This is a genomic window from Rheinheimera maricola, assembly GCF_016918075.2.
Taxonomy (GTDB): Bacteria; Pseudomonadota; Gammaproteobacteria; order Enterobacterales; family Alteromonadaceae; genus Alishewanella; species Alishewanella maricola_A.
Map to the genome: position 1 here is coordinate 807,116 of NZ_JAERPS020000001.1, position 115,343 is coordinate 922,458.

110 protein-coding genes, 6 tRNA genes and 2 other RNA genes (2 of these 118 running past the window's edge) are annotated in these 115,343 nt (G+C 47.5%); 74 read left to right on the top strand and 44 right to left on the bottom strand.

What is annotated here, in order from left to right; all coding sequences use genetic code 11:
* On the bottom strand, window positions 1–358 hold the 5' portion of the coding sequence (locus tag I4W93_RS03660) for a sodium:solute symporter family protein (RefSeq protein WP_205310724.1). It extends 1,412 nt beyond the left edge of the window; only the first 358 of its 1,770 coding nucleotides appear in the window; its start codon is at window positions 356–358; its stop codon lies beyond the left edge, outside the window.
* Window positions 359–365: 7 nt separating this feature from the next.
* Window positions 366–629 carry a DUF4212 domain-containing protein gene (locus I4W93_RS03665; RefSeq protein ID WP_205310723.1) on the bottom strand — a complete coding sequence of 88 codons (264 nt, stop codon included), beginning with the start codon at window positions 627–629 and terminating at the stop codon, window positions 366–368.
* A gap of 160 nt (window positions 630–789) precedes the next feature.
* Between I4W93_RS03665 and I4W93_RS03670 the strand changes: the two genes are divergently transcribed.
* Window positions 790–4,335, top strand: coding sequence for a PAS domain-containing hybrid sensor histidine kinase/response regulator (locus tag I4W93_RS03670; protein WP_205310722.1), 3,546 nt, complete (start codon window positions 790–792; stop codon window positions 4,333–4,335).
* On the opposite strand, the gene I4W93_RS03675 is transcribed toward I4W93_RS03670, so the two are convergent.
* Window positions 4,336–5,013, bottom strand: coding sequence for a LuxR C-terminal-related transcriptional regulator (locus tag I4W93_RS03675; protein ID WP_205310721.1), 678 nt, complete (start codon window positions 5,011–5,013; stop codon window positions 4,336–4,338).
* Between the two features lie 120 nt (window positions 5,014–5,133).
* Window positions 5,134–7,098 carry an acetate--CoA ligase gene (acs, locus tag I4W93_RS03680; protein ID WP_205310720.1) on the bottom strand — a complete coding sequence of 655 codons (1,965 nt, stop codon included), beginning with the start codon at window positions 7,096–7,098 and terminating at the stop codon, window positions 5,134–5,136.
* Between the two features lie 241 nt (window positions 7,099–7,339).
* On the opposite strand from acs, the gene I4W93_RS03685 reads away from it, so the two are divergent.
* Window positions 7,340–8,497 carry a DcaP family trimeric outer membrane transporter gene (locus I4W93_RS03685; protein ID WP_205310719.1) on the top strand — a complete coding sequence of 386 codons (1,158 nt, stop codon included), beginning with the start codon at window positions 7,340–7,342 and terminating at the stop codon, window positions 8,495–8,497.
* Window positions 8,498–8,603: 106 nt separating this feature from the next.
* Here I4W93_RS03685 and cspE read toward each other — a convergent pair whose 3' ends face one another.
* Both cspE and ald read right to left on the bottom strand, forming a co-directional pair.
* A complete protein-coding gene (gene cspE, locus I4W93_RS03690; RefSeq protein ID WP_027670166.1) occupies window positions 8,604–8,813 on the bottom strand; it encodes a transcription antiterminator/RNA stability regulator CspE in 210 nt (69 codons plus the stop codon).
* Window positions 8,814–9,122: 309 nt separating this feature from the next.
* Window positions 9,123–10,241 carry an alanine dehydrogenase gene (gene ald, locus I4W93_RS03695; protein ID WP_205310718.1) on the bottom strand — a complete coding sequence of 373 codons (1,119 nt, stop codon included), beginning with the start codon at window positions 10,239–10,241 and terminating at the stop codon, window positions 9,123–9,125.
* A 148-nt stretch (window positions 10,242–10,389) separates the two neighbouring features.
* Here ald and lrp point away from each other — a divergent pair, with 148 nt between their 5' ends.
* The 7 genes from lrp to I4W93_RS03730 all read left to right on the top strand — a co-directional run bounded on the left by lrp (window position 10,390) and on the right by I4W93_RS03730 (window position 17,314).
* Complete coding sequence (lrp, locus tag I4W93_RS03700) at window positions 10,390–10,878, top strand: leucine-responsive transcriptional regulator Lrp (RefSeq protein WP_205310717.1); 489 nt, start codon at window positions 10,390–10,392, stop codon at window positions 10,876–10,878.
* A gap of 118 nt (window positions 10,879–10,996) precedes the next feature.
* Window positions 10,997–13,453 carry a DNA translocase FtsK gene (locus I4W93_RS03705; protein ID WP_205310716.1) on the top strand — a complete coding sequence of 819 codons (2,457 nt, stop codon included), beginning with the start codon at window positions 10,997–10,999 and terminating at the stop codon, window positions 13,451–13,453.
* Window positions 13,454–14,062 carry an outer membrane lipoprotein periplasmic chaperone LolA gene (gene lolA / locus I4W93_RS03710; protein ID WP_205310715.1) on the top strand — a complete coding sequence of 203 codons (609 nt, stop codon included), beginning with the start codon at window positions 13,454–13,456 and terminating at the stop codon, window positions 14,060–14,062.
* An 8-nt stretch (window positions 14,063–14,070) separates the two neighbouring features.
* On the top strand, window positions 14,071–15,411 hold the full coding sequence (locus tag I4W93_RS03715; protein ID WP_205310806.1) for a replication-associated recombination protein A: 1,341 nt from the start codon (window positions 14,071–14,073) through the stop codon (window positions 15,409–15,411).
* On the top strand, window positions 15,411–15,788 hold the full coding sequence (crcB, locus tag I4W93_RS03720) for a fluoride efflux transporter CrcB (protein ID WP_205310714.1): 378 nt from the start codon (window positions 15,411–15,413) through the stop codon (window positions 15,786–15,788). The genes I4W93_RS03715 and crcB overlap by 1 nt, the downstream gene beginning before the upstream one ends.
* 5 nt (window positions 15,789–15,793) lie before the next feature.
* Window positions 15,794–17,083 carry a serine--tRNA ligase gene (gene serS, locus I4W93_RS03725; RefSeq protein ID WP_205310713.1) on the top strand — a complete coding sequence of 430 codons (1,290 nt, stop codon included), beginning with the start codon at window positions 15,794–15,796 and terminating at the stop codon, window positions 17,081–17,083.
* A gap of 87 nt (window positions 17,084–17,170) precedes the next feature.
* Window positions 17,171–17,314, top strand: a complete 144-nt coding sequence (locus I4W93_RS03730; protein ID WP_205310712.1) for a hypothetical protein — start codon at window positions 17,171–17,173, stop codon at window positions 17,312–17,314.
* Between the two features lie 5 nt (window positions 17,315–17,319).
* Here the strand turns inward: I4W93_RS03730 and I4W93_RS03735 are convergent, their stop codons facing one another.
* The 5 genes from I4W93_RS03735 to I4W93_RS03755 all read right to left on the bottom strand — a co-directional run bounded on the left by I4W93_RS03735 (window position 17,320) and on the right by I4W93_RS03755 (window position 19,373).
* A complete protein-coding gene (locus I4W93_RS03735) occupies window positions 17,320–17,655 on the bottom strand; it encodes a TusE/DsrC/DsvC family sulfur relay protein (RefSeq protein ID WP_205310711.1) in 336 nt (111 codons plus the stop codon).
* The gene (locus tag I4W93_RS03740) at window positions 17,643–17,912 is read right to left on the bottom strand and encodes a DsrH/TusB family sulfur metabolism protein (protein WP_205310710.1); all 270 of its coding nucleotides are present in this window, start codon (window positions 17,910–17,912) and stop codon (window positions 17,643–17,645) included. Before I4W93_RS03740 ends, I4W93_RS03735 begins: the two co-directional genes overlap by 13 nt.
* Entirely contained in the window at window positions 17,912–18,268 is a 357-nt protein-coding gene (gene tusC, locus I4W93_RS03745; protein WP_205310709.1) for a sulfurtransferase complex subunit TusC, read from the bottom strand. The genes I4W93_RS03740 and tusC overlap by 1 nt, the downstream gene beginning before the upstream one ends.
* On the bottom strand, window positions 18,268–18,630 hold the full coding sequence (locus tag I4W93_RS03750; protein ID WP_205310708.1) for a DsrE/DsrF/TusD sulfur relay family protein: 363 nt from the start codon (window positions 18,628–18,630) through the stop codon (window positions 18,268–18,270). Before I4W93_RS03750 ends, tusC begins: the two co-directional genes overlap by 1 nt.
* A 74-nt stretch (window positions 18,631–18,704) precedes the next feature.
* Entirely contained in the window at window positions 18,705–19,373 is a 669-nt protein-coding gene (locus tag I4W93_RS03755; RefSeq protein WP_205310707.1) for a Bax inhibitor-1/YccA family protein, read from the bottom strand.
* Between the two features lie 163 nt (window positions 19,374–19,536).
* Between I4W93_RS03755 and I4W93_RS03760 the strand changes: the two genes are divergently transcribed.
* The 9 genes from I4W93_RS03760 to I4W93_RS03800 all read left to right on the top strand — a co-directional run bounded on the left by I4W93_RS03760 (window position 19,537) and on the right by I4W93_RS03800 (window position 23,716).
* Window positions 19,537–19,627: transfer RNA gene (locus I4W93_RS03760), tRNA-Ser, on the top strand.
* 181 nt (window positions 19,628–19,808) lie between these two features.
* Window positions 19,809–19,899: transfer RNA gene (locus tag I4W93_RS03765), tRNA-Ser, on the top strand.
* Between the two features lie 211 nt (window positions 19,900–20,110).
* On the top strand, window positions 20,111–20,755 hold the full coding sequence (gene uvrY, locus I4W93_RS03770; protein WP_205310706.1) for a UvrY/SirA/GacA family response regulator transcription factor: 645 nt from the start codon (window positions 20,111–20,113) through the stop codon (window positions 20,753–20,755).
* Window positions 20,755–22,572 (top strand): excinuclease ABC subunit UvrC, encoded by a 1,818-nt coding sequence (gene uvrC / locus I4W93_RS03775; RefSeq protein ID WP_205310705.1) that lies wholly within the window; start codon window positions 20,755–20,757, stop codon window positions 22,570–22,572. Before uvrY ends, uvrC begins: the two co-directional genes overlap by 1 nt.
* A gap of 33 nt (window positions 22,573–22,605) precedes the next feature.
* Window positions 22,606–23,160 (top strand): CDP-diacylglycerol--glycerol-3-phosphate 3-phosphatidyltransferase, encoded by a 555-nt coding sequence (gene pgsA, locus I4W93_RS03780; protein ID WP_205310704.1) that lies wholly within the window; start codon window positions 22,606–22,608, stop codon window positions 23,158–23,160.
* A 135-nt stretch (window positions 23,161–23,295) separates the two neighbouring features.
* Window positions 23,296–23,371 (top strand) — tRNA-Gly (locus tag I4W93_RS03785).
* A 30-nt stretch (window positions 23,372–23,401) separates the two neighbouring features.
* A tRNA-Cys gene (locus I4W93_RS03790) sits at window positions 23,402–23,475 on the top strand.
* Between the two features lie 49 nt (window positions 23,476–23,524).
* Window positions 23,525–23,611 (top strand) — tRNA-Leu (locus I4W93_RS03795).
* Between the two features lie 29 nt (window positions 23,612–23,640).
* A tRNA-Gly gene (locus tag I4W93_RS03800) sits at window positions 23,641–23,716 on the top strand.
* Between the two features lie 50 nt (window positions 23,717–23,766).
* Here the strand turns inward: I4W93_RS03800 and I4W93_RS03805 are convergent.
* From I4W93_RS03805 to I4W93_RS03815, 3 genes are all read right to left on the bottom strand, one after another.
* The gene (locus I4W93_RS03805; protein ID WP_205310703.1) at window positions 23,767–25,209 is read right to left on the bottom strand and encodes an SLC13 family permease; all 1,443 of its coding nucleotides are present in this window, start codon (window positions 25,207–25,209) and stop codon (window positions 23,767–23,769) included.
* A gap of 17 nt (window positions 25,210–25,226) precedes the next feature.
* Window positions 25,227–25,985 (bottom strand): pseudouridine synthase, encoded by a 759-nt coding sequence (locus I4W93_RS03810; RefSeq protein WP_205310702.1) that lies wholly within the window; start codon window positions 25,983–25,985, stop codon window positions 25,227–25,229.
* A gap of 273 nt (window positions 25,986–26,258) precedes the next feature.
* On the bottom strand, window positions 26,259–27,893 hold the full coding sequence (locus tag I4W93_RS03815) for an electron transfer flavoprotein-ubiquinone oxidoreductase (protein ID WP_368735595.1): 1,635 nt from the start codon (window positions 27,891–27,893) through the stop codon (window positions 26,259–26,261).
* A 199-nt stretch (window positions 27,894–28,092) separates the two neighbouring features.
* Between I4W93_RS03815 and I4W93_RS03820 the strand changes: the two genes are divergently transcribed.
* From I4W93_RS03820 to I4W93_RS03830, 3 genes are all read left to right on the top strand, one after another.
* Window positions 28,093–28,842 (top strand): electron transfer flavoprotein subunit beta/FixA family protein, encoded by a 750-nt coding sequence (locus tag I4W93_RS03820; protein WP_205310700.1) that lies wholly within the window; start codon window positions 28,093–28,095, stop codon window positions 28,840–28,842.
* Complete coding sequence (locus I4W93_RS03825; RefSeq protein ID WP_205310699.1) at window positions 28,842–29,768, top strand: electron transfer flavoprotein subunit alpha/FixB family protein; 927 nt, start codon at window positions 28,842–28,844, stop codon at window positions 29,766–29,768. The genes I4W93_RS03820 and I4W93_RS03825 overlap by 1 nt, the downstream gene beginning before the upstream one ends.
* 114 nt (window positions 29,769–29,882) lie before the next feature.
* Window positions 29,883–30,380, top strand: coding sequence for a GNAT family N-acetyltransferase (locus tag I4W93_RS03830; RefSeq protein ID WP_205310698.1), 498 nt, complete (start codon window positions 29,883–29,885; stop codon window positions 30,378–30,380).
* 63 nt (window positions 30,381–30,443) lie between these two features.
* Here the strand turns inward: I4W93_RS03830 and fur are convergent, their stop codons facing one another.
* Window positions 30,444–30,884, bottom strand: a complete 441-nt coding sequence (fur, locus tag I4W93_RS03835; protein WP_205310697.1) for a ferric iron uptake transcriptional regulator — start codon at window positions 30,882–30,884, stop codon at window positions 30,444–30,446.
* Window positions 30,885–31,039: 155 nt separating this feature from the next.
* On the opposite strand from fur, the gene I4W93_RS03840 reads away from it, so the two are divergent.
* Window positions 31,040–31,507, top strand: a complete 468-nt coding sequence (locus I4W93_RS03840; RefSeq protein ID WP_205310696.1) for a DUF4442 domain-containing protein — start codon at window positions 31,040–31,042, stop codon at window positions 31,505–31,507.
* Window positions 31,508–31,558: 51 nt separating this feature from the next.
* Here the strand turns inward: I4W93_RS03840 and fldA are convergent, their stop codons facing one another.
* The 4 genes from fldA to I4W93_RS03860 form a co-directional block, all read right to left on the bottom strand.
* Window positions 31,559–32,089, bottom strand: coding sequence for a flavodoxin FldA (gene fldA, locus I4W93_RS03845; RefSeq protein WP_205310695.1), 531 nt, complete (start codon window positions 32,087–32,089; stop codon window positions 31,559–31,561).
* Between the two features lie 13 nt (window positions 32,090–32,102).
* Window positions 32,103–32,375, bottom strand: coding sequence for a LexA regulated protein (ybfE, locus tag I4W93_RS03850; RefSeq protein ID WP_205310694.1), 273 nt, complete (start codon window positions 32,373–32,375; stop codon window positions 32,103–32,105).
* A 14-nt stretch (window positions 32,376–32,389) separates the two neighbouring features.
* Entirely contained in the window at window positions 32,390–32,587 is a 198-nt protein-coding gene (locus tag I4W93_RS03855; RefSeq protein ID WP_205310693.1) for a DUF2788 domain-containing protein, read from the bottom strand.
* A 65-nt stretch (window positions 32,588–32,652) separates the two neighbouring features.
* Window positions 32,653–33,420, bottom strand: a complete 768-nt coding sequence (locus I4W93_RS03860; RefSeq protein WP_205310692.1) for an alpha/beta fold hydrolase — start codon at window positions 33,418–33,420, stop codon at window positions 32,653–32,655.
* A 108-nt stretch (window positions 33,421–33,528) separates the two neighbouring features.
* Between I4W93_RS03860 and I4W93_RS03865 the strand changes: the two genes are divergently transcribed.
* From I4W93_RS03865 to I4W93_RS04005, 29 genes are all read left to right on the top strand, one after another.
* The gene (locus I4W93_RS03865) at window positions 33,529–34,035 is read left to right on the top strand and encodes a replication initiation regulator SeqA (protein WP_205310691.1); all 507 of its coding nucleotides are present in this window, start codon (window positions 33,529–33,531) and stop codon (window positions 34,033–34,035) included.
* Between the two features lie 12 nt (window positions 34,036–34,047).
* The gene (gene pgm, locus I4W93_RS03870; RefSeq protein WP_205310690.1) at window positions 34,048–35,697 is read left to right on the top strand and encodes a phosphoglucomutase (alpha-D-glucose-1,6-bisphosphate-dependent); all 1,650 of its coding nucleotides are present in this window, start codon (window positions 34,048–34,050) and stop codon (window positions 35,695–35,697) included.
* A gap of 153 nt (window positions 35,698–35,850) precedes the next feature.
* Entirely contained in the window at window positions 35,851–38,337 is a 2,487-nt protein-coding gene (locus I4W93_RS03875; RefSeq protein ID WP_205310689.1) for a glycogen/starch/alpha-glucan phosphorylase, read from the top strand.
* Between the two features lie 196 nt (window positions 38,338–38,533).
* The gene (locus I4W93_RS03880) at window positions 38,534–39,376 is read left to right on the top strand and encodes an SAM-dependent methyltransferase (protein WP_224673247.1); all 843 of its coding nucleotides are present in this window, start codon (window positions 38,534–38,536) and stop codon (window positions 39,374–39,376) included.
* Window positions 39,376–39,867, top strand: coding sequence for a GNAT family N-acetyltransferase (locus tag I4W93_RS03885; RefSeq protein ID WP_205310688.1), 492 nt, complete (start codon window positions 39,376–39,378; stop codon window positions 39,865–39,867). The genes I4W93_RS03880 and I4W93_RS03885 overlap by 1 nt, the downstream gene beginning before the upstream one ends.
* Window positions 39,868–40,060: 193 nt before the next feature.
* Window positions 40,061–40,351 carry a hypothetical protein gene (locus I4W93_RS03890; protein WP_205310687.1) on the top strand — a complete coding sequence of 97 codons (291 nt, stop codon included), beginning with the start codon at window positions 40,061–40,063 and terminating at the stop codon, window positions 40,349–40,351.
* A gap of 29 nt (window positions 40,352–40,380) precedes the next feature.
* Window positions 40,381–42,105 (top strand): tetratricopeptide repeat-containing diguanylate cyclase, encoded by a 1,725-nt coding sequence (locus I4W93_RS20485; RefSeq protein WP_205310686.1) that lies wholly within the window; start codon window positions 40,381–40,383, stop codon window positions 42,103–42,105.
* A gap of 76 nt (window positions 42,106–42,181) precedes the next feature.
* On the top strand, window positions 42,182–43,246 hold the full coding sequence (gene astE / locus I4W93_RS03900) for a succinylglutamate desuccinylase (protein ID WP_205310685.1): 1,065 nt from the start codon (window positions 42,182–42,184) through the stop codon (window positions 43,244–43,246).
* Between the two features lie 281 nt (window positions 43,247–43,527).
* The gene (locus tag I4W93_RS03905) at window positions 43,528–44,712 is read left to right on the top strand and encodes a thiamine pyrophosphate-dependent dehydrogenase E1 component subunit alpha (RefSeq protein WP_205310684.1); all 1,185 of its coding nucleotides are present in this window, start codon (window positions 43,528–43,530) and stop codon (window positions 44,710–44,712) included.
* Window positions 44,712–45,689, top strand: coding sequence for an alpha-ketoacid dehydrogenase subunit beta (locus I4W93_RS03910; protein ID WP_173501309.1), 978 nt, complete (start codon window positions 44,712–44,714; stop codon window positions 45,687–45,689). Before I4W93_RS03905 ends, I4W93_RS03910 begins: the two co-directional genes overlap by 1 nt.
* An 11-nt stretch (window positions 45,690–45,700) precedes the next feature.
* The gene (locus I4W93_RS03915; protein WP_205310683.1) at window positions 45,701–47,251 is read left to right on the top strand and encodes a dihydrolipoyllysine-residue acetyltransferase; all 1,551 of its coding nucleotides are present in this window, start codon (window positions 45,701–45,703) and stop codon (window positions 47,249–47,251) included.
* 94 nt (window positions 47,252–47,345) lie between these two features.
* Window positions 47,346–48,806, top strand: coding sequence for a Ycf46 family AAA ATPase (locus tag I4W93_RS03920; protein ID WP_205310682.1), 1,461 nt, complete (start codon window positions 47,346–47,348; stop codon window positions 48,804–48,806).
* Window positions 48,807–48,812: 6 nt separating this feature from the next.
* A complete protein-coding gene (locus I4W93_RS03925) occupies window positions 48,813–50,645 on the top strand; it encodes a protein kinase domain-containing protein (protein ID WP_205310681.1) in 1,833 nt (610 codons plus the stop codon).
* Between the two features lie 149 nt (window positions 50,646–50,794).
* The gene (locus tag I4W93_RS03930; protein WP_205310680.1) at window positions 50,795–51,268 is read left to right on the top strand and encodes a free L-methionine (R)-S-oxide reductase MsrC; all 474 of its coding nucleotides are present in this window, start codon (window positions 50,795–50,797) and stop codon (window positions 51,266–51,268) included.
* A complete protein-coding gene (locus I4W93_RS03935; protein WP_205310679.1) occupies window positions 51,265–51,573 on the top strand; it encodes a hypothetical protein in 309 nt (102 codons plus the stop codon). The genes I4W93_RS03930 and I4W93_RS03935 overlap by 4 nt, the downstream gene beginning before the upstream one ends.
* Window positions 51,560–52,276, top strand: coding sequence for an RNA chaperone ProQ (gene proQ, locus I4W93_RS03940; RefSeq protein WP_224673248.1), 717 nt, complete (start codon window positions 51,560–51,562; stop codon window positions 52,274–52,276). Before I4W93_RS03935 ends, proQ begins: the two co-directional genes overlap by 14 nt.
* Window positions 52,277–52,293: 17 nt before the next feature.
* Window positions 52,294–54,318, top strand: coding sequence for a carboxy terminal-processing peptidase (gene prc, locus I4W93_RS03945; protein ID WP_205310678.1), 2,025 nt, complete (start codon window positions 52,294–52,296; stop codon window positions 54,316–54,318).
* 94 nt (window positions 54,319–54,412) lie between these two features.
* Window positions 54,413–55,744 (top strand): sodium-dependent transporter, encoded by a 1,332-nt coding sequence (locus I4W93_RS03950; RefSeq protein WP_205310677.1) that lies wholly within the window; start codon window positions 54,413–54,415, stop codon window positions 55,742–55,744.
* Between the two features lie 79 nt (window positions 55,745–55,823).
* Window positions 55,824–57,290: a Na+/H+ antiporter NhaC gene (gene nhaC, locus I4W93_RS03955; RefSeq protein WP_205310676.1), complete on the top strand. Its 1,467-nt coding sequence runs from the start codon at window positions 55,824–55,826 to the stop codon at window positions 57,288–57,290.
* 79 nt (window positions 57,291–57,369) lie between these two features.
* Complete coding sequence (pepN, locus tag I4W93_RS03960) at window positions 57,370–59,958, top strand: aminopeptidase N (protein ID WP_205310675.1); 2,589 nt, start codon at window positions 57,370–57,372, stop codon at window positions 59,956–59,958.
* A complete protein-coding gene (locus I4W93_RS03965; protein WP_205310674.1) occupies window positions 59,958–60,179 on the top strand; it encodes a DUF2835 family protein in 222 nt (73 codons plus the stop codon). The genes pepN and I4W93_RS03965 overlap by 1 nt, the downstream gene beginning before the upstream one ends.
* Window positions 60,180–60,498: 319 nt before the next feature.
* A complete protein-coding gene (locus tag I4W93_RS03970) occupies window positions 60,499–62,592 on the top strand; it encodes a DUF1302 domain-containing protein (protein ID WP_205310673.1) in 2,094 nt (697 codons plus the stop codon).
* 16 nt (window positions 62,593–62,608) lie between these two features.
* Window positions 62,609–63,970 (top strand): DUF1329 domain-containing protein, encoded by a 1,362-nt coding sequence (locus I4W93_RS03975; protein WP_205310672.1) that lies wholly within the window; start codon window positions 62,609–62,611, stop codon window positions 63,968–63,970.
* A 79-nt stretch (window positions 63,971–64,049) separates the two neighbouring features.
* Complete coding sequence (locus tag I4W93_RS03980; RefSeq protein WP_205310671.1) at window positions 64,050–65,084, top strand: WD40/YVTN/BNR-like repeat-containing protein; 1,035 nt, start codon at window positions 64,050–64,052, stop codon at window positions 65,082–65,084.
* 1 nt (window position 65,085) lies between these two features.
* Complete coding sequence (locus I4W93_RS03985; protein WP_205310670.1) at window positions 65,086–67,401, top strand: efflux RND transporter permease subunit; 2,316 nt, start codon at window positions 65,086–65,088, stop codon at window positions 67,399–67,401.
* Between the two features lie 228 nt (window positions 67,402–67,629).
* Complete coding sequence (locus I4W93_RS03990; RefSeq protein WP_205310669.1) at window positions 67,630–72,468, top strand: NAD-glutamate dehydrogenase; 4,839 nt, start codon at window positions 67,630–67,632, stop codon at window positions 72,466–72,468.
* Between the two features lie 65 nt (window positions 72,469–72,533).
* Window positions 72,534–73,544 carry a quinone-dependent dihydroorotate dehydrogenase gene (gene pyrD / locus I4W93_RS03995; RefSeq protein ID WP_205310668.1) on the top strand — a complete coding sequence of 337 codons (1,011 nt, stop codon included), beginning with the start codon at window positions 72,534–72,536 and terminating at the stop codon, window positions 73,542–73,544.
* A 117-nt stretch (window positions 73,545–73,661) separates the two neighbouring features.
* The gene (locus I4W93_RS04000) at window positions 73,662–74,180 is read left to right on the top strand and encodes a cell division protein ZapC domain-containing protein (protein WP_205310667.1); all 519 of its coding nucleotides are present in this window, start codon (window positions 73,662–73,664) and stop codon (window positions 74,178–74,180) included.
* 75 nt (window positions 74,181–74,255) lie between these two features.
* Window positions 74,256–75,446 carry a class I SAM-dependent methyltransferase gene (locus I4W93_RS04005; RefSeq protein ID WP_205310666.1) on the top strand — a complete coding sequence of 397 codons (1,191 nt, stop codon included), beginning with the start codon at window positions 74,256–74,258 and terminating at the stop codon, window positions 75,444–75,446.
* Here the strand turns inward: I4W93_RS04005 and I4W93_RS04010 are convergent.
* Complete coding sequence (locus I4W93_RS04010; protein WP_205310665.1) at window positions 75,443–76,666, bottom strand: amino acid deaminase; 1,224 nt, start codon at window positions 76,664–76,666, stop codon at window positions 75,443–75,445. The genes I4W93_RS04005 and I4W93_RS04010 overlap by 4 nt on opposite strands.
* A gap of 179 nt (window positions 76,667–76,845) precedes the next feature.
* Here I4W93_RS04010 and I4W93_RS04015 point away from each other — a divergent pair, with 179 nt between their 5' ends.
* From I4W93_RS04015 to I4W93_RS04030, 4 genes are read left to right on the top strand one after another with little or no spacing between them, the layout of a single operon-like run.
* Window positions 76,846–77,709, top strand: coding sequence for a MurR/RpiR family transcriptional regulator (locus I4W93_RS04015; RefSeq protein WP_205310664.1), 864 nt, complete (start codon window positions 76,846–76,848; stop codon window positions 77,707–77,709).
* A 4-nt stretch (window positions 77,710–77,713) separates the two neighbouring features.
* Window positions 77,714–78,106: a RidA family protein gene (locus I4W93_RS04020; protein ID WP_205310663.1), complete on the top strand. Its 393-nt coding sequence runs from the start codon at window positions 77,714–77,716 to the stop codon at window positions 78,104–78,106.
* A gap of 1 nt (window position 78,107) precedes the next feature.
* Entirely contained in the window at window positions 78,108–79,598 is a 1,491-nt protein-coding gene (locus I4W93_RS04025) for a sodium:solute symporter family protein (RefSeq protein ID WP_205310662.1), read from the top strand.
* 9 nt (window positions 79,599–79,607) lie between these two features.
* Window positions 79,608–81,062, top strand: a complete 1,455-nt coding sequence (locus tag I4W93_RS04030; RefSeq protein ID WP_205310661.1) for a M81 family metallopeptidase — start codon at window positions 79,608–79,610, stop codon at window positions 81,060–81,062.
* Window positions 81,063–81,093: 31 nt separating this feature from the next.
* Here the strand turns inward: I4W93_RS04030 and I4W93_RS04035 are convergent, their stop codons facing one another.
* Window positions 81,094–84,144, bottom strand: a complete 3,051-nt coding sequence (locus I4W93_RS04035; RefSeq protein WP_205310660.1) for a family 20 glycosylhydrolase — start codon at window positions 84,142–84,144, stop codon at window positions 81,094–81,096.
* Window positions 84,145–84,478: 334 nt separating this feature from the next.
* Here I4W93_RS04035 and I4W93_RS04040 point away from each other — a divergent pair, with 334 nt between their 5' ends.
* Window positions 84,479–87,697, top strand: a complete 3,219-nt coding sequence (locus I4W93_RS04040) for a TonB-dependent receptor (protein WP_205310659.1) — start codon at window positions 84,479–84,481, stop codon at window positions 87,695–87,697.
* 73 nt (window positions 87,698–87,770) lie between these two features.
* Here the strand turns inward: I4W93_RS04040 and I4W93_RS04045 are convergent, their stop codons facing one another.
* The 3 genes from I4W93_RS04045 to I4W93_RS04055 all read right to left on the bottom strand — a co-directional run bounded on the left by I4W93_RS04045 (window position 87,771) and on the right by I4W93_RS04055 (window position 90,638).
* Window positions 87,771–88,577 carry a CLCA_X family protein gene (locus I4W93_RS04045; RefSeq protein ID WP_205310658.1) on the bottom strand — a complete coding sequence of 269 codons (807 nt, stop codon included), beginning with the start codon at window positions 88,575–88,577 and terminating at the stop codon, window positions 87,771–87,773.
* On the bottom strand, window positions 88,574–89,083 hold the full coding sequence (locus tag I4W93_RS04050; protein ID WP_205310657.1) for a YgjV family protein: 510 nt from the start codon (window positions 89,081–89,083) through the stop codon (window positions 88,574–88,576). Before I4W93_RS04050 ends, I4W93_RS04045 begins: the two co-directional genes overlap by 4 nt.
* 85 nt (window positions 89,084–89,168) lie before the next feature.
* Window positions 89,169–90,638, bottom strand: a complete 1,470-nt coding sequence (locus I4W93_RS04055) for a protein adenylyltransferase SelO (RefSeq protein ID WP_205310656.1) — start codon at window positions 90,636–90,638, stop codon at window positions 89,169–89,171.
* Between the two features lie 133 nt (window positions 90,639–90,771).
* On the opposite strand from I4W93_RS04055, the gene I4W93_RS04060 reads away from it, so the two are divergent.
* The 5 genes from I4W93_RS04060 (at window position 90,772) to I4W93_RS04080 (ending at window position 97,354) form a co-directional block, all read left to right on the top strand.
* Complete coding sequence (locus tag I4W93_RS04060; RefSeq protein WP_205310655.1) at window positions 90,772–92,028, top strand: sugar ABC transporter substrate-binding protein; 1,257 nt, start codon at window positions 90,772–90,774, stop codon at window positions 92,026–92,028.
* A complete protein-coding gene (locus tag I4W93_RS04065; protein WP_205310654.1) occupies window positions 92,025–93,947 on the top strand; it encodes a sensor histidine kinase in 1,923 nt (640 codons plus the stop codon). The genes I4W93_RS04060 and I4W93_RS04065 overlap by 4 nt, the downstream gene beginning before the upstream one ends.
* 149 nt (window positions 93,948–94,096) lie before the next feature.
* On the top strand, window positions 94,097–94,441 hold the full coding sequence (locus I4W93_RS04070; RefSeq protein ID WP_205310653.1) for a hypothetical protein: 345 nt from the start codon (window positions 94,097–94,099) through the stop codon (window positions 94,439–94,441).
* A gap of 315 nt (window positions 94,442–94,756) precedes the next feature.
* Window positions 94,757–95,620, top strand: coding sequence for a hypothetical protein (locus tag I4W93_RS04075; RefSeq protein ID WP_205310652.1), 864 nt, complete (start codon window positions 94,757–94,759; stop codon window positions 95,618–95,620).
* A gap of 9 nt (window positions 95,621–95,629) precedes the next feature.
* Complete coding sequence (locus I4W93_RS04080; protein ID WP_205310651.1) at window positions 95,630–97,354, top strand: S8 family peptidase; 1,725 nt, start codon at window positions 95,630–95,632, stop codon at window positions 97,352–97,354.
* 101 nt (window positions 97,355–97,455) lie between these two features.
* On the opposite strand, the gene I4W93_RS04085 is transcribed toward I4W93_RS04080, so the two are convergent.
* The 16 genes from I4W93_RS04085 to I4W93_RS04160 all read right to left on the bottom strand — a co-directional run bounded on the left by I4W93_RS04085 (window position 97,456) and on the right by I4W93_RS04160 (window position 106,342).
* Window positions 97,456–97,815 carry a Mor transcription activator family protein gene (locus tag I4W93_RS04085; RefSeq protein ID WP_205310650.1) on the bottom strand — a complete coding sequence of 120 codons (360 nt, stop codon included), beginning with the start codon at window positions 97,813–97,815 and terminating at the stop codon, window positions 97,456–97,458.
* A gap of 30 nt (window positions 97,816–97,845) precedes the next feature.
* Complete coding sequence (locus I4W93_RS04090) at window positions 97,846–98,436, bottom strand: gp16 family protein (RefSeq protein ID WP_205310649.1); 591 nt, start codon at window positions 98,434–98,436, stop codon at window positions 97,846–97,848.
* Window positions 98,420–98,794, bottom strand: a complete 375-nt coding sequence (locus I4W93_RS04095; protein WP_205310648.1) for a hypothetical protein — start codon at window positions 98,792–98,794, stop codon at window positions 98,420–98,422. The genes I4W93_RS04090 and I4W93_RS04095 overlap by 17 nt, the downstream gene beginning before the upstream one ends.
* Before the next feature lie 5 nt (window positions 98,795–98,799).
* Window positions 98,800–98,870: hammerhead ribozyme type II (locus I4W93_RS04100), an RNA gene on the bottom strand.
* Window positions 98,869–99,159: an HU family DNA-binding protein gene (locus tag I4W93_RS04105; protein ID WP_205310647.1), complete on the bottom strand. Its 291-nt coding sequence runs from the start codon at window positions 99,157–99,159 to the stop codon at window positions 98,869–98,871. Before I4W93_RS04105 ends, I4W93_RS04100 begins: the two co-directional genes overlap by 2 nt.
* Window positions 99,160–99,175: 16 nt before the next feature.
* An RNA gene (locus I4W93_RS04110) (hammerhead ribozyme type II) lies at window positions 99,176–99,240 on the bottom strand.
* Complete coding sequence (locus I4W93_RS04115; protein ID WP_205310646.1) at window positions 99,239–99,529, bottom strand: hypothetical protein; 291 nt, start codon at window positions 99,527–99,529, stop codon at window positions 99,239–99,241. Before I4W93_RS04115 ends, I4W93_RS04110 begins: the two co-directional genes overlap by 2 nt.
* Window positions 99,526–100,209 carry a DUF2786 domain-containing protein gene (locus I4W93_RS04120; RefSeq protein ID WP_205310645.1) on the bottom strand — a complete coding sequence of 228 codons (684 nt, stop codon included), beginning with the start codon at window positions 100,207–100,209 and terminating at the stop codon, window positions 99,526–99,528. The genes I4W93_RS04115 and I4W93_RS04120 overlap by 4 nt, the downstream gene beginning before the upstream one ends.
* Before the next feature lie 3 nt (window positions 100,210–100,212).
* Entirely contained in the window at window positions 100,213–100,461 is a 249-nt protein-coding gene (locus I4W93_RS04125) for a hypothetical protein (RefSeq protein ID WP_205310644.1), read from the bottom strand.
* Window positions 100,458–101,084: a DUF3164 family protein gene (locus tag I4W93_RS04130; RefSeq protein ID WP_205310643.1), complete on the bottom strand. Its 627-nt coding sequence runs from the start codon at window positions 101,082–101,084 to the stop codon at window positions 100,458–100,460. Before I4W93_RS04130 ends, I4W93_RS04125 begins: the two co-directional genes overlap by 4 nt.
* Window positions 101,081–101,749, bottom strand: a complete 669-nt coding sequence (locus tag I4W93_RS04135) for a hypothetical protein (RefSeq protein WP_205310642.1) — start codon at window positions 101,747–101,749, stop codon at window positions 101,081–101,083. Before I4W93_RS04135 ends, I4W93_RS04130 begins: the two co-directional genes overlap by 4 nt.
* Window positions 101,746–102,012, bottom strand: a complete 267-nt coding sequence (locus I4W93_RS04140) for a Kil protein family (protein ID WP_205310641.1) — start codon at window positions 102,010–102,012, stop codon at window positions 101,746–101,748. The genes I4W93_RS04135 and I4W93_RS04140 overlap by 4 nt, the downstream gene beginning before the upstream one ends.
* Before the next feature lies 1 nt (window position 102,013).
* Window positions 102,014–103,171, bottom strand: a complete 1,158-nt coding sequence (locus I4W93_RS04145; protein WP_205310640.1) for an ExeA family protein — start codon at window positions 103,169–103,171, stop codon at window positions 102,014–102,016.
* Window positions 103,171–104,931: an integrase catalytic domain-containing protein gene (locus I4W93_RS04150; protein WP_205310639.1), complete on the bottom strand. Its 1,761-nt coding sequence runs from the start codon at window positions 104,929–104,931 to the stop codon at window positions 103,171–103,173. Before I4W93_RS04150 ends, I4W93_RS04145 begins: the two co-directional genes overlap by 1 nt.
* Window positions 104,932–104,933: 2 nt before the next feature.
* Complete coding sequence (locus I4W93_RS04155; protein ID WP_205310638.1) at window positions 104,934–106,022, bottom strand: hypothetical protein; 1,089 nt, start codon at window positions 106,020–106,022, stop codon at window positions 104,934–104,936.
* Window positions 106,023–106,033: 11 nt separating this feature from the next.
* Window positions 106,034–106,342 (bottom strand): helix-turn-helix domain-containing protein, encoded by a 309-nt coding sequence (locus I4W93_RS04160; RefSeq protein WP_205310637.1) that lies wholly within the window; start codon window positions 106,340–106,342, stop codon window positions 106,034–106,036.
* A gap of 45 nt (window positions 106,343–106,387) precedes the next feature.
* Here I4W93_RS04160 and I4W93_RS04165 point away from each other — a divergent pair, with 45 nt between their 5' ends.
* Window positions 106,388–106,687 carry a hypothetical protein gene (locus tag I4W93_RS04165; RefSeq protein WP_205310636.1) on the top strand — a complete coding sequence of 100 codons (300 nt, stop codon included), beginning with the start codon at window positions 106,388–106,390 and terminating at the stop codon, window positions 106,685–106,687.
* A gap of 150 nt (window positions 106,688–106,837) precedes the next feature.
* On the opposite strand, the gene I4W93_RS04170 is transcribed toward I4W93_RS04165, so the two are convergent.
* On the bottom strand, window positions 106,838–107,308 hold the full coding sequence (locus I4W93_RS04170; RefSeq protein WP_205310635.1) for a hypothetical protein: 471 nt from the start codon (window positions 107,306–107,308) through the stop codon (window positions 106,838–106,840).
* Window positions 107,309–107,415: 107 nt separating this feature from the next.
* Between I4W93_RS04170 and I4W93_RS04175 the strand changes: the two genes are divergently transcribed.
* Window positions 107,416–107,757, top strand: coding sequence for a hypothetical protein (locus tag I4W93_RS04175; protein WP_205310634.1), 342 nt, complete (start codon window positions 107,416–107,418; stop codon window positions 107,755–107,757).
* A 23-nt stretch (window positions 107,758–107,780) separates the two neighbouring features.
* Here I4W93_RS04175 and I4W93_RS04180 read toward each other — a convergent pair whose 3' ends face one another.
* A complete protein-coding gene (locus tag I4W93_RS04180; protein WP_205310633.1) occupies window positions 107,781–107,975 on the bottom strand; it encodes a DNA-binding protein in 195 nt (64 codons plus the stop codon).
* A 26-nt stretch (window positions 107,976–108,001) separates the two neighbouring features.
* Here I4W93_RS04180 and I4W93_RS04185 point away from each other — a divergent pair, with 26 nt between their 5' ends.
* Both I4W93_RS04185 and I4W93_RS04190 read left to right on the top strand, forming a co-directional pair.
* Entirely contained in the window at window positions 108,002–108,313 is a 312-nt protein-coding gene (locus I4W93_RS04185; protein ID WP_205310632.1) for a hypothetical protein, read from the top strand.
* 106 nt (window positions 108,314–108,419) lie between these two features.
* A complete protein-coding gene (locus I4W93_RS04190) occupies window positions 108,420–108,827 on the top strand; it encodes a helix-turn-helix domain-containing protein (protein WP_205310631.1) in 408 nt (135 codons plus the stop codon).
* 289 nt (window positions 108,828–109,116) lie between these two features.
* Here I4W93_RS04190 and I4W93_RS04195 read toward each other — a convergent pair whose 3' ends face one another.
* Together I4W93_RS04195 and I4W93_RS04200 are read right to left on the bottom strand one after the other, a co-directional pair.
* On the bottom strand, window positions 109,117–109,620 hold the full coding sequence (locus I4W93_RS04195; protein ID WP_205310630.1) for a hypothetical protein: 504 nt from the start codon (window positions 109,618–109,620) through the stop codon (window positions 109,117–109,119).
* A gap of 15 nt (window positions 109,621–109,635) precedes the next feature.
* Entirely contained in the window at window positions 109,636–109,953 is a 318-nt protein-coding gene (locus tag I4W93_RS04200) for a hypothetical protein (protein WP_205310629.1), read from the bottom strand.
* Window positions 109,954–110,165: 212 nt separating this feature from the next.
* Between I4W93_RS04200 and I4W93_RS04205 the strand changes: the two genes are divergently transcribed.
* From I4W93_RS04205 to I4W93_RS04245, 9 genes are all read left to right on the top strand, one after another.
* The gene (locus tag I4W93_RS04205; RefSeq protein WP_205310628.1) at window positions 110,166–110,678 is read left to right on the top strand and encodes a hypothetical protein; all 513 of its coding nucleotides are present in this window, start codon (window positions 110,166–110,168) and stop codon (window positions 110,676–110,678) included.
* Window positions 110,679–110,795: 117 nt separating this feature from the next.
* Entirely contained in the window at window positions 110,796–111,095 is a 300-nt protein-coding gene (locus I4W93_RS04210) for a putative holin (protein WP_205310627.1), read from the top strand.
* Between the two features lie 2 nt (window positions 111,096–111,097).
* Window positions 111,098–111,772 (top strand): transglycosylase SLT domain-containing protein, encoded by a 675-nt coding sequence (locus I4W93_RS04215; protein ID WP_205310626.1) that lies wholly within the window; start codon window positions 111,098–111,100, stop codon window positions 111,770–111,772.
* A complete protein-coding gene (locus I4W93_RS04220; protein ID WP_205310625.1) occupies window positions 111,762–112,388 on the top strand; it encodes a hypothetical protein in 627 nt (208 codons plus the stop codon). Before I4W93_RS04215 ends, I4W93_RS04220 begins: the two co-directional genes overlap by 11 nt.
* Window positions 112,385–112,738: a hypothetical protein gene (locus I4W93_RS04225; protein ID WP_205310624.1), complete on the top strand. Its 354-nt coding sequence runs from the start codon at window positions 112,385–112,387 to the stop codon at window positions 112,736–112,738. The genes I4W93_RS04220 and I4W93_RS04225 overlap by 4 nt, the downstream gene beginning before the upstream one ends.
* A gap of 1 nt (window position 112,739) precedes the next feature.
* Window positions 112,740–113,051, top strand: coding sequence for a hypothetical protein (locus tag I4W93_RS04230; RefSeq protein WP_205310623.1), 312 nt, complete (start codon window positions 112,740–112,742; stop codon window positions 113,049–113,051).
* Between the two features lie 5 nt (window positions 113,052–113,056).
* Window positions 113,057–113,632 (top strand): phage protein Gp27 family protein, encoded by a 576-nt coding sequence (locus I4W93_RS04235; protein WP_205310622.1) that lies wholly within the window; start codon window positions 113,057–113,059, stop codon window positions 113,630–113,632.
* Window positions 113,629–115,092, top strand: coding sequence for a phage terminase large subunit family protein (locus I4W93_RS04240; RefSeq protein WP_205310621.1), 1,464 nt, complete (start codon window positions 113,629–113,631; stop codon window positions 115,090–115,092). The genes I4W93_RS04235 and I4W93_RS04240 overlap by 4 nt, the downstream gene beginning before the upstream one ends.
* A protein-coding gene (locus I4W93_RS04245) for a DUF935 domain-containing protein (RefSeq protein WP_205310620.1) crosses the window boundary here: on the top strand, window positions 115,092–115,343 show its 5' portion. It continues 1,437 nt past the right edge of the window; the window shows 252 of its 1,689 coding nt (coding positions 1–252); the start codon lies at window positions 115,092–115,094; its stop codon lies beyond the right edge, outside the window. Before I4W93_RS04240 ends, I4W93_RS04245 begins: the two co-directional genes overlap by 1 nt.

Sequence of the window (115,343 nt, forward strand, 5' to 3'; positions counted from 1 at the left end):
CAACAAAGCGGGCATTTTTACTGTAGAAGCGATCACCAATAAACTCAGGTACAGTAAACTTACCAAACTTACGCAGGTAGGGCGCTAATAGCATCGCTAATAACACGTAACCACCGGTCCAACCCATCAGAAAGGTAGAATTAGCGTAACCGCCAGCAGCTATTAAGCCTGCCATAGAAATAAACGACGCTGCAGACATCCAGTCAGCAGCAGTAGCCATACCGTTCATTACCGGGTTAACACCACCGCCGGCAACATAAAACTCTTTGGTCGAACCGGCACGGGCCCAGATCGCAATGGCGATATAGAGCGCGAACGAGCCGCCAACGAAAATAAGATTAATTGCAAATTGACTCATGACGACCTTACTCCTCGCTCAAGCCAAATTCTTTATCGAGCTTATTCATTCTCCAGGCATAGAAGAAGATCAGTACGATAAACGTTAAAATAGACCCCTGTTGTGCAAACCAGAAGCCCAGGTCGGTACCGCCTACGCTGATGCCAGATAACAGTGGCCGCAATAAAATGCCGCCGCCGTATGACACCAAAGCCCAGACGATGAGGCTGCCTATAATCAAGCGAAGATTCGCTGACCAATAAGCCGCCGCGTTACGATCGTGCTCTGTCATAAATACACTCCTTTTCCTTTGTTATTTTTATCTTGCAAAGTTAATCTAGCAGTTGTTAACACAAGTTAAAGCCCGACTTTAGTCGAAGCCCGGGTACTGCTAATTGACTTGTGCGCCGTGTTAAGCCAAAAGTAGATAAAGTTAATCACAGGAGAGTGCAGTGACCGCTTGGGTAGTTGCCGTATTGGCATTGTTGTATGTCGGTGGTTTATTCCTTATCGCGAACTGGGGTGAACGCCATGCCGACGACAAACTAATACGAAAGTATGGGGGCTTAATCTACAGCCTGGCGTTAGCGGTGTACTGCACATCCTGGACCTATTACGGCGCTGTTGGTTCGGCGGTTACTCAGGGTTGGGATTATATTCCTATTTATTTAGGCCCCATTTTATTGTTTATTTTTGCTCAGCCGTTTTTGTTTAAGCTGCTGTATGTTGCCAAAAAACAGAATGTCACGTCAGTTGCCGATTTTATTTCGTCCCGCTACGGTAAGCGTAAGAATATTGCCTTACTTGCCTCGCTTATTTGTTTAGTGGTGGTTGTGCCTTACATTGCGCTGCAACTTAAAGCCGTGTCCAGTTCATATCAAGTGTTACTGGGCGGCGATTTTTCAGATGACACGACTAATTGGTGGCAGGACAGTGCCTTTCTAAGTGCACTGGCTATGGCTTTTTTTGCCATTTTGTTTGGCACCCGCAAATTGCACCTAACGGAACAAAGCCGTGGTGTAATGGTAGCCATTGCGTTTGAGTCGGTGGTTAAGCTATTTGCGCTAATGACACTGGGGTTGGCGGTTTATGTGTTTGTGCTGGGCGACAGCAGTAACGTATTCCAGCGATTTGCTGAACATGCTATGGCGCATCAGCAAAGCGCTGACTTCGGTGTTTTGGAGTTTATTACTAAAACAGTGCTGGCGATGGTTGCTGTATTTTTGCTACCACGACAATTTCACGTTGCCTTTGTCGAAAACGTATCACACCACCATCTGCGCCATGCCAGACGCTGGTTCGTGCTGTACTTATTTTTAGTCACTATAGTGGTAATACCCATCGCGATTGCTGGCATGCAGCTATTTCCGCAAGCGCTAAATGCAGCTGACAGCTTTGTGCTATTGATCCCGGCCCAGTCAGGTTGGAATACCTTAAGCGTATTAGTGTTTATTGGTGGATTTTCTGCTGCCACGTCAATGATTATTATCTCCACCCTGGCCTTATCTACCATGATTAGCAACGATGTGATCATGCCAGGATTACTGCGCAGCAGTAAAACACAGGGCTTACCACATGACTACAGCCTGCTTATATTATTGGTAAGGCGCAGCATGATAATACTGGTGATGGTGTTGTCTTACTTGTACTACCGTGTGTTTGCCAGAAACTACGAGTTGGCTGAAACCGGCTTACTGGCTTTTGCGCTGGTGATTCAGCTGGCCCCCGCGGTGATTGGCGGTTTATATTGGCGCCGTGGCAATGCCTGGGGGGTTTATCTTGGCTTAAGTATCGGCTTTTTGTTGTGGTTCTACACGTTGATGTTACCGCAGTTAGTCAGTACCGGCGCTATAGACAGCAATATTATGCAGACGGGCTTATTTGGTTTGTCGATACTGGTGCCAACGGCGTTATTTGGCACTGAGCTCGATAGCTTAAGCCATGGCGTATTATTTTCGCTCGGTTTTAACCTGCTATTTTACATTGTTGGTTCATGGTTAACCCAAGTAAATTTGCAGGACCGATTGCAGGCGGTTGCTTTTGTTAAACCCAATTTGCCGGTTAATCACCAGGACACTCCGGCGCGGCGTATTCGAATTCGCAATACAGAGTTGAAGATATTATTGGAGCGTTTTGTTGGCGCGCATCGTGCTAATGAATGTTTGCAGGAATATGGTCGTCGACAAGAGGTTGGACTGCAACTGGACGACTTACCCAGTGTTGGCCTGGTTGAACATGTTGAGCGTGAACTGGCGGGGGTAATAGGAGCCTCGTCGGCCTCAGCAATGGTTAATGCGGTGCTGGAAGGGCGGCAGTTAGGGTTTGAAGATGTGGTAACGCTGTTTGATGACACGACTCAGGCCATTCAATTCTCACGCAAAATTTTATTTTCCACGCTAGAGCACTTGAGCCAGGGCGTGAGTGTGGTTGATCGGGACCTTAAGTTAGTAGCATGGAACCGTGCTTATCTTGAAATGTTTGATTATCCGGATGCTATGGTTCGGGTTGGCCGGCCAATAGCTGATATCGTGCGGCTGAATGCCGAGCGCGGCCTGTGTGGCCCGGGTACTAGTGATGAACATGTCGAAAAGCGCATCGCCCATATGCAAAATGGCACTGCCCACGTATTTCAACGTGTGCGGCCAGATGGCAAAGTAATAGAAATGCGAGGTAATCCAATACCTGGCGGTGGCTTTGTTACCAGCTTTACTGACATTTCAGAACATGTAAAAGCGGTGCAAGCGCTGGCCGAAGCGAAGCAATATTTGGAAGATAGGGTACAAGAGCGTACCCACACTATTTCTGAAATTAACCATGAATTACTCGAAGAAGTACGACGCCGACGTGAGACTGAACAGCAGTTGCTGCAAGCCAAAGCGGAAGCTGAAGTGGCAAATGCTTCAAAAACACGCTTTTTGGCACTGGCGAGTCACGACATACTACAGCCATTAAATGCGGCACGTTTATTTACCGCCGCACTGCTGGGCAGCAAGGATACGCAACAACAACAGCATATTATTGGTCAGCTGGATAATTCACTCAAAGCATCAGAAGAGCTTATTTCCACCTTATTGGAAATAGCCAAGCTGGACGACGGTAAATTATCTCCGGATGTTCAAACCGTGTCCCTGCAGGAGTTGTTATCGCAGTTAACCGATGAGTTTAATTTACTCGCCAAACAAAAAGGCCTGCAATTACAGGTAAGATCAGCTGATTACCAGGTGCAAACTGACCCAACGTACTTGCGGCGAATTTTGCAGAATATGCTGTCAAATGCGATTAAATACACAAAAAAAGGCCGTGTTTTGCTGGGTTTTCGCAAGCGAGGGAAGCAACTGCTTATACAGGTATGGGACAGTGGCCCCGGTATTGTTGAACCAGATTTACAGCGTATTTTTGAAGACTTTTATCGTATAGACGCCACAGCAAAAGGCCAACAAGGTGTGGGTTTGGGGCTTGGTGTTGTCAACCGTATGGCAAAGCTATTAGGCCACCCATTGACAGTGAAATCCTGGCCAGGTAAAGGAAGCATGTTTAGTATTCAGCTGCCTTTAATTACGTCTGCTGCTCGCACTGAACTGCCATTGCCTGCAACCGCAGTGCAGCGCCCGGTGCTGGGGTTATCTGTTGTTTGTGTGGACGATGATGCCGCCAATCTGGCCGCTTTGTCAGTGTTATTGCAACAATGGCAAATAGATGATGTTACTTGTTTTTATGATGAGGAGACTTTGCTGCAGTATGCTCGTAACCAGCAGCCACCTGATGTGCTATTGATTGACTACCAGCTTGGCCAGCATTTAAACGGGCTGCAGTTATATGAAAAAATAAAATCGATTTGGGGCAACGTCAATGGTGTGTTGGTTTCTGCGTCGCCAGAAACCGGCTTAGCTATGAAAGCCAAGCAGCACGGCTTAATGTTTTTGGCTAAGCCAATCAAACCCGCTGCATTGCGGGCAAGTTTAAACCATTTGAAAATGCTTAAGCGGGCGCAACAGTGATCAATGTTGTGCCATTGCTTTGTTAACCGGTGGTTCAAGTGTAAGGCGCTGCGCCTGGATCACTACCTGGGTGCGGTTGGTCACACCTAACTTTCTGAAAATAGCTGTAATGTGCGCTTTTACTGTAGCTTCAGAGATGTGCAAATCGTAGGCTATTTGTTTATTCAGCCAGCCTTCGGTGAGGTAATAGAGTACTTTATATTGTTGATGGGTTAGCTGCGCGACTTTAGCGGCTAAATCTAAATCGTCTTCTGCTTTTTCGCTATGGTGTTCCAATACCTGTTTCTTAATATTTTGCGGCACCCACAGATCACCGGCTAGTACGGCATTTAACGCTGCACTGATATCCGCCGGATTAGCCGATTTAGGCACATAAGCTGAGGCGCCAAACGCCATCACACGACGAATAACGTCTAGCTCTTCGCTGGCGGAGATCACTACTATAGGTAATGCTGGAAAGTTTTTCCGTAGCTGTATCAGTCCAAGAAAACCACAGTTGCCTGGCATATGTAAATCCAGTAACAGTAAGTCGGTATCCGGATGTTGCTCTAAGGCGGTACAGGTGCTGTCGAAACTATCGGTTTCAATGGTGGCTTTGGTGGCAAAAGTGCTGCTAATGGCATTAATAAGCGCATTGCGAAACAACGGGTGGTCGTCTGCGACGATCAGTTTTGCCATCTTGGCCTCCGGCGAAAGGAATTATAATTATTATATTGTACTTGTATAAAAGGCCGCTTGTGCGGCCTTTTATACTGCGGTGAGCAAGACGCTGTGTCAAGCGTGTACTTAATGAAACGCTTATTTACGATTCAAGCGGTTATTTACTAAAGTTTCTACCACAGATGGATCGGCTAGGGTAGATATGTCGCCCAGTTGCTCGTGCTCATTTGCGGCAATTTTACGCAAGATACGCCGCATTATTTTACCGGAGCGTGTTTTGGGTAGTCCGGTTGGTGCCCATTGAATAAGGTCGGGTGCTGCAATAGGCGAAATTTCCTCGCGTACCCAATCACGCAGCGCTTTGGTTAGCTCTGTGCTGGGTTCTACCCCAACACGTGGCGTGACGTAGACATAAATACCCTGGCCTTTAATATCATGTGGATAGCCGACAACGGCGGCTTCAGCTACGGCATCGTGAGCAACCAGACAACTTTCAATTTCAGCAGTGCCTAATCGATGGCCGGAAATATTAAGTACGTCGTCAACCCGGCCGGTTAGCCAGTAATAACCATCCGTATCACGTTTAGCGCCATCACCAGTAAAGTACATGCCAGGATAAGTGCTAAAGTAAGTTTGTTCAAAACGCTCATGGTCGCCATACACGGTGCGCATTTGTCCTGGCCAGCTGTCTTTAATTACCAGATTGCCCTCACACTCGCCACTGAGTTCTTTGCCTTCATTATCAACAATAGCGGGTATAACACCGAAGAATGGTCGGGTGGCTGAACCCGGTTTCAGTTCTGTACAGCCTGGCAGGGGGGTGATAAGGATGCCGCCCGTTTCTGTTTGCCACCATGTATCGACAATGGGGCAATTACCCTTACCAAACTTTTCATGGTACCAGCTCCAGGCTTCGGGGTTTATCGGTTCACCAACACTGCCCAATGTTTGTAACGATGCTAATGAACACCCTTCAACCGGCGCCTCGCCATGAGCCATTAGCGCGCGGATAGCGGTGGGTGCGGTATAAAGAATATTGACCTGATACTTATCAACAATTTGCGCCATACGTTTAACACTAGGGTAGTTAGGCACGCCTTCAAACAACACACTGCTGGCACCGTTTGCTAGCGGTCCGTAAACAATATAGGTATGGCCTGTAACCCAGCCAATATCCGCTGCGCACCAGTATATGTCTCCATCATGATAATCAAAGACATACTGATGTGTCATCGATGCCCACACCATGTAACCGCCTGTCGTATGTAACACGCCCTTAGGCTTACCTGTCGAGCCGGAGGTGTATAAAATAAACAACGGATCTTCGGCATTCATTGGTTCCGCAGCACAGTCACTGCTTTGTTGGCTTACCAAGTCGTGATACCAAACATCACGACCGTCTTTACCGGCTTGCATATCGACATTTTTGCCAACATGTTTTACCACAATGACGTTCTGCACTGGTGAGGCATCGCCCAGGTGTGCCAAAGCCATATCGGTGTTGTCTTTTAAATTGGTAACGCGGCTGCCGCGTAATGCCTGATCGGCAGTAATAACTAACCTAGAGTCACAATCAACAATACGGCTGCCAAGGGCGTCAGGAGAAAATCCTGCAAACACGACGGAATGCACCGCACCAATGCGAGCGCAGGCTAATAAGGCTACAGTTGCTTCTGGGATCATCGGTAAATAAATGGTGACTTTGTCGCCTTTTTTTACGCCCAGCTGTTTCATACCATTTGCTAACTGACACACTTGCTGGTGCAACTGGGCGTAGGTCACCGATTTTTGTACTTCAGGTGAGTCACCTTCCCAATAGTAAGCAACCTGGTCGGCGCGTTGCGGCAGGTGTCGGTCCAGGCAGTTGTAGCTGGCATTCAACACGCCATCACTAAACCAGCTAATGTTAACCTGACCACTGGCAAAACTGGTATTTTTTACCTTAGTGAAAGGTGAAAACCAATGCAGACGCTTACCATGTTCTGCCCAGAACTGATCTGGCGAACTGATAGACTGCTGGTACATCTGCTTATATTGTTCATTATTCAACAGTGAGCGGTCCGCTGCACTGGCGGGTACCGGATAAACTGATTGATGTGACATAACTTCCCCTGTGAGAGCTTCTTTAATCTGATGATGTCTTTCTATAGAAGCCGCGCGATATTTGAAATTAGACCTTAGTCTAGCCAATCTTCAAGCGCAGCGCTAACGCTAACCTTGTGGCATTAAGAAAGCCATTCCATTGGTCTACTGCGACTAAAGGCTAATTGCAGTAGCACCAGGTCTGAATCACAGTTGGTACGCAAAATTACCATTACAAGAACAAAAGATGGAGAGACGGCACATGAAAAAAATAACAAAAATATCTTACCTCACTGCTTGTATAGTTTTAGCCGCAGGTAGCGTTCAGGCCAATGGGTTTAACATTGGTGAAACAGACGTGACCTTTGGTGGTTACGTTAAGCTTGATGCAATGTATACAGACAGCTCAGATGGCCAAATTGCAACCGGCATTGGTCGCGACTTCTATATTCCTAGCCTGACCCCTGTTGGGGGGGGAGATGAAGGGGGCACTTTTGATTTTCATGCCCGGCAATCCCGATTTTTCTTTAAAACGACGACAAAACTGGAAAATGGTAAAACGCTTGGTGGCCATATTGAGCTAGATTTCATGGCTACTGCTGGTGGCGATGAGCGCATAACTAACAGCTATTCGCCAAGATTACGTCAAGCTTTTATAACTTATGATGGTTGGTTGTTCGGTCAAACCTGGACGACTTTCATGGATTTAAATGCGTTACCCGATACGCTTGATTTTATCGGTAACACTGATGCGATGCCATTTGCCCGCCAGGCACAAATTCGGTATAGCAGTGGAAACTTTCAGATAGCGATTGAGAACCCGGAAAGCACTGTCACGCCGTTTGGCGGCGGGGGGCGAATTACTACCGACGACAACGCTACGCCTGATTTGGTATTTAAATATGCCCAAAAGACAGATTGGGGTAATTGGTCTGTTTCGGCATTAGTGCGTCAATTGGCGTATGAAACGGCCACTATTGATACGACCACTTCAGCATTTGGTGTAAGCGCTACGGCAAAAATTTTGTTGCCAAACAATAACGATATCCGTATTACAGCAACCACGGGCTCGGGTATTGGTCGTTATATTGGTTTAAATACGGTAAATGGTGCAGTGCTGGATGCTGGCAATGAGCTTGAAGCGATTGATTCTTCAGCGTTTGCCGTAGCATACCGACACAACTGGAATAGTCAGTGGCGTAGTAATTTGGTTTATTCAATGTTGAGTGTAGATAATGACGTAAACCTGACCGGTACCGCGGTGACAAAAATGACCAGCAGTTGGACAACAAACCTGTTATACCAGGCTGCTAAAAAGCTAATGTTCGGTGTGGAATACAAATTGGCAAACCGCGAAGTAGAGGCAGGTGCTGATGGCGATATGCATCGCATTCAGTTCAGTGCGAAATACGATTTTTGATATTGGCACACTTAAAAAGCCAGACATAACGTCTGGTTTTTTATTGCTGAATCGCAGACAAATAAAAAAGGACACCTAAGTGTCCTTTTTTTAGCAAGCGCTTATATTACAGAACTGTAACGTTAGCAGCTTGTGGGCCTTTTTGGCCTTGTTCGATTTCGAAAGCTACGCGTTGGCCTTCGTTTAAGGTTTTGTAACCTTCAGTTTGGATAGCACGGAAGTGAACGAATGCGTCAGCGCCGCCGTTATCCTGAGTAATGAAACCGAAACCTTTATCAGCGTTGAACCACTTAACTACACCAGTTACTTTAGCCATGAATGACTCCTAAAAATTTTAATAAACTAATTGACGCTTAATTGCGCTTTTAGCCTGACTGTTACCTTACTTATGCGGCCAAACGTGCGTGAATCTTCAGGACATGACTTACAATGAAGCTGTGTAGCGAAGTTTTCATAAACATTTTGTTACATAGGTCTGCTTTACAGGCCGGAGAGAACTATAGCAGGTTTGAGCGGAATGTATATAGCAAATTGCAAATAAACCTTTGTCAGACAATAAAAAAGCACAAAAAATAAAAAAGGCCGCGAAAGCGGCCTTTAAAAGCAGTTGCTTATTTATTGTACGTTAAGCATTTAGCGCCAATTTGGGCTCAACAAAGGCGAAACCTAAAGCTTCAGCCACACTTTGGTTGGTTACATGACCGTTCATCACGTTCAAGCCATTCATTAAGTGGGCATCATCCAGCAGTGCCTGCTTATACCCTTTATTAGCCAAGCGCAAAATAAACGGCAGGGTGGCATTGTTCAGGGCAAAAGTAGACGTGCGTGGCACCGCGCCAGGCATATTAGCTACGCAGTAATGTACTACGTCATCAACAATGTAAGTTGGCTCGGCATGCGTTGTCGGTTTTGACGTTTCGACACAACCACCCTGGTCAATTGCCACGTCGACAATAGCTGATCCCGGTTTCATTCGCTTGATATGATCTTTGGTTACCAGTTTAGGTGCAGCTGCGCCAGGTACTAATACACCACCAATCACCAGGTCTGCGGCTAAGACTTCTTGCTCCAACGCATCAGCAGTAGAGTAAATCGCTTTTACTGCACCATTGAATTGGGCATTGATACGGCGTAGTACATCTACACTGCGATCCAGTACCGTGACATCAGCACCTAATCCCAGTGCCATTTGTGCGGCATTGGTACCGACCATACCACCACCAATTACAACTACTTTGGCCGGCGCTACACCCGGTACGCCGCCCAACAACATGCCGCGACCACCACATGATTTTTCCAGCGCACGGGCGCCGGCCTGAATTGACATGCGGCCAGCCACTTCTGACATGGGGGCTAACAGCGGCAAACCGCCACGGTTGTCGGTAACGGTTTCATAGGCAATACAAATAGCTTTAGATTTGATCAGGTCTTCAGTTTGCGGTAAATCCGGTGCCAGGTGTAAATAAGTAAACAGAATCTGGCCTTCGCGCAGCATGGCACGCTCAACCGCTTGCGGCTCTTTTACTTTAACAATCATTTGTGCTTGTGCAAAAACTTCAGCAGCTGTTGCTAAAACGCTTGCACCGGCAGCGACATAGTCGTCGTCTGTAAAGCCAATCCCCATACCGGCATTGGTTTCTATTAGTACACTGTGCTTGTGGTTTACCAATTCACGCACGCTGGCTGGGGTCATACCTACACGGTATTCATGGTTCTTAATTTCTTTTGGTACGCCAATAATCATCGTTTTATGCCCTTTTATCAGGTTATAGTCGGCTGAGGTAAAATATATGCGAAGTATACTGCTTAATATGTAGAATTAATGCTTGTTTTGAGGTGTGTTGGTAGTGCAATATTCTGTTTAATTAAAAAAAGCGAATTTTTTAGCTGCTATGTACTCTTTAAATAAAAGTATCAAGAAGTTAGACAGGATAGATCGTAAAATTCTAGCAGAATTGCAGCGTGATGGTCGTTTAGCCAATGTTGAACTGGCACGCAGAGTAGGGCTTAGCCCAACGCCTTGCCTTGAACGTGTGCGCAAGCTGGAAGCCGAAGGGGTGATCTTGGGGTATACCGCACAGGTTGATCCGCAAAAAGTTGGCGCGGCCTTGCTGGTGTTTGTCGAGATAACCTTAAGCAAAACCTCGCCGGAAGATTTTGACGAGTTCAGCAAAGCGGTACAAAAGTTAGAAGAAATTCAGGAATGTCATCTGGTTTCGGGGAGCTTCGATTTTTTGTTGAAGACACGGGTAGCCAACATGGCGGCCTACCGTGAACTGCTGGGGGAGACATTGCTGCGACTGCCAAGTGTACGTGAAAGCCGCACCTATGTGGTAATGGAAGAGGTGAAACAAACCACCTTTGTCGCGATCAGTGGTTAAATGCCGGTTCAGCCGCGCTTCACGGATGCACTTTTACAGTGTCTCTGGTATCTTAACGGCAACGCGATAGCCTAGTGTGCTTGAATAAAAATCATGATAAAAAGGTAGGGTTCTTCATTTGCAGAACAGAGTGTATTTTCCGCTAAACGGTGTGCAACGCTTGCTGGAAGTCGGGTTAATCGTTTTTTCCGGCTTTGGATTATTTCTATTGTTGGCACTGTTGTCCTTTGACCCGGCTGATCCAAGCTGGTCACAAACCGGGTATCAAAGCAATGTGCATAACTATGCCGGGCAAATAGGCGCCTGGCTGGCTGATTTGTTGCTGTTTAGTTTTGGCTGGATTGCCTACCTGGTGCCATTTCTGGTGGCGTTGGCGGGGTATTTATTGTTCAAACGCTTTCACGATTTAATGCGTCTGGATTACTTGATCTTGGGTTTGCGTCTAGTCGGGCTGGTGCTGACGTTACTGTCGGCAACTGCAATAAGTAGCTTGAATTTCAATGATATATTTTATTTTTCATCTGGTGGCGTTATTGGCGATGTCGTCAGCGGCACACTGCTGCCATATTTCAATTTTATTGGTACCATTTTGCTGTTGCTGTGCGGCTTTGCAACGGGTCTTACGTTAATGACAGGCATTTCATGGTTAACCTTAGCCGATGCCCTTGGTGCTGTCTGTTTTTACGGCATACAGTATCTGCTAACATTGCCACAACGTTTTCGTGAGCGCAGCAAAGATGATTTTGACCCTTTTGCTGTTGAACAACCGCAAGATGACATTGAAACTGAACCAGCCGCGATAGCAGAAAAACCTCGCAAGTCAGCACAGTTAAGTAAACCATTGAGCGATACTCTACCTATTACTCCGCTAAATGTTAAAACTGAAGCAAAAGCTTTTTACAGCGTAGATACTTTAGCGGATGAACAGCTATCTTTTAGTGCCATTGATGAGCCAGACACCAGCGCTTGGGGTGACACCTTGCAACAATTGGATTTACCTCCTGAACCCGAAGTGGAATCGGCACTGGCACAATTTAACGACGATGAGGATGACGTAGAGGAAGTGTCGCATATGCTAGAAGAGCTGCCCTCTCTGGCGTTGTTAGACCGACCGGATAAAGCCACAAATCCAATAGATCCGGCCGATTTAGAACGCGTATCCAGGCTGGTTGAAGTTAAGTTGCTGGACTTCAATGTTGAAGCCAAAGTGGTGGGTGTGCATCCTGGTCCTGTCGTTACCCGATTTGAACTTGATTTAGCACCCGGCGTTAAAGTAAGTAAAATTACGGGGTTGGCCAAAGATCTGGCACGGTCGCTCTCTGCAATCAGTGTGCGGGTTGTCGAAGTTATTCCCGGCAAGTCTTTTATTGGCCTTGAGTTACCGAATCAGCATCGCGAAATTGTGCGCTTGTCTGAAGTGATAGGTGATGAAATTTTTGAAAACTCTAAATCACCGCTAACCATGGTATTAGGAAAAGATATTGCTGGTAAGTCTGTGGTTGCCGATCTTGCCAAAATGCCGCATTTGTTGGTGGCGGGTACCACTGGTTCTGGTAAATCTGTCGGTGTGAATGTAATGATTTGTAGTTTGCTGTACAAATCAACGCCCGACGATGTGCGTTTTTTAATGATTGATCCGAAAATGCTTGAGTTATCAATTTATGAAGGCATTCCACACCTATTAACCGAAGTGGTCACTGATATGAAAGATGCGGCCAACGGCTTGCGTTGGTGTGTCGGTGAGATGGAGCGGCGTTACAAATTAATGTCCGCACTTGGCGTGCGTAATTTAAAAGGCTACAACGTTAAAGTAAAAGAAGCCATTATGGATGGCGCGCCACTAAAAGATCCGTTATGGCGGCCTTCAGATGACATGCGCACCGAGGCGCCGTTACTGGAGAAATTACCGTCCATAGTTGTGGTTATTGACGAATTTGCTGACATGATGATGATTGTCGGGAAAAAAGTAGAAGAGTTGATTGCCCGCATTGCGCAAAAAGCACGGGCTGCTGGTATCCATTTGATTTTAGCTACTCAGCGCCCATCAGTAGATGTGATAACCGGTTTAATTAAAGCGAATATTCCTACCCGGATTGCGTTTCAGGTGTCGTCGAAAATTGATTCCCGTACTATCTTGGACCAGCAAGGTGCTGAAAGCTTACTAGGGCAGGGCGATATGCTTTATCTGCCGCCCGGTTCTGGTGTACCTAACCGGGTGCATGGTGCTTTTGTTGATGACCATGAAGTACATGCTGTGGTGGCTGACTGGAAAAAGCGCGGTCGGCCAAATTACATACCGGAAATATTAAGCGGCGAAACTACCGAAGAAAATCTGTTACCCGGTGAAACAATTGAAGGTGACGATGGCGAAGCGGATCCGTTATATGATCAAGCCGTTGCCTTTGTTACCGAAAGTCGTCGCGCTTCGGTTTCCGGTGTGCAACGCAAGTTTCGTATTGGTTATAATAGAGCTGCTCGTCTGGTTGAGCAGATGGAGCATAGTGGTATTGTCAGTGGCCCAGGCCACAATGGTAACCGTGAAGTAATGGCGCCTCCGCCGCCCAAAGGATATTAAATGCTACGTAGTTTTTTAGCCGTAATGTTCATGCTGACGTCGGTTAACGTGTCGGCGCAAAGTGCTGAACAAACGCTGCAGCGCAAGCTTGCCAGTATCAAAACCTTTGCCGCTAGTTTTGAGCAGCAGGTTTTTGATAGTAACCAGCAGTTATTGCAGCAAGGCAAAGGCGAACTCAGCATAAAGCAGCCGGCATTGTTTCGTTTTGAAACAACTGAACCTGAACCAAATCTATTTATTGGTGATGGTACTAGTCTGTGGTTTTACAACGAAACGCTAGAGCAGCTAAGTATTTATGATGCAGCCAGTGAAGTGAACCGCACCCCTTTTGTGCTATTGACATCAACCAATCCAGCGCTATGGGCGCAATATGATGTCACGCAAAAAGGCGAGCAGTTTGTTATCCGTTCAAAAGATGACAACAGCCCGGTGACGCAACTTGTGCTGAGTTTCTCCGGTGCGGCGTTATCGACCATGCAGGTGCTGGATATCAATCAACAACGAAGTGAGTTTAATTTCACGCTAATGCAGCTAAATATTCCGTTGGACGACGATTTGTTTCACTTTACGCCACCTCAAGATACTGACATTGACGACCAGCGGCAGTGACCATTATCGTGACGCCGTTACCACTAGATTTTGCCGAAGACTTTCGCCCACTGGCAGCCAGAATGCGGCCGCGCAATTTAAGCGAATATGCCGGTCAGTTACATTTAATTGGTGAGGGTACTGCGTTAAAAAAAGCTATTGAAGCAAGGCGGGTATTTTCACTGATTTTGTGGGGGCCACCAGGCTCAGGTAAAACTACCTTGGCCGACGTTATTGCATGTCATGCCGATGCGTCAATAACTAAGCTGTCGGCCGTTACCTGCGGTATTAAAGAAATCCGTGAAGCTATCGCACAGGCCCAACAACGGCAGCAACAGAACCAGCAACGTACGTTGTTGTTTGTCGATGAAGTACATCGGTTCAACAAAAGCCAGCAGGATGCATTTTTACCTTTTATAGAAGATGGCACCATTATCTTTATTGGCGCTACTACGGAGAATCCATCTTTTGCGTTAAATAACGCTATATTATCCCGGGCTCGGGTCTGTGTGTTAAAAGCACTGACTGATACCGATTTGCGCCAGGTACTGCAGCAGGCTTTAACTGACAAAGAGCGTGGGCTTGGTAATGAGCTTATCAGCCTGACCGCGGAAGCGGAGCAGCTATTATTACAACTGGCAGCGGGCGATGGCCGTAAATTGCTGAACTTGTTAGAGCAAGCTGTTGAGCTGACTGATACTGCAGCAAACGCCAAACTGATAGGCTTTGAAACACTCAAACATCTGGTACCCAAGCAATTGCCGGGTTTTGATAATCAGGGTGATATGTTCTATGACCTTATATCAGCCTTTCATAAATCAGTGCGCGGCTCCGACCCTGATGCCGCACTTTATTGGTACTGCCGGATACTGGCAGGGGGCGCTGATCCTTTGTATGTTGCCAGGCGCTTGTTGGCCATTGCCAGTGAAGACATCGGCAATGCTGATCCCCGAGCGTTAACCCTGGCACTGAATGCTTGGGACACGTTCGAACGGGTAGGCCCGGCAGAGGGTGAGCGGGCCATTGCCCAGGCAGCTGTATACATGGCGTTAGCGCCAAAAAGCAATGCCGTGTACCGCGCTTTTAATCAGCTTAAACAACTGGTAGCAGAGCAACCTGCTTATGAGGTACCGCTACATTTGCGTAATGCGCCAACTAAATTAATGCAGCAACTGGGTTTTGGTGAAGGTTATCGCTATGCGCATGACGAGCATGGCGCTTATGCGGCCGGCGAGCGCTATTTGCCTGCTGAATTGGCCGGGCAGCAGTTTTATCAACCGGTGAACCGTGGTATGGAAAAGCAGCTGGCAGAAAAGCTGAGCTACCTTAGGCAGTTGGATGCAGACAGTGAGCGTAAAAGGGATAAATAATGCTGACAACTTATTTGGCTGTTGCTATCGGCGGTGCGAGCGGCGCTTGTTTACGTTATGGTTGCAATGAGTTGGCGCTGAATGTTTTCGGTAAGTCATTCCCTTTTGGCACTTTGCTGGTTAATATTCTCGGTTCATTTGTACTGGGGTTATTATATGCGCTGTTTAGCAGTGGTGTACTAGCGGCATCACCCTGGCGTGCGCTGTTTGCTATTGGTTTAATCGGCGCTTTTACCACCTTTTCCACCTTTTCGCTGGATACCGTCTTGCTACTGCAGCAAGGCGACTGGCTAAAAGCAATCGCCAACGTATTTTTAAATGTGTTGTTATGTTTAACGCTTGCCTGGTTAGGGCTTAAACTGGGTTCAATGAAGTAATTACTATGTTAGATGCGAAATTTTTACGTAATGAATTAACTGAAACCGCTGCGCGTTTGGCTCAGCGTGGTTTTGTGCTGGACGTAGCGCGCTTAGCGGAGCTGGAAGAGCAGCGCCGTAAGCTGCAGGTAGATACTCAAGAGTTACAAAATCTGCGTAATACCAAATCGAAAGCTATTGGCCAGGCCAAAGGACGCGGTGAAGACATTGCGCCGCTGTTGGCGGAAGTAGACGGCCTTGGTGCGCAGTTGGATACCGCCAAGCAGCAACTTGATACTGTGTTGGCAGAGGTAGAGCAAATTGCCCTGACTATCCCCAATTTACCTGATGCCTCCGTGCCACAAGGTAAAGATGAAACGCAAAACGTAGAAGTGCGCCGTTTCGGCGAGCCGCGTCAGTTTGAGTTTACTATTCAGGACCATGTTGCATTGGGCGAGGCCTTGGATAAGGGGCTGGATTTTGAAAGTGCAGTAAAAGTAGCGGGCTCGCGCTTTGTAGTTATGCGCGGTCAGGTTGCCAGGTTGCATCGTGCATTGACGCAATTTATGCTCGACTTACATACAAATGAGCACGGCTATACTGAGCTATACGTGCCTTATTTAGTTAATCATGCCAGTTTGTATGGCACGGGACAGTTACCAAAATTCGGCGCTGATTTATTCCATACTCAACCTGCGACAGAAGAAGGTCAGGGTATGGCTCTTATCCCAACTGCTGAAGTACCGGTCACAAATTTAGCGCGCGATACTATCTTTGACGCCAGTGAGCTGCCGGTAAAATATACTGCCCATACACCTTGTTTCAGAAGTGAAGCGGGTTCTTATGGTCGTGATACCCGTGGTTTAATTCGTCAACATCAGTTTGATAAAGTGGAATTAGTGCAGCTGGTGCACCCTGAGCACTCAATGCAAGCGCTGGAACAGCTTACCGGTCATGCAGAGCAGGTTCTGCAGCGTCTGGGTTTACCCTACCGCGTGATGTTATTATGTACTGGCGATATGGGGTTTGGCTCGACCAAAACCTTTGATCTGGAAGTGTGGTTGCCTGCCCAGGATACCTACCGGGAAATTTCTTCCTGTAGCAATATGGGGGATTTTCAGGCGCGACGGATGCAGGCCCGCTTTCGTAGCCCTGAGATGAAAAAGCCTGAGCTTATTCATACGCTTAACGGCTCTGCGCTGGCAGTAGGCCGTACATTGGTAGCGATATTGGAAAACTATCAACAAGCGGATGGCAGTATTGTGATCCCAGAGGTGCTGCGGCCTTATATGGGTGGCCTGGCGCAGCTAAGCTAAGCACTCAGGTTAACGCTTTTCAGTCGACTAGTGCACCCGCAGCGCAGGCAGCTGCACTGCGGGTAAACCCTAACTAAGGATGGTGGCATGGCCCCGAAATCAAAAAAAAGTGCTAAACAAACAAATTCGTCAATGATGCGTGGTATTTATTGGACTGTCATTATTGGTATTGTGGCAATAGTGGTCATTGTTACCTTAGAGGCCATTATCGGTGTTATGGGTAATGCCTAACGATGTTACAGGCACTTTGCTGGTTTGGGTAAGCCGGCGATACGTGTGGCTTGCTTCGCCGGTCCTTGTGGAAACAGCATAAATAAGTATTTGCTATTGCCTTTATCAGGCCCCAGCTGTTGTGCCATGGCTTTGACCAGTATCCGCATTGCCGGAGAGCTATTAAATTCGAGATAAAATTGCCGGACAAAATGCACTACTTCCCAGTGCGCTGATGTTAAAACAATGTTTTCTAGCCGCGCAAACTCTACCGCTATTTGCTCGGTCCAATCTTGCAAGTTTGCCAGATAACCATGTTGATCAAGTGGTACTGCAGTCTCATTTATTGTCAAATGTGCCATAAAATATTCACTTGAGCTTCAATACAAAGTTCAACCCAGCGCTCTGCACTGATAACACTGATGTTATTCGCTACCTGCACTTGTCTTACGTTAACATCAATATCCAAGGCATATAGCTGGATGGTAGGCCAGACAATATCAATTCTTGCACATAAGTACACCGCGTCTTGACGCAATAAAATACTGTCTTCCGGTAGAGACACCAGGCTCAGCTCATCCATAACAATTGCAGGGGAGGTAATGCTGATTAATTTCATTAGCTGGTAATCACCTGATGTTGCCGTGCCAGTAATAAGGCGATATCTGTTTTATCCAGCACCTTGGCGCGGATACTGATGTCGTGCGCCTCGATACCGCGCTGTTGCAGTGCGTGCTGACAAACGTACACATGCTCTATATCGTACAGGGCAAACAGTTTAAAACTGCGTGGGTAAGCTTTGAGTTTAAAGTCGACATGGTCCTGGCTAGAAAGTAACTGATATACCGCGTCGCCACTAAACAACACACTAACATTATGTTCAACGGCAGCCATTGCCAATATTAAATCTAAGGCTTCACGGCCCTTACTGCTGTTAAATGGGCTGTGCTGTTGTATCACAAGAATATTGCGCATCAGAATTGCACCAGTTTATCGATATTTACCTGACGCATAGCGAACTCAGCCAAACCTGCCGCGATATAACCGGCTCTAGCAGGGCGTATATCGCTAACGACGCCACGCTTTTCGGCTGCGGTAATGCAAAACAGCAATGCAATTGCGTGCTGCTGGCAAAACTGAGCCAGTTCGCTAGCCAGGTCTGGTTCATCGGCTGGTAAATCAGTGTGTGCAGCGACAGAATAAACGGCGTCTTGATATAAAAATAGATGGTCGATTTCGTGGCCTTTGTTTAGCGCCGCTCTTGCGAACAGCATTACGCTGGCCAGGTTCTGGTTAGCAAAACCATTACAAGTGAGCAATAAACCGAAACGTGCCATAAACTGTCCCATAAAAAATGCCCCGTGTGGCGGGGCATTTTAGCGAATAACAATGCTAAGGCAAAGTATTGTGGTTAGTCATCACCACCAAAAATGCCCAACAGCTGCAACAGATTGACGAAAATGTTGAACACATTGAGGTATAACCCCACTGTTGCGCGTATGTAGTTAGTCTCACCGCCGTGAATGATGCGGCTGGTGTCATAAAGGATTAACGCAGACATAATGAGAATAATAGCAGCGCTAATAGTTAGGCTCAGCGCAGGAATTGCCAGAAATATATTCGCTAACGCGGCAACCAGCACCACAATTAACCCAACCATTAAAAAGCCACCCATAAATGAAAAATCTTTACGGGTTGTTAATGCATAAGCTGACAAACTAAAAAATATCAGCGCGGTGCCACCCAGGGCTTGCATAATTAAAGAGGGGCCATTTGCTAAGCCGGCATAGTAGTTCAACATTGGGCCCAGTGATGCGCCCATTACGCCTGTGAAGGCAAACACCCAGAAAATACCACTCGCTAAGTCGGCCTTTTTGTTGACCACAAATAGCATAATAAACCCGGCAATGAAGCAAACCAGAGCCATTACCGGCGGCATATTCATTGCCATGGCGATACCGGCCGTTACAGCACTGAATGCCAGCGTCATGGCTAGCAAAAAGTAGGTGTTTCGCAGTACCTTATTTATTTCAACACTGCTTCCTGCGGTGCTAATGGTGGAAGCTTCTCTGTATGACATAGTTATCTTCTCCTGATACAAAGGTTTATCAATACATCTGAACACATCATACGCACGAAGTTCCATACAGACCAGTGCCAGACAATACAAAATTTATCTAAGTGACAATTTTTACATTTAAAGCTTTCTTTTGTCTGCTTAACTGATTAATATACGCGTCGCCGGAGGGATGGCAGAGCGGTTTAATGCACCGGTCTTGAAAACCGGCGTGGGTTAATAGCCCACCGAGAGTTCGAATCTCTCTCCCTCCGCCATTTAAACCACCTCAGGGTGGTTTTTTTGTAAATACAAAAAAGTACATTGAAAATAGCTGCTTTTACCTGTTTAAACCGCCTTGAATACAGCTTATTGCCGAATTACTAAGCAAACAGCGTAAAATAGCAAAAAAGCGCTTTACAAAATGTTAGGCAGTTTTTAATATGCGCCCTGTAACGCGGAGGGATGGCAGAGCGGTTTAATGCACCGGTCTTGAAAACCGGCGTGGGTTAATAGCCCACCGAGAGTTCGAATCTCTCTCCCTCCGCCACTTTCTCTTCGACATCAGCAAAATGCTAATTTCAACAATTCTTCTGCTTAAAGTAGCTTTATACCGTGGTTTTGTTAATCATTTTATCGCAATGAACCCTCAATATGTGAAACTGCTGTTGTAAACGCAATATGTTTAGCAAAACAAGTCTGCCTCAGCTATGCTAGGTAACAATAATAATTCTAATATCCAGTAATTCGGAGAGGCTAAATTGATTAACATTTTGTTAGTTGATGACCATGAGCTTGTACGTACTGGGATCAGTCGCATACTAATGGATGAGCGCGGTATCAAGGTGATAGGCGAGGCTGGCTCCGGTGAAGAAGCACTACAATTTTGCCGTCAACATGAACCCGATGTGGTGTTGATGGATATGAACATGCCGGGCATGGGCGGCATGACAGCCACCAAGCGCATTTTACATTATTGCCCGGATATTAAAGTTTTGGCATTGTCTGTTTCATGCGAAGAGCCGGTACCAACTAAAGTGATGCAGTTGGGGGCAGCAGGGTTTATCTCCAAAAATTCACCACCGCGTGAAATGGTGTCGGCAATTCGTAAAGTTTATTCTGGCGTTCGGCATATATCTGATGAAGTAGCACAAAAAATGGCGTTGAGTAAGGTTAATAATCAGAGCCAGAATCCGTTTGATGATTTGTCGGACCGCGAGCTACAGATCATGATGATGATTACGCAAGGTCAAAAGGTAAATGACATTGCCGAGTTATTAAATGTCAGTGCTAAAACGGTCAATTCATATCGATACCGGATGTTTGAAAAGCTGGCCATTAGTGGCGATGTCGAATTAACTCATTTGGCGTTGCGCCACGGCATGATCGACATCGCCAAAGCCTGATGTTCGACGCTAAGTCATTTTTAAAGTCAGTTCCTCACCAGCCTGGCGTTTATCGTATGATAAACGCTGCTGATAAGGTTATTTATGTCGGTAAAGCCAAAGATTTACGCGCCAGGCTTAGCAGCTATTTCCGTGCTCAAGTGGACAGTATTAAAACCCGGTCACTGGTAAGTCAGATTGCCCATGTCGAATACACTTTAACGCACAGTGAAACAGAAGCGCTGATTTTAGAAAATAACCTGATCAAGCAGTTTATGCCGCGTTACAACGTATTGCTGCGCGATGATAAATCTTATCCTTATATCCTGCTTAGTAGTCATAAACACCCCCGCATTAGTTCACATCGCGGACCGCGTAAAACAGTTGGCCAATACTTTGGCCCTTATCCTAATGCCAGTGCTGTGTGGCAAAGCCTGAAAACCTTACAGAAAATCTTTCCTATTCGTCAGTGTGAGGATAGTTTTTATCGAGCCCGCACCCGGCCGTGTTTACAATATCAGTTGAAGTTATGTTCTGCGCCTTGTGTTGGCAAAATATCTGATGCGGAGTATCAACAGCAAGTACGGCTGGCGAGCCTGTTTTTACAAGGTAAAGATCAGCAGGTTATCGATGATTTAGTACAACGCATGACTGATGCCAGTGAGAACCTACAATTTGAGCAAGCAGCACAACTGCGCGACAAAATTATTGCCCTGCGCAAAGTTCAGGAGCAACAAACGGTCAGTGGCGAACATGAAGAAATGGACATTGTTGGTTTTGTCTATTCACACGGTGTTGCTGCTGTGCATTTATTATTTGTGCGGGAGCAAAAAGTACTCGGCAGTAAAGCATATTTTCCTAAGGTACCTGCGGATACGGAAGAAACGGAAATTTTAACCGCCTTTTTATTACAATTTTATCTGGATGGCTATGGCACTCAGCAGATGCCGCGGGAGATTGTAATCGGCTTCCCGCTTACAGATGCTGAGGCGGTAGCTGATGCAATAAGTGAAGTTGCTGGCAAAAAAGTACGTATTACCTATGCTCAGCGCGGCGAAAAAGCAAAGTACTTAAGTCTGGCGCAGAAAAATGCTCTACAGTCTTGTGATAATAAACAATCACTGGCAGAAAAAATGGCGCTGCGATATCAGCAATTGCAGCAGCTGTTACAACTCGAACAGCCTATTGCGCGCATGGAGTGTTTTGATATCAGCCATACGATGGGGCAGGCGACTGTCGCCTCTTGTGTAGTATTTGATGGGCAGGGCCCACATAAGGCTGAATACCGGCGCTACAATGTTACCGGTATCACGGGCGGCGATGATTATGCGGCCATGCAGTTTGCGTTAGATAAGCGCTACGGCAAGCTCCAGGACACAGATAAGATACCCGATGTTATTTTCATAGACGGTGGTCAAGGCCAGCTAAATATTGCCGTGGCACAATTTGTTGGTTGGCCGCATGAAAAAAAACCTTTGCTGGTGGGCGTAGCCAAAGGCACTAGCCGTAAACCTGGGCTTGAGACGCTAATATTAGCCGAGACTGGGCGCAGTATTAATTTGGTTGACGATGCTCCGGCACTACATTTAATTCAGCAGATCCGCGACGAAGCACATCGTTTTGCCATTACTGGGCATCGTAATAAACGCGGCAAGGCGTTACTGAAGAGTCCTCTACAGCAGGTTAAAGGCATAGGTGAAAAACGGCGCCAAGCGCTACTGCAGTATTTAGGCGGTTTGCAAGGTGTCATGCGCTCATCAGTGGCTGAACTCTGCTCAGTGCCGGGCATATCAAAAGCGCAGGCGGAAAAGATTTACCAAGCCTGTCATAACAAGTAGCATAGCGATATCGCTGTAGTAGAGAATAATAAGATGTGGAATATTCCCAATCTGTTAACCCTGTTTCGCCTGTTTTTAATTCCGGTTTTTATTATTTGTTTTTACTCTGGTGCTGAGAATGCACGTTTTTGGGCGGCGTTTGCTTTTTGGCTGGCAGCCATTACGGATGCACTTGATGGTTACCTGGCACGTAAGCTTGAGCAATCTACCCCTTTTGGCGCTTTTCTTGATCCGGTTGCGGATAAGGTTATGGTAGCGGTTGCCTTGGTGGTAATCGCCGTAGACAGCGTATCGCTGTGGGTTACCATACCTGCAATTATTATGATTAGTCGCGAGATTGTTATCTCAGCGTTGCGAGAGTGGATGGCTGAGTTAGGTAAACGCGCTAATGTTGCGGTATCTAACCTCGGCAAGTATAAAACCATAGCGCAGATGCTGGCATTAATAGGCCTGATCTGGCGCCCTGAATATTGGCTGGTAAGTTGGTTTACACCTGCCGGTATGTTGTTGTTGTATATTGCTACTGTACTAACAATATGGTCTATGTACGTATACTTAAAAGCAGCTTGGCGTGATCTGGTGCATTAATGCCGGTTTTTGCTGTTTATTAGCGCAACTCAGTTAAATTTTAATCAGTCAGTCATAAAAGCAATAATTTATTATTGACTGACACAATTAAAACAGTAGAATGCGACACGTGTTAAGGCACATGGCCGTAACAACGCGAGTATAGCTCAGCTGGTAGAGCGCGACCTTGCCAAGGTCGAGGTCACGAGTTCGAACCTCGTTACTCGCTCCAACTCTTTCAAAGAGTTAAAATTGTTTGATTGGCGGGTTGGCAGAATGGCCATGCAGCGGATTGCAAATCCGTCCATCTCGGTTCGACTCCGGGACCCGCCTCCATAACATAATATGCTGTGAAGAGTAGCAAAGTGATATAGAAAAGTTGTCTGCCCGGGTGGTGAAATCGGTAGACACAAGGGATTTAAAATCCCTCGCTCGAAAGGGCGTGCCGGTTCAAGTCCGGCCCCGGGCACCATTACTCTTCAGAGTAAATACCAGATTTATGCGAGTATAGCTCAGCTGGTAGAGCGCGACCTTGCCAAGGTCGAGGTCACGAGTTCGAACCTCGTTACTCGCTCCAAATACGCAAAAACGCAGCCTACTGGCTGCGTTTTTCGTTTCTGCTACCAGTTAAAAATCAAAGATGTGTCGCGCTAAGGTCATTACTGCCAGAGTAATAAGCAAAACAGCTGCGATATTAAGTACTAAACCGGCTTTTACCATATCAATAATTTTCAGCTTGCCGGAAGCGAATACAATCGCATTAGGCGGGGTGGCAACCGGCATCATAAAAGCACAACTGGCAGCGACGGCCGCAGGTATGACCAACATAGCGGCAGACGTATTCAATGATATGGCTACCGGACCTAAAAGAGGTAAAAATGCTGCTGCGGTTGCGGTATTGCTGGTGATCTCAGTCAGGAAAATGATCACAGTGGTTACCAACACAATCAGTATAAGCAAATTAATACTGCCAAGTTGCCCGATTTGGCCGGCAATATAGCCGGATAACCCGGAGTTATCTATTTGTGTTGCCAGGGTTAAGCCTCCGCCAAACAGCAATAACACGCCCCAGGGCAGCTTTTGGCAATCTTCCCACTGTAAAATACGTTGTCCACTGTTAAGCGACACAGGTAGTACAAACAGCAAGATGGCGGCAGATACAGCAATAAGGGTGTCATCGAGCTTAATGCCGCTAACCTGGCTTAATGGAGCGCGAAAAACCCAACAAAATGCAGCCAGCATAAATACGGCTAATACGAGTTTTTCAGCATTATGCATTTGGCCCAGAGCATTGAGCTTTTTTCGGTACATACTGCGGCTATCAACTGTAGCGATATTATCCAATCTGAAGTGAAGCTGTGTCAGCCAAAACCAACACACCAGTAATAAACTTACCGCCAGTGGCACGCCAAACAGCATCCAGTCGCTGAAACTGAGCTGTACTTGGTAGCTGCGCTCCAAATATGCCGCCAGTAATGCATTGGGTGGGGTGCCGATTAACGTCGCTACACCGCCAATACTGGCGGAGTAAGCAATAGACAATAAAACGGCTTTGGCAAAGTTATCGTTGCTAGCACCTTGCTCTTGCTGCATAGCAATAATAGATAAGCCAATTGGTAACATCATGACGGCGGTGGCGGTGTTAGACATCCACATCGATAAAAAAGCGGTAACCAGCATAATACCGGCAATTTGCTGGCTAGGTTTACTGCCCACCATTAGCATGGTAATTAGCGCAATACGCTTGTGTAGGTTCCAGCGCTCCATCGCAATTGAAAGTACAAAGCCACCCAGAAACAAGAAAATAAGCGGGTGTGCATAAGGTGCCGTCACATTACCAATAGTGTCCAGGTTTAGCAGCGGCACGACCGCAATGGGCAATAGAGCAGTAACCGGAATGGGTACTGGCTCTGTTATCCACCATAATGCCATCCAACAAGTCAGGCCGGTAATTAGCCAGGCGTTGGCTGACATACCGCTAAACCAGGGTGGCGTTAATAACGTGAGTAAAAATAATACTGGGCCGGCCAACAGCGTAATATAAAAAGCTAACTTAAACTGAAAAGGCATAACCGGTCCTTATGGCGTTAATCGTCAAAGCTATTATTATCGGCCGCACTCTCTGCTGTTTTGCTTGAGGTCAATAATTGCGCCTCCAGCATACGTATTTCAATATCATCTAACAGCCGCCATTGGCCGGGTTTTAATCCGGCTACGCGGATATGCATAATACGAGTTCGTTTCAGCGTTTGCACATCATAACCCAGGTATTCACACATCCGGCGTATTTGCCGGTTTAAGCCTTGAGTAAGAATAATAGAAAAACTCTGTTTCGAGCGTTGTTGAACAGTGCAAGGCAGGGTAACCGTGTCAAGGATCGGTACGCCGCGGCTCATTTGTTGGATAAAACGCTCAGTGATCGGCTTGTTAACCGTAACTACATATTCTTTATCATGCGCATTGCCGGCACGCAGGATTTTATTCACGATATCGCCATCGTTAGTGAGGAAAATCAAACCCTCTGAAGGTTTATCTAAGCGGCCAATTGGGAAAATGCGCTCGGGATAACGAATGGCATCGATAATATTGCCGTGAATATGCCGCTCAGTTGTACAGGTAATACCCACGGGTTTGTGATAAGCCAAATAGACCCGCTTGGGTTTGGCTTTTAACGGTTTGCCGTCAATTAACACTTGATCACTTTCACTGACTTTTAAGCCTACCGGCGCCACAACACCATTCACAGTAACCTGGCCATTTTCGATGAATTTGTCGGCTTCACGACGGGAACAAAAGCCAGTATCACTGATAAATTTGTTTAAACGGTATAACACGGTATCAGACATAGAAAAGATAGATCTTAATAGGATTTTATAATGGCGATAGTTTAGGGGGTTAAGCGGCTTTACGCTACTGCAGTAACGCAAAAGGCCGGGAAAATGCCAAGCCTTTTAGTGTTAGCCGGCGTGTTGTAAGGTGGAGTAAAATACATTAGAACAATAGCTTAATAGCTTAATAGCTTAATAGCTTAATAGCTCAATAGCTCAATAGCTCAATAGCTCAATAGCTTAGCCCGATATCACATGGTAATGTTGAACCGGGCTGAGTCTATGTAATTATTACATGTTAGGGTAATTAGGCCCACCTGCGCCTTCAGGTGTTACCCAAGTGATATTTTGTGCGGGGTCTTTAATATCACAGGTTTTACAATGAATGCAGTTTTGTGCGTTTATCTGAAATTTGGGCGCATTGTTTTCATCTTGCACGATTTCATATACGCCAGCCGGGCAATAACGTTGTGCCGGTTCATTGTATTTTGCTAAGTTTACCGCTATAGGAATATTACTGTCGGTTAACTGCAAATGGCATGGTTGCTCTTCTTCGTGGTTAGTATTAGATAAATAAACTGACGATAAGCGGTCAAAGCTCAATACGTTGTCCGGTTTGGAATATTGAATAATTTCAGCAGCAACTGCAGGTTTAAGTTGGGCATAATCATGGCTGTCATCTTTTAGCGTAAATGGCAATTTGCCACCAAACCAGTTTTGATCCAGCGTATTAAAAGCGCCACCCCAAAACATGCCAAATTTATGCATTGCAGGGCCAAAATTGCGCGAACGATAAAGCTCATCGTACAGCCAGCTATTTTTTATTGCCTCTGCATATGCGGTTAAGTCAGCACCGCCATTCTCATCCTGTGATAGCGCTTGAAACAGCGTTTCTGCTGCTAACATGCCTGATTTCATCGCTGTATGGTTGCCTTTGATTTTGGCAAAATTTAATGTGCCGGCGTCGCAACCTACCAGTAAGCCGCCGTTAAAACTCATTTTTGGCAGGCTATTCAGGCCGCCTTTTGCAATGGCGCGGGCACCGTAGCTAACCCGTTTACCATTTTGTAGATATTGGCCGATAACCGGATGATGTTTATAGCGTTGAAACTCATCAAACGGGCTTAAGTGAGGGTTGCTGTAGTTTAAATCAACAATTAAACCTACTACGATTTGCTGGTTTTCAGCATGATAAAGATAGCCACCGCCAGAGGTATCTGCAGTTAACGGCCAGCCCGCTGAATGCACCACCAAACCAGGCTTATGCTGCTCTGCGGGCACATCCCAAATTTCTTTAAAACCCAATGCATAATGCTGCGGCGATTTATCTTTATCCAGTTGGAATTGTTTAATAAGCTGTTTGCCTAAATGTCCACGGCAGCCTTCGGCAAACACGGTATATTTAGCCAGTAACTCCATGCCAGGTACGAAGCTATCTTTGGGCTTGCCGTGCTTATCCAAACCCATATCGCCAATGAGTATGCCTTTGACAATGTTGTCTGTTATTAATACTTCGCTGGCAGCAAAGCCCGGAAAAATCTCCACGCCAAGTTGTTCAGCTTGCTGCGCTAGCCAGCGGCAAAGGTTCGCCATTGAAACAATATAATTACCGCTGTTATGCATTGTTTTTGGCACAGCAAAGCCTGGTAGCTTTCTGGCGGTTTCTGCGCTATTGAACAAATAAATATCATCATGCGTTACTGCAGTAGTCACCGGCGCCCCCAACTGTTGCCAATCGGGTAACAGCTCATTTAGTGCACGTGGTTCAAATACCGCTCCGGAGAGGATATGAGCGCCGACTTCAGAGCCTTTTTCCACCACACAGACCGTAAGTTCTTTGGCTGCTGCTTTTGCTTGTTGCATCAATTTGATGGCAGTAGACAGCCCGGCCGGGCCGGCACCCACTATTACAACATCGAATTCCATTGATTCTCTTTCCACAGCACTGACCTCTTGGAGTATATTATTTACAGCTGACGCCGCTTTTGTCATGGTGTTTAGGGTATTGCAGGTTGACGTTAACGTCAACAGTAAGTAGATTGTGGCAAACCAAACTATTATAGCTTTACCTTAACGTAAACCTGCAGCAAAGATGGCTTATTGTGCAGGAAATAATGAGGATTTTATGAAAATACTGGTACCGGTAAAACGGGTGATAGACTACAACGTCAAAGTTCGGGTAAAAGCTGATCAAACGGGTGTAGACCTGGCCAACGTTAAAATGGCGTTGAATCCATTTTGCGAAATAGCTGTTGAAGAAGCGGTTAGGTTAAAAGAAGCTGGTAACGCCTCGGAAGTGGTTGTGGTGTCTATTGGTACCACCGCTGTACAAGAACAGCTGCGTACCGCGTTGGCGCTAGGAGCTGACCGTGCGTTACATATCGAAACGGATCAGCATCTTGACTCATTACAGGTCGCCAAGTTGCTGGCAAAGGTTGTTGCACAAGAGCAGCCTGGTTTAGTTATCTTGGGCAAACAGGCCATCGATTCTGACAACAATCAAACCGGCCAAATGTTGGCAGCTTTAACCGGAATGGGGCAGGGTACTTTTGCCTCAAAAGTGCAGTTAGCTGACGGTAAAGTGCTGGTAACGCGTGAAATTGACGGTGGCTTACAAACGGTGGCATTAACACTGCCAGCAGTAGTATCAACTGATTTACGTTTAAATGAACCACGTTACGCCTCTTTGCCTAACATTATGAAAGCAAAAAAGAAACCACTGGATGTAATCGCGGCAGATAGTTTTGGTGTAACCCTTAGCTCCAACGTCACGGTGCTAAAAGTTGCAGCTCCGGCCAGCCGTCAGGGTGGCATTAAAGTTGAGTCAGTGGCAGAGCTTGTCGATAAGTTAAAGCATGAAGCGAAGGTGATCTAATGGCCATTTTAATAATTGCAGAGCATAACAACCTAAGCCTGAAAAGCGAGACGCATAAAGTGGTGCAGGCAGCTGCAGCCATTGGTGGCGATATCACGCTGTTAGTCGCTGGTTTTAACTGTAAGGCAGCCGCCGATGAAGCGGCCACTGTTGCAGGTGTCAGCAAAGTGTTATTGGCCGACAATGCCGTTTATCAACATCAGCTGGCAGAAAACATCGCCGCTTTAGTGACTGAAGTGGGTAAAGACTTCAGCCACATTCTGGCGCCAGCAACTACCAGCGGCAAAAACTTCTTGCCACGTGTTGCCGCGATGCTGGATGTTGCACAGATTTCTGATGTTATAGCCATTGAATCTGCTGATACTTTTGTTCGACCAATTTATGCCGGCAATGCTATTGCAACCGTGCAGTCTAGCGACCGTATCAAAGTGTTAACGGTACGCCCGGCGGCTTTTCGTGCAGCGTCAGACGGTAATAGTGCACCGATAGAGGCTGTATCCGCTGCGCATGATGCTGGGGTGTCGGCATTTATTGATGAGGAGCTTACCAAATCAGAACGGCCAGAACTTAGTGCTGCCAGGGTGGTGATCTCGGGTGGTCGCGGCATGCAAAATGGTGAAAACTTTGCATTGCTAAACGGCATAGCTGACAAGCTTGGCGCAGCTATTGGTGCATCCCGGGCGGCTGTTGACGCCGGCTTTGTACCGAACGATATGCAGGTTGGTCAAACCGGTAAAATCGTAGCGCCAGATTTGTACATTGCGGTGGGGATCTCCGGTGCGATTCAGCATTTGGCGGGTATGAAAGATTCGAAAGTAATAGTCGCAATCAATAAAGACGCTGAAGCGCCGATTTTCCAGATAGCTGACTATGGTCTGGTAGCTGATCTATTCAGTGTACTGCCTGAACTCGAACAGCAACTGTAACGTTAGCAAGTATGCCAAAAGCCAGCATCTTGCTGGCTTTTTTCATTTTGTCTCTTGTTGCTCACGGCAAAACCGACTTAAGATATCGCTTCACATACTGTAAAGGAAGCGATTATGCCCGCTGTGATCCGTCATGCAGAGCCTGCCGACATTGACGCCATTAAAGCTATTTATGATCAACCAACCGTGTATGCCAATACGCTACAGTTGCCATATCAGCCGGTATCTAACTGGCAAAGGTTGTATAATGCCGGTAACGGTTTCTATAACTTGGTTGCTGAAGTAGAGGGTAAGGTAGTAGGTCAACTTGGTTTACAGGTGTGCCAAAACCCTAGACGACGCCATGTTGCTGAGCTTGGTATGGGCGTATCAGAAGATTTTCAGGGGCAAGGCATTGGTTCAGCGTTGTTGCGTGCAGCACTGGAGCTGTCAGATCAATGGCTGAATATTAGACGCATGGAACTAACAGTTTACAGTAGCAATGAAGCTGCTATTGCTTTGTATGAGCGCTTTGGCTTTGAAGTCGAAGCTGAGTTGTCTGATTTTGCTTTTCAATATGGTAACTATGTTAGTGCGCTTTGTATGGCACGTATCAATACCGCCGTGGCGTAAATGCGTTAGAAGGACACAAAAAAGGCACTTAATAGTGCCTTTTTTCACATGCGTATTAGCAGTTTAGTTCATTTCGCTATTTTTTTTGCACTGCACGGTGTCAGTGCACTCGCCATACAGGTATAAACTGTGATGCGTGAGCTTAATGCCATTTTCGGCGGCAATTTCTAGCTGTTTAGCTTCAATCACCTCATCTTCAAATTCCATGACTTTACCGCATTTTAAACACACCAGATGGTCGTGATGGCTGCCACCGGTCAGTTCAAACACCGACTTGCCGCCCTCAAAATGATGGCGGGTTAAAATGCCGGCGTCATCAAACTGGTTAAGAACGCGGTAAACCGTAGCAAGGCCGATATCTTCGCCAATTTCTAACAGCAACTTATATACGTCTTCGGCGCTTATATGCTGGTTTTTTGGGTCCTGCAGTATCTCAAGAATTTTTACCCGTGGTAGGGTAACTTTAAGGCCGGCTTTACGTAATTCGTTGTTGTGATCTGACATAACACTTATGACTCTGGTTTAGATATGTAAAAGATTATAAAGACATTAGCCAGAGAATGAAATGGTAAATTAGGCACTGCTAGCCAAAGAGCTACTTGTACTTCAGGCTTGGCAAAGTACAATAGCCCAAATCAGGTCATACCAGAGAGGCGTAAATGAAATGGGCTTTTAATCCGGCTGTTATGCGCCGGCTACTTAATTTCTGGCCACCATTTTTATTTCCGGGTATTAAAGTAGCGGTATTAAGTAATGACTATCGCTATTGTCGGGTAGAATTAAAGTCGCGGCCTTGGACACGAAACATCAATAACACTCAGTTTGGCGGTACCATGTTTGCTATGACTGACCCGATATACCCGCTAATGCTGATGGGCGCCTTGGGTAAAGAGTATCTGGTGTGGGATAAACAGGCGGATATTGATTTTATTAAACCCGGTAAAGGCAAACTTACTGCCGAGTTTTGGTTATCAGATGACAATGTTAACGGCATAAAGGCTGCCACTGCGGATGGTGATAAGCATTTTCCGCAATTTATTGTGCATATCAAAGATGATAGCGGGCAGATTGTCGCAGAGGTTAACCGTACGGTTTATGTGCGAAAAAAGGTCAAATATCGCTCATAGGCGCAAGCGTTATCATAAAAAAAAACCGGCGTTTAAGCCGGTTCTTATGGTCTACAGACCTTCAAATTCTTTTAAACTCATTTCATCGTATATTTGCTTACACCACTGTTTAACCCGTTGCTCTGTAAGCTCGGGCTGGCGGTCTTCATCTATACCTAAACCAATAAAATGGCTATCGTCGGCTAATGCCTTGGAGGCGACAAAGTTGTAGCCCGCTGTTGGCCAGTGCCCCACAATGATGGCGCCTTTAGGTTCGATAATATCGCGCAGTGTACCCATAGCATCAAGGAAATACTCTGCGTAATCTTCCTGATCGCCACAGCCAAAAATGGCTACCAGCTTGCTATCGAAATCGATATTTTCCAACTCGGGGAAAAAATCATCCCAGTCGCACTGGGCTTCACCGTAGTACCAGGTTGGAATACCCAGCAACAGTAAATCAAATGCGGCGATATCCTCCTTACTACTCTTAGCGATATCACGTATATCAAACAAATGTTTCCCCAGTTCTTTCTGGATCATCTTGGCGATATGTTCAGTGTTACCGGTATCGCTACCGAAAAAAATGCCTACAGTTGCCATTAATCTAACCTTCTTACCTGGTTAAAACTTGTGTCAGAATGTGCTCTATATATGCACTACGAGTCATTTCAGCTTTGTCAGCTTGCTGACTCAGCGCATCGTACAGCTGGTCAGACACTTTAAACTCAATGCGTTTTAAGCCTTTACTACGATCACGTTTGATTTGATTGCGTTTATTCAGTTTAAGTTGCTCTTCCCTCGGCAGCGGATTAGTTTTGGGCCGCCCGGGTCGCTTGTCCTGCGCAAACAAATCTATCGTGGTGCGATCACTGGCAATCTTCGCCATTAATCTTACCCTTACTACTCAAAAAAAAACGGGATTATGCTTTTTATAACAAACACTGCCGGTGATAAAAATAGCACCAGCCAGACGAAAAACTGGCCCAACCGCGGCGCATTGCTTTTTTTCAATACATCACGTATTGCCATGACTATAAACAAGTACAAAATGCCCAGACCAAGCCATAAACTTAGTGCTTCAAACTGCTCAAAAGACATAGAATGTTGCTTGCCTTAAAAAAAGTGCGCGCACTATAGCATAACTGCAGCAAAAAATTAGTGCGTTAGCTCAATAAAAAGTCTTGTACCAACTTGCAAAAAACTGTCGGTTTTTCGGCATGCAACCAATGGCCGGTGCCCTGAATAACTTTGGCTTGAGCTGCAGGAAATAAACGCAAAATAACCGGGCGGTGTTCAGGCAGAATATAATCGGAATCACCACCTTTAATGAACAGTACCGGGCCGTCAAAATGACCGTGCAACACCGGTTCGCTAATAAGCGCAGCATAATTGGCCTGCAGTGCTGTTAAATTAAAACGCCAGCTAAAAACATCGTCGTTTTTAATCAGGCTTTTAAGCAGAAATTGTCGCACACCGGCCTCATCAATATAGGCCGACAATTGCTTGTCAGCATCAGCGCGGCCGTTGATGTGGGCTAATTCCACCGCGTTCAGGCCTGTAATAATACTAGTGTGCCGGGGCGCGTAGGCTACAGGCGCAATGTCAGCCAGGATCAACTTACTTACCCTCTGTGGGTATTGCAGCGCAAACGCCATCGCCATTTTGCCGCCCATTGAGTGCCCCAGAATAGCCGTCTGCTGTATTTGCAAATCGTCTAATGTTTGTGCCAAATCTGCAGCCATCAATGCATATGTCATGTCATCACTATGGCCTGAGCGACCATGGTTTCGCACATCAACGTTAATCACGTGATAATGCTCGCTCAAACTGCGGGCAATGACGCCTAAATTCTCGTAACTGCCAAATAAGCCATGCACCAGCACAATCGGCGGGCTATCGTGCTGGCCACTGCTGTGGGTATGTAATAGCATAACAAACTCAACTGCTGAACAAGAAAGCTAGTCTAGCAAATCATGCCGCTGGCGTCAGTCGATAAGGCTTTATATAATGAGGCCACTTTTAGCGTGTGGAATAAATATATGAAAACCATCGAAATAGATGACGAGCTATACCAGTACATCGCCGGCCAGACGCAAAAAATAGGTGAAAGTGCGTCTGAAATACTACGCCGCTTGTTGCTTGGGGATGAAACAGCAATAGTGCCTGCCAACCCGGAGCCGGTTACTCCTGCGGTTGTTGCAGTGGTGGGCAGTAATATTTTTGACTTAATAAACCGGCAGGATTTACAAGCTGAGTCTAGTGTAGTTGGGCGTTTCTTATTTATTTTGTCAACGTTAGCGCGAGTACATAAAAAGCAATTTGCCAAGGTACTCGACATTAAAGGCCGTAACCGCTTGTACTTTGGCCGCAGCGCAGAAGCATTGTCAGAGGCGGGTAGTAGTACTAATCCTAAGCCCATTCCGAATACTGAGTTCTGGGTGATCACTAATTCAAATACAACGCGTAAAAAGATGATGTTAACCGAAACAGCAATTAAACTCGGCTATAGTGAACAAGACGCTGAGCGTATCCGCGATTTGTTATAACAAGGAATTTTTATGTCTTTACACCCGCTGGCCGGGCAACAGGTGCCCAGTTCGTTAGTACCAAATATTAGTCGTCTGATGACTGCTTATTATGTACTTGAGCCTGATGTACATGCGCATCCACAGCACAAAGTCAGTTTTGGTACCTCTGGTCATCGCGGAAGCGCGCTGGATTGCTCATTTAATGAACCGCATGTATTGGCTATTTGTCAGGCCATTGCCGATTATCGTAAGCAGCTGGGCATTAACGGGCCTCTGTTTCTGGGTAAAGATACCCACGCACTATCAGAAGCCGCCTTTGCCAGTGCTTTAGAGGTGCTAATTGCCAACAAAATACAGGTGTGTATTCAAAAAGATCTGGGTTATACGCCCACTCCTGTTATATCTCATGCCATTTTAACGCAGAACAAAGGCAGTACGACACAGCTTGCCGACGGCATAGTCATTACACCGTCGCATAATCCGCCGCAGGACGGAGGTATTAAATATAACCCGCCACATGGTGGCCCGGCAGATACTGACGCAACCAATTGGATTGAGCAACGCGCCAATACGTTATTAGCCAACGAGCTTGATGGCGTAAAAATGATGCCTTATGCGCTGGCGCTACAGTCGGGCTATTGTCAACACATTGATTATATTCAGCACTATGTTGATGATCTTCAGAACGTTATTGATATGGCAGCCATTGCTAAAGCCGGTATTCGTATTGGTGTTGACCCGTTAGGCGGCTCCGGTATTGCATTCTGGCCGCGAATAGCTGAACGTTATGGCCTGAATATTACGGTGGTAAATGACAAAGTAGACCCGGCTTTTGCGTTTATGCCACTGGATAAAGACGGCCAAATTCGGATGGATTGTTCATCTGCTTACGCCATGGCAAATTTAATTCAATTAAAAGATCAGTTTGATATCGCCATTGGTAATGACCCTGATTTTGACCGTCATGGTATTGTTACGCGCAGTGGCGGTTTGATGAACCCGAACCATTATCTTGCGGTAGCCATAAACTATTTGCTGGCCAACCGGCCAGAATGGTCGGCCGAATTGGCTATTGGTAAAACTCTGGTGTCCAGCGCACTGATCGATCGGGTTGTCGCTGCCCGCGGTCGTAAGTTATTGGAAGTTCCTGTCGGCTTTAAATGGTTTGTAGCAGGATTACATCAAGGGAGTGTTGCCTTTGGCGGTGAAGAAAGTGCCGGCGCCAGTTTTCTGCGCTTTGATGGCAGCGCCTGGTCAACTGATAAAGACGGTATTTTATTAGGCTTGTTAGCTGCCGAAATGTTGGCTAAAACTGGCGTAGACCCCTATTTGCAATATCAAGCATTAACCCGTGAGCTTGGTTCACCACTGTATCGGCGGTTGGATGCTCCAGCCAGTGCAGAGCAAAAAGCCGCGCTGAAAAAATTAGACGTAAACAGTGTTATCCAAACTATGCTTGCCGGAGACCCGATATTAGCCGTGTTAACTAAAGCCCCTGGCAATGATGCCGACATCGGTGGCGTAAAAGTGGTGACACGCAACGGCTGGTTTGCAGCCAGACCATCAGGTACAGAAAACGCCTATAAAATTTATTTGGAAAGTTTTGTTGATCAAGCGCACCTGCTGCAGTTAGAGCATGATGCTAAAGCATTTGTTGAATACGTATTCAGTCAGATGTAACGCACTGAAAAGGCTATGAATTGCTGTGTAATTAAATTACATTCATAGCCTTTATTTTTGCCTTAAGAGCTGTATTAGGGTATTTTTTGGTAATAAGTCTACATTTGACGTTATTATAGCGCTATCACAGGCAGCTAATTATCAGGATCTGTAATGAAAAAACAAACTTCCACTGCCGGCACCGATGTGGTGCAAATTAACACTGAGCAACTTAAAGAGCAGATTATTCGTCACTTGCACTCAACGCTTGGCACCGATGTAAATAAAGCCAGTCCACAAGCTTGGTGGCGCGCAACGTGCGCGGCAGTGAATGAGCAAGTTTTTGACGGTCTGCGCAATACTCAGCGCACACACTACGAGCAAAATACTCGCGCACTGCATTATTTTAGTCTTGAGTACCTAATGGGCCGGCTGTTTAGCAACAACTTGCACAACCTTGGTTTATATAAACAGGCAAAGCAAGCACTTAGCGAGCTGGGCATGGATATTGCCGATTTGGAAGATCAAGAAGAAGACATGGCCCTAGGTAATGGCGGCTTGGGGCGCCTCGCGGCGTGTTTTATTGACTCATTGGCGACCTTGAATTATCCGGCTATTGGTTATGGCATTCGTTATGAGCATGGTTTGTTTGAACAAAGCTTCCAGGATGGCCGCCAGATTGAGCGTCCGGACAGTTGGCGCGAGTACGGTAACCCCTGGGAGATCTGCCGGCCGGAGTCGGTGCAGGAAATTTCAGTATATGGTTATGTTGAAACGGTGTATGACCTGCAAGGAAAAATGAAAAAAGTTTGGCACCCAGGCCGTATTATTAAAGGTATCCCCTGGGATATTCCGGTAGTAGGTTACAACGGTAGTTCAGTTAACGTGTTGCGTTTGTGGGAAAGCCGCGCCAGTGATTTTTTTAACTGGGACGTATTTAACTCTGGCGGTTATGTTGACGCTTCGCGCGAAAATATTGAAGCCGAAACGATCTCCAAAGTGCTGTATCCCAATGATGAAACTGACGCGGGTAAAGAACTGCGTCTGATCCAACAGTACTTTTTTGTCTCATGCTCGTTAAAAGACATTATTCGGCGTTATAAGCGCAGCCATGGCGATGACTGGAGTGACTTTGCCAAACAGGTTGTCATACAGCTAAATGACACCCACCCAGCAGTGTCCATTCCGGAACTTATGCGTATTCTGGTAGACCGAGCTGAAATGCAGTGGGATCAGGCATGGAACCTGTGTCAGCAAGTCTTTGCCTACACCAACCATACCTTATTACCTGAGGCGCTGGAGAAATGGCCGGTACGGCTGTTTGAAAAAGTATTACCGCGTCATCTGGAAATTATTTATGAAATTAACAGGCGCTTCCTGGTAGAGCAGGTTGATGTGCTGTGGCCAGGCGATAACGATAAAAAGCGCAAGCTATCCATTATCGAAGAAAGCCATGAACCTATGGTACGTATGGGGCATCTTTCTGTTGTCGGCTCATTCCGCGTCAATGGCGTTGCAGAGATCCATTCTCAGTTAGTTAAGTCCGATTTATTCCCGGAAATGGTTGCTTTGTGGCCGGACAAATTCACCAATGTCACTAACGGTGTTACACCGCGACGTTGGTTAAAAGCCTGTAATCCCAGACTGTCTCATTTGTTGGATCAACAGATTGGCTCTGGCTGGCCAACCGATTTAAAGCAGCTGTCAAAATTTGCGGCTTTTGCTGATGACAGCAAAATCCAAGATGCCTTTATGGCAATAAAACAGCAGAACAAAGCCGATTTAGCCACGGTGGTTAAGAAGTTAACCCATATCGATATTGACCCTCATGCCATTTTTGATATTCAGATTAAACGTTTACATGAATACAAACGTCAGCACCTGAACCTGCTGCATATATTGGCATTATACCGTCGAATTCTGCAGGAGCCAGATTACGATATGGTTCCACGGGTGTTTTTGTTTGGTGCCAAGGCCGCGCCTGGATATAAACTGGCAAAAGAAATTATTTACGCCATCAATAAAGTAGCTGAAAAAATTAACCACGATAAGCGGGTGAAAAATCGGTTAAAAGTGGTGTTCATGCCAAATTACCGCGTGACGTTGGCTGAGAAAATGATCCCGGCCGCAGATGTCTCTGAGCAAATATCTACCGCTGGCAAAGAAGCGTCTGGCACTGGCAATATGAAACTGGCATTAAATGGTGCCATTACGGTAGGTACTATGGATGGCGCCAATATTGAGATTGCAGAGGAAGTGGGCGCAGACAATATTGCTATTTTTGGTTTAACTGTTGACGAAGTTAAAACCTTAGACAGTAAAGGCTATAACAGTATGGATTACTATTACGCCAACCCAGAAATTAAAGCGATTCTGGATTGGCTGGAAACCGATTATTTTACCCCGGGCAAACCCGGTGAGTTATCTGCGATAAAACGCAGTCTACTCGAGGGCGGTGATCCTTATCTGGTATTGGCAGATTTCGACAGCTACGTCAAAGCGCACCAAAAGGTGGATGGATGGTATAGAGATAAGGCGTTGTGGGCGAAAAAAGCCATCCTCAACACCGCGTCTGTGGGTAAATTTACCTCTGACCGCTCAATTGAAGATTATGTCAGCCGAGTGTGGCATTTGAAAAAGTGCGGCATCAACCGTAACTGAGTGATAAAAAACCTGCCTTGTGCAGGTTTTTTTATTCGTAAGGTCTTTGTATTGAGCGGCGGAGTTCCTTTTTGATGTTGCTCTTGGTGTAAGCTGTTGTGAAATATCAGGATAATTAACAAGCGTTAAAAGTTTCCCCCTTGCAAGTGATGTTAGCAACGTCATATAGTGCACAAAAAAGCACGAAGGAAATTGTGTGAATAAAGAAGCAGAAAATACTACTCAAGCAGTCGGTAACAATACAAACGGTAGTTTAGTTTGTGTTGGTACGGGAATGACGCTGGGCGCGCATATCAGCCCGTTGTCGCGTAGTTATATCGAACAGGCCGAAGTGGTGTTTGTGTTGGTCGCCGACGGTATAACAGAGAAATGGATTGAGCAGATGAACGCCGATGTTCGCTCATTGCAGCCGTATTATCTGGAAGGTAAGTCGCGCATGATTACCTACCGTGAGATGGTGGCGGCGATGCTGGCCGAAGTTAGCGCCGGCAAAAAAGTGGTGGGTGCTTTTTATGGTCATCCCGGTGTGTTCGCTTGGGTACCGCATAATGCCATTAAGCAGGCACGCGAGCTGGGTTACAAAGCCCATATGGAGCCGGGCATATCAGCAGAAGACTGCCTGTTTGCCGATTTGGGCATAGACCCTGGCAGTTCGGGCTGCCAGCACTACGAAACCAGCCAGTTTATGTTTTACAAGCGCACTATTGATACCGCGGCTTATCTGATTTTATGGCAGGTGGGTGTAGCCGGCGACAGAAGCCTGGCCAAATTTACCACCGACAGTGAGTACCGCAAGATACTGGTAAAACTGCTTGGAGAGTATTATTCATCAGAGCATGAAGTCATTCTATATGAAGCCGCAACGCTACCGATTCAGCCCAACCGAATTGAACGTTTGCCAATAAGTGCTTTGCCAGCGGCAGTCATGGATCTAAAGACCACATTAGTCATACCACCTGGCAGTATAGCGGGGTTAAATACAGAACTTATTGCTGAGCTGGAGCAACTGGTGAAGAATCAACAGGCAATATATAACTGATGTCGGGTATTAAACAATTTGGCGTACTTAGTGGTGAGCGAGTAAAGCTTAGGCCGGTTAATGAAGCCGATTACCCTTTGTATGCTAGTTTATATGGCGATGATAATATTCTGCGGTATATCTGTTCTGCTTTGGATCAGCCCTCGCTGGAAAAAAGCTTTGTTAGTGCCGTAAAACAAACTCAACAAACACCTTGTAAGCGCGCGTTTTTAGTCGCGGAGTTATCAGACAATACAGCTGTTGGCATATTAGGACTTACCTTTGACGAGGATGCCAAAAAAATTGAAGTTGGTGTTATCTTCAAGCTTGATTATCAACGAAATCATTTGGCATTTTCTGCATTACAAATGCTGATAACGTACTTGAAACGTGAGTTTAGCTCGTATGGTATTTTTGCTAAAGTAGCTGCTGAAAATCGACCAGCAGTCAAGTTAGCGCGTAAACTAGGCTTTCAATTTGACGCTGAAAACGGATTTTTTGAGCTGTATTAAGCCTTTAAATCATTCGACCTCAATTGGCAACTATGTATTAATGCTCCAAATTAAACAAACGCTTGCTATAAGCCATATTGTTATGGATATTAGCAGAACCTACCTGCCGGCTATTAGTGCAGCGTGTTTGCCGGGGGCTGCAAGGATAATAACAACAACACTTTGTATACTAGGCAACTAACAGGAAATGATAATGAATAATGTAATAAGTATGCTGGAAAAAATAGGCTCGGATGCTTCGTTATCTAAAAGTAGCGCCCCGCAGTTAGGAAATACGGCAGTTGAGCAATTATTAGATTTGAATTTAATTAATAGCCTGCAGCGCAGTGATATTGATGCAGCTGAACGTTTCTTGGGAACGCGCTCTCTTCTAGTCTGTGGCATCCATCCTGCAGAAGAGCCTGGCAATGTGCCACCAGTAGAACAGCCTGATGAAGATGATGGTGAACAAAAAGAATCGAACAGATTGCTTCGTAGTGCTTAGTTACGCAGCGAACATAGCGGGTTAATGCTGTGAACTGGTTTTCCCGCATAGCGGTATTCAGTTTATTGCTTATGTGGGCATCAGCTGCTGTAGCAGCCGATGCTGCGTTTTTGTTGGCGGAAGCGGATAGACTTAAGAGCGCAGACAGAGAACGTTTCGGTATTCTGATGTCGCAATTGCGTGATATCGAGCAATCATTTACTGCAGAGGAAAACAGTTTTTATCGTTATCTGGACGCATATTCCGTTACGCTTAGCGGAGACTTTACTTCGGCGGTAACGCTGTTTGAGCAATTAATCAAAGATAGCAGCACGTCACACGCTGCGTTTCGTGCAAAAGTTACGTTGGTAAATATCTACACTGTCTCTCGGCGTTATAATAAAGCATTTGAAATTTCTGAAGAAATTATTCGTAACGCCGACCAGTTGAACGATACCAAAGTTAAGGAGCAGGCTTTTCGGGTTTTGGCACTGCTGTATAACACAGTTGGGGATTACTCATCTGGATACTTTTTTGCAGATGAGATTGTACAAAAAACCAGTAACGCAACGTCAAGATGTGCAGCTTGGCAGCTTAAAATTGAAGCCATGTATTATGTAGACCATTCTGAAGGTTTCTACAGTCAATATGAACAGGCTTTGTCTTCTTGTAAGGAGGCCGGAGAAAAACTATTTGAAGCCATTATCGTTATCTATCGCGCTCGGCAATTAATTGATATATCCCTGAACCATGATGCGCTTACCTTATTACTGGACTACCTCGAAGTTGCAAGTTCGACTCAGTATCCACAGGTCATGTCTGCTTTTAATGCGTTAATTGCTAAGGCTTACTTTTATAAAGATGATTTTTTAAATGCGGAAAAGTTTGCTTTATTAGCTTTGGATGCAGGCGTTAAAACTGAGTTTAGTGAACCACTGACTTGGGCCTATGAAGTGTTATATCTGACCAATAAGAAGATGGCTAAATTTCAGGTTGCCCTTGATTACCATGAAAAGTTTCTGCAGTTTGATAAAGCCTATCTTGATAATTTGTCTGCTGGACAACTTGCCATGAATATGGCTCGTTCGGCTACACAGGTTAAAAGCCAGCAAATTGCCTTATTAAATAAAGATAATGATTTGCTGTTGTTACAAAAAAACGTGTATGAACAAGAAGTAAAACAAAATCGACTAGCGATGATGTTGCTGTTTTCGGTGCTTACGATTGCCAGCTTTATCGCCTACCGCGCCGTAACTGGACGCCGGCGCTTTAAGAAAATAGCCGAGTATGATCAGCTTACCGGTATCAGTAATCGATACCACTTTAACAATCAGGCAAAAATTGCGCTGGATTACTGCGAATCAAACGCCAAACCGGTGGCGCTGATTTTATTTGATCTGGATTTTTTCAAAAGTATTAATGATACCTATGGCCATGCAGCTGGAGATTGGACACTGCAGGCTGTGGTGAAAACCTGTCGTAATTTTATGCGTAATAACGATGTATTCGGTCGTATCGGTGGTGAAGAATTTGCTGTGGTATTACCCGGCTGCCAGGTAGACAAAGCGGTGCTGTTGGCGGAAATATGTCGCGACGCAATTGCCACAATAGATACCAGTGAAAGTGGCTATATCTTCCCGCTTAGTGCCAGCTTTGGTGTAAGTTCCTCAGACACTTCTGGTTATCAACTAAAGCAGTTATTAGCGGATGCCGACAACGCCATGTACCAATCAAAACAGGCTGGACGGGATAGGGTCAGTGAATTTAGCCACTGATTCGGTACGGGCGGGTTTTGTCTGACCGGTCAACTGGGGTAGAATTGGCGCTAGTCTGACAACGGGGAGCTGGCGCATGGCGCAACCATTATCTTTAGCCAAGCAATTACAACAACACGGCGATTTTCTGCAAATCACTTTATCTAACCCGGATGGGTTAGCTCCGCTACAATTTACCCTGACCGATAGCACGACTGTCCACATTTGGGATAGCGGGGTAATTTGTTTTGAACCGACAAATGCCGGCGACAAAGATATCGTCCTATCGTGTGGCGTGCATGGCAATGAAACTGCACCAATAGAAATTTGCGCCGAGTTAGTACAACAGGTGTTAACAGGTAAGTTGGTGCTGAAACAGCGCTTATTAGTGTTATTTGGTAACCCCGCCGCCATTAATGCCGGCACACGCGAAATTACAGAAAACTTAAACCGGTTATTTTCCGGCCATCATAGTATGGGGGCTGGTCTTATCAATGCCGAGCGTCATCGTGCTAAGGCGTTAGAAGACTATGTCAGCCGGTTCTACAATGAAGTACGCGTAACTGAAGCAGCGCCGCGTAACCGGTATTTGTATGATTTACACACCGCTATTCGTGGCTCGCGCTTTGAAAAATTTGCCGTGTATCCTTTCTTGCATGATAAGCCGTGGCAAAAGGCTGAGTTTGAGTTTTTACAGGCCTGTGATGTCACTACTGTGCTATTAATGCAAACGCCGGCATCAACCTTTAGCTACTACGCTTCCAACAGCCACGGCGCGGATGCTTTTACCATTGAACTGGGTAAAGTACAGCCATTTGGCCAAAACGACATGAGCCGTTTTAGCAAAGCCCGCACGGCATTGCGCCAATTGGTTAGCGAAGATAAGGTAAGCACACAGCCGTTTGATGAGCAGCAGTTTCAGCTGTATCAGGTGTATCGGGCTATCAATAAACAAACGCAGGAGTTTAAGCTGCACTTTGCCGATGATGTGCAAAACTTTACCGCTTACCCGGTAGGTACCTTATTAGCAACTGACGGCGATACTGAATATCGGGTAGAGCGGGAAGGCGAAGCCATTATTTTCCCCAATGCTAAAGTGGCAATCGGCCAACGCGCCATGTTAATGGTGGTGCCCACCACAGTGCAGCACAATCTGCTGTAATGGCGGTTAGCGCATTAACGCACTGTAAAGAGTAAATTTAAGCTGACAGTCTCCGGCAGTGTCTGCCGGGCTAAACCGGAGCGGCGGTTGCAATGCAGTTTACGTAAAGGTAAAGTTGCCGCCGATAATAATCAGAACAAACCGGTGCCTGCTCAAGCGGGGCACAAAACGGGGAGAGCGGCAAATGCCGCTATAATGAGTGAGCAGCACCAGCCTGACACCAAGGCGGGCCGGCACTACTAACCACATGTCTAACACGTATAACAAACAAGAGACACCCTATGACTAACCCAAATAACGCCACCATTACCACGGTGCACACTGCGGAGTTTACCGCCGGTGATGCGTTAAAAATTCCTACGCTGCGCATTTTACGCGACGATGGCAGCCTGTACGAAGGTGCAACTGCACCAGAGCTGGACAAAGCCACCGCACTTAAAATGTACGACACCATGGTGTTTACCCGGGTGCTGGACGAGCGCATGCTGGCAGCACAACGTCAGGGCCGCATCAGCTTTTATATGCAGTGTCTGGGCGAAGAAGCCGCCACCGTTGGCAGTGCTGCCGCGTTGGACGATAAAGACATGATAATGGCGCAATACCGTGAACAGGGGGCATTGCGTTATCGTGGCTTTACGCTGGAGCAGTTTATGAACCAGCTGTTCTCCAACGAAAAAGATTTGGGTAAAGGTCGGCAGATGCCGGTACATTACGGCAGTAAAGATATTTACTACATGACAATATCCTCGCCGCTGGGTACACAAATTCCACAAGCAAGCGGCTATGCCTATGCGCAAAAGCTACGCGGTTTAGCCAACACTACTATTTGTTATTTCGGCGAAGGCGCCGCCTCTGAAGGCGATTTTCACGCCGGCTTAAATATGGCGGCGGTGCACAAAGCTCCGGTGATCTTCTTCTGTCGTAATAATGGTTATGCTATCTCTACGCCGGCTAACGAGCAGTTTGTCGGCGACGGTATTGCATGCCGTGCTGTAGGTTACGGTATGAAAGCGTTGCGGGTAGACGGTGCAGACATTTTAGCGGTGTACCATGCTACCAAAATGGCGCGTGAGCATGCCCTTAAACATAATGAGCCGGTGTTGATTGAATCTATCGCTTATCGTTTAGGTGCGCACTCCTCCTCTGACGACCCAAGTGGCTATCGCTCAAAAGAAGAAGAAGAGAAATGGCGCCAGAACGACCCGATTGCCCGTTACCGTTTATGGTTAATTGAAAAGGGCTGGCTAAAAGACGCCGATGATAAAGCGACCATCGAAGCGCTGCGCAGCGAAATTCTGGATGCGTTAAAAGTGGCAGAAAAAGTGGCTAAGCCCGGCATTGAACACCTGATCTCTGATGTGTATGCCCAGCCGATCCCGGCACTACAACAACAACTAGTTGAATTAAAAGCGCATATCCGTAAGTACCCGGATGCGTATCCGGTAACGGCGGGGAGATTAGACTAATGGCAAAGATGAATATGTTGCAGGCCATTAATAATGCGCTTGATTTAGCGATGGCCAAAGACGACAGCGTAGTGTGTTTTGGTGAAGACGTTGGCCATTTTGGCGGTGTATTTCGCGCTACCAGTAAACTGCAGGAAAAATACGGCAAAGCGCGCTGCTTTAATACGCCGTTAACCGAGCAGGGTATCGCCGGTTTTGCCAATGGTATGGCAGCGCAAGGCATGAAACCGGTAGCGGAAATTCAGTTTGCCGATTATATCTTCCCGGCGTTTGACCAAATAGTAAACGAAACCGCGAAATTCCGTTACCGCTCGGGTAACGAGTTTAATGTTGGCGGCATTGTATTTCGCAGCCCTTATGGTGGCGGTATTGCTGGTGGCCATTATCACAGCCAGTCGCCGGAGGCGTATTTTGCACATACGCCTGGTTTAAAAGTGGTGATCCCGCGCGACCCTTATCAGGCCAAGGGCTTGTTACTGGCCTCCATCGCCAGCCCGGATCCGGTTATTTTCTTTGAACCGAAAAAGCTGTACCGCGCCTCCACCGGCGAAGTGCCGGAAGATTACTACGAAATAGAGTTGGGTAAAGCCGAAGTGACCCAACAAGGTAAAGACATTACCGTGCTTGCTTGGGGCGCGCAGATGGAAATCGTGCAAAAAGCGGTTGAAATGGCCGAAAAAGACGGCATTTCCTGCGAAGTGATTGACCTGCGCAGCATCTTACCGTGGGACGCTGATACAGTAGCTGCCTCAGTGAAGAAAACCGGCCGCCTGCTGATAAACCATGAAGCGCCGTTGACCGGTGGTTTTGCCGGTGAAATTGCCGCCACTATCCAGCAAATGTGCTTTTTACATCTGGAAAGCCCGATTGAACGCGTATGTGGAATGGACACGCCGTATCCGCTGGCACTGGAAAAAGAGTATGTGGCCGATCACTTAAAAACCTATGAAGCCATTAAACGCTCTATCAACTTTTAACGGAGGCAGCAATGAAAAAAGATTTTATTCTGCCGGATATCGGTGAAGGCATTGTTGAGTGTGAAATTGTCGACTGGCTGGTTGCCGAGGGCGACACCATCACTGAAGACCAACCGGTATGTGATGTGATGACTGATAAAGCACTGGTACAAATTCCTGCGGTACACAACGGTGTGGTAAGCAAGCTGTACTATGCCAAAGGCGAGATTGCTAAAGTGCATGCGCCGCTGTTTGAAATGCAAATTGCAGACACAGCAAATAACAGTGATGCTCAACCAGAACCAACAGCTGCAGCAGTGGTTACTGCCTCTGCCGGCAGCGAAGATTTTATTCTGCCGGATATCGGCGAAGGTATTGTTGAGTGTGAAATTGTCGATTGGCTGGTTAATGAGGGTGATGATATCGTTGAAGACCAACCGGTATGTGATGTGATGACCGACAAAGCGCTGGTACAAATTCCGGCCAAGTACTCGGGTAAAATTACTAAGCTGTACTACGCCAAAGGTGAAATTGCTAAGGTGCACTCGCCACTGTTTGCCATGACGCATGCCGGTACTGTGCCAGCAACAACACCGCCAGCAGCAAGCCCAACTGCTGCAACACAGCAAAGCACTGCTGCCAGTGCGCCCGTCGCGGCTGTCACACCGGCGGTGCAGGGTAAAGCCCTGGCCAGCCCTGCAGTGCGCCGTTTAGCCCGTGAACTGAATATTGATTTGGCCAAAGTTGCCGGCAGCGGCGATAAAGGCCGGGTATATAAAGATGATGTGCGTGCTTTTGCTGATGGTAAGCAAGCTTCGCCTGTGGCAGCACAGCAGCCGGTGAAAGCGGAAACATCAGCGTCAGCGGCGTTAAGCGGCGGTATCCGCACTGAGCCCATCAAAGGCATTAAAGCAGCGATGGCGCGACAAATGGTGGAATCGGTGTCAACTATTCCGCACTTTACTTACTGTGAAGAGATTGATTTAACCGATCTGATTGCCTTGCGCTTAAGTTTGAAAGATCAATATGCTAAGCAGGGCGTAAAGCTGACCATGATGCCGTTTTTTATCAAAGCACTGTCGTTGGCCATTAATCAGTTCCCGATTATGAACGCCAAAGTCAATGCTGATTGCACTGAGCTGACCTACTTTGATGATCACAATATCGGTATAGCGGTGGACTCAAAAATTGGTCTGTTGGTGCCGAATATCAAAGGTTGTCAGCATAAATCCATTATCGACATTGCCAATGATTTAACCCGCTTAACCGAACAGGCGCGGGAAGGGCGGGTAAGCCCGGCCGATTTAAAAGGCGGTACTATCAGTATCTCCAATATTGGTGCACTGGGCGGTACTGTCGCCACGCCGATTATCAACAAGCCGGAGCTGGCTATAGTGGCATTGGGCAAAGTGCAAACGCTGCCACGCTTTAACAGCAAAGGCGAGGTGGACGCGCGGCAACTGATGCAGATCAGCTGGTCGGGTGATCACCGCGTTATTGACGGCGGCACCATAGCGCGCTTTACCAATCTGTGGAAACAGTATCTGGAGCAGCCGTCAGCCATGCTGGTGGCAATGCGCTGACTGGCAATATTTGAGCTTGGCAGCTAAGCGGCTTTCTGCTAAAACCCACTCATTGTAGTGGGTTTTTTTATCAGTGTTTGGCTCAGGGATTGTTATGCACGAATTTGATGACTTACGGGTATTGGTGCAGGCGCACAGCCCACTGATTGTAATTGAAAGCTATGAAGAGCCGCGCGCGCTGTTGCTGATCAAAAGGTTGGCGGTAAATTTAATGCGGCCGGTGTTTAAATGGACCATTACCGACGGTTTGCAGCGGTTAGATAGTGAGCACAGCGCGCAGGCATTTAATGCTGATCCAACAAATTTACTGGCACAAATAAAAGGCACGCGTAACAGCGGTATTTATGTGTTGTGTGACTTTCATCCGTTTTTGTCTGATCCCAAGCATGTACGTTATATCAAAGAGATTGCCCAGGCACATGAGCAGCTTGGCCACACTATTATGTTGTTAAGCCACGCCTTAGAAGTGCCGCCGGAGCTGGCCCGCTTGTGCTATCGCTTTGAGCTGAGTTTGCCATCGGATCAGCAGATAAGGCAGCTAGTGCATGATATGGCCGACAGCTATGCGGCTAAGCACGGCATGCTGGCGGAACTTAGTGCTGACAATGTGGCATTGTTGGTGCAGAACTTACGCGGTTTAACCTTTGACGAGGTAAAGCGTCTGGCTTATAAAGCCATCGCAGACGATGGCACCATTACAAAAGAGGATATCCCGCGTATAACCCGGGCTAAGTTCAGCTTACTGCAAACTGATGGCGTACTGTCACAAGTATTCGACAGCGGCAGCTTTGCCAATGTAATCGGCTTGCATAATCTTAAGCAGTGGATAACGCAGCGCCAACAGGCTTTTGTCGATAACGGCAAAGACACGCCAAAAGGCTTATTGTTAACCGGCGTGCAGGGTACCGGTAAAAGTCTGGCGGCTAAAGCCATTGCCGGTAGCTGGGGTTTGCCGTTACTGCGACTGGATATGGCGGCGCTGTACAATAAGTACATTGGTGAAACTGAAAAAAACCTGGCCCAGGCCCTGACGCTGGCTGATGCGATGGCCCCTTGCGTGTTATGGATAGATGAAATAGAAAAAGGCTTGTCCGGTGGTGACAGCGACAACGGTGTTACCCGGCGTTTGCTCGGCAGTTTTCTGACCTGGTTGTCAGAGCGTAAATCACAGGTGTTTCTGGTTGCCACCGCCAACAACATCCATGAATTAGCGCCTGAGCTGCTGCGTAAAGGCCGCTTTGATGAAATCTTTTTTGTTGACTTACCAGGCGACGACGAGTGTTTACAGCTGCTGAGATTGCATTTGACCAGGCGGCAACTGAGCCTGCCGGATGAAGCACTGCAGCAAGCACTGGCCTTGTGCCGCGGTTTTTCCGGCGCGGAGCTGGAGCAAGCGGTGGTTGGTGCCGGTTTTCGCGCCCGTGCCGCCGGCACTGAGTTCAGCCTACCGCATCTAATGGACGAGCTGTCAGCAACACAGCCGCTGTCGGTGGTGATGGCAGAGCAAATTAACGTGCTGCGCCAATGGGCGCTTGAGCGCTGTGTGAAAGCCTGAGGCCCTATGCAGTATAAAAACCAGTTGCGCAACTTTTACATTCCGGAAGAGCAGTCTGTTTACCTGCTAAATGCCAATGATGCAAAAAAGCTGAAAGACTGGGTGGCATTGTGTATTTCTGAACTGGAAAAGCTCGGTTACAGCCAGATTGAACTGATTGGCAAAGGCGCTTATGGCTTTGCTTTTGCCGGGTTGGATACCAGTGAGCAAGCTTGTGTATTTAAATTTTCACGCATCAATTTGCCGCAGCATATTCAGGACAGGCTGGCGGACGAAGCCTATATGCTGTCGCAGGTGCAGCATCCGAATGTACCGCGTTATATCACTTATCAGGTGGTTAAAAAGCAAGGCATTCTGATGATGCAGCGCGGCGCCGGTATCGATTTAGAGCATTACAGCTTAAAGCATGGCCGCTTAAGTGCGCGGCTGTTAGTGGACATTGCCTGCCAGTTGGCGGATGTGCTGTTGGCACTGCGCGGTAATATCAAAGATGGCGAGCAGCAGCCGATAGTGCACGGCGATGTTAAGCCATCGAATCTGGTGTTTGACGAGCAAAACGGCCATGTTAGCCTGATTGACTGGGGCTCGTCGGTATTTGCTCAGTTAGATGCCAACGGCCAGTATTTGGCCAATAACGTGATGCAACTGATGTCGGCGGATTTACAAAACTCCAATGCGCGGATGGGCGATGTGTATTTTATCGGCCCCGAGCAACGCGCCGGCGCTTTGTCCAGCCCGCGCTTTGACGAGCAGGGCGTTGCCGGCACCTTATATGCGCTGGCATCCGGCCAGTCATGTCGTTTTGGCTGCAAAGCGATACCGGCGCGCAGCCTGGGTTTACCGGTAGAGTTTGCCACTATGCTCGACAGTATGCTGTCGGACGATGCCACATTACGGGCGCAGGCCGGTGATTATTTTTTACAGCAGATGCCGGCATTAAAACGATTGGTATTACCGCAACTAAGGCTGTTTGATGACACACCGCAGCTACCTGTGTGGGTAAGTCCGCAGATGCGGGAGCTGGATACCGTAGTGTATTCATCGCGTAAGTCATTTTTACGTGAGCACAGCGAAGAAGAAGGTATCGCCTATGTTGATGATGTGCAATTAGAGCGTTACTACAAAAACTATTTACAAGGCATGGGGGAGACAGAAAAAGCCTTTGTCGCTGCGGTCAGCCGGCTGGCGCGTTTTCCTGTGGTCGGTGGCCTGGCTATTCACTGGCAGGCCGGTGGCGTTTACATAGATTCCAGCTTAAATTTATATGACGACAGCCTGGCGTCGTCTTTTGCTTTGTCAGTTAATAATGTGGTAACGCTGGCGCGCGCCATTGCCAAAGTGGGTATTTTTAAAGCCTGCTTATTTAATGCCCGCAATACTATTCATATCAGCCGAAATAGCCTTAGTGAGCCCTTTGTTGCGCCGGCGGATGCGGTTATTCCGTACCAGCTAGCGCCGGTTCTGAGCAACGAGGATGCCAGTAAACAGCATTCTTATTTTGAAGACGGTAAAGATCCGGATGAGCAATTAACTTTGCCCGATGCCATTATGGATGACATTGCTAAACTGAATTTAATCCGCCATACCGGCTGTATTATTTTTGAAGTGACCACTTTATATATGAAGATCCACAGTTACTACCGTTTACTAGACCCGGCTGCAGAGCAAGAATTTAAGCGTTTACTGCAAAGTATTTTGCATAAAGTAGCCCAAATAAGCGGTGAGGGCGTTGGTGGTTTTATGAAGTTACCTTACAAAGATACGCGGTTTTTTAGCCACCAGGCACAACAACCAATACGTTATTATCCGGCCAATCCGCACAAAGCAGATATAGCCTAGGCTAAAACCTTGTATAAATATCAACCAAATACCGCTTTGGCGTTACGAAAACAGCAGATGGCAGCAAATCTTTGCCCTGAAGTGGTTTAAATTGTCAGGTAAAACGAGTAATGTACGGGTTTTGAGCTTTAGTCAGAATTCCATATTTCATGTCCAACGATAAAACCGCGTTATACCGGCTGCTGAATCAGCAGGCGCAGGCTTTAATTGAGCACGAGCCCGACCTTATTGCCAATATGGCCAATCTTAGTGCGTTATTATTTAACCAGCTGCCTGATTTAAATTGGGCCGGTTTTTATATTATGCGCAGTGGTGAGCTGGTGCTTGGGCCGTTTCAGGGCCAGGTTGCTTGCGTTCGTATTGCCGTAGGTAAAGGCGTCTGTGGTACCGCAGTTGCCAGCGGCGAAGTACAACTGGTTAAAGATGTGCATGAATTTCCTGGCCATATTGCCTGTGACGCGGCTAGCAATTCTGAAATTGTGTTACCACTGCGGCACAACGGTAATATTATTGCAGTATTAGATATAGACAGCCCTAGCTTAGCCCGATTTGACGCAGAAGATCAGGCTGGGCTTGAGCAGCTAATCAGCGTATTTGAACAACACCTGGCGGCAACGCAATGAAAGATGCAATCTCCATTCACGATTATCTGTTTGATATAGCCGATATTGGTGACTGGGAAGGTGATGAAGAGTTGGTAACCGATAAAATTAACAGTGTGTATCACGCTGTTTGGCAAGCGTTACCTGAGAATATATCGGTTGCAAAAATAGAGCATTTATTGCCTGGCATCTGGGATCAGTTACGTGGTGGCACAGTGCTGCTTGAAGCTGATGAAGATGAATTAGTAGATTGGGCTTTGGCTTATGTGCGCCAACAGCTGGAAGAAGGTATTCCGGACTCGGATACTGTAAATGAAGAAGAGTGAAGCGTTAATGACCACCCCAACCGAAGAAAGTAATAAAGCGACCAATGTGAAAGAAGTGCTGGCATATTTGGTAACACAGTTTCCGGGTTGTTTTAGTCTTGCCGGAGAAGCTAAACCGCTGAAGATTGGTATTTTTCAGGACCTTGCCAATAGGCTGCAGCAAGATACAACAGTGAGTAAAACCCAACTACGTCAAGCATTACGGGTTTATACATCAAGCTGGCGTTATCTTGAGTCAACCAAGGAAGGGGTAGCCCGTATTGACCTTGATGGCGTTGCTGGCGAGTTGATTGATTCGGCGCAGGCCGAACATGCCAATAAAGTATTGCAAGAAAGCAAGGCGAAGGCAGCCGAAAAACGCAAAGCAAAGTTAGCGGAAGCTCAAGCAAGAAAACCACAGCCGAAAGATACAGACAAACCTGGTTACAAAAAAACCGCGAACAAAAAGCCGCATCAGGCCTCTAAAAGCACTAAGGTTAATCAAAAGCCAGTTGTTGCAGAGCACAGCGCCCCGGTAAAAGTAGCAGTAACACTACAACCAGTAGCGTCAGCGCAGTTGGTTGTTGGCAGTAACGTGCTAATAAAACTGGGACAAAGTCCAATGTTGGCGACGATAGTTGAAGTGCACAAAGACGATGTGACTGTGCAACTGGCTTCTGGTATGGTGGTGAAAACTCGTCAGGATAGTTTGTTTATAGCCTGACCAACGCAGAGTAGCTTATGAAAAAATATTCAGCACTGGCAACAGCATTTCTAATCGCTTTTAGTCTTAATGCGGCAACAGAGGCAGAGAAATATTCCCTGACCTTGCCAACGATAGCTCAGGACCCACAGCATGCCACGGCAAGTAAACGCATTACGGCCTTGTTCACTCGTGGTCATTACAGCGAGGTGCAACTGGATGATGCGTTGTCATCCAAGATGTTTGATACCTATCTGAAAAATTTAGATTACTATCGTAACGTGTTAACAAAAGCTGAAGTGGCATCTTTTGAACAATATCGTGAGCAGTTTGATGATGGCATTAACAAAGGCAATCTCAGTTTTGCTTTTGATATGTTTAATCATACGCTGAAACAAAGAGCGGAACGTTTTGATTATGCGCTGCAGCTGCTGGATAAAGGCTTCGATTTCAGTAGCGACGATAAATACGCTTACGATAGGGAAGATGCAGCCTGGCCTGTTGATACCAAAGAATTGAATGAAATTTGGCGGCAACGGGTAAAATTTGATGCGTTAAACCTGAAGTTGGCTGGAAAAAACGAAGAAGAAATTAAAACGATTCTGGCAAAGCGCTATCGTAATACGCAAAAACGTCTTACTCAGACTGAAAGCGAAGATGTGTTTCAGTTGGTGATGAATTCTTTTGCCCGCAGCATAGAAGCCCATACTTCCTATTTGTCGCCTCGCAACGCTGATCGTTTCCAGCAGGAAATGAATTTGTCATTAGAAGGTATCGGTGCAGTTTTACGGGCAGATGAAGATTACACTGTTATTCAAAGCTTGGTTCCGGGTGGGCCGGCTGACTTAACACAGAAGTTGAAACCGAAAGATAAAATTATCGGCGTCGCCCAAGATAAAGCTGAATTTGTAGATGTCATTGGCTGGCGGCTTGATGATGTAGTTGATTTAATTAAAGGCCCCAAAGGCAGTACCGTTCGATTGCAAGTGGTTGGCGGTAGTGATATCGGCACCAGCCAAGCTGATATCATCACTATTGTCAGAGACAAAATAAGGTTGGAAGATCGGGCGGCAAAAGCCGAGGTATTTAAACCTGTATTATCAGAGCTTGAGCAAAAAATTGGTGTGATCAGTATACCTGGATTTTATAATAATCTGGCTGATGACGTTAAAAAGTTGCTTGCTGAACTTAATACCGAGCAAGTAGAAGGCGTTATCATAGATTTAAGAGGTAACGGTGGAGGCTCTTTGCAAGAAGCAACTCTGCTGACAGGGCTGTTTATTGACCGTGGTCCGGTGGTACAAATCCGCGAAGGCGACGGTAAGGTTTCAGTATCACAAGACAATGATGGTGTAAGCTTTTACGATGGTCCATTGACCGTCATGGTCGATCGTTACAGTGCCTCTGCCTCAGAAATTTTTGCTGCGGCAATGCAGGATTATGGCCGGGCATTAATCGTTGGTGAGCAAACGTTTGGCAAAGGTACCGTGCAGCAGCACCGTGGTCTGGGTCGTATTTACGACATGTTTGAAAGTCCGCTGGGCAGCGTACAGTACACCATTGCCAAATTTTACCGTATTAATGGTGGCAGCACGCAGCATAAGGGCGTTATTCCTGATATTCAGTTTCCAACGGCAATAGATCCTGCTGAATGGGGCGAAAGCACGGAAGAATATGCACTGCCGTGGGATTCAATTAACGCCGCCGTATACACTTCACTGAATGATATTTCTCAGCTAGTTCCAGCATTGCAGCAAAAACATCAGGCGCGTATTGCGAAAGAGCAAGAATTTCAGTATTTGCTGGGTGATATTACCGATTTTAAAAAGCAGCAAGATGAAAAAACAATATCTTTGCGTGAGTCTGAACGTATAGCAGAGCGTGATACTAATAAGGCAAAACAACTGCAACGTACTAACGACAGGTTGAAACGGCTGGGTTTGCCTGTTGTAACGTCAGTTGACGACGCACCGGAAAAGTTGGAGGAGATTGATCCGTTTTTAGAAGAAGCGGCAAACATTACCGTAGATTTAAAAGCAATTACCCGGTTAGCCAAACAATAAACAGGGGTAGGGCTGTTATAGCTATTAAGGCGGTATTACATACCGCCTTTTGTTAATTAAATACAATAAAACATAATAATTATAAAGGTTAAGTATGACAACACGTGGTGAGTTCTCATCGAGGATAGGCTTTATTCTGGCCGCGTCTGGCTCTGCTGTTGGTTTAGGTAACATCTGGGGGTTTCCAACGCAGGTTGCCAGTAATGGCGGCGGCGCTTTTGTATTAATGTATCTTATATTGGCTTTTGTCTTAGCCTACCCTGTCCTGATGGCAGAGCTACTGATAGGCCGTGCAACAAAATCAAACGTTGTAGATGCTCTAGGCCAGGTATCCCGTGGGATGTCAGGCCGCTTTGTTGGTGCCTGGGGCATTGCTACCGTATCGTTGATTTTGGCTTTTTATGGCATAGTTGGCGGCTGGATGCTAGCTCACACGTTTGAAGCACTTGTTAGCCTCGCAGGTTTTGATGGTTTGGCTAATTGGTTAATCACTTTTTCTCTTAGCCGAAATTTGCTGTTTTGTGCCGTGTTTATGTTGTTAACCGTTGGGATTGTTAGCGGGGGGGTCGTTAACGGCATAGAGCGCTGGTCCGTGCGGTTAATGCCGACTCTATTTATCATTATGCTGGTGTTGTTTGGCTACGTCATGACTCAGGATGGTGCTATTGATGGTTTAAAAGTTTATTTGCTGCCTGATTTTACTCAAATTCTTAATCCCGATTTATTAATAAGTGCTATGGGCCAGGCGTTCTTTTCTATGTCGTTGGGTGTTGGCACCATGTTAATTTATGGTTCCTATGTTAGCCACAGTGAAAATCTACCTCGCTTAGGTGTTGCGGTGTCTCTGGTGGATATTGGTGTCGCTGTACTAGCGGGGTTGTTGATTATTCCTGCTATGTATGTGGCACTGAATAATGGTGTGCAGATATTTGGCGATAACGGACAGCTGTTGTCCGAAGATACGCTTATATTCACTGTACTACCGTCATTGTTTACAACCATGGGTTTTGTTGGCGGTATTGTGGCGTTTGCATTTTTTCTGCTGATGTCAATTGCGGCACTGACATCTTCGATTTCGATGTTGGAAGTTCCAGTGTCTTATGTGGTAGAGAAGCGCAATGTGGCCAGACAAAAAGCAGTTTGGTTAATTGCCGCCGTTATTTTTGCACTTAGTTGTTTAATCATTTTTAACTTTGATACCTTGTTTGGTTTTATTATTGCCCTGACAACGCGTTACAGTCAGCCATTATTAGGTTTGATGCTATGTTTGTTTGCGGGTTGGATTTGGCGTCGAAATGACATTTTACAAGAGCTGAAAAAAGGCGATGCCCAAGCTGAAAATAGCTTTTTTTGGCGGATTTGGCCCTGGTATGTCAAGTTTGTTTGTCCGTTAGTTATCGTAGTAATGTTTTACCGCTCTTTGTAAGCGGTGTTGAGTTAAAACTTATAACAATAATAAAGTGAAGGGCGCCAAGGCGCCTTTCAGCAATCGGAGTCTCTATTACATGTCTGAAAAACAACCCAGCTTCCTTGATGCGGCGATACCGCTGGTGGTGTTGATAATTCTGTTATCTGCCTCAGTATATTTATTCGCTGATAATTCATCTTATGGTCCAAACCAAATAGCGCTGTTTCTGGCAACCGCGGTGGCAGTAATTATTGGACTGAAAAACGGTTATCGCTGGTCAGTGATGGAAAAAGCTATGGTGAAGGGGATATCACTTTCACTTGGCGCAGTGTTGATTTTGCTTTCAGTTGGTGCATTGATTGGCACCTGGATGTTGTCAGGTACGGTACCCACGCTTATTTATTATGGTCTACAGTTACTAAGTCCAAGTTGGTTTTATGCCGCCAGTTGCTTGCTGTGCGGTATTGTTGCGATGAGTATTGGCAGTTCCTGGACCACTGCAGCAACTATCGGTGTAGCATTGATTGGCGTTGCAGCTGGTTTAGGCTTGTCACCTGCAATTACCGCCGGTGCAATTGTATCGGGCGCTTATTTTGGCGATAAAATTTCACCGTTAAGTGAAACTACTAATCTGGCACCAGCCGTCGCCGGAGCTGATTTATTTGATCATATTCGTCATATGCTATGGACTACAATACCCAGCTTTGTCATAGCCTTGCTGCTATTTACACTGATAGGTTTTAACTCCGACGTTAATGCTGATTTTGCCCGCATTGATGAAATCAGCTCAGTGTTAAAGCAAAATTTTTCTATCAGTTTTGTGTCGTTGATCCCGTTGTTTGTATTATTAACCATGGCTATTAAAAAGGTGCCGGCATTTCCGACGGTATTTATTGGGGCTTTGTTGGGTGCGGTTTGGGCGGTTTTTTTCCAGCAAGAGTTGTTAATCCGATTAATCGAAACAGAAGTGCCGGCAGCATTGGGTATCGCTAAATTAATTTGGCATATATTGCACGCTGGTTTCACTATCGATACCGGCAATGCCAGCTTAAATGATCTATTAAGCGGTGGCGGTATGTCTAGTATGCTGAATACCATTTGGCTGGTGTTTACCGCAATGATGTTTGGTGCAACCATTGAAAAAATTGGTTTGTTACGTAAATTTGTAACATCAATTTTATATTTTGCCCGCAGTACCGGTTCGTTAATCACTAGCACCATTGCAACGTGTTTCGTCACTAACGTGCTTACAGCAGATCAATACATGTCAATTGTGATGCCGGGTCGTATGTTCAAGGAAGAGTATCAGCGACGTAATTTGGCTCCTGTTAACTTATCCCGCACTTTAGAGGACGGTGGTACTATCACCAGCCCATTGATACCGTGGAACACCTGTGGCGCCTATATGCACAGTGTACTGCAGGTGAGTCCGTTGGATTATGCCTTTTATGCGTTTTTTAATTTAATTAACCCTGTACTGGCTATTATTTATGCTTATTGCGGTATTAAGATCTTAAAGTTAACGCCACCCGATTCGGTGATGCCCGATATCGCCAAAGCATGATAGTAAAAAGCCTGATTTGATCAGGCTTTTTAGTCAATATACTACGTATAACCAACTGTAATTTTCGTGAGGCATTTGTATGACTGAGCAGCATAACAATCGGTTGGTGAAATTCCGCCAAGACTATCAACCTCCAGCTTTTTCTATCAGCTGTGTAAAGTTATGTTTTGAATTAGAGCCTAATACCACCACGGTCACCTCAGTGATGCAAATGACGCGGCAACACGCAGACGTGCCTCTAATATTGGATGGCCAGCATTTAACCTTGTTAAGTATTGCTTTGAACGGTGATCCACTATTAGCAGATGCGTATCAGGTTGATGCGCATTGTTTAACCGTGTTCTCGTTGCCGGATCAGTTTGAGTTAACGATCGTGACGCAGTTATCGCCGCAAAGTAACACAGCGCTTGAGGGGTTATACCTGGCCGGAGACACTTATTGCACGCAATGTGAAGCTGAAGGGTTTCGACGTATCAGCTACTTCTTAGACCGACCTGATGTATTGGCGGAATACTACGTAACAATTATTGCGCCCGCACAGCGTTATCCGTTCTTATTGTCTAACGGCAATAAGCTGTCGGAGCATGTTGATAGTGCTGGTAATAGAGTTGTGCAGTGGCACGATCCGTTTCCTAAACCCAGCTATCTGTTTGCTTTAGTCGCCGGCGATTTTGCTAAGCTTAGTGACCAGTACATTACACAATCAGGGCGTGAGGTTAGCTTAGAGCTGTTCGTGGAAAAAGGCGCGGCCAATAAAGGCGATTTTGCATTGCAAGCACTAAAACGTGCGATGAATTGGGATGAGCAACGGTTTAACCTGGAATATGATCTTGACGTGTATATGGTTGTCGCAGTTGATTTCTTTAACATGGGCGCGATGGAAAATAAGGGACTAAACGTTTTTAACAGTAAATATGTACTGGCAGATCCAAGCAGTGCAACCGATCGTGATTATTTTAATATTGAGTCGATTATTGGTCATGAATACTTTCACAACTGGACCGGAAACCGGGTAACCTGCCGTGATTGGTTCCAGCTTAGTTTAAAAGAAGGCTTGACGGTATTTCGTGATCAGGAATTTAGTGCCGATATGGCTTCAGCCACGTTATGTCGTATTGACGCCGTTAAACTGATCCGTACCGCACAATTTGCCGAAGATGCCAGCCCAATGTCACATCCTATCAGACCTGAGCAGGTGATAGAGATGAACAATTTCTATACGGTTACCGTGTACGACAAAGGTGCTGAAGTGATACGCATGCTGCAAACCTGTTTAGGTAAAACCGATTTTGCGCGTGGTTTAGCACTGTATTTGCAGCGACATGACGGCCAGGCAGCGACCTGTGATGACTTTCTACAAGCTATGCAAGATGTTACCGGGCAAAATTTAACTCAATTTGGTCTTTGGTACAGTCAATCAGGCACGCCAGAGTTAACAGTGTCGCAGCACTACGACGCTTCGTCAGCAACCTTGCGCTTGAATTTGGTACAAATAACGCCTGCCACAGCAGATCAATCGGAAAAGCAACCTTTGCTTATTCCGGTAAAAATAGAGCTACTATTTCCTAATGCGACAGTGCAGCAGCACTTATTGTTGTTAACGGATGCCGAGCAACAATTTGTATTTGATAATGTGACGCAGCAACCCGTAGTGGTATGGCTTGAACATTTTTCTGCACCGGTAAAATTAATCAATAATGTTGATGATGATAGTTTGTTGTTTATTGCCAGACATGCCACAGATGGCGTGGCACGCTGGGACGCTATGCAGCAATTCTGGAGTCGTAAAGTAGCTCATTGCCTTAGCGCTTCGCAATCTGATGCCGTATTGCCAGATGCAGTGTTGCAATTGATGCGGCACTGGTTAACTCAACCTGGCGATGATTTAGCATTGACAGCGGAGCTCTTGACGCTACCAGACTTTGATACTCTGGCTGAGCAATATCAGCAGATACCGGTAAATCAGTTAATTGACATCTTACGTCAATTTAAACAACAGATTTCGGTCAAGTTGGCCCAGCCACTGCGCCAATGCTACGACGTTTTGCCATTTCAGCCCTACAGCTATAATCAGCAAGCGAGCGCTGTACGCCGATTGCGAGCGGTGTGCCTAAGTTATCTGGTGTTTAGTAGTGTAGATGCTACTAATGTTCTGACATCACAGTACCAACATGCTGACAATATGACGGACGTGATTGCCGTGTTAACGGCGAGTCAGCAATTAGACAGTGATATTTTTCAAAATTTAGTGAATGATTTTGCTGACCGTTGGCAACATGATGCTTTAGTCATGGATAAATGTTTCGCCCTGGTCGCGTCGAATCCACACCCACAGGTGTTTGCTGCTATCGAGACTATGCAGCAGCATCCTTTATTTAGCTGGAACAACCCTAATCGGGTTCGCGCTTTACTGTCAGCGTTTAGCCAGCGCAATCCGGCGCAATTTCATCGCGCGGATGGTAAAGGTTATCAATTGCTGGCTAATAGTATTATTAAGCTTGATGCGATTAATGCGCAAGTTGCAGCCAGATTAGTTACCCCCTTGTTAAGTTGGCGGCGTTTTGAGCCCAAACGTCAGCAGTTGATGCGTTCAGCCTTGCAACAAATTGCTAAAATAAAGGGTATTAGTAATGATGTATATGAGAAGGTAAGCCGAAGTCTTAATTAATGCGTAGATACTTTTTTAACGCCTATATAACTGCAGACCAGTGCTATGGCTATTATCGCGGCAAAATTAAATATGTTGTGGTAACTGCTGATGGGGGTGAGAAGGTGCAATTGCATTTTCGGCATTTCCAACGCTTTGTCGATGTTAATGGTTTCAGAGGGCGTTTCCGTTTAACGGTTGACGAAAATGACGCTTTTGTTAGCTTAGAAAAAATTAATTAGAGTTTATACTTTAAACGCTGAATTAAAACAATCACTTGCTTAAGTTGCTAGTTTGACCTTTAATTTCATTAGCTTATGCCGATTGCGAATAATAGATCGGACCAGTGTTAAACTGCTTATGGCTAATCAAGTGCAAAAGTTGAGCAATAAATATAAAAACTGAATAAAAATCAACAGATTTACGTTGCACCAAGCCTTGCCTGTCAGTTGAAATGATGTAATTATTTTAACCAGGTAGGCTGAGATCGGATCAGTTGGCTAAGTAATATAATTATAAAGACACTTAAAAAACCTGCAGGGACAGGGGGGAGAAAACAAGATGAATAAAAGGTCAATAACCTTTGCTAAGAAGCCCTTAGCCGTAGGTATTGCATCAGCGCTGTTTGCCTTGTCATTGGCACCAGTGCAAGCCGCGTCGTGGGACCTCGGTGATGTCAATATTACCTTCGACTCAACATTTTCATATGGTGGCAGCTGGCGGATGGAAGATCGAAACTTCGATACCATCAGCAAAGTTAACCACCCACGCTTTGATTGGGACGGCTACAATGCCGCGACCAATAATATCTATCTGCCATCACAAATCTGGCAAGAGCCAGGTAGCTACTCCAGCAATGGCGATGCAGGTAACCTGAATTACGACCGTGGCGATATGTTTAGTAGCCTGTTCAAAGGCTTACATGAGCTATCAATCACAAAAGACAATATCGGCTTTTTTGGCCGCTTTATGTATTTTTACGATTTCGCCCTGATGGACCAGGATGGTGCTTACACCAACCCGGTGTCTGGAAATCGCGTAGACCCTTGTGCCGATGATGAAGCTAGGGATCTTACCTGCCGTGACATCCGCTTATTGGATGCTTATGTTTACGGTAACTTTAGCTTTAACGACGGCATGAATCCCGTTACGGTTAAGGTTGGCCAACAAGTATTAAGCTGGGGTGAAAGCACACTAATTCAGCATGGTATTAATATTACGCCAATTGATGTTGGTGTTGCCCGTGCACCAGGTGCTGAATTAAAAGAAGCCTATATTCCTGTAGGCATGGCTACGCTGAATATCGGTCTGACAGAGAATTTGTCGACTGAACTGTTTTACCAGTACGAATGGGTAAACAGTTATCTGCCAGTGCCAGGTACCTATTTCTCTACCAATGATTTTGCGGGTAAAGGTGGCTATTTACAGAATGTGCAATTGGGTTTTGCCGGTAACCCGGATATTGACCTTGCGCACGTACTGGAAAACCTGAACTTATTAGGAATGGGTGTCGCTACCGGTGCACTGAACCCGGCGCTGGCTGCGCAGGCTTATTTAGCATACCCAACAAAAGTGACGCTGCGTCCTTATGGTAGTGCCGGTGAAATAGAACCTAAAGACGGCGGTCAGTATGGTATTAAGTTTGAATACTTTTCGCCTGATTTAAATGACACTGAATTTGCCCTGTATTACATGAATTACCATAGCCGTGTTCCGGTAATCTCTGGTATTGCATCTGACTTCACCCAGGTTGGTGCCGACATTGGCCGCTTGGCAGCAATGTCTGCAAGTGGCGGTGTTACAAAGGAAAATATCAGCCAGTTAGCTGCTTTTTCTAAAGCTTTAATTGAGTATCCGGAAGACATTAAGCTGTATGGTTTCAGTTTCAATACAACCCTGGGTGAAACATCTGTCGCCGGTGAATTGTCTTATCGCCAGGATGAGCCATTACAAATAGACGATGTGGAAATTCTGTATGCAGGTATGCCAGAGCAGCTGGCTAACGCCGGGTTGCGTCCTGACCTTGCCGGCATTTCGCAAATTGGTCGAGACCCGCGCTATGGTGAAAAAGTTCTGCCAGGACAAAAAGCCAATGGCTTTATTCTGGCTGATACCATGCAAGCCCAAATGACCTTCACGCATTTATTTGGCCCAACCCTGGGCGCAGATAACTTGTCAATGCTGGCAGAGGTTGGTGGTATTCGTATCCAGGATATGCCAGAGCAAAGCGTGCTGCGTTTAAACGGTCCCAACACCGACCGTAGTGGTGGACCTTTACTTGGCCTGACAAATGGTGAGTTGGTCAATAAAGATGGCTTACATACCGGTCTGTCAAATGGCGCAGAGACTAACCCGTTCCCGACGGCATCAGCCTGGGGTTACCGGTTACTGGCTAAAGCAGACTATAACAACGTATTTGCTGGCGTAAACTTATCCCAACGCGTGGTGTTTTCCCATGATGTGAACGGTATTACACCAGATCCACTGTTTATGTTTGTTGAAGACCGTAAGTCGTTAGCTTATGCCGTTAGCTTTGATTATCTGAGCAAATGGTCAGGAGAGCTGTCTTATAATGTTTTCTGGGGTGGTCAGGGCACGACTAATAACGTGGAAGACCGCGACTTTATCTCTTTCAATATCAAGTACTCTATTTAAGGGACGAGCACTAATTATGAAAAAACTCACCCTAATTTCATCAGCAGTTGCATTGGTTTTAAGCTGCTCAGTTGCGGCAAAGATTACACCAGAGCAAGCAGCACAACTGGGTAACGATTTAACACCAATGGGCGCAGAGAAAGCTGGTAATGCAGATGGGTCAATTCCTGCCTGGACGGGCGGAATTACCGCTGCACCAGCCGGTTATAGCGCAGGCATGCACCATATCGATCCGTTTGCCGACGATAAGGTGTTGATGACTATCGACAAGTCTAACTTGGATCAGTACCAAAATATGCTGAGCCCAGGCCAAATCAAGTTGTTTGACATCTACCCTGATAGCTACAAGATGAATGTGTACCAAACTCGGCGTACTGCGTCTTATCCGCAGTATGTCTACGATGCGACTAAAAACATTGCCACTAAAGCTGAGTTGATAGAAGGTGGCAACGGTATCGTTAATGCAGCGATTGGTATTCCGTTCCCAATACCTCAAAATGGTCTTGAGGCGGTGTGGAACCACTTATTGCGTTTTCGTGGTGTTGCGGCTAGCCGAAATGGTGGCCAGGCAGCGCCTACAGCAACTGGTGCTTACACCATTATTGGCTTTGACGAGCAAATAATGTTTAAGTATTCCGAGCCAAACGCCACGGCAGAAGCGTTAACTGCAGAGAACATTTTGTTTCGCTTCAAACAGGGCGTAACGTCTCCGGCACGTTTAGCGGGTACTGCATTGTTAGTACATGAAACGATGGACCAGGTAAAAACGCCACGTCAAGCCTGGACGTATAATACGGGCCAGCGTCGTGTTCGCCGGGCACCTAACGTAGCTTATGATGCGCCAGGCACGGCATCAGATGGTCTGCGTACCACCGATGACTTTGACATGTTCAACGGCTCCCCGGATCGCTACAACTGGGAGTTAAAAGGCAAGCAAGAGCTGTATATCCCGTATAATAGCTATAAAATGCATAGTAATGAGGTGAAATATGCTGATTTACTGCTGGCTGGCCACCTTAACCCTGAGTATGTACGCTGGGAAAAACACCGTGTTTGGGTCGTCGAAGCGACGCTAAAAGATGGCACCCGTCACGTATATGGTAAACGTGTATTCTATATTGACGAAGATAGCTGGCAAATCCATGTTGCTGATCTGTACGACAACAGAAATGAGTTGTACCGTGTCGCTGTTGCACATGGCTTGAACTACTATGAAGTGCCAACGCACTGGAGTACGCTTGAGGTATATCACGATCTTAATTCGCGCCGTTACATTGCTATCGGTTTGGATAATGAAGATAAGATGTATGACTTTGGTGTTAGCCTGACTGATGCCGATTTCACACCTGCAGCGCTGCGTCGTGAAGGTACTCGCTAGTATTGATTAATACTGGTTACGGTTGGCCTAGTGCCAACCGTTTTTATTTATACTAACCAATAGAGTAAAAGCTCAAAATATGTGTAATAAACTTATCTGGTTTACCGCGGCGAGCAGCTTGTACTTTTCAACCGCTATTAAGGCTGAAACACCACAAGTTGATGTTCAGGCTGCGTATCATATGCCGCTGGCAAGTAAATCGTTATTAACTGATATCATTAGTGTTGCCGGGAAAAAGCTAGTAGCAGTGGGCGAACGTGGCCATATTCTGGTTAGCCAGGATGGCACTAACTGGTTACAGGCCGATGTGCCAGTGCAAGCTAATTTTAACAGTGTCTACTTTGCTAATGAGCAGCAAGGTTGGGCGGTAGGACATGATGCGACTATCGTAGCTACCCATGATGGTGGCGTAACGTGGCAGTTACAGCACTACAAACCTGAGACAGATAAGCCTTTATTCGATGTGTATTTTGTCAATGAGCAAAAAGGCATGGCACTGGGTGCATACGGCATGTTTTTGCGCACAGATGATGGTGGCAACAGCTGGCACAAACATTTTCATGACGAGCTGTTGTTAGAGGAAGATCAACAGTATCTGGCTGAACTTAAGCAAACCGACCCTGAGTTGTATCAGATTGAATCTGAAGCATTATTGCCGCACTTTAACCGCGTATATGCTGACGGTAATGTACTGTATATGGTTGGTGAAGCAGGCTTTGCCGCCAAGAGTTTAGATTTTGGCGACAGCTGGCAGCGATTGGACGAGTTTTACAATGGCTCGCTGTTTGATTTGATACGTACACCACAAATGGCCTTAATGGCCGCAGGCTTGCGTGGCCATGTGTTTGTCAGCGAGGATCAGGGGCAAAGTTGGCAGCAAGTTATGCTAGATGAAAATGCCACCCTCAATAGCGTATTCGCAGACGAAGCGGGAACGATTTATCTTGTTGGCAACGCGGGCACTTTGCTAATCAGTCGCAATACTGGCGACAGTTTTACCGATCGGTCATTGGCCGACGGCAAAGCCATCGTAAACGGCTTAGTCTGGAATAAGCAGCTAATACTGGTAACCGAGACTGGTATTAAAACAGTTAACCTAAGTGAACTGAATTAAAATGAGTGTAAATCGTTTAGTTAATAAGTTTGAATACGCCTTATTTCGCCATCGTACCCTGGTTATTGTTGCCTTTTTGTTGGCGACACTATTTTTGCTGTTTAAAGCGACGACGATAAGATTAGATGCGGGTTTTACAAAAAACATCCCTCTTAAGCACGAGTACATGCAAACATACTTGCGTCACGCGCAAGACTTTGGCGGTGCTAACAATATCTTAATCTCGCTTTGTGACAACTCTGGCGATATTTTCAATGCGGACTTCTTTGATACCTTAAGGCGTGCGCATGATGAATTGCTGTACACCTCGGGTGTGGACCGGGTGCAGGTAAAATCACTGTTTAGCCCCAGTACGCGATTTGTCGAAGTGGTTGAAGACGGCTTCGCCGGTGGGCCGGTGATCCCGGCTGATTTTGTCGCGAACAGTATCGGTCTGGCTAAAGTAAAGGAAAACACTGAAAAAGCCGGCATAGTCGGGCGAATGATCGCTGATGATTACAGTTGCGCGATGATTGCAGCACAATTGTTAGAAGTCGACCCAGACACGGGTGCAAAACTGGATACAATAAATTTTGCTGCGACGTTAGAGCAGAATATCAGAGCCAAATATGAATCTGATACGGTAAGCGTACACATTATTGGCTTTGCTAAAATGGTCGGTGACGTGGCTGATGGTGCCAAAGGCGTGTTGCTGTTTTTTGCCATTGCTATTGCGGTGACATCGTTAATGGTATTGTTTTTTTGCCGCTCGGTAATGTTAACTGTATTACCAATAGCCTGCTCGCTTATCGCAGTAGTGTGGCAAATGGGTCTGCTGTCAGCACTGGGATTTGGTATAGACCCGATGTCTATCTTGGTGCCTTTTTTGGTGTTTGCCATCGGTGTTAGCCATGGTGTGCAAATGATTAACTCTACCGGTAAACGTGTTGCTGCGGGCATGGATGCTAAAACGGCTGCTCAAGCGAGTTTCCGTAAGTTATTAGTGCCTGGTGGCGTGGCACTGTTATCCGATACTGTCGGCTTTTTAACGTTATTGATCATCGAAATTGGTGTGATCCGCGAGTTGGCAATAACGGCAAGTTTGGGTGTTGCCGTTATTATTCTGACCAACCTTATCCTGTTACCGGTGTTAATGTCGTTTGTTAAGTTCAGCCAGCGTTACAAAGATCATGCTGCGGCCCCAACACCCATAGCAGACAAGTTTTGGTTTGCGTTGTCCGCTTTTGCAACTCGCAAGTATGCTGCTGTGGTATTGCTGCTAACGGCCGGGCTATTTGCGTTTGGGTATATGCAAAGCCAACAACTTAAAATAGGCGACTTGCATGAGGGTGCGCCGGCGTTGCATGAAAACTCGCGCTATAACCTGGACACCAAGCTTATAACCGAGCGCTATGCAATATCTGTTGATTATTTAAACGTGATGGTGGAAACCATTCCTAGCGCTTGTACCGAGCACAGTATTATGAGCCGGATTGATCAGTTCCAGTGGGCGATGGAAAATGTTGCTGGTGTGCAATCTGCCGTGTCGTTGGCATCAGTTTCAAAAACAATAAATGCGGCATTCAATGAAGGTAATGTGAAATGGCGAGTGTTGCCTCGCAACACCCAAAGCCTGGTGCAGGCCTCATCACGGGTTGAAACCAGTACTGGATTGTTAAATACAGATTGCTCAGTTATGCCGGTAATACTGTTCTTGCAAGACCACAAGGCTGAAACGATAGAGCGGGTGGTTTTGGCGGCGAAAAAATATGGCGCTCAGTTTGGTGATGAACAAACCCGCTTTATGCTCGCATCGGGTCCTGCAGGTGTAATGGCTGCAACCAACGAAGCGGTGGCAGAGGCACAGCAACCCATGATGTGGTATGTCTACGGTGCTGTTATTCTGCTGTGTTTACTTAGCTTCCGCTCACTTCGCGCCACAGTTTCAGTTATCGTACCGCTGTATGTGGTATCGGTGCTGGCTACTGCACTGATGACTGCACTGCAAATTGGTCTGACAGTATCAACCTTACCGGTTATCGCCTTGGGTGTAGGTATAGGTGTGGATTACGGTATCTATATTTTGTCCAATATGACCCAAGCATTGCGGGAAGGGGCGCCGTTACGCCAGGCGTATTTTGAAGCGTTAAAAGAGCGGGGAAGTGCAGTATTGTTTACCGGTATCACTTTGGCCATTGGTGTCAGCACCTGGGTATTCTCCGCGCTGAAGTTCCAGGTCGATATGGGCATTTTGTTAACCTTTATGTTTGTGGTGAACATGCTCGGTGCAATTTTGGTATTACCCGCGCTGGCAGCATTTTTGTGGCGTAATAAGTAAAATAAATTTTTGCATGAATAAACACGAAAATGGCCGAAAGGCCATTTTCTATTTAAAGTGGATGAATAAGTTGTCAGAGCCTTTAAAAATCACTGGTTTAACCAGCATAAAAGCCAAAAATAGTGCTCGAAAAGCGCTACAATTGGCACTACACTGCGCAGCTGACACGATCTGGTATGTTCGGTAGATCCTGCTGTTAAAAGCGGTGACTGCAAAAAGGATATAAAAATGGCACTGATAGACGGTCAACCCTCTGTTCTACTACAAAACGTTAGCAAGCTCATAAAACAAAAAGTAAAGGATCAGGTTGGCCTGGTCGAAAAATTCGCTTACACACTGTATGGCAACATGTCTAATGAAGACCTGGTCGGTCGCAATGACAGCGACCTGTATGGTGCGGCATTAAGCTTGTGGCAAACCTTTAATGCACATGCTAAACCCGATTCGATGATCCGGGTGTTTAATCCAGAAATAGCCAAGCATGGCTGGGAATCTAAGCACACTGTTGTTGAAATTGTGGTGCAGGATATGCCGTTTCTGGTTGATTCTGTACGAATGGCACTAAACCGGCAGGCGATTACTGCCCATTTGCTGCTGCATTACCCACTGCAAACTGACCGCGATAACAAAGGTCAGATCACTGATTTCTACAAATTGGGCAGTAAAAAGCAATCGAGCACCCAGCAAACGGTATTCCATATTGAAATTGACCGCTTAACTGGAAAAGCTGCCATTGAGCGCTTAACACAAGAGCTGCATTCGGTGATGGAAGACGTTTCACTGGCGGTAGCCGATTGGCAGCCCGCGCGTGAAAAGCTGCAGCAGGTTATTAAAGCGCTACCCAAACAAGCTGGTACAGCCTCTGCCGAAGATGTTCAGCAAGCGATAGAGTTTTTAAACTGGTTAGCAAAAGACAATTTTACCTTGCTAGGTTTTCGCGAATACCGTATCAGTCCAGTAAAGGGCGATTATCAAATCAGTGGCATTGATGAGTCCTCGCTGGGTTTAATGCGCCGCACGGCAGCCCGCGATTTACTGTTGTCAGAATTGCCTGAAACGGGACGCAAGCAAGCAATTAACAATGCTTTGCTAATTTTGACGAAAACCAATAATAAGTCACGCGTGCATCGGCCGGCCTATATTGACTATATCGGCGTGAAAAAATTTGATAAAGACGGCAAAGTTATTGGAGAGGACCGCTTTATCGGCCTGTATTCATCCTCGTTGTATAACAACAGCGCAGCAGATATCCCGCTGCTAAAAAGTAAGCTTGGCACTGTGATGCACAAGTCAGAGTTTGCCACTGGCACTCACGCATATAAAGCGCTGCTGAATATTCTGGAAACTTATCCACGTGACGAATTAATTCAGGCAACCGCCGACGAGTTGCTGCATGTGGCGATGGGCGTATTGCAAATGCAAGAGCGTGATATGACACGCCTGTTTATGCGTAAAGACAGTTTTGGTCGCTTTGTTAGCGCCATGGTGTACGTGCCCCGCGAGCGTTACAACACTCAGCTGCGTAAAGATACCCAAGCCATTTTACAGGCGGCTTTGGGTAGTAATGAGGCTGTTGAGTTTACAACGTATTTCTCTGAATCTGTGTTGGCCCGTACCCATTACCTCGTACGGATCAACGATAGCCATGTCGAGTACAAAGTGAAAGAAATTGAACGTAATTTAGTAGAAGCGGCCCGTACCTGGGAAGATAAGCTGGAAAGTGCCATCCTTGGTGTTTATGGCGAGGCCCGTGGCCGTGAGCTGATTGGCAAGTACGTTAATGCTTTCCCTCGTAGCTATAAAGAAGAAATGCTGCCAAATGATGCCCTGGTCGATATTGGCAAGCTTGAGTCACTAAACGATGATCACAAGCTTGAGATGTTGTTCTACCGGCCGCAAGAAGAAAAAGCTGACAGCAAAGCTGTACGCTTGAATCTGTTTCATAAAGATCATCCAATTCACTTGTCTGATGTCTTGCCAATGCTGGAGAATTTTGGTCTGCGAGTCATTGGTGAAACACCTTATGCAGTAAAATCTGCCGACGGCGGTGTTAGCTGGATATTAAATTTTGCTATGGAGCTAAATTGCGCCATACCAGATGACTTTGAAGCAGCACAACAGTCATTTCAAGACTCGTTTGCCAAAGTGTGGAATGGTCAGCTGGAAGATGATGGCTTTAACCGTTTAATTTTAGGTGCCGGTTTATCTGGCCGCGAAGCCTCTTTATTAAGGGCTTATGCTAAATATAAGCGCCAGATTGGCGGTACTTTTAGTCAATCTTATGTTGAAAGTACCTTTGCCCGTTATGCCGAATTGGCAAACTTGCTGGTGCAGCTGTTCAACAGTAAATTCGAGCCTAAATCTAAAGTCAGCGCCAAAGCGATAGAAAAACTGGAAGAGCAAATTGCCTCGCAGTTAGAGAATGTAGCAAACCTGGATGATGATCGAATTGTTCGCCGTTTTGTTGACATGATTAATGCGACATTGCGCACCAACTACTTCCAAAAGAGTGCCCAGGGTACTGACAAGCCGTATATCTCATTTAAGATCAAGTCTGCCTTAATCCCGGATATGCCGCTGCCAACGCCAATGTTTGAAATATTCGTATACTCACCGCGCGTTGAAGGTGTGCATCTGCGGTTTGGTAAAGTTGCTCGAGGCGGCTTACGTTGGTCTGACCGTCGTGAAGATTTCCGAACGGAAGTTCTTGGCTTGGTAAAAGCGCAAACAGTTAAGAATACTGTCATTGTGCCAACGGGTTCTAAAGGTGGCTTTGTTTGTAAAAAGTTACCTGAAACCGGCGGCCGTGAAGCCTTTATGAACGAAGGTAAAGAATGCTATCGCACCTTTATTCGTGGCTTGCTGGATGTTACTGACAACATCGTGCAGGGCGCAATAGTGCCACCAACTAATGTGGTACGGCATGACGAAGATGACCCATATTTGGTTGTTGCCGCAGACAAAGGTACTGCAACCTTTTCGGATATTTCCAATGGTATTTCTGAAGAATATGGTTTTTGGCTGGGTGATGCGTTTGCTTCCGGTGGTTCGAATGGTTATGACCACAAGAAAATGGGCATTACCGCGCGCGGTGGTTGGGAGTCGGTAAAACGGCACTTCCGCGAAATTGATATTGATTGTCAGACCACTGATTTTACCTGTGTTGCTATAGGTGATATGGCCGGTGATGTATTTGGTAATGGCATGCTGCTATCTAAGCATATCCGGCTACAAGTAGCATTTAACCATATGCATATCTTTATTGACCCTAATCCAGACTCAGGCAAAAGTTGGCATGAGCGTGAGCGCATGTTTAACCTGCCTACATCAACCTGGGACGACTATGACAAATCACTGATCTCAGAAGGTGGTGGTATTTTCTTACGTAGTGCTAAAGCCATTAAGTTGTCAGCACAGATGAAAGAAATGTTGGGCACGACTAAAACCAGCATGACACCCAATGAATTAATCCGTGAAGCGTTAATGATGCCGGTTGATTTAATTTGGAACGGTGGTATCGGCACCTACATTAAAGCAACCAGCGAAAGCCATGCTGAAGTAGGCGACCGTGGCTCTGAGCCGTTACGTGTTAATGGCCGTGATTTAAAAGCAAAAATCTTTGGCGAGGGCGGTAACCTTGGGGCAACTCAACGCGGCCGTATTGAATTTGCCATGAACGGTGGTTTGTTAAATACCGACTTTGTCGATAACGTCGGTGGTGTTACCTGTTCGGATAACGAAGTTAATATTAAAATTTTGCTAAACACCCTGGTAGCGGGCGGTGATTTAACCTTGAAACAGCGTAATAAGTTGCTGTTTGATATGACAGATGATGTTGCTGCTATCGTAATTAAAGATTGTTATCGACAGACGCAAAGCATCAGTATCTCATCATTGCTAGGTGCCGAGCAGTTAAAGGAATATACGCGCTTTATTCATACCTTGGAAAAAGAAGGTAAGTTAAACCGCGAACTGGAGTTTCTGCCGTCAGATGATGAGCTGGCCGACCGCATGGCTAAAGGCCAGGGCTTAACACGGCCTGAGTTGGCTATTTTAACGGCCTACGGCAAGATGGTGTTAAAAGAGCGTTTGGTATTACCCGAAATATACGAGAACGCCTACTTTAAGCGTCAGTTGTTCGCTGCATTTCCGCAATTGCTGCAAGATAAATATGCCAGCGAGATGGAAAATCACCCGCTTAAAGCCGAAATTATTGCCACTAAACTAGCGAACATGCTAGTTAACGAAATGGGCCCTAATTTTGCTCAGCGGATGCTGGAAGAAACCGGCGCCGGTGTAGGTGAAGTCACGCTTTGTTATGCTATTGCGCGTGATTTGTTTGACTTGTCGCCTATTTGGCGCCAGCTTGAGCAGCTCGATAACATTATTCCGGCGGCGTTACAAAGTAAGTTACTGCATCAGCTGCGTCGTACCATGCGTCGTGCAACCCGTTGGTTCCTGCGCCACCGTAACAAGGCACTGGATATTCAGCAAACGCTAGACTTCTTTAAACCGGCTTATCAGCAATTGAGCAAAGAGCTCAATAGTTATTTGGCCGAAGCCGAAGTTGAACAGCTGCAGCAAAAACAAACGCTGCTGGCTGAGCAGGGCGTGCCGACAGACATTGCACAATACTTGGCACAGTTAAGCACAGTTTTCTCAGTGATGGATATCGCTCAGGTGGTCGACGCCGAGAAGGTACCGTTGGCGATGGTCGCGGAAATTTACTTTAAATTGGGTGACAAGTTAGACTTGCACTGGTTCCTGGAGCAAATCACTAACCAGCCAGTGGCAAACCACTGGCAAGCATTGGCCCGGGCCTCTTATCGTGAAGAGCTGGATTGGCAACAACGTGCATTGTCGGCCGTGGTTGTGCGCAGTTGCGGTAAAGTATGCGCCGCAGATGAAGTGATCAATAGCTGGCTGACAGAGCATGAAGCACTATTAGAGCGGTGGCGTTTAATGCTGGCAGAATTTAAAACCACTAAGAGCCATGAATTTGCTAAGTTCTCGGTGGCACTGCGGGAATTAATGCTGTTGAGTCATCACTGTGACCCTGTAAAATAACCAGCCAAATGGCTACAATACCCCGGCTTGCCGGGGTATTTTTTTAACGTATGAAAAGGCTGCTTATGTTTTATCCAATTGCACAAAAATTGATGTTCGCCTGTGATGCAGAATGGTCACATAATTTTGCTCTGGGCAGCTTAAAACGGCTAGCGCATACGCCACTGGCTGGGTTATGGCGTCAGCAGTTGCCATTAAAACCGGTTACGGTCGCCGGTATCCGGTTTGATAATGCACTGGGTTTAGCTGCCGGGTTGGATAAAAACGCCGAGTGTATCGATGCTTTTGGGCAGATGGGGTTTGGTTTCATCGAGGTGGGTACTGTCACCCCCAAACCGCAACTTGGCAATGACAAGCCACGTATTTTTCGCTTACCGCAATCTGAAGCCATTATTAACCGCATGGGTTTTAATAATAAAGGCGTTGATTATTTGGTAGAGAACGTGAAAAACGCCAGTTATAAAGGTGTATTGGGTATTAATATTGGTAAAAACAAAGATACACCGAACGAGCAGGGCAAAGATGATTATATATACTGCATGCGTAAAGTCTATGCTCATGCCAGCTATATCACGGTGAATATTTCTTCACCAAATACCCCCGGCTTGCGAGATCTGCAATTTGGTGATGCGTTGTATGACTTGCTGCAAAGTGTAAAGAATGAGCAACTTAATTTACAGGCGAAGTTCGACAAATATGTACCGCTATTTGTAAAAATTGCGCCGGATATGGATGGCGTTGCCGTGCAGCAGGTGGCAGAAACATTACTAAAAAGCAAAATGGATGGCGTTATTGCCACCAATACCACGTTAGATCGCAGCCAGGTGCAAGGCCAACGTTTTGCTAATGAGGCTGGTGGTTTAAGTGGCTTACCTGTGCGGGATAAAAGCACAGAGGTGCTGCGTCAATTACGCGCCGCGGTGGGACAGGAGCTGCCCATTATTGGTGTCGGTGGCATTAGTGATGCTGATTCTGCTAAGCAAAAGTTAGACGCTGGCGCCAATTTACTACAGGTTTATACCGGCTTTATTTATCGCGGACCAGAGCTTATCCGGCAGATCGTAACCCACTTATAATGATCTTTAGCTGATCTTGCTGCGTTAGAACAAAACAGTCTTTAACATGCTGATCAGCTTAGTGTATTTGTGTAAGTGTTTAATAAATAGCCTCTTAGAATGTATGCAGGGAGTAGCATGTTTACACCATCAGAGCAGTGGATATGGCATTACTGCAGCGAAAAAGCGCGATTACTGTTGGACATTACTGCTACCGCTCAGTTTTGCTCACCGTTTAGTGCAGCACAGCTTGTGTATCAGCCGCACCAGCAGCCGTTAACTATGGCCGAAGCTGAAACATTTTGGGCAATAGATCATAGTTTGCAACAGTTAGACATGCCGGCGGCAGTAAGGCTTGAGCTTTGCCTTACTGCATTGTGCGGTTCGTTTTTGCAGCAACAGGCGCATAAAAGCTGGTATTTTCAGCAGGGCAGCGCCAATACAGTAGCGGCACAATACGACGTAGTTATGCTGCGGGGCTTAAGCAGCCAGTATGCTTTGGTGTTGTCGGCCGACAGTGATTGCGCAAATTGTTTACTGCTGGGCGACATCAGCACTTTGGCGGGTAAAAATATTGCACGTTTACAGGTGGTTCGTGTGCTGCATAACCGGGTTAGCGCACTGAATGTCAGTATCCCGTATCGCTACAGTGCCTGATTTTTAACGGCGTTATTTCCCTCAGCGATAGATCCGACTACACTAGCGGAAATTTTTAATCTCGCGGAGCCATGTATGTCTGCTTTAGCCGCTGATCCAGCTGAGCTTAATGCCTTTTTTCTGCAACTCAACTCTGCACTCACGCAGCAACAGCTACATAAACTGGTACTGAGTAAGTACCAGGGCAAGGAGCCGTTAAAGCAACTGCAAGTTCGCCCTGTACTGCTTAAACAGCAGTGGCAGCTCAGTTTTACCTATAAATACCAAACTAATGATGTCACCCGAAATTTCCCGGCTGATGGGGCATTGACTGAAATTAAAGCGCTGTTGGGTGGCAGTTTTAGCGCGGCCAATTTGTTTACCACCGATACTGAAGTGCAGCTAACGATCAGTAAAAAAGGCAAAGTGTTGTATCAACAAAAACGCCTTAGCCAACCGTTGAATACCATGCAAACTGAGCATAATCGCGACAAACAGCGTTATTTAACCCTGCAACGGCCTTTTTTACGTGAACTGGGTGTAACCGATGTACAACAGCAGCTTATCCCTGCTATGTCACGCAAATGGAAGCAGATAAACAAGTTTATTGAAATTTTCTCTGGCGCCGTACAAGACAGCGGATTAAGTGCGAATAAGCAATTACACGTCGCTGACTTTGGCTCCGGTAAAGCTTATCTAACCTTTGCCGTGCATGATTATTTAACCAATACTCTGGCCCTGGATGCCCAAGTTACCGGCGTTGAGCTGCGGCAAAACCTGGTCGATTTATGTAATAGCACAGCAGATAAACTGGGCTTAGCTGGTATTCAGTTTGAACAGGGCGACGTAAAGCATTTTAAAGCCCGTGGTATTAACGTAATGATAGCGCTGCATGCTTGTGATACCGCTACGGATTACGCCATTCATATGGGCATCGCTACTGGTGCTGAGATTATTATGTGCTCACCGTGTTGCCACAAGCAGATCCGCGGGCAAATACAACTGCCACAAGTGCTAGCGCCGATGTTAGTTCACGGTATTCACCTGGGGCAGGAGGCCGAAATGGTTACCGATAGCCTGCGGGCGTTGCTGTTGGAAGCGCACGGTTATGATACCAAGGTGTTTGAGTTTATTTCGCTGGAGCACACCAGCAAAAATAAAATGATCCTGGCGACTAAACGTAAACAAACACGTGACAACGCTAATATATTGCAGCAAATCGCGGCTATTAAACAGTTCTATGGCATAACTGAACACTGCCTGGAAAGCCTGTTACAGCAAGCCTAAAAGCAGGTGTCTACTTGCTGCAACAGGTTGTAATCGTTATCTGTCAGCCACAATGTGCGCCACTTATCAAAGGTCAGGCACGGATGTGAAGCGCCAAGAATGACGATATCGCCAATCTTTGGTGTCAACGCTGGGCTGTATCGCCAGAATGCATGCTGATCCATCAGCTTAGTGGTTTGGCAATCCTGTAATTTGTCGCTGAGCATCTGCCCGTTACGATAAATAGCTATTGCTTGCGGTAAGCCAGCATCAAAGGCGGCATCACGTTTGCCAAAGCCCAGTACGGCAAGCCCCGGCTCAGGTAACGATTGTACATACACGGCTAATTCCAACGCATTATGTAAACCGGCGCCCAATTTGCAGGCCAGAGCACTACGCTGCTCGATTAACTGCTGTGCTTGTTGGTAAATGCCTCGATCGTGGCTAACATAACAACCCGGGCGTAATACTGTCTGCATTGTCGGGGGCAGGGTGGCTTTGCTCAGCTCTGCCGCAACTATGTCGTACCAGGCAGAACCAGCGCCGCTAATAAGTAAATTAGTGTGTTTGAACAACTGTAATCTGAGCAACGCTTTGCACAACGCAGCTGCTTGTTGCACAAACTGGCGTACACTATGCTCAGTGTCATTGGTATTAATCACTCCCTCATAAAATTCAATACCGGCCAGCGCCAACGCTGGCAGTCCGGCAATGTGTTTTGCAAGTGCAACCGCTTGTTGGTTACTGCGGCAACCACAGCGACCGCCAGGCACACCAAGTTCAATTAGCACCGGTAATACGATTTGTTCAGTGGCAAAAAAGGCCGCCAGCGCATTGGCGTTGTCAGCATGATCAATACAAACAAATAATTCTGTACCGCCCGCCAGTAATGCGGCAATGATAGCCATATTGGCTACACCCACTAACTGATTAGCCAAAATAATCCGCTTGGCACCGGCTTGGGCAGCTACCTGGGCCTGATACGCCGTGGCAACTGTAATACCCCAGGCGCCGACGGCCAGCTGCTGCTGAAACAACCAGGGTGTCATACTGGTTTTGCCGTGCGGCGCTAGCAGCACGCCACTGGCCTGAGCGAAACGCTGCATCCACTGCAAATTATGCTGTATCGCAGTTTGTTTAAGCAGGGCGGCTGGTAAGCAAATATCTTGTTGCAGCAGGTTTAACGCTGGCTTTTCGGCTAGCGGCGTAGCCGATTTATGCTGAATATATTGGTACTTCATAACATCTCGCTATTATTTTAATGTGCTGTGATTTTTTCCGCAAACAGTAAATAGCTGTATTAAAGCCAATTTAATATTTACTTTCCGCTTAACTTGGTACAAAGTATCTTTATTGATAGCACAAATGTTACTTTAATAAAAGTTACTGAGTAACGCTTTAAACCAAGCAGGTAAAAATAATGAGTTACGAAATTGATGTGTTGTCGCGCATTTCTGAGCGTTTTGTGGAGATGAGCGAGTCGGAGCAACGGGTGGCGCAGCTTATTTTGGATAATGTTAAAGCCGCAACGGAGATGAGTATTGCCAAACTTTCTGCCAGTGCCGGGGTAAGCCAGGCTACGGTAACCCGTTTTGCCCGCACAGTAGATTGTAAAGATGTACGTCAACTCAAAGTTAAACTGGCACAGTCGTTGGCAGTAGGCCAACGCTTTGTTGAAGAGACGCCCGATTTGGATGGCATTCAGGGCGTGTATGAGGCAATTAAGAATACGCTGGATTTAAGCCGCAAGCTGCTGGTAGAAGCGGACATTAAACTTGCGGTCAGCTATTTGCAAAACGCGCGGATGATTTTTTGTATCGGTATGGGGGGGGGCTCGTCCATTGGCTCGCAAGAGTTGCAATACCGCCTGTTCCGTTTCGGTATGCCAGTATGCAGTTATCAAGACGGCTTGTTAACGCGGATGGTGGCTGCTGCTGTAGAGCCGCAGGATGTGATGGTGGCTATTTCATTGACGGGTAATACTGGTGAGATCATTGACTCTGCTTCAATAGCCAGGCAATACGGTGCCAAAGTTATTGCCATTACCAAGCCGGGCTCGGCACTGGCAGCAAATGCCGACATCGTGCTTGGCCTGCAGGCACCAGAAACCGATTTTATCTATAAACCCTCTGCCTCGCGTTATGCCATGCTGGCCATTATTGATGTGTTGGCTACCGAAGTGGCAAAACTGAACAAGCGCAAGTCTCGTGACAAATTGCGCCGCGTTAAGCTGTCACTGGACAGTCACCGTGGTGGCGATGAGCGCCAACCGCTGGGAGATTAACCTGATGCCAATTAAACGTTACGGTGTAGATGAAAGTACCGGCACCGGTGGCCAAAAACTTCCGTTTGCAAAAGCTGTTGAAGCCGGTGGCTGGTTGTACGTATCGGGCCAGACCCCGATGCGCGATGGTGAAGTGGTCGAAGGCGGCATTATTGAGCAGTCAGAGCTGGCACTGCAAAACTGTATCGACATCATGCTGCAAGCGGGTTACAGCTTAGCTGATGTTGTGCACGTTAAAGTTTATCTTACCGATGCGCGCTATTTCAGCAGCTTCAATAAGGTATTTCGTCAGCTGTTTGCAGAAGCACCTCCGGCGCGGATCTGTGCGGTAGCCGATTTAGTGGTGGATTGTAAGGTCGAAGTGGATTTGACCTGTTACCGCGATGACAGGGGCTGATATGACTAGCCAGCTGTTGCTGTGGGGCCTGTGTGGTTACGTAGTATTGATGCTGGCTATCAGTTATATCGCGTCGCGTCGTCAGCAAAGCGGTGACGATTTTTTATTGGCCGGGCGCAAGGTGTCATCAGGCTTAACTTTTGGTACTACAGTGGCCACCATGATAGGCACCGGCACCAGTATGGGGGCTGTTGGTTACGCGTACCTCCATGGCTGGGCCGGTATGATGTACGGTTTAGGCGGTGCCATCGGCATTTTGTTAACTGCCTGGCTGTTTGCGCCACTTAGGGCGCTGCGTTTTATGACAATGAGTGAAGAGCTAAGTTATTATGCCGGCGCTAACCTCTGGGTAAAACATCTTAGTGCAATACTGATTTTTCTTTGCTCGCTGGGCTGGCTGGGTGCTCATATTCTCGGTGGTGCTTTGTATTTGTCCTGGGCTACCGGTTTTAATCTGGTTGCCGCAAAATGGCTGCTGGCTAGTATATTTACCCTCTATGTATTAATTGGCGGTTATCGGGCCGTTGTGTGGACTGATAGCCTGATGGCGCTGATTTTATTTACTGGTTTTTTATTGCTGGCCTGGGTGGTGCTACAAAGCAGTGGCGGTTTTGCTTCGCTGCAGCAAATTGTCGATACCGCACAGCAGCAGGGCACTATGCAAGATCCCGGCTGGTTACCAGCGTTATCGCTGGCGGTTGTGGTGGCGGTAGGCGTGATGGCCGCCCCGTCGTTTAGACAGCGCATCTACGCCGGTGCCAGTGTGTCGGCGATCAGACGTGCATTTGGTTGTGCCGGTTTGGTATATCTGTTGTTTGCAGTTTTACCGGCCATACTGGGCATTGTCGCCAGCCAGTTGTTGCCGGCTCTGGCCAATCATCAACACGCCTTCACTGCATTGATCACCGTGTTACTGCCGCCGCTAATTGCAATGCTGGTGTTATTGGCCGGCTTGTCGGCTACCTTATCTTCCGCCAGTTCCGATGCTATAGCTGCTGTTTCAGTACTGATCCGCGATCTATATTACGGCGCTGTTGGCAGTATGCCGCAGCAGGACAAGGTGGTGCGTTATTCCCGTTACGGTGTTTTGCTGGTGTCGGTATTATCACTGTTATTGGCGCTGTATGCCGACGATGTTATCCGCTATATCAGCGCGATGATCGCCACCTTGATGTCCGGGCTGTTTGTCAGTTGTGTGTTAGGGCGTTGTTGGCCACGGTTAAATGCTGCCGGTATTTTAGCGGCAATCGTCAGTGCAGTGCTGGTGTCATTGTTGGTGTTGCTTAGTCCGTTCTGGCTGGCATTTTGGGGTAACCCGGTTATTCCGGCATTATTAACAGCCACAGTGTCTGCTATTGGCGTCAGCCTGTTAACCCGGCAAAACCGTCGTAGCCGCAGCCAAGCATTAGCGCTTATTACCACTCAGCGAGAAGGGCAATCAGCCCAGCATGATAGCACTAGTATCAGTACGTCATCTCTGACGTCTAATTAAAGAGGACCTATGCGCATTTTTACCGCTTCGCTGGCAACAGAAACTAATACGTTCTCGCCAATGTATACCGATTTGGATAGCTTCTATCAGTGTTTTTATGCACCACCCGGGCAACATCCTGCTACCCCGACGTTATGCAGTGCGCCACTGGTTGCTTGCCGGGAGCTAAGTGCTACAGACAGCAGCATTGAGGTGATAGAAGGCAGTTGTGCCTGGGCTGAGCCGGGTGGCTTACTCAATCGGCAATCGTATGAACATCTACGTGATGAAATACTGACACAGCTGCGTGCAGCCTTGCCGGTGCAAGCTGTCGTATTGGGGTTACATGGTGCCATGGTGGCTCAGGGATATGACGACTGCGAAGGTGATTTGTTGTCCAGAGTGCGGCAAATTGCCGGCGACAAGGTTGTGATAGCAGCAACGTTAGATCCACACAGCCACTTAACGGCGCAGCGGCTGAATAATGCTAATCTGTTGATCGCCTTTAAAGAGTTTCCGCATTTAGATTTTATGCAACGTGCCCGGGAGTTGGTGACGCTTAGTGTTGCAACGGTGCGTGGGCAATATCAGCCGGTAATGCGCAGTTTTGATTGTCGTATGATAGACGTATTACCTACCAGCCGCGAGCCAATGCGCTCTTTTATCGACAAGTTAAGTCTGTTGGAAGGGCAGAATGATATCTTGTCTATTTCCGTGATCCACGGTTTTATGGCGGGCGACGTGGCGGAAATGGGCACTCAGTTGCTGGTGATCAGCAATAATCAACCGCAGCGTGCAGCAGAATTAGCCGAGCAGCTTGGCATGGAACTGTTTTCATTTCGCGGTAAGACCTTACCGGCTTTTGCCACTATTGATACCGCACTTGATGACGCAACTATGATTGCCGGCCCCGTAGTACTGGCGGACGTTTGGGACAATCCCGGCGGCGGTGTCGCAGGTGATGGCACCCTGATTTTGGCGGAAATTATCCGCCGGGGTATTAGCAAGGTGGCGGTGGGTACCATCTGGGATCCGATGGCGGTAAAGTTGTGTTTTGCTGCAGGAGAAGGTGCCAGCATCATATTGCGTTTTGGTGGTAAAAGTTGTGCCACAGCAGGCGATCCGATTGATGCGCAGGTTACAGTGCAACGGCTACAGCGCAACGCCGTGCAGTATTTTGCTGGTAGCGAAGTGCCAATGGGCGACTGTGCTGTGATAAGTTTTGCCGGTATCGACGTGATCTTAAATTCTAATCGTTGTCAGTCTTTTGATCCCAGCCTGTTCACGGCGTTACAACTTGAACCGCAGCAATATCAATTGTTACTGGTAAAGTCGACCAACCATTTTTATCAGGGGTTTGCGCCGCTGGCGGCAAAAATAATCTATGTTGATGCTGGCGCACCTTATCCGAGCGATCCGGTACGTAACGGCTACCGTAAATTACGCCGGCCATTGTGGCCGATAGTAGAGTCGCCTTTTGCTTAGCGGCTGCCACCCGGCAGCCGCTGAGGCAAGGTTATAAGTCGATAACCTCTATACAACCGCATTGCTGAATAGTAACAAACAACCGCTCTGGCCCGGTTCGACTTAATGCAACATTGGTTGGCAAAGCATGTTGCAGCCGGTATTCAGCGACAACTTGACCGGTAGCGTTAAGCCGGACAACAGTACCTTTACCATAGCGGGCGACAAACAAATCTCCCTTTTCATTGGTGCGCATGCCATCTAAACCATAATCGGAAAAACTGGCAAACAAGGTTTTCTCCGTTAACGTACCGCCGGTACCCAACCGGTAACGCCAGATCCGGCGCTGTACGCTCTCATTAACATACAAAAATTGCTGATCCGGGCTGACGGCGATGCCATTAGTGGTGCCCATGGCATCTTCAAGCAGATGGCTGCTGCCGTCCGTATCTATGCGCCATAACTGGCCAGTGCTGTTTTGCCAATTGGGATCGCTGGCAAACAGGGTACCGTTTTTAAGTATTGCCAGATCGTTTGGCTGGTTCATCAAAGGCTCGGCGGCGTGAACGCTGAGTTTGCCGTGCTGATAGCGCAGTACCTGATGGCCGGTATAGTCGGCCATATACATGACATCGTGCTGATCAAACACTATGCCGTTGGCAATGCTGCCGTCAGGCAGTTGCAATAATTGCCTGGCGTTGCCGTCTGGGCTGACGATACCAATAGTGCCGTCAGTGCCATAGTTCACCGCATACAAATTACCGTTGCTATCAAAAGCCGGGCCTTCGGCCGAAGCGCTGAACGTACCTGGCGCTACCCAGTGCCGGCTTAACGGTAAATGCTGCAACAACAGGCGCAGTGGCCGGTGCAACGCAATGATGATTTCCTGCTCTATGCCTGCTGCGTTTGACAATTGTCGATCTAGCGCCTGCTGCGCTTGCAGGCTTATATAACCTTGCTGCTGATATTGCTGCAATGTGTTGATGGCAACTTCCAGTAGGCGTTGGCTAGACATTACCAGCGCTGACATCGGCTCAGTTATCCCTTGCAATTGGTCAGCAGCCTGTTGCCAATGCTGCATTTGCTGTAACAAAGCTTGTAGATTGTCAGGCTCGGGATGCTGCAGCCAGGCCTGTAGCAACGCAGAGAAGTTACGTAGCTTTGGGTTTTCGGCGCTTAGGTAGTCGGCCAGTTGATTTAACGGCGCATCAGCATGATACAAACCCGCAACCGATTTTTCGTGTAAGCGATGATAATAGTGCGCCGGTTCCAGTATTTGCGTTAACGTGGCCAAAACGTCAGCCTGGGCCGGAGCGGCTATCCGGGCTAAACCGGCTTGTTGCTGTTGCGCGGTTGCTAAACCGGCGCTTAATGTTGCCCAGTGACTAAACTGCGTGAGTCGCTGATACAGGCTGTCAGGATCGGTGACATCAGAGGTAGACCACAGCCGCTCTGCGACGGCAAAGCCGTTGGGCCACAGACGGATATCGATGTTTTCTGGCGTTACCAGCTCGCCCCACAGGGTAATTTCGCCGCCGAGAATATTCGCTGCAGCTTGTGGGCTGATACTAAGGTTGTCAATTTGCAAAGGCGGCGCCTGATGTAACTGTTGGCCTGTCGCTGTATAAGCTGCATTGCCGACCACAACCTCACCCGATACCTCAGCTTGTAGCGTCAATCTGGCCTGTACAGGCCCCATCCAGCTATCGGTTTCAAACTGCAACTGATTGGCATTTAAAGTAAAGTTTTCAATATAGCGCGCATTGCGGCCGGCAAATTGCAAAATAGCAGCGCTGGTACCGGCATTGTCGTTCAATAGCATAAGCTCTGCTTTTACCGCAGCCCCGCGCTTACGCGCCAGTTCAAACTGCCAGTGCCCTAGGCTGTGAAACTGGCTAAGATCAGGCACGGTTGTAGGCGTTGGTAGTGGATCATTGCGGTAGTGAAAGGCGGCAATTTGCGGTTGATCCAGGTAATAGCCGGTAGATAATATTGCCGGATGGCCGGCCTGGGCAGCTTTATATAACGACTCTGTACCGCGCCAGGACTGCACTAATACTGAGGTTGGCAGATCGCTGTCGAGCACTTCATCCCAGCCAATCATGCGTTTGTTGAGTTGCTGCAAAATCTGTTGCAGCCGACGATTAAAATAAGAATGCAACTGTTGTGGCGTCGTTAGCTGTTGCTGCTGCATAAAGCGGGCAATATCTGCTGATTGTAACCAGTGCTCTGGCAGCACTTCGTCACCGCCGATATGAAGGTACGGATCGGGAAAAACGCTGGCAACTTCGCTCAGCAGGGTTTGAATAAACTGATACACCTCTGGTTTGCTTGGGTCCAGTACCGCAGGGTGTACACCCCAGTGCCGTTCTGGCTGTGTTGGGCCAGCTTGCGCCATTAATTGCGGACAAGCAGCGCCTAAAGCTGTGGTATGGCCGGGTAAATCAATTTCTGGTACTACGCGGATGCCAAGCCCGGCAGCGTAAGTCACCAGCTGTTTCAGCTCGTCCTGACTGTAGAAACCATCTTTACCTCCCACTTGATGTAGCAAAGGAAAGGCTTTTGACTCAAACCGCCACCCCTGATCGTCGGTAAGGTGCAAATGCAACACGTTTAATTTTGCCGCCGCCATAATGTCCAGCTGGCGGTATAGTACATCTATAGGTAAAAAACGCCGAGCCGGGTCCAGTAACAAGCCACGCCAGGCGAAGCGGGGCGCATCTGTTATTTCAAGCTGTGGCAGGTAATAGCCGGCGCTGTCTTGCTGGATCAGTTGCAGCAGTGTTTCGATACCGCGGTTTAAGCCAACCTGGCTGGCCGCCAGCAGGGTTATTTGCTGTGCACCGACCGACAGTTGATATTGTTCCTGCATATCCGGTTGCGGTATCGGAGAGCTTGTGCCCGTGAGCACAACGTTGAGGCGTTTACTGTTGTTATTGCCGTGCCGTTGTAAACTGATGCCGGTTTGCGTTTTCAGCCGCTGTGCAAAGCGCTCAGTCACAACTGTTAGTGCAGCTGACAGCGGCGGATTAAAAACAACGCTGTCATCCAGCCGGAAATTGCCGGGTTTGGCGTGTACTTCGACCGGCTGCGGTAGCAGCATAGTGTCTGCATTAACGCAGGTAAATCCGGTTAATATCACTAATAAAAAATAGAAAAAGCCGCGCACTTTAAACCTCACTTCGTGTTACTTGGTAACATATTAATAAGCAATAAATATAAGGAAGTCTAGAACTGCTTGCTATATGTGGCGGTTTTTTCACTTTAAAGTGTTTACTTTTCGCTCGTCATGGTACAAAGTAACATTGTGAGTCGATATATTTGGTAGTTGTAGCGGCTTTACCAGGAAGCATAAGATAAGTATAAATTGGCCCGGTTTGCAGTTTTGCTAACAACAGGGCTCACCAGATTAAAACAAGAATAGAAGAGACTACATCATGTCTGAATTACTCAGTGATAGCGATAATAAAGGAATTAAACGGGCCAGACTCAGCCTGGCTATTTCAGCTGCACTACTGAGCTTAGCTCCGGTAGTTACCCAGGCACAAGCTTTGCCACAAAATGACAGCGATGTCATTGGGCAAAAAACTGCAGAGCCAGTAGAGGTAATAGAGGTAAAAGGTATTCGTGGTAGCTTAAACAGTGCACAAAACCTGAAACGTTATGCTGATACGGTAAAAGATTTAATTACCGCTACCGATATTGGTGCCTTGCCAGATAAATCTGTTACCGAAGCGCTGCAGCGCGTGCCAGGTGTAACGATAGAGCGTTTTGCATCGTCAAATGACCCAAAGCATTATGCTGATGAGGGCACTGGTGTATTGGTTAGGGGCTTAGATCGGGTGCGCTCCGAGGTCAACGGTAGAGATGCCTTTAGTGCCAACCCCTGGGGTGGATTAAGTTACGAAGATTTTCCCGCAGAATTGTTAGGGGCGGTAGAGGTAGTAAAAAATCAGACCGCAGATCTTATTTCTGGTGGTATTGCCGGCACTGTTAACCTGATCACGCGTAAACCCTTTGATTCTGACGAGCGTGTGTTCTCTTTTAATGCTAAAGCTAACTATGGTGATTTTCGTGAAGAAGTGACGCCATCGCTTTCTGCGTTGTTCTCAGACACCTGGGAAACCAATGCCGGCAAGTTTGGCTTTCTTATTGCAGCTTCGCAATCTGAGTATAAAACCCGTGGTGATGGTATTGGTCTTGGAAACTTTCATTCACGAGGCGATGCGTTTATCGCAGTTACCGACCCATGGGGCGGTGTTATTGACATGGACCCGAGTTCGCCGTTAGATGGACCGGCATTGCCGGGACAACCGGCAGGTAGCGTCTGGCATGTACCGGCGGCGATCCACATGAGCACTGCCGATAACGATCGTAAACGCACTGGCTTTACCTCATCGTTACAATGGGCCAATAACGACAACACTATTGTGGCTACGTTAGAACATATTAACTCTAACGCATCGTTAGAGTGGGAAGAACGTCAGTTGGGACAAGCGGCTCAGGGCTTTAAAAGCTGGATGGGTATTTCACAAAACTGGCGGGATGACGCGGCAAATGGCCATCCATTAACTGTTGAAAATGGCTTTGTTACGTCAGGTATCGCGCTGGGTATTGAGCCTGAAGTGCCATTCTTTTATCGGACTCGCTGGAACTACAACGAGAACACCGTTGAAGATACCTCGTTTAATCTGAAGTACAAACCAACAGATCGGTTAAGTATGGCGTTCGACTACCAGCATATCGATTCAGAAAAAGTTGTGCACAATTACAGTATGTCGGGTCAGACACGTGGTTCCAGTGTGTATGCGGTGTTTCCTTATTTCCTTGATATGCGTGGTAGCCGACCAACGGTTGAGGTATTAAGTAATAATATCCAGACACCGGGTTTATCGCCGCATCAGGAATGGAACGGCCCGGTGCCTAATTTGTTTCTTGGTACCGGTATGGAGCAGGAAGAGCACAATACTGCCAAAGCAGACACATTTCAGTTTGACTTGAAATATGAGCTTGATGGTGCTTTTACCTCAGTTTCTGCAGGGGCATATTATTCTGACAAAGAATTAACCGTGCGAGATACTGCATATGAAGGGTTTCTTGCGATTGGAACACCGTGGGTTCAAGCTGACCGCAATGCTGCAGCCGCGTCACTACATCCTGAACTATTTGAAGTTGTTGATTTTTCAAACTACTACAACGGCAAGGTATTACTTGGCGATGTTAACAGCTTTTTGTTCCCTAAAATGTCACTGGTGAAGGACTTCCAAAACTCGTTATACCGAGGCTGTCAGGAGGGCTGGAACAATGCAACTGTCAGTGCTGCCAACAATGGTGTTTGTAGCGGTTTGCACGTGCCTTATGTCGACAGGCCAAACCGGGTAGAAGGGCCTTTTGCTGCACATAATATCAGTTCTTCAAATGAGCAACGTACCGAGTTTTACGTCCGTGCCGATTTTGAGCTGGCAGATCTGGAGATACCGATTAAAGGTAATGTTGGTTTGCGTTATGTAAACTATCAACTGAAATCGACCGGTGCTCTGGTGCAGCCTACGCTAGCGAAACGCGGTGATCCTGGCACCTCTCTTAATACCGTTATGCAGCAACCAGAATACAAACGGTATTACGATTTAGCCGGTGGTGATTCTATTCTGAGCACGGTTGACGGTACAGACTATGATACTTTGTTACCCAGTCTGAACCTGAATTTCGGGGTTAGCGAAGATGTTGTTGTCCGCTTTGCTTTCTCAAAAGGTTTGTATTACCCAAGCCTGGTTGACTCTCGCAATATCAGTCTGCTTGAGCTGGATTACAACCGGGTGTTAGAAAACCCGGCCGAAGAGTACTCTGAAGGCAGCAATCCGGTAGTAGGTCTGCAAAACATCAACGTTACCGCATTGGCGGGAAATCCGTATCTTGAACCTGAAGAGTCTATTAACTTAGATCTGACGGCCGAATGGTATTTCGCACCTGCGGGCTTTGTTACGGCCGGGTTGTTTCATAAAAAACTGGATAACATTATACGCAACAGACCCTTTGAACTTGATGTCAGCTTTGACAGTGAAGTTTATGATGTAACGGCTTATGGTCCGGCAAATACCGGTTCTGGCACGTTACGTGGGGTTGAACTGGCCTATTCTCAATTCTACGATATGTTGCCAGGCGCATGGTCGGGCTTGGGGTTGCAGGTAAATTTCACTTATATCGACCAAGATGGCCTGGAAGATCCAAACGAAATTGCTGCAGGGACCCTGGGATTTAAAGAGGATGGAACACGCATAACCGATAACAGGAATACGTTTAGGGTGTTTACTGGCCTGCCTCTACAAGGTTATTCCGACAAGAACTTTAATATCGTCGGCATGTATGAATATGAGGACTTTTCCTTTCGCATGGCCTACACCTGGCGCTCAGAATACCTGCTAACGCTGCGTGAATCTGAAGAATACGTACCCGCGTTTGCTAAAGCATCGGGTATGCTTGATGCCAGTTTTTACTACACCATTAACGATAACTGGAAAGTGGGTATTGAAGGTAGCAACCTGTTGAATACCGAAACCAAAACTCAGTATCAAATGGATCAGGCTGGAACCCGTACAGATGCATTAAGCTTTACCACCGACCGTCGTTATGCACTGAGTGTTCGGGCGGTGTTTTAATCACTAACATCTGATAATTGTGTTGTAATTCAAACCGCGTAGTTACCGTACTGCGCGGTTTTTTCTTCAGACATCAGCTGCGGTTATTTGCCTGGTAGCGCAAACCCTGGCCAAGCAATTGAAAATACTCCAGCCAAATCTTGCCAAGCGCATCGCTTAAGTTATCTGTAGGATAAATTCCGTTATCGGCCGCTTTACCTTGTAAGGTACCTGCGACCAAAAAGTTGTTTTTCAACGGCTGGCGCTGCAATACTTTCTCAAAGGCTCTGGCCGCCATTTCTTCCGGCATGGCCAGATAAAAGCTATTGCTGCTATAGTCAAGCTGCTTACAATGCTCAAAGAAATCACTCTTGTTTTGACCGTCGGCAGATAAATACAGTGTTTGAAAAGCCGCACTGAGTAGCTCATTGAGGTAATGCGGAACAATAGGTAAATTTTGCAGCCAGGCTGAGCTGGCAAATTGGTTACGCGTAGCCTTTTTGGCGAACATTTTAGCGCTTATATAATGGTCAAAGGCATGAAACCACTCGTGTGCCAGGCTACCACCGCCAGCATTTTTCGCTAACGCTAAAATACGTCCTTGCGGCTGATAATGTGCACAAACTCCGGGTTGGCCGCCAATACCAAAGGTAATAGCTAAACTGCCGTTAAGTGAGATCACCTGCGGTGGCACTTGCAGCAGCTGCTGTAAATCACAAAAAGCATCAAAGAATAAATTAGCTGCCAGTTGCAGTTCTTCCGGCGTTACCCAACGGCCAATATGAATGCTATTAAACGCAAAAATTTTGACCAAATCGGTAAAGCTAACATCAGCGCCACCACGATGCGGCGGCCCATTGCGGTAATACTGTCGCTGAATGCGCTGTCGTGTTCGGGTCATGTCGCTTGTTGCCTGCGGCCTCTTATAAAACCAACCAGATTACTGCTTAAAAACGCCAGTTCCATTAATACCGCTACGGGTGACCCTACCAGCAGGTTATGCACTACCCAGCACGTAGCACCGATGGCCATCAGCAGCCGTACCAACAACACATTTTTTTGGAAACTGCCGATAGTGCCTACCACCGCGGCCAGATAGGGCAATAAATTAACAGGGTTGTTGTAGCTAAGCACAATAAGTAAACTGGATAACGCCAAAAAACAATACATCCAGCGTTGACGTGGGCTTACTGCAGCCACCAGAAAACGCAGCGCCGTTAAGCCAACAAAGCATGCTGCTTCATATTGGCCCAGCACGGCAAAATGGCTGGCATTTAGCAGGGCCGAGACAAACCAGAATTTCAGCATGCTAGTTGTATCATTGCGCTGAAAAGCCACAATGCCGCTGATAAAGGCAATTGCGGCTAAGCACTGAGACAATGCAAAACTAATGGTTATGTCTGGCAAAGCAGTGACTCTGTGTTGCTTAATAAGATGGCTAGTGTACCGACTTTAGCCGCCATCTGCCTGCCGCAGATGGCATAAGTTATAATCAGGTACCGCAAAAAGTGTTCTTAATAAGCTGTTGTGGCTCAGGCGGCAAGGCAAAAGCGGCATTAGCGTCGGACAAGGTATAAGGCGTCGCCAGTGCCTGCTGTAGCCGGTTAAACAGCGTTAAATCGGCGTGCTCAGTTGCTTGAATAATCGCTTGTACAACTAAGTGGTTACGCGCAACAACAGCCGGGTTAATGCTATCCATCTGCTGGCTTACCTCGGCTAAGTCAACGCCCTGAACAGCCAGCCGCTGTTGCCATTTTGCTGCCCAGTCAGCCCAGTTACGCTTATCTGTAAACAACATTGCTGCACCGGCGTTACTATCGTTTACCGAGCGGCTAAGTAATCGAAAGCTCTGGCTGAAGTCAGCTTGATTTGCGCTCATCAGATTAAGCAAATCACGGATCAACGTTTCATCTTCATTGGTGGCGGCAGTAATACCGATTTTAGCCGCCATCAGGCGCAGAAACTCGGCTTCATTTTGGTTATTAAAACCTTGTAATACCTGCGTAGCCAGCTCCACAGCTTGCTCTGGTTGCTCGCTCAGTAGCGGCAGCAAGGTTTCGGCAAAGCGTGCCAGGTTCCAACTGGCAATCCGGGGCTGATTGCCCCAGGCGTAGCGGCCCTGGCTGTCAATAAAGCTGTAAACCTGTGCTGGGTTAAAGTTATCCATAAAAGCACAGGGGCCATAATCGATGGTTTCGCCAGCAACACTCATATTGTCGGTATTCATGACACCATGAATAAAACCCAGGCTCATCCACTTGGCAATTAGCTTCGCCTGTTTGCCAACGACCGCACTTAGCAGCGCCACATATGGCTTGGCAGCGCCAGCGCAGTGTGGGTAATGGCGATCAATTACATAATCAGCCAAGGTTTTTAGTTGGGTTGTATCGCCATGAGCTGCAATATATTGAAAGCTACCAATACGAATATGGCTGGCAGCCACCCGGGTAAGTACCGCACCGGGTTCGCTGGTTTCGCGCTGGACCCAATCACCTGTGAGCACCGCTGCCAGTGCGCGGGTTGTCGGCACCCCCAGCGCATGCATGGCTTCACTGACTAAATACTCGCGCAGCACCGGACCCAGTGGCGCACGGCCGTCGCCGCGACGGGAAAACGGGGTTCTGCCTGCACCTTTAAGCTGAATATCAAAACGGCGGTTGTCCGTGCTGATTACCTCGGCCAGCAGCAAAGCGCGGCCATCACCTAATTGCGGCACAAAGTGGCCAAACTGATGGCCGGCATAAGCATGCGCACGTGGGCTTGCCCAATTTGGTAACGCGTTGCCGCTAAATGCCGCCAGACCGTCATCTGAATGCCAATACTGTTGAGGTAATTGCAACTGTGCTGCCAAGCTGGCATTAAACGCCAGCCACTGTGGCGCCGGCACCGGCGTGGGGTTGCAAGGTAAAGAAAAAGGCTCACCCAAATCTGCCAGGCTGTGTTGTACATTAAAATGTGGCATTGTCATTACTCAATTTGTATCTGGTGTTTAGTGTACGTGGCTTACCGGCCAACAGCCAGCATTGTACCCATCTGTATTTTGTCTGCTTTTGATGACGTACTTTGTTGCTTGCACTATAGTGTGTAAGGTGAACGTGCAGTTTGCTAGTTATGGTTATATTGCACATAATCAACTGGTTGTTAAAGCCGGCGGCAACTTGAAGGAGATATTATTGCGTTTTATTGTGTTGCTGTGCGGAGTGTTGGCTTCAGCTGGTGTTTGTAATGCAACACAGCTTAATGTTTGGCATATGGTCAAAGAAATGGATGCCGACTTAGCCCATACTGCGGCGGCGTTTTCCCGAGCCAATCCCGATATCAATGTGGTTGTGCATGCTTTACCAAACGAAGAGCTTAAAGCCTCGGCTATCCGCGCTGCAGATCAGCAAATGGCGCCGGATATTATCATTATTTCGTCTGACAATGTTGGCTATGCCGGGTTAATGCGTTTGTCTGAGCTGCCGCCAGAGTGGGTTGGCGATACATTGCCTGATGCAGTGCAGCAGGCGTTACAATTTAATCAAAAAAATTACAGTCTGCCATTATTTTCCGGTAATCATTTGTTGATGTTATACAACAAGGCGCTGGTCAATACACCGGCAACAGATTGGCAGCAGCTGGTTGTGCAACAGCAAGAATTTAATCAACAAGGTATTCAGACGCTGGCTTTAAACTACCAGGAGCCATACTGGTTTGCTTTATTTGCCAGTTTGTTTGGCGCCGATCTGGTTACCAATAATCAGGTCTCCCTGGGCTCTGCTGAGATGGCGAAAGCGTTGCAGTTTTATCAACAACTTGCCGAGCAGAATATAACGCAAAAGCAGTGCGGTTATGCCTGTGTAGCCGATGATTTTTATCAGCGAAAATATGCATATGCCATTAATGGCACCTGGGCTTTGGCTGAGGCCAAACGGCATTTAGGTGATGATTTAGGTATCATGCCTTTTCCCACGTTACAGCAGCATAAAATGCAGCCACTGGCGTCCTATATTGTAATGGTGTTTCCTAATCAGGCGTTAAGTAGTGCTAAAGCAGCGCAGATTAAACAATTTGTGCACTTTATCCGGCAAGCAGAAAACTTGCAGCCGTTGGCAAAAAAATATTATTTAACGCCGTATTATCATACACCTACGCCTGAACCCTGGTTAACAGAGCCATTTCACCTGCAAGTACAGGCACAAAACCGTTTAAGTACCCTGATGCCGGCATCAACTGCTATGGTATCAGTGTGGAACGGCATGCAAAAAGGTATGCTGTTGCATCAGAAAAATACATTGGACGCGACAGCTGCTGCAAGCTTTATGCAAAAAGTTGCCTTGCGCGATCAACAGCTGCTGGAAGCAGGCCAATGAAAATAGCTAAATTATCGCTAAAAAACCTGTTAATTTTGCAGTTTGTATTAAGTGCAACGCTGCCAACACTGCTATTAAGCGGGTTGTTAATATCAGAGTTTCAAAACATACAAACCGAAGAGCAAATTAAAAAACAAAGCGCCCAGACCGAAAAAGCCAAATTGCAGCTGGAATTTGAACTGGAAAAATTTGCCCTGCAGCTGCAACAGCTAGCCGTCGACTCCAATGCTGCTCTAGCGGCAAGTTCGGGTATTTTTGCCCACAATGCGCGCAACAGCCTGCTGCAAATAGCGCAGAATCACCAACTGGCCAAAGCAGTATTGTTGGTGGATAAAACACAATGGATAGTTGAGGCCGTTCCGGTTGAAGCCATGGTAGTGCCACTGACTCCGCTGCAGCCACATTTGGAAGCATTGTTTGCCGAGGATTATGCCGCAACAAACCAAACTATATTTATGTCTTCTGTTGAACTGAGCAAGCAACTGTTAGCAAACAGTGCACCAGCCGCGCAACCGTTGGCAGAAATTATCGTAATGCAAATACCGTTAAAGCTGGCCGATACCGCTGTAACCGATCCGCGTAGTCGGTTAACCGGCGCCATTGTAGCGTTGTTGCCATTACAGAATATCAAGACAATGCTGGAGAATTATAGCCCTGACACCACGTTGCAAAATATTTACTGGCAAGGCCGCGGCCTTATTACGGATGCCAAGCCCAGTAGCGACATGATGGTAACGCAAGTTGAACTGCATGTGCCAAACCTGCCATTAGCATTAACCGTAGAGTTTGCTACTACACGCGCAGCTGCTTTGGGAGCCATTACGGCGCTTACCTATCGCTATGCGTTGATAACAGGTTTGTTTTTAATATTACTGTTATTGGCAGGTTGGTTATTTGTACGGGCAGAAGTAAAACCTATTACTGCATTAAACCGCATGGTAGAGGGCTACGCGGATGGCGACTTACAGCAGCCAAAACAGCAATTTCCGTTTACCGAGTTTGATCAAATAGCGGGCGTGTTGCACACCATGGCATTGAAGCTTAAAGAGCATCAAGACCTGCTGGAACGGCGGGTAGCACAACGAACATCACAGTTGCAGCAAGCCGTTGTCGAACTCAATCAGATCAATGCTGAATTGCTAAAAACACAGCAACAGTTAGTCGAATCAGAAAAATTGTCGCAAATTGGCATTTTGGTCGCTGGTGTATCTCGTGAGATATCAGATCCCATCAGTCAAAGCCTGGCCGCGGTTAACACCATACAACAGCAACATCTAGAGATTGCCCAAGCGGTTAAGCACAGCACGCTTAAACGCTCTGCGTTTGATCATTATTTACGTGAGTCTAAATTAAGCATCGAACAATTAAGCCGTAACTTACAACGTGCCGAAGAGCTTATCCAAAGTTTTAAAGCCGTCGCAGTGGATCAATCCAGTGAGCAGCGGCGTAATTTCAATTTATACGATTATCTGCAACAAGTTATATTGAGCTTGCGATATGAACTTAGCCGCTACAATGTCAAAGTTGATATCAAGGGCGATAAGGTGATGGTACTACAAAGTTACCCTGGTACCTTTAGCCGGGTGCTTACTAACCTGGTGCTTAACACGTTACAACACGGTTTTGACAGCAGCGTAGCTCAGCACATTAGTATCAGTTACAGCCTGTTACCCGATGGCCAGCTACAATTGGTCTATCGTGATGATGGTGCCGGCATGGCAAAACCGGTATTAAAGCGGATATTTGAACCTTTCTTTACCACTGCTCAGCAAGATGGTGGCAGTGGCTTGGGCATGAGCATTGTGTACAATTTGATCACACAGCAACTTAAAGGCAGTATCGACGCTGAAAGTGAGCCGGGTAAAGGCGCTAGTTTTACAATGACGTTACCCGTTAGGGTGGTAATAAAGCCAAGGTAGGGTGTGATATTACAACCGGAGCATTGAGCTAAATGGGACTACACTACGTATAGTGCGCTTGGCATGTTGGACAACATAGCCGCACTGTTCAGAGCAGTATTATGGCATTACGCTGACTATACTGCAGACGTTAATAAAAGGAGTTTTATATGGACAATGACGTTTTAGAGTTAGAAAGGCAGTGCTTGGAAGCATTGCAGCATAACTACCCGCAACTATTACAGTGTAACGGCGAACTGCTATTTGTTGCCGAAGCCGAGTCACCCAAACTTACCGCAACCGCCTGGCAATTCGATCCTCATACTACGCTGTTGTTAAAACAAGACGGCATCAAGAGTGCGCTACTGGAAACGTTGGATATGTTAGTTGCACAACGCAAACAACAACGCATAAGACCCAACCGCGAAGGCCGCTTGGTTATTAATAATAACCAGTGTCAAATTCACTGGCTACATGAGGGTAGTGCAGGGCTGGTGCTTTATCAATGTGCATAGTCTCAATCTAAGAAAGCGTTAACTTTATCAAAGGTTACTGTCATCTTTTGCCGCGCCTATGGGCGCGCAAGTTCAATGTTATGCCACAAATAGCCTAATAGTCGGCTTTGGCAAGGCATAACAAACCAATACTGCTCAAGTCGCCCCGTTTGCAGTGTTAACTTCGACAATCCGATTTAGCTAAATTAAATACTTGATATTGTTTTTATTATGGGTAAATTGTTTTTATCGACAATTGCAAGTACCTGTATTTATTAAAAATGTGAATGTTTTTGTCGTTGCAGTTAGAAATTTATCTGGTAGGGGTACCAATTCATGAATAAACTTTTAGTTCCGTTGCTATTTGTCCCACTTATTATGGCTTGCGGAGGAGGGAGCAGTGAACCGCCAATTGGGCCCTTAACTGCTTCGCTATCGGCTGTTCCAGCCGTGTTTGATGAAGGCGCTAACGTTACAGTAACTTATAGCGTAACAAACGTAAAAAGTACGGCAAATGTCTCGCTGGTGTCTACCAACAACAGTCTTATTGTAAGCAATAGTTCAAGTGGTAGTTATACCCTAACGGCTAACGAGGTTGATCGTGAGGTTAAAGGTAAACTGACGTTTGTGGTTCGCGATGGTGTTGATCAAAACCGAACGGTAACACAGGATTATAATTTCACTATCAAGAATAATTCATTCGACGGTGCTAAGGCCGATATTGTTTTTTTGCTTGCAAACAAACAACGTGTGGCCGATTTACCTGATGAGCGGATAATGCGCGATGTACTGGATGAAATCTCACTGCTAAATAATGAAGCGCAGCTAAGAGTAACAACCAACAGCGACTTTCCTTCAGGCACACAAGTTGCCGCATTAATTGATGCAATTCCCTATGATGTTTATCTTAACAGCGACATTGGCGATGCTGAAGTCATAGCTGCTTACCAGCAAGCACTGCAGGCCGTTGCTGAGCATACCGCAAGCGCCGCCCAAATATTAGATGCCGGCTTTGCATCTGTTTCGCTTTTACTGCCAAAAGCGATAACAGTTGGTGATTTTAATATTGATGCCAGTACCGGTGTTACGTCATTTTTTATTGGTAAAGATGACTATGGTCAGTTTGTTGATGGTGAGTGGCAATACAACGCCGACTCAACGTTCCTGGCAAGTTTAACTGACGCCTCTTGCGCGTTGTAAGGAGGCGATATGTCTGGTTTTAAGCTTAACTACGCTGTATTAGCGTCATCATTGATTTTAGCTAATGCGGTTAGTGCGTCTGAACGTTTAATTGTGTCTATTGAACTGCCAACTAACCAGGTCGAGTCATTGCAGTCAGGCAATTCGCCACGTGGTGCAGTGTTGCCAGTAACTGGCTTAACAAAAAGCGAGACATGCTTAATATTGCCATCAGGTGATAATTGGTGTGTACCCATCGTAAAGGAAGCACTGTCGTCAAGCGCAATTGCAGCGCAAAACTCAGCCAATGGCTCTCGCTATGTATCAATGAAGGTAGCTGTGCCGGATGGGCTGTCTCTTGATCAGGCTGAAGTATTACTAAAAAACACCGGCATTTACCGCCATGTAGAGCGGGATGTCGCTATTACATCCATGAAAAGCGTGGTTGCAAACAATTGGAATGCAACAACGCCATTGGATCCGGAATTTGTTAAACAGCACCAATTCAACCGCAATACCAAAACAGATTCCCCTATAGAGTCGTCTGTCTTTGCTATGTGGCAGCTAATTGAAAACCCGCTCAAAGACGTTAGCGTTTATGTTTTTGATACAGGTTTTCGCCAGCATAAAGATATTGTCTATGACGTCGGGGTCAATACAACCGTCGAATCCTATGACAACGAACGTAATGGCTTGTTTCTCGAAGACGACTTTGACCCTGAAAACCTATGCAACAATAGTCATGGCGTTGGTGTGGCCAGCGTTATAGGCGCGGCTATTAATGAGGTTGATATGGCCGGTATGGTTAACGACATCACCTTGACCGCAGTGCGGGTAATGAAATGCGGCAATGGATTTTTATCAGATGTCGCAGCGGGGTTAGATTGGTTATCCGATGGCGACCCTTTTTTGTATGACGTATCGCCTGATTTACCGCGTTTCACCGGCCAGCCAGGCATCGTCAATATGAGCCTTGGTGGCCATGTTGCAAGCGGTTGCCCTTTTTATCTGCAAAGCGCTATTAACAGGGCGATTAATAAAGGCTTTATTCTTGTAGCCTCGGCGGGTAACGAGTCAAAAGATGCCTCGACAAACATGCCAGCTGCTTGTGAGGGCGTCATTTCCGTTGGCGCTGCGCAACTCTATGATGGCAGTCCTGACATAGCTGCATTTAGTAATTTTGGTGCATCTGTTGATGTAATGGCGCGTGGTACAAGTGTTATCGGCTTATCGAAAGATGATGCTGTGATCGGTTGGTCAGGCACAAGCTTCTCAGCGCCTATTGTTGCCGGTTTGCTGGCACTGCTTAATAAAGACTTTGACCTTACTAATAAAATGGTCAAACAGCTTGTTACCATCTCTGGCGTTACACATTGGGCTGAAGATAGTCAGTGCGCAGCACTGGGCTGCGGCTCCGGTATTTTAGATGGCGTTAAGCTTTATCAAAATGCAGTGCTGTACTCCAATGGTGAGCTTGATTCAGCATCATATTCATTGAATGTACTAGCACCGTGCCGTCAGCAATGGGCTGTCGATAACCTCTACCAAGGTGCATCACTTTGCAACGACGTAAGGTTAGATTTGCTTGGTCTTCGTAATATAAAAGCAAATGAAGCTTACCGGGTTGTTAGCGTGCCAAAGGGGCAGGGTGCAAGTGTTGAACTATCCGGCGCAACAGTAATCGGTAATTTCACAAAGCGGCATGCTGTTGTTAGTAAGGCAGACTTAACTGATGTAGATGTGTATGTCAGGTGAAAAGACTTGAGATAAATATACCAGGTTAGTTGAGATAATTATGGGATCTGGTGGAACGTATTAGGATCGAGTGACACAGAAAATGAAACAACCTTTCAAATTTAATCGGGGAATAGGTCGGGCTGCTTCTCTGCAACAATCCTCTTTTTAACTCTGGCCACCAGCTTATATATACCACGTACAGACATATTATATTTTGAGGCCAGCACAGCGTGGTTGCGCCCGTTGAACTCATCATATATGACCAGATCGCGCTGGGCCAATTTGTAGAGGAAATTCATCGGGAAATTGATTAGCTGACCGCCCCAGTGATCGGCCAGAAACTCTGCCAGCGCTACGCCGCATTGATCGGCAACATCGGTACCAACGCCATGATCCGCTAAAATGTGTTTTGCGTGCGCTGCTACATCGTCCAATAGCTCAGAACGTAGCGCATCCATCCCCGTTTTTTTAGTTGTCATTGGTTATGTCCTCAGTTGCCTTTATAAAGCTCATACCATTGTGCCTGCCAGGCGCTCCCACTTTTTCAGCAGCTCCTGGTAGCCGATGTTTGGCCATACGTCATGGCCACGTTTTTGCAGGTCGCTGTACATGCTGCGGCGGCACCATTTTTTAAGCGCTTCTAATACATGCACCGCATCGGTACCGGTAAGCCACTGCACAGACGCAATACCGGTACCATTGCTGCTTTGTGTTGTTTGCCGGGCAACCCAGGCATTTAACGCCGCTTCGCTGCCGTCGCGGATAAAGCCAGCACCGTGCATAAATGACCAAATAGCGCGGATTACGCTGCGTTCGTCTGTTGGTGCTGCTACTTTGCTGCTTTTTGGCGCTGCAGGCTGTTTTTTAGCAGGGGGCTTAGCCTTAAAACCCAGCTTTTCAAACGCTGCTAACACTGCGTGCAGCTCTGGTATGGTCATATCGTTGCAGCTGTTCTTACCGTTGGCGTAATGGGCCAGGTTAGCGCGGTAGCTGTCATCATCCATGCCCAGCTGGTTGCGGGCTATGTGGATCTTAGTTACCAGCAAGCGACGGGCTTGCACAGCGTCATAAACGCGACCTTTTTTAGCGGGCTGTTTCATTTGCACCTGCCTTTTGCTGATATAAATAAGTGTTTAATGCGTTTTGCAAGATGAAGATCTGGGCAGGTTGAGTTACAACGCCATTATCAATAAGCAGTGCAACCATATGCGTGTGATACTTTTGTAAGGATTGAGGTGCAATAGTGACTTCAACTGTTTTATCAGTGCCAGAAGCGAGATCTACGCCTATAAATGTGGGAGTAAACTGTGCTTTAACATCAGCAAAAACCCGCTGAACCCGCGCTATTAGCTCCTGCTGCAGCTGTGCTGCATCTGCAGCGGTTACCGGCCCGCCTGGTAGTGACGCGGCATAATCGCCAATTTCACTGATAATTAAACGTTCTGCTGTCTCTAACATATATCCCTCGGCTGCTCGTCAGTACCTGACCACCGCGCCAGGCAGACATAACCGCTTGCGCGGCTATGTTTCGCTTAGTTAATGGCGTCTGCCAGTGCTTTAGCTGGGGTAAACTTAACTACCGTTTTGGCCGGAATATCAATGGCTGCGCCGGTTTTTGGGTTACGGCCAGTACGGGCTGCTTTTTGTGCCACTTTAAGCTTGCCAAGGCCAACCAGTGCCACTTCGCTGCCGCTTTTCAGCTCAGCTGTTGCTACAGATTCCAGGCAATCCAGGTACGCATTGACGTCTGTTTTGCTTACTATACGGTCATGCGTGCCTTTCATTTTTGCGATAATTGCGTCTACTAATTGAGATTTGTTCATGTTTCACCTTTATATAGTTGGCTTGCTCTTCAGTACCGGTTCGCTACTTCCGATAGACGCCCATACCAGGGCGTTTCGCTTAATCGTCAAGCCCATACTCAGGCAGTTCAATTAGTTCGTCGCCTTCCCGCAGCTCCTCAAGCCTTTCCTTATATTCATTCACGTAACCTTCATTGCGGATAATCTCCAGTGCAGCTTCTAAACGCTGTTGAAGCCCGAAGGATTCAAGAATTGAATTGGTATCCCAGCTAAGGGACTGACACACCACTTTATGGCCGTTGACTTCTATCTCTGAGCTTAATTTCAGCTCTACCCCATCGGGAACCTTAATAGCCAAGGTAACGAAATTTGGATTTTCTACATCGCTCATACTTTGCTCCCGATTTTGCCTTGCTCTGCACCATTAACCCCGGCGTTCAACCGTACGTTCCGGCCTGCACCGTGCCCTTCCAAAAAGGCGCTGACATCACGCTTTTTATCCTGAGTCAGACGCACTTCAGTCTTTTCCAGCCTGGTAAAGTGCTTTTCCTTGTACAGCTGGATCAAGTTCTGCTCTTCCTCAGTGGGTACCAGTGCATGCACCTGCCGGCGCACAGCGCTGATCCAACCTTCGGCAAACAGGTCTGCACGGTTGGTTTTGGTTGTCAGTTTCAGCCGTTTATTCAGGCTGGCCAGATAGGTTTTGCGGGCCTTAACCAACTGCGGAGCCAGTACTTCATAGCAGTAAGTACCAATCTCTACCCGGTCAACAGGGCCAATGAAAATCAATGACGCGCCAATGTCGCGCTTCCAGGACAAAATAGCTTCTAAGCCAAAGGCGTTGGTTATGCAGCCAGTTAACAAATTAGCCCATTGTGGTTGCTTATCAGCTGCGTTGGCTCGCTTAATTTCGCGCTGGCTTACCTCTGATAACTTAACTTCCTGCTCGCTTAGCTGGTGCTCTTGCATCAGCTTTTGCGCCAGGCGCAGCGCGTTCGCCGCTTCGTGCTCGTTGCCGCTTTTGGCCAGGGCCAGCAGCTTTTTAATTTTGCTTAAAATGCGTTCATCCATGGCTTAATCCTCGTCTATGGTGAAATCAGGGTGCTGCGTAACAACCAGCTGCACCTGCGTTTTGGGCCGGTCCTCAACCCAGCTACCCAACCAGGTTGGCAGGTGGTTGTCACCTGAGCTGTCCAGGTATTCCAGCGACGAGCGCACCATGTGCGCGAACGTTGGCGATTCGCTGGCTATCTTTAGCAACAGGTCGTTGTCGTATTCGCCATCTACCAGCGAAATCTGGTCTATTGCAGCCGCTGCGCTCATAACGACACCGCCGCTAAATCCAGGGGGATAGGTTTGTACTGGTCGCTGTCGCCAATACGCTCGTACAGGCGCACATAGGCTTTACTGCCGATAACCTGTATGGCCTCGCCTATAGCCGTCATGGCGCGCAGCCAGCGCTCGTCCTTAATATCCAGGCGGCGCAGGCCCAGCACGCGGCCGGTGCTAATGTTGCCTTGCTTGTCGGTGTCAAAAGCGCCGTTAACAATGGCCTTAAGCTCGGCACTGGCGCTGGCTGTCCAGTCTTTCAGGCATTCGTCAATAAGTGCTTTTGCAGCCTGCAGGCGCTCGTCAAAGGTGATCGTCTCTGATATAGAGCGCTGCACTTTGTAGCGGCCATCATAGGAATACAGCGTAATGTTGCCCTTTTTACCGCCCACAACGGCCTCGTATTGCTCTGCAGACAGCTGAATAAATGCGGCAATATCAGCAAAAGCTGCCTGCTTAAATGCCGCCAGTTGTTGGTTAAGCGCTGTGCCTTTGGCAATCAGTTCTTTAACCAGCTCGTCACGGGCTTTATCAATAGGCTTCATTAAGCTGTCATGCGTCAGGTTTCCCTTGGCATCTTTCCAGTATCCCTCTGGAATAGCGGTTTGCTCAGTCATTGTTGTACTCCTGAATTTAACGTGTGAATGTGTTGCAGGTCGGTGCGGATATCCGTTAAAACGCTGCTTATGCTGTCTTCAAAAAGTGGTGAAAGGCGCTCAAGTACTTGCTGCTTTAGCTCGTAGTCGGCCAATACTATGCGCGTGGGTGACTTAATTTCAGCACTGGGTTCGCTTTGTACTTCTGTTTTCCTTAGTACGCGCTCTGCTGCAGGTATGTGATAAATACCATTTGCCCATTTCTTTATGTGGCCATCACTGTTCAGTTTTTCCAGCAGTTGAACCGCTTCTTGGCGGCCAATCTGCATCTTGTCTGAAACAGCTTTTCCGCTTAAACCAAAGCTACCTGCTTCTTCTATCAGACTAAACGCATAGCAGTGTTGCTGAGAATAATCAGAACCTGACAGTGGGGCTTGCACTGCAGGCGCGTTTACCATCTGGCGCAAGTAATTCACCCCTGCAGGCAACATGACATACAGATGAGAAGTACCTATATGTTTGATCCGCAGGTATTTAAGCTCTGCCAGCTTGTCCAACATACTTTTAGCCAGAACAGTTTCCAGCTTTAGGTGGCGTGCCACAGCGGTTACGGTTTCTTGTGCGTCTATCTTTTTAAACACCTGCAGCACCTGGCGCTGCAGTTTGGTCAGCTCTGGCATGTTCATGCTGGTATCTCCAATACGTCAGCCGCCCAGGTGATCAGGCACTCGTTATACAAAGCGGCATAGATGTTTTCTGTTATGCCACGGCTACCGCGAACGCAGATAACAGTGGCCCCTTCGGGGAATTTGCGTGGCCGCTCAATGCTGATCACCGGGCGGGTGTTACCCAGGCTAACGTTAGTCACCTGGTAACCGTTTTTAGCCAGCTTGTGTACCGCCATTTGAGCGGTATACAGCGCGTGTTTAATCTGGTCGACGCTTCTCACGTTACACCTCCATAACCAACGGGCCGGTTACCAGGGGTGCGCCCAGCTCTGCAGCCAGGTTAAGCGCGGCAGTCAGCACGTTATGAATGGCCAGCGGGTACAGCACGCTAAAATTGCCGCTGCCGGTTAGTTTAGTGCGCAGCGCATTAATGGCGCTGTCGTCCATCACCTCTGCCAGGGCTTTGCCGGCCAGCTTAAAGCGGTGCGTTAAGTAGCCTTCCAGCTCTAAGTCCAGCGGCTGTAATTGCACTACTTCGCAGCGCTGCACCACCTCACGCACGGCGGGGTTGCGTTCGTCCAGCTTTTGCGCCAGTTCGCTTTGCCCAATCAGCACTATGCCCAGCAGCTTGTTAAAGCCGTCTTCCAGCTCAAAAAAGCGTTTTAAGTGCTTAAGCGTGGGTACCGGCAGGCCGTGAGCCTCTTCGATGATCAGCAAATGGCGGTTACCGGCGCGGTGCGATTCGCGCAGCGTGTTATGCACCTGGCGAAAGCGTGCTTCAGGGCTGCGTTTAGCCGCGGTACCGGGGGCAACTGTGGCCATAATGGCTTCGGCAATGTGGGCCGCTTTTAGCGTTTTGCCCTTAATGTCGTTGTCTTCCATGCCCAGCACATAGGGCTCTATCACTATTACCGGCTGGTTATCACGGCTGATCCATTCAATAACATCACGGCGCAGCGTGCTTTTACCGGCACCGCTTTCGCCTACCACCGCCATAAAGCCACCGTGGCGGGCTGTCTGGCGCAACGCTTCACGCACATAGCGGCTTTCACCGGTTAAAAACACTTCTTCGCTGCTGCGCACCTCGTCAAACGGGTTGCGGCCTAATGTAAAATGGCGTTTCGCTGCTGGTGTTAGTTGTTGTTTACGTAGTAGCATTAGTTGGTCCTCCACGGACTGGTCGTTTTTATTACGATCAGGGGCTGCTGGTACCAGCCCCGTTTCTTCTTCAAGTGCCTGGTCTGCGTCATGCTGGGCAACGCCCCGCGCAACCAGAAATGCAGATGTATTTTCAATCACGTACTTCATGCCGGCTGATTTGCGCGGAAACTGGCCGTGGTTAACCATTTGCGCCACAGCAGCGGGGCTTAACCCCAGGTGGCGGGCCAGCTCGGCCTGGCTCTCGTTTATGTCCTGCAATAGTTTTTTCAGCTTCAACATTACGCACCCCCTACAACGCGCAGCGCCGCGGTGGGCTTAAGTAGCTGCTGGGCAATGCTGTCCAGTGCATCTTCTTTGGCGCCTTGCGGGTAACGCTGCGTTAGCCAGGCAAAATGCTCTGGCGTCCACTTGCTGCCCAGGCGTTCGCGTAAGCGCATGGCCAGTTCTACGGTTTGCAGTACCGGGGTTTCTATAACAGGCGCTTTTAAGCTGTGCTCGGTACCGCGACGCGGCATATACGTTGGCAACTGGGCGTCATCCAACGGCTTGTAGGGGTTAAACTTACCGGCCAGCGGTATTGCCTTGGCTTTGCGTGCTGCGTCGGCCTCAGCAGCGCTGCTGCTGCCTGTCATCAGCTTGTCAATGTCGGCCTTGGCCGTTTGCGTTGGTGTATGCGCCTGGCTGGCAAAACCTTCGCCCCATACTGGTGCTGTGGTAGCAAAGCCGTACTCGTTTTTTTCAACCTGTGGCAGTACGTAAAATACTTCGTTGCCATCAATGTTCTGTGTAACCAGCTGGGCCGCATCACTGCGCCACGGGTTGCGGGTAATAAGCACGGCTTGGCCAACCATAATCAGCGGTACCGCGCTTACATCGTATTCAGCACCGTTAAAATTCACGCGCAGCTTAGGTGTTACCTTACGCTCTACCGGTGTGGCCACAGCCAGTTCGCGGCATACCGCAATGCTGGGCGCTTTAATAAGCTGCTGCTGCGTAATACGCATCCATACATTGCTGCGGGTATCATTGGTGCGGCTGTGTTTAGCGGTAGCATTAAATACGGCACGCCATTGTGCTGCCAGGCTGTTCAGTTCAGCCAGGTCAGCAACCGGCCTAAAGCGCAGGCCGCTTTCAAACTTGCGCTCAATAATGTTACGGGCGTTTTCTACCTGGCCGGTGGCCCGTGCGTTGCCTGCAGCGTGGGCCAGCGCTGTAATACCCAGCGCCTTACACAGGTTTTTCGCCATGGCGCTGGTGTTAGCGCTGCCTGGGTCCATGTACAGTATGCGTGGCACACCATGCAGCATGTCAGCGCCGCCGCGCTCCTGCAGGGCGTTAATCAGCACATTGCACAGGTTTTCGCCACTTTCAGCGCCCATTACGTATTCCACGTAAATCCAGCCGCTTGCGTGGTCGGTTATTTCATAGCTCCACACCCGGTCTGCCATTACACGGGCCACGTTAGCCGGTTTGTTTTTGTAAAACTCGGCGCCGTCCATAACGTGCAGCCCGTTGGGGCCCTTGTTAGGTTTTAGGTAGTACAGCACGCACAGGCTGGCATCTATCTGCCACACGTGGTTTGGGTGTTCACTGGCCATTTCCACGTGTGGATCGGGCTGGCTTAACTGCTCAGGGTGTACGCCATAGCTGCGCATAGCGCGGCGTATGGCGTCATAACTCAGTGGCAGCACTTCACCAGTGTCGGTATTTATCCGTTCAGCGCGTAGCATGCCGTTGCAACGCAGGTGGTCTACCGCATCATTAAGGCTGTACAGGCGTTTGTTGTTGCCGCGGCGGCTTTCCATCATTACCCCGGCAATCATCAGCGCTTCGTCACGGGTTAAGCCGTGTTGGCCCGCATCGGTGCGGCGTTTGCGCGGCGTTGTTACCGTTAACGTTGCCAGCTTACGGTGCACCGTGGCTTTGCTCAGCTGCAGCTCGGCCGCGGCTGCTTCTATCAGCTCACCTTTAGCACCGTGGCCAGCACTGCGCACCGCTCTGGCCAGCGCTGTTATGCGTTCATTAATAACCGGGTTCATAACTACTGCTCCAGCTGGGCTTGCTGGGCAGCCACCAGGGCTTCGGCATTGGCCAGTGCGTCTGCCGACATCCAGTCAGGTTCGCCGCCGGTTAAGTTGTCTGGCAGGTCAAATTCATCACGCAACGCGCTAATATGGGTTTCTAATATCTGCAGCAACCCCGTCATATACTGGCGCTGGTCGGTACCATGCTCTTTGCCCGCAGCCGCCAGCGCCTCAAAGGCTGGCTGCATTTTCAGCTTAAACAGGCTTTGCATTTCGCTGAATATGCCGCCAGTTTCTGCGTGCAGCTGCTGCATTAGCGCATCAGGGGTTTGGGTTTGAATACGGCGGCGGGTTTTCTCCAGCTCCAGGCGGGTGTCGTCCAGCTCTTTGCTTTTTCTTGCCAGCAGTTCGCCCTGGGCGTCGTGGTCGGCTTTGGCTTCTTCCAGGCTGTTTATCAGCTCGGCCTTTTCAAAGGTGTGTTTGCTAATAATCTCTTCGGCCAGGTCTATAAACGTTTCTTTATCGCCGGTTTTTGCTACTTCTATCAGCGCCTCTTTTTGGTCGGCTGGCAGCTTGCGGTACTGGCGCAGTTCACGGTAACCGGCGCCAATGCGGGTTAAGTTCTCTAAGGCTTCTTCGCCGAAAGTGCGTAGGTTTAGAATGTCTTCATCCGCCTTTTGCCGCGTAGTACCAACAGCCAAGCAAAATCCCTCCCAAGTGCCGACGTCAGCAATTTCATTACCGTTGCGATCCAACCCCTTTTTACCCGACAAGGCTTTATACATGCGGTTTTGCTTGATGTGAGCCAGCTTTGATAAACCGACGACGGTCGTCAGTTTTGAGATCGCTTCAGTCATTTGGATCTGACCAATAATTTGGTTCAGCGTGTCGCGCTCTTCATTGTGCTGGTTTAGCAATGCAGCTGTGTTCTGAGTGTTGCTAGACAGCTCCGCTAAGGCTTTATTGTGGGTGTGTTCCTCAACCTCAGCGTGAAAGGCATCATCTACCTCCAGTGCGGGTGCAGTGTGCAACGTTTCCATGTCCAGGGCTGCGGCTTCTAAATCGTCCATTTGTGCTGTTGTTGCGGTGTTTTTCTTAGCTGGCATGTGTGTTCCCCTTAAAAGCTACCGGCGGCTACGCGCTGGTTTAGTTCGTTAATGCGGTTGGTGGCGCGGCTTATTTCGGTAGCGTGGCCTTGCGCCAATTGCAGCATGGCAACGCCATGGGCATAGCGTTTGTTATCAAGCTGTATGGCCAGGCCGGCTTCTATCAGCGTATTCAAACAGCGGTTTACCGTGGCCGGGCTTTCATTTAGGCCGCTGGCCAGTTCGCTGTTGCTTAGGCCGGTAAGGCTGTGGCCGCTTAAGGCTTTAAGTACTTTTAAAACCTTTAAGCCACTGCCACTAATGCGGGTTTGGTCGGTCATGGTTTTTCCTGTAAAGTCGATTTTTTTCATTAAAAGGATGCTTTCATGTCGCAAAACGATTCAATTAACTACCTTCATCAACGGATTTCCGGCTTGCATGGCGTAACGCTAGCCTTGACCTTAACCCTGATAAATAAAGGGCTACTCGACAAAGAAGAGGTTTTATTAAGCCTTGAGCTTTATGCCGAGTTACTGGCTGGCACGCCTGAGCAGCGAGAGATGTTTGATGCTGTAAGAAACACACTTCAAGGTAAGGGCGTGTGGATCCCTCGGGTTTTTGAAGGCGGTAAGTCAAATAGCCAGCCTGCTGGCAATGTTCCAGCATCTGATGAAACTGAATCATAGTGGTAGCCCGCTGCTCAAAGCTTGCCGTGCTTTGCTCTGTGCTTTTAATATCTACAATCTCACCTGCCTTGATGCCTGGAATGTGGCTCAGGTCATAGGTGTGGCCTTGAAACTGAACGGTCAGTTGTGCCGTGACTTTGCGACGTTCTGTCATACAAATAGCTCCAGTTCTGGCTGCTGCAGCTTGCTGGCTTCAGCGCGGTGGTAAGCCAGGTTCTCTATCAGCAGGGTTAAGTGGTCTACGGCTTCCTGCTGGCTGCATTCGCCGCTGTGCAAAGCCAGCAGCTTGCCCATTACCGAGCTGCAAAACATGTTCAGCTTCACCAGCTCTTTGTGTTCGGCCTTACGGCCGCGTGGCATGGGTACCAGCATCATGTTTAACGAGTGCGCCATGTACTGAATGGGGTAAACCCGGTGGCAGGTTTCCATAAATGGGATTAGCAAATTAGCTGGCATAGTGGCGCCGCCCAGGTACTTGTACAGGCTGTCTGTGCTGCAGCCCATGCGGTCGGCAATGCGCGGCACGCTTAGCTGTTTGGTGGCACAGGCAAAGTCTTTAGTAAGCTGCAGGCTTTCGGTAAGGCTGCGCGGTATCACCTGGTTCCAATTCTTACGGCTCATTGGAAACACCCCACCTTAACGTCGCTCCAAAAATACACATTGTTTGGAACACCGAACGGCGTCAGGCTTGCCACATCTGAAATTTGCTCAACCGAGGCGAGAACAATATGCACCCCAATACGCACGCTAATGAACTGACGATACAAGAACAATTGCGAGTCTGGCTTGGTTTGCCCGAAACCGTTGCCCGCTACGGTGCCAGCCAAAAAGTGGATATTGCTAAGGTACGCTTTTTGCTGCATAGCCTGGTGGCATTGCCCGTGGCACAGCGCAGTGCAACGGTGGGTATTTTGCTTGTCAGCGGCGACAACGTGCTGTTGCAACTGCTGCAGTGGTTTAACTGGTGTTGTATGCATAAAGCCGCTCCTGGCCAAAAAACAATGAACGAGTTAGTAACGAACTGGCTGTTAGCGCCCTACGACGCCAGCTTTTGTTTAGCTAAACTTTAATAGTGCGAAACAGTGCGAAAATGTTATTCTTCAACTGGTAGGCCAAGCGCCTGGCGTACATCGCGCCCTTCGCCAAAGTTGCCTTTGCGTAAGCCGCGCAGCACATCGCTTACCGTGCGGTAAGAGAAGCCTTTTGCTTCTGCCCAGCTTTTTACGGTGAAGCCCTGCTGCCGCAGATTGTGCTTAATTTGGTTGGATGTAGGTTGTGTAGTGGCCATGGTTAACTCCTGGAATAAGGGCGTTTATGAACGAAGAAATTGAAAGACTGAAGCAACAAGTCGACGAGTTGCAGCACAGAGATTTAGCCATGCATTTTGCTTATCGTGTTTTGGCGCGGACTCTAGCGGAGAAGCTTCAGCTTGATATGCAGCTTCAGCAGGCGAAGTTGCGTCATGCTGCCGAAGAACTGGAACAGAACCCTGCGTTTGCTGAGCGGGTTCCTGAATACCTGAATAATTTGGCTGACAACCTGCTGAGTGATCACTTTGTTTTTTTGGGGATGAGCCGCGAAGAGGCAAACAACAAGGTTTATCAAACCCGAAATATGGACGATTAGATTTTTGTGGTGTCATTTTTTGCCCTGTGATTAACAGTTAAAAGCTGTGTATGAGTGTTAGTATGGGATTCAAATGAATCCCTGTCAACTTTAAAATGAGATTCATATGAATTCTTTTGGCGAGCGTTTAAAGGAAGAGCGTGAGCGCCTTGGTTTGAGCCAAGAAGCTTTTGGCGCTATTGGTGGTGTACAAAAATTAGCACAACGAAATTATGAGAAAGATAACAGGGAGCCAAACGCGTCCTATATGGCTGCGCTTAGTGAGGTGGGTGTAGATGTTATGTATATTTTAACCGGCCAAAAAGAGCACTTTTCTGGTTATACAGATGAGCATATTAGAAAAGGCGTTGCCCAGTATTTGGTTGAGGCGCTGGATATGGGGATGTTTGAACTGAACAAAGGCGTTAGTTTTGATTTTGCGGTTGAATTAGCTCAACAGTGCATTAGGAAAACAGCCGGTCTAAGTGGCGTAGTACCAGCAAGTTCAGCGAAAACGGGAAGTAAAAAAGCTTAGTATTTATGGTACTTATTTAATGATAGAACGTTGTGCCGATTTGCATTGTCTTCCATTGTCATAATGTAGTTCTCAATTTCCTGTCGCCATTGTTGGATAGCATGATACTTTTCCTGGCTTGCCGGCATTTTGTCTATGATCTCGCGTTGCCTCACTAATAAGTGAGCCCGGCCAAGCAGACGCTGGTATGTATCCAACTCAGAATCAACGGAATGAAAGAAGCGCAGGCGAAGGCCCTTAACAACGCTATAAAACGTACCCAGCAGCATAGCTAGTAACAATAACGAAATTATCCCCATAAACGTTTTGCCAACATTTCTTTAAGTGATATAGCAATAGGGAATAACAGTATAAACAGGCAACCAATGTTGATTGAGTTAATGCCGATTTTATATACGACGCCCAGCAAATCTGTCTGAAATACCAGCCTGTCAAAAAAGCGTACGACCTGTAACGTGCATAGACCAGCAAAAGAAATCATCATGCTCGATGCTACAAAGCCCATCGTTAACTTCGCTCTGACATGCAGCAGATATATGACATATACACTAACCATTGCGTACAAAGCCCAAACTGGATACCAAACTAAAACGATGAGTGAATTGTAATCATTAACAAGCCTCATTAATGCTGGTTCAGTTACCTGCATAGCAAGGTTCGACATGATCAATACGGCGCTACCGAAGTAGTATGATTTATCTGCTAAGTTGAGAACTACCACAAGGAAAGTGGCTAGCATGTAACCTAACCAGGTGTAGTTGCCTACCTGAAAAAGAAAATTTGAGTAATCCATTACTGCCTAGGTACCCTATAGGTTAATAGGTGGTTCATTGCCATTTCCGCTGCCGGGTATGGAATCTGTGGTTGCCCGTGAAGTATCAGTATCATTGGTATCTGGCTTAATAGGTGGTTCATTGCCATTGCCACTACCTAGCGGTTGCGTAGGCATTCCTTCCTCTGCCTCAAGTAGCGCAGCAGCTTCTGCAGATATTGATACTGTGTCTGCAGTACTTACTGTCGTGGTCGCAGGTGGCCCGTTCCCGTTGCCGTTACCCAGCGGTGTTGTTGCGCTGCTTTGTTGTACTACTGGCTGGTATACAGCGCCACTAATATTTTCAATGCTCATATACGTTTCTCCAGTGCGTTATTGCACAGCAAAACTTTACCACAACATACACCAAAGCCTGATAGCTGCCTCTTTTAGGAATTTGATTTTTCCTGACAAAAACATGATATTTCATTGTTTTTGATTAAATATTGTTCAGTAAATGTTTTTTTTATTGAAGTCAGCTGGTTGCATGGGTAAAAAGAAAGCGGGTTTATTAATAAGGAAATTTTATGAGTGAAACCACGCAATACACTCAGTGCAAGCAATGCCGTGGAAAAATTGAACTTACTGCAACAAGGTGCCCCTACTGCCGTGTGATTGAGCCTGTAGCAAAAAAAATAAAGACTAATGACGTTGTGAGTAATGTGCCCTGGGGTTTATTCATCAATATCGGCGTAGTGGCTATAGTTTTGTTTGGTTTGTATTCTTGCATGAAAGAATCGCCCGAAGAAAAACAGCAAAAAAGCGTTGCTGCAGCGAAAAATAAACGTGCTGGTTTTCATTGTTTAAGCGGCTGGGATGGTTCTCATAGTAATGTTGTTCGGCAGGTTAAAAGCTTGCTACGCGACCCGAATAGCTTCGAGCATGTAAGCACCAAGCTTACGCCGGTTGATGAAACAGGTAGGCATACTTTATTCATGCGTTACAATGCAAAAAATGGCTTTGGTGGAGTGACGCCAGGGTTTGCAACCGCCATTGTTGTCAATGCCAACTGTGAAGCGACACTTGCTACCAATGAGTAGGCAAAACGATTTATAAAGCTGAGCTGGCAGAGTTCCGGAAAGTTTAGCCCCCGTTCAAATTACATTATCTAACCCACATGGCACCTTAGCAGTTGATCTCACTGCTAAGGAACCGCCATGCCAGCTCGTAGAACATTTGCTTTACCCCGTTTAACCCTGTGGGCCATTGTGGCCGTAATACTGCTGTTTGCCATTGCCATGGTAAGCCCGCAGCAGCTGCCTGTTGTGCTGTACAAGCTTGCGTTGGTTACGCTGGCTAGTGTATTGGGCTACTGGGTAGACCGTTCCCTGTTCCCGTATGACCGCCCTCATACCTACGCCGAAACCGGTGAAGATTTAATGCCCCGAGGCTTAGCCATGCTGCGCCGTGCACTGATAGTGCTGGCCTGTGTGCTTGGCTTAACGTTGGGGCTTTAACTATGCGCAAAATACTTGTACTTGGGTGTCTAGGGGCGCTGAGCCTTGCGCTACTGCAAAGCGCTATGGCTGGTGATTTTGAGATAGTCGCCCGCGACAAGCTGGACTATCCAGCAACAGCGTTAATACCCCGTGACGCCACCGTGCACCAACGCACCTTAACCCGTACCGCCCATGCTCACTGGGGGTTAGATGCCCCGGTGGCTACCATGGCGGCACAAATTCACCAGGAAAGCCGCTGGCATGTCGGAGCCAGGTCGCCCGTTGGGGCCGAGGGCTTGGCGCAATTTATGCCTGCTACCAGCGAATGGTTCGCCCGCATTAACCCGCAGGACTTAACCACTGCGCAGCCCTTTAACCCCGCCTGGTCAATGCGTGCCCTGGTGCTTTATGACGCCTGGAACTACAAACGCATTGTTGCGCGTGATAACTGCAACCGCTGGTCGTTCACCTTAAGCGCCTATAACGGTGGCTTAGGCTGGGTACAACGTGACCAGGCACTGGCGTCAGCTTCGGGGGCTGATGGGCTGGTGTATAGCGCTGTTGCGCCCTTTAACGCCGGGCGCAGCGCGGCCAGCATTTCAGAAAACAGACACTACGTAACCACCATTATTCAGCGCTGGCAGCCCCTGTATGAACAGGCGGGCTGGGGCCGTGGGGTGTGTTATGAATTTTAAGAAACACCTGCTAGCCGTTTTGGCCATTATCGCTGCTGTGTTAGCGGTGGTGGCCATCGCCCAGCTTGGCCTTAGTGCCATTAAGCAAACCAGCTATGACGCTGGCTATAACGCCGCCGAGGCAAAGCAGGCAACAGCCGTAAGCAACGCCCTGGCAGAGCAGCAGCGCACGCTGCAGGCCGAGTTTAAACGGCAGCTTACTAACGCCAATAACGCCGTTAACGCGCTGCGTGCCGCCAACCGCGACATTGCTACCCGTGAAAAGCAGCTGCTTGAGAGGATTGATTATGTTACTACCCATTACCGGCCTGGCCCTGCGGCGCAGCTTGAGCCTTTGCCTGCTTGTATTTTCACTGATGGCTTTGTCAGCGTGTACAACGGTGCCATCAGCCCCGGTGGTGCAACTGCCGCCGCCATGCCCGCCGTTGATACTGCCGCCGGAACTGACACAACGGCCGGCGCCACCACAGCTACTCACGCCTTGCAACCCAGCGGCATCGAGCAACGCGACATCTTGCACCACATCACCGGCTACGGCAGCCGGTGTCAATCCATTGAAGCCCAGTTAAACCAACTGCTGGACTACTTAGAAAGCATTAATAAGGGGGCTGTGTGACAGTTCAGGTAGATTTTTGGCAGCTGGTACTGCTGCTTATTTCGTTTTTTGGCGCCTGTGCCTGGGCATTCAAATTGTTGCTCGGGCAAACACAGCGCCATTTAGATGACCGGTTTAGTAATGTCAGCCTGCGCCTGGATGGCATTGAGGTGGCCAACAAGGAAGAAGCGGCCCAATGGGCCCGTGTAGAGCGCGAACTGATGGATTTAAAGGCCGAGCTACCACTTAACTATGTGCGACGCGAAGACTATATCCGCGGGCAATCAATTATTGAGGCCAAGCTGGATGGCCTTGCCGTAAAAATTGAAAACAACCAACTGCGAAGCCTGTTACCAGGCGGAGGAAAATAATATGTCGCAAATTGATACCGCTAAAATACGCCGTGAAAGTCTGCGCTGGCTGGTGTTGTTAACCCTTAACAACGCCCGGCCTATTGGTGCTTTTGAAGGCCCAATCTTGTCTGTAGCACAGTCCGAATACCCAGACGCGACAGCGCTGGAAATACGCCGGGAACTGGATTACCTGGAAGATCGTAAGCTAATTATCTTGCGTAAAGAGCCGTCAGGCCGCTGGTTTGCTGACCTTACCCGCTATGGTACCGACATTGCTGAGTACACCATTGACTGTGCACCAGGCATTGCCCGCCCAGCTAAGTATTGGTGATTGCTATGGCACGTAAATCGTCAATAGACCGCCTGCCAGATGTGGTTAAAGCCTACATCCATGGCAAGCTGGCGGATAACAAACTGACATTGGACGAGCTGATTGCCGACCTGCAACAGCAGTTTCCGGAGGAAGCCGCCGCTGGCGACTTACCGAGCCGCAGTGCTGTCGGCCGCTACGGCCAGAAGCTGGAACGGCGCCTGGCTGCAATACGTGCCAGTACTGAAGCGGCTAAGATTATCCGCGACCAGGCAGGCGATAAGGAAGATGCCCGCTCAGAGGCACTTACGGCCATGATCCAGTCTGAGCTGTTTGAATCCATTATGAATCTGCAGGACGTCAGCAACGAAGAAATGACGCCGGCCGAGCGTGTGGGCCTGTTGGCCGACGCTGCTAAAAACATCGCCACGCTAACCCGCAGTAGCGTAACGCTGAAGAAGTACCAGGTTGAGGCAGAAGAACGCGGGCGCAAGTTGCTGCTGGATGAGCAGAAAGCCCGGTTGTCAGCCATGGAAACCAAGGGTGGCGTTACAGATGAAACCCGTGCGGCCATTCGGGAAGCTTTAGGGATTGCCTCATGACGAAACGCAGGGGCAACGCTAAGTGTATTCCGGCTAATACAGCCGGGATATTTTTGCCGTTTCAATCTAAGTGGATAACAGATAACAGCCGGCTAAAGCTGATGGAAAAGTCACGCCAGATTGGTTTGTCCTGGTCAACGGCCTATGCAGCAAACGAGCGCACAGCAGCTGCAGGTGCAAAGCATGATCAATGGGTAAGCAGCCGCGACGACTTGCAGGCGCGCTTATTTGTTGAAGACTGCAAAATGTGGGCAGGTATTATGAACCTGGCCGCAAAAGATTTAGGTGAACTGGTCATAGACCCCAAAGACAGAATATCCGCCTACGTGCTGCAGTTCGCCAGCGGCAAACGTATCCATAGTATGTCCAGCAACCCGGATGCACAGGCTGGTAAACGCGGTGGCCGTATCCTGGACGAATTTGCGCTGCACCCAGACCCGCGTAAATTATGGTCTATCGCTTATCCTGGTATCACCTGGGGCGGCAATATGGAAGTCATTTCTACCCACCGCGGCAGCCACAACTTTTTTAACCAGTTGGTACGCGAAGTGCGCGAGAACGGCAACCCCAAAGGCATTAGCCTGCACCGGGTGACACTGCAAGACGCGTTAGACCAGGGTTTTTTGTTTAAGCTGCAGCAAATGCTGCCAGGTGACGACGAACGCCAGGCGATGGACGAAGCAGCGTATTTTGATTTTGTCCGCTCTGGCTGTGCTGATGAAGAGTCGTTTCAGCAGGAATACATGTGCAACCCTGCTGACGACGATGTGGCATTTTTGGAATATGACCTTATTGCATCAAGCGAATACCCCTCACATGCCGACTGGAAAGCGCTGGAGGGCGGCAGGCTGTATGCCGGTATCGATATTGGCCGTAAGAAAGATTTAACCGTGCTGTGGATTGTAGAGCAGTTGGGCGATGTGTTTTACACCCGGCACATAGAGCGCATGCAGAACATGCGTAAGAGTGACCAGGAGGCCATTATGTGGCCCTGGCTGCAGCGTTGTGACCGTATTTGCATTGATGCCACCGGTTTGGGTATTGGCTGGGCAGATGATGCCCAGGACTACTTTGGCCTTAACCGCGTTGAAGCCGTTACCTTTACACCAAAAGTAAAAGAAGCTCTGGCTTACCCAATACGTGGCGCGATGGAAGATCGCAAACTACGCATTCCGCACGACCCCAAAATACGCTCAGACCTGCGCCAGGTAACCAAGCAAGTAACCGCGGCCGGCAATATCCGCTTTGCGGCAGAGCGCACAGTGGACGGCCACGCCGATCACTTTTGGGCATTGGGCCTGGCAATACATGCTGCCAGCCAACCCAGTGCACCTATTGATTTTCAGTCGACTGGCCGCCGGCAAAGCCTGAGCGCTCTGGGCGAAAACACAACACAAATACACACTGACAAAGGCTTTGGCATTGTCTCTGGCAGTAGCGATTACAGAGGGTACGATTAATGGCCGACAGCACAAAACCAGAATTAAACGAGATTGCCAGCACGGCCGACGGTAAAGACATTACCCGCGGCTACCTTGATCCGCTGGAAATTATGCAAAGCACCGACAGCGTGCTGCAGCTGCGCGGCGGTGGCGATTACAAGGTGTATAGCGAAGTGCTGCGCGATGATCAGGTAGCGGCCTGCTTTGGCCAGCGCCGCCTGGCGGTGGTAGGTAAAGAATGGCACGTTGAGGCTGGCGGCACTGGCCGC

Coding starts and splice junctions, on each gene's coding strand:
- I4W93_RS03665 (WP_205310723.1), bottom strand. CDS start 629: ATGACAGAGCACGATCGTAACGCGGCGGCTTATTGGTCAGCGAATCTT.
- I4W93_RS03675 (WP_205310721.1), bottom strand. CDS start 5,013: ATGGCAAAACTGATCGTCGCAGACGACCACCCGTTGTTTCGCAATGCG.
- acs (WP_205310720.1), bottom strand. CDS start 7,098: ATGTCACATCAATCAGTTTATCCGGTACCCGCCAGTGCAGCGGACCGC.
- I4W93_RS03685 (WP_205310719.1), top strand. CDS start 7,340: ATGAAAAAAATAACAAAAATATCTTACCTCACTGCTTGTATAGTTTTA.
- cspE (WP_027670166.1), bottom strand. CDS start 8,813: ATGGCTAAAGTAACTGGTGTAGTTAAGTGGTTCAACGCTGATAAAGGT.
- ald (WP_205310718.1), bottom strand. CDS start 10,241: ATGATTATTGGCGTACCAAAAGAAATTAAGAACCATGAATACCGTGTA.
- lrp (WP_205310717.1), top strand. CDS start 10,390: ATGTACTCTTTAAATAAAAGTATCAAGAAGTTAGACAGGATAGATCGT.
- lolA (WP_205310715.1), top strand. CDS start 13,454: ATGCTACGTAGTTTTTTAGCCGTAATGTTCATGCTGACGTCGGTTAAC.
- crcB (WP_205310714.1), top strand. CDS start 15,411: ATGCTGACAACTTATTTGGCTGTTGCTATCGGCGGTGCGAGCGGCGCT.
- serS (WP_205310713.1), top strand. CDS start 15,794: ATGTTAGATGCGAAATTTTTACGTAATGAATTAACTGAAACCGCTGCG.
- I4W93_RS03730 (WP_205310712.1), top strand. CDS start 17,171: ATGGCCCCGAAATCAAAAAAAAGTGCTAAACAAACAAATTCGTCAATG.
- I4W93_RS03735 (WP_205310711.1), bottom strand. CDS start 17,655: ATGGCACATTTGACAATAAATGAGACTGCAGTACCACTTGATCAACAT.
- I4W93_RS03740 (WP_205310710.1), bottom strand. CDS start 17,912: ATGAAATTAATCAGCATTACCTCCCCTGCAATTGTTATGGATGAGCTG.
- tusC (WP_205310709.1), bottom strand. CDS start 18,268: ATGCGCAATATTCTTGTGATACAACAGCACAGCCCATTTAACAGCAGT.
- I4W93_RS03750 (WP_205310708.1), bottom strand. CDS start 18,630: ATGGCACGTTTCGGTTTATTGCTCACTTGTAATGGTTTTGCTAACCAG.
- I4W93_RS03755 (WP_205310707.1), bottom strand. CDS start 19,373: ATGTCATACAGAGAAGCTTCCACCATTAGCACCGCAGGAAGCAGTGTT.
- uvrC (WP_205310705.1), top strand. CDS start 20,755: ATGTTCGACGCTAAGTCATTTTTAAAGTCAGTTCCTCACCAGCCTGGC.
- pgsA (WP_205310704.1), top strand. CDS start 22,606: ATGTGGAATATTCCCAATCTGTTAACCCTGTTTCGCCTGTTTTTAATT.
- I4W93_RS03805 (WP_205310703.1), bottom strand. CDS start 25,209: ATGCCTTTTCAGTTTAAGTTAGCTTTTTATATTACGCTGTTGGCCGGC.
- I4W93_RS03810 (WP_205310702.1), bottom strand. CDS start 25,985: ATGTCTGATACCGTGTTATACCGTTTAAACAAATTTATCAGTGATACT.
- I4W93_RS03815 (WP_368735595.1), bottom strand. CDS start 27,893: ATGGAATTCGATGTTGTAATAGTGGGTGCCGGCCCGGCCGGGCTGTCT.
- I4W93_RS03820 (WP_205310700.1), top strand. CDS start 28,093: ATGAAAATACTGGTACCGGTAAAACGGGTGATAGACTACAACGTCAAA.
- I4W93_RS03825 (WP_205310699.1), top strand. CDS start 28,842: ATGGCCATTTTAATAATTGCAGAGCATAACAACCTAAGCCTGAAAAGC.
- I4W93_RS03830 (WP_205310698.1), top strand. CDS start 29,883: ATGCCCGCTGTGATCCGTCATGCAGAGCCTGCCGACATTGACGCCATT.
- fur (WP_205310697.1), bottom strand. CDS start 30,884: ATGTCAGATCACAACAACGAATTACGTAAAGCCGGCCTTAAAGTTACC.
- I4W93_RS03840 (WP_205310696.1), top strand. CDS start 31,040: ATGAAATGGGCTTTTAATCCGGCTGTTATGCGCCGGCTACTTAATTTC.
- fldA (WP_205310695.1), bottom strand. CDS start 32,089: ATGGCAACTGTAGGCATTTTTTTCGGTAGCGATACCGGTAACACTGAA.
- ybfE (WP_205310694.1), bottom strand. CDS start 32,375: ATGGCGAAGATTGCCAGTGATCGCACCACGATAGATTTGTTTGCGCAG.
- I4W93_RS03855 (WP_205310693.1), bottom strand. CDS start 32,587: ATGTCTTTTGAGCAGTTTGAAGCACTAAGTTTATGGCTTGGTCTGGGC.
- I4W93_RS03860 (WP_205310692.1), bottom strand. CDS start 33,420: ATGCTATTACATACCCACAGCAGTGGCCAGCACGATAGCCCGCCGATT.
- I4W93_RS03865 (WP_205310691.1), top strand. CDS start 33,529: ATGAAAACCATCGAAATAGATGACGAGCTATACCAGTACATCGCCGGC.
- pgm (WP_205310690.1), top strand. CDS start 34,048: ATGTCTTTACACCCGCTGGCCGGGCAACAGGTGCCCAGTTCGTTAGTA.
- I4W93_RS03875 (WP_205310689.1), top strand. CDS start 35,851: ATGAAAAAACAAACTTCCACTGCCGGCACCGATGTGGTGCAAATTAAC.
- I4W93_RS03885 (WP_205310688.1), top strand. CDS start 39,376: ATGTCGGGTATTAAACAATTTGGCGTACTTAGTGGTGAGCGAGTAAAG.
- I4W93_RS03890 (WP_205310687.1), top strand. CDS start 40,061: ATGAATAATGTAATAAGTATGCTGGAAAAAATAGGCTCGGATGCTTCG.
- astE (WP_205310685.1), top strand. CDS start 42,182: ATGGCGCAACCATTATCTTTAGCCAAGCAATTACAACAACACGGCGAT.
- I4W93_RS03905 (WP_205310684.1), top strand. CDS start 43,528: ATGACTAACCCAAATAACGCCACCATTACCACGGTGCACACTGCGGAG.
- I4W93_RS03910 (WP_173501309.1), top strand. CDS start 44,712: ATGGCAAAGATGAATATGTTGCAGGCCATTAATAATGCGCTTGATTTA.
- I4W93_RS03915 (WP_205310683.1), top strand. CDS start 45,701: ATGAAAAAAGATTTTATTCTGCCGGATATCGGTGAAGGCATTGTTGAG.
- I4W93_RS03920 (WP_205310682.1), top strand. CDS start 47,346: ATGCACGAATTTGATGACTTACGGGTATTGGTGCAGGCGCACAGCCCA.
- I4W93_RS03925 (WP_205310681.1), top strand. CDS start 48,813: ATGCAGTATAAAAACCAGTTGCGCAACTTTTACATTCCGGAAGAGCAG.
- I4W93_RS03930 (WP_205310680.1), top strand. CDS start 50,795: ATGTCCAACGATAAAACCGCGTTATACCGGCTGCTGAATCAGCAGGCG.
- I4W93_RS03935 (WP_205310679.1), top strand. CDS start 51,265: ATGAAAGATGCAATCTCCATTCACGATTATCTGTTTGATATAGCCGAT.
- proQ (WP_224673248.1), top strand. CDS start 51,560: ATGAAGAAGAGTGAAGCGTTAATGACCACCCCAACCGAAGAAAGTAAT.
- prc (WP_205310678.1), top strand. CDS start 52,294: ATGAAAAAATATTCAGCACTGGCAACAGCATTTCTAATCGCTTTTAGT.
- I4W93_RS03950 (WP_205310677.1), top strand. CDS start 54,413: ATGACAACACGTGGTGAGTTCTCATCGAGGATAGGCTTTATTCTGGCC.
- nhaC (WP_205310676.1), top strand. CDS start 55,824: ATGTCTGAAAAACAACCCAGCTTCCTTGATGCGGCGATACCGCTGGTG.
- pepN (WP_205310675.1), top strand. CDS start 57,370: ATGACTGAGCAGCATAACAATCGGTTGGTGAAATTCCGCCAAGACTAT.
- I4W93_RS03965 (WP_205310674.1), top strand. CDS start 59,958: ATGCGTAGATACTTTTTTAACGCCTATATAACTGCAGACCAGTGCTAT.
- I4W93_RS03970 (WP_205310673.1), top strand. CDS start 60,499: ATGAATAAAAGGTCAATAACCTTTGCTAAGAAGCCCTTAGCCGTAGGT.
- I4W93_RS03975 (WP_205310672.1), top strand. CDS start 62,609: ATGAAAAAACTCACCCTAATTTCATCAGCAGTTGCATTGGTTTTAAGC.
- I4W93_RS03980 (WP_205310671.1), top strand. CDS start 64,050: ATGTGTAATAAACTTATCTGGTTTACCGCGGCGAGCAGCTTGTACTTT.
- I4W93_RS03985 (WP_205310670.1), top strand. CDS start 65,086: ATGAGTGTAAATCGTTTAGTTAATAAGTTTGAATACGCCTTATTTCGC.
- I4W93_RS03990 (WP_205310669.1), top strand. CDS start 67,630: ATGGCACTGATAGACGGTCAACCCTCTGTTCTACTACAAAACGTTAGC.
- pyrD (WP_205310668.1), top strand. CDS start 72,534: ATGTTTTATCCAATTGCACAAAAATTGATGTTCGCCTGTGATGCAGAA.
- I4W93_RS04000 (WP_205310667.1), top strand. CDS start 73,662: ATGTTTACACCATCAGAGCAGTGGATATGGCATTACTGCAGCGAAAAA.
- I4W93_RS04005 (WP_205310666.1), top strand. CDS start 74,256: ATGTCTGCTTTAGCCGCTGATCCAGCTGAGCTTAATGCCTTTTTTCTG.
- I4W93_RS04010 (WP_205310665.1), bottom strand. CDS start 76,666: ATGAAGTACCAATATATTCAGCATAAATCGGCTACGCCGCTAGCCGAA.
- I4W93_RS04015 (WP_205310664.1), top strand. CDS start 76,846: ATGAGTTACGAAATTGATGTGTTGTCGCGCATTTCTGAGCGTTTTGTG.
- I4W93_RS04020 (WP_205310663.1), top strand. CDS start 77,714: ATGCCAATTAAACGTTACGGTGTAGATGAAAGTACCGGCACCGGTGGC.
- I4W93_RS04025 (WP_205310662.1), top strand. CDS start 78,108: ATGACTAGCCAGCTGTTGCTGTGGGGCCTGTGTGGTTACGTAGTATTG.
- I4W93_RS04030 (WP_205310661.1), top strand. CDS start 79,608: ATGCGCATTTTTACCGCTTCGCTGGCAACAGAAACTAATACGTTCTCG.
- I4W93_RS04035 (WP_205310660.1), bottom strand. CDS start 84,144: ATGCTGCTACCGCAGCCGGTCGAAGTACACGCCAAACCCGGCAATTTC.
- I4W93_RS04040 (WP_205310659.1), top strand. CDS start 84,479: ATGTCTGAATTACTCAGTGATAGCGATAATAAAGGAATTAAACGGGCC.
- I4W93_RS04045 (WP_205310658.1), bottom strand. CDS start 88,577: ATGACCCGAACACGACAGCGCATTCAGCGACAGTATTACCGCAATGGG.
- I4W93_RS04055 (WP_205310656.1), bottom strand. CDS start 90,638: ATGCCACATTTTAATGTACAACACAGCCTGGCAGATTTGGGTGAGCCT.
- I4W93_RS04065 (WP_205310654.1), top strand. CDS start 92,025: ATGAAAATAGCTAAATTATCGCTAAAAAACCTGTTAATTTTGCAGTTT.
- I4W93_RS04070 (WP_205310653.1), top strand. CDS start 94,097: ATGGACAATGACGTTTTAGAGTTAGAAAGGCAGTGCTTGGAAGCATTG.
- I4W93_RS04075 (WP_205310652.1), top strand. CDS start 94,757: ATGAATAAACTTTTAGTTCCGTTGCTATTTGTCCCACTTATTATGGCT.
- I4W93_RS04080 (WP_205310651.1), top strand. CDS start 95,630: ATGTCTGGTTTTAAGCTTAACTACGCTGTATTAGCGTCATCATTGATT.
- I4W93_RS04085 (WP_205310650.1), bottom strand. CDS start 97,815: ATGACAACTAAAAAAACGGGGATGGATGCGCTACGTTCTGAGCTATTG.
- I4W93_RS04090 (WP_205310649.1), bottom strand. CDS start 98,436: ATGAAACAGCCCGCTAAAAAAGGTCGCGTTTATGACGCTGTGCAAGCC.
- I4W93_RS04095 (WP_205310648.1), bottom strand. CDS start 98,794: ATGTTAGAGACAGCAGAACGTTTAATTATCAGTGAAATTGGCGATTAT.
- I4W93_RS04105 (WP_205310647.1), bottom strand. CDS start 99,159: ATGAACAAATCTCAATTAGTAGACGCAATTATCGCAAAAATGAAAGGC.
- I4W93_RS04115 (WP_205310646.1), bottom strand. CDS start 99,529: ATGAGCGATGTAGAAAATCCAAATTTCGTTACCTTGGCTATTAAGGTT.
- I4W93_RS04120 (WP_205310645.1), bottom strand. CDS start 100,209: ATGGATGAACGCATTTTAAGCAAAATTAAAAAGCTGCTGGCCCTGGCC.
- I4W93_RS04125 (WP_205310644.1), bottom strand. CDS start 100,461: ATGAGCGCAGCGGCTGCAATAGACCAGATTTCGCTGGTAGATGGCGAA.
- I4W93_RS04130 (WP_205310643.1), bottom strand. CDS start 101,084: ATGACTGAGCAAACCGCTATTCCAGAGGGATACTGGAAAGATGCCAAG.
- I4W93_RS04135 (WP_205310642.1), bottom strand. CDS start 101,749: ATGAACATGCCAGAGCTGACCAAACTGCAGCGCCAGGTGCTGCAGGTG.
- I4W93_RS04145 (WP_205310640.1), bottom strand. CDS start 103,171: ATGTTGAAGCTGAAAAAACTATTGCAGGACATAAACGAGAGCCAGGCC.
- I4W93_RS04150 (WP_205310639.1), bottom strand. CDS start 104,931: ATGAACCCGGTTATTAATGAACGCATAACAGCGCTGGCCAGAGCGGTG.
- I4W93_RS04155 (WP_205310638.1), bottom strand. CDS start 106,022: ATGCCAGCTAAGAAAAACACCGCAACAACAGCACAAATGGACGATTTA.
- I4W93_RS04160 (WP_205310637.1), bottom strand. CDS start 106,342: ATGACCGACCAAACCCGCATTAGTGGCAGTGGCTTAAAGGTTTTAAAA.
- I4W93_RS04165 (WP_205310636.1), top strand. CDS start 106,388: ATGTCGCAAAACGATTCAATTAACTACCTTCATCAACGGATTTCCGGC.
- I4W93_RS04170 (WP_205310635.1), bottom strand. CDS start 107,308: ATGAGCCGTAAGAATTGGAACCAGGTGATACCGCGCAGCCTTACCGAA.
- I4W93_RS04175 (WP_205310634.1), top strand. CDS start 107,416: ATGCACCCCAATACGCACGCTAATGAACTGACGATACAAGAACAATTG.
- I4W93_RS04180 (WP_205310633.1), bottom strand. CDS start 107,975: ATGGCCACTACACAACCTACATCCAACCAAATTAAGCACAATCTGCGG.
- I4W93_RS04185 (WP_205310632.1), top strand. CDS start 108,002: ATGAACGAAGAAATTGAAAGACTGAAGCAACAAGTCGACGAGTTGCAG.
- I4W93_RS04190 (WP_205310631.1), top strand. CDS start 108,420: ATGAATTCTTTTGGCGAGCGTTTAAAGGAAGAGCGTGAGCGCCTTGGT.
- I4W93_RS04195 (WP_205310630.1), bottom strand. CDS start 109,620: ATGGATTACTCAAATTTTCTTTTTCAGGTAGGCAACTACACCTGGTTA.
- I4W93_RS04200 (WP_205310629.1), bottom strand. CDS start 109,953: ATGAGCATTGAAAATATTAGTGGCGCTGTATACCAGCCAGTAGTACAA.
- I4W93_RS04205 (WP_205310628.1), top strand. CDS start 110,166: ATGAGTGAAACCACGCAATACACTCAGTGCAAGCAATGCCGTGGAAAA.
- I4W93_RS04210 (WP_205310627.1), top strand. CDS start 110,796: ATGCCAGCTCGTAGAACATTTGCTTTACCCCGTTTAACCCTGTGGGCC.
- I4W93_RS04215 (WP_205310626.1), top strand. CDS start 111,098: ATGCGCAAAATACTTGTACTTGGGTGTCTAGGGGCGCTGAGCCTTGCG.
- I4W93_RS04220 (WP_205310625.1), top strand. CDS start 111,762: ATGAATTTTAAGAAACACCTGCTAGCCGTTTTGGCCATTATCGCTGCT.
- I4W93_RS04230 (WP_205310623.1), top strand. CDS start 112,740: ATGTCGCAAATTGATACCGCTAAAATACGCCGTGAAAGTCTGCGCTGG.
- I4W93_RS04235 (WP_205310622.1), top strand. CDS start 113,057: ATGGCACGTAAATCGTCAATAGACCGCCTGCCAGATGTGGTTAAAGCC.
- I4W93_RS04240 (WP_205310621.1), top strand. CDS start 113,629: ATGACGAAACGCAGGGGCAACGCTAAGTGTATTCCGGCTAATACAGCC.